The organism is uncultured Aquimarina sp. (assembly GCF_947492405.1).
GTDB lineage: Bacteria > Bacteroidota > Bacteroidia > Flavobacteriales > Flavobacteriaceae > Aquimarina.
Genome location: NZ_CANLMP010000005.1, coordinates 1 through 115,343, shown reverse-complemented (window position 1 = coordinate 115,343; position 115,343 = coordinate 1). Strand labels below are relative to the sequence as shown.

The following is a 115,343-nucleotide window of genomic DNA, read 5'->3' as shown; positions in this document are numbered from 1 at the left end:
AGAAGACCTTAGAGCAATATTACGGCAATTAGAAATTTCTAAAAAAGTACATGTGGTAGGTTGGGATATGGGGGCTTTACCAACATTTCTTTTCGCAGCTCATTTTCCGGAAGAGGTTGCATCAATAACTTATTTGGATGAGCCATTGCCCAGTGTTAACCTACATCAGTTTACCACATTTACAAAAGAAAACCATGGCGGATATTGGCATTTTGGATTCAATGCAGCTATTGATTTGCCAGAAACACTTATTGATGGAAAAGAACGTGAATTTTGGAATTATCTTTATGGGTTGATGCTTTACAATCCTTCTGCAATTAGCGAAAAGGATAAAGATGAATATATGAGAACCTACGCTTCTAAAGCTGGGATTCGAGGCAGTGTAGGCTGGTACAAGGATGCTTTGATAACTACAGATCAGTTTTCTGCAGCTATAGAAAAAGGTAAAATACAAGTACCTGTCTTAGCTCTTGGAGGACAATATGGATCGGCCTATACTTTCCAACAGTTAGAACCTTTCTGTGCGGATATTACAGGTGGTGTAATTCCAAATTGTGGACATATGATAGCGGAAGAACGACCAGAGTATTTATTGAAACAAGTACTACAATTTCTAAAAAAACCATAAAATGTGTTTAGTTTCTTGATGTTGAATAATAAAATAATAATAAACTTGATACTATCATTCACTTTAATGGCAGTATCAGTCAATGCTCAAGAAAAAAGAAAGAAAAATCAACCAATAATACCTGTTAGGTTTCTTGAAAACTATGAATACTTAAAGGATACATCTCAGGTTTCGAATACATTAGACCATTTGAAATTTGTACCTCTAAACAATACTAAAACATCTTATATATCAATAGGTGGAGAAGTAAAGGTATTTTACGAAAGTACGCGAAATCGTGATGATGAGGGTGAAGGCTATTTATTAACCAGATTGATGGTTCATGCGGATCTGCATATTGGTAATAATTTCAGGTTTTTTGTACAACCTGCCTCTGGTTTTGAGTCGTTTAGGGAAGCTCCGCCAAGAAGTATTGATAGAGACGAACTTTTCTTATTGAACGCATTTGTTGATTATAAGATTTTAAATTCAGAAAGAAATACGTTTACCACAAGAATCGGAAGACAAGAGTTAAATTATGGACGAGGTAGACTTGTGACGATCCGAGAAGGTCCCAATGTAAGGCATTATTGGGAGGGTATCTCTCTTTTGTACAATAGTAAAGACTGGAAAGCAGATACTTTTTTTACCAAGTACGGAACGAACGATTTTGGCATTCTTGATAATCCTGTTTTAGATTCAGATGAAACCTTTTGGGGGAGCTATTTGCAATCAAAAAAAGCTATTGTTTTTAAGGGAAAATTAGATGCTTACTATCTAGGTTTTATAGATGATACTTCTCAATTCTTTAACGCTGATGGTAAAGAAACCAGGCATACAATTGGAGTCCGAGTGTATAAAAAAGGTACTCATTGGGATTATGATGTGGAAGCTGCAGGACAATTCGGGACCGTTGGTGATTCTGATATTACAGCTTTTGGTTTTTTTGGAGAGGTCGGGTACACTTTTGATTCAGAAGATGTTATAAAGAAAAGAATAGGGCTAAAAGTAGATTATTTTACAGGAGATAGAGATTCGACAGATACTAAGGTCAATACTTTTAATCCAATGTATCCAAGACAAGGATATTATAGAGGTGCCGGAGCATTGTATGCGGCAAATTTTTGGGATGTGCACCCTAGCTTTACAATAGAAAAAACCAACGAGTTTTCTTTTCTATTGGATTGGACCTGGTATTGGAGAACTTCTGTAGAAGATGGTCTTTATATCGGTGGCTCTGGTATTCCGTTTTTAGCGCCTAATGATTCTAATAAAGAATATCTAGGGAGTCAACTTGATTTTCAGTTTACCTATACTTTCAATAAGTATTTTAAAGGAAGTATCAACTATTCTCATTTTTATTCAGGAGGATTTGTAAAAGATAATCCTACCCCTATGGAGATCAGTGATTTTTTAAACTTGACGTTACATTTTAGATTTTAATACAAAATGCAAAGTAATATACTTTGATTTGATAAACATTTTTAAACTATTTAAACAGATGAAATTATTTAAAGAATTAATATCAACAAACACAAATGCTCCTGTGATTCTTTTATTTGGAGGTGATCCTGGCAGAAGGCATTCAGTCATTCAAATCATTTCAGAGATTGGTGATTTAACTATTTATGGAGCATTGAGTGAAACAGAAGGAATTCAGCTGCTACGAGAAAGAGATAAGGTAGATATAGTTCTCATAGGAGGAGCCTATACATCTGAGCAGCGTGTGCGAATTAAAAATTTTATCCGAGATCATGATGAAAATATTAAAATAACTGAACCAGGTGTAGAATATAGGTATAGTGATGAGGGTATTCAGAAGGATATAGCTAAAAAGCTTGGCTTGAAACCAAAATTATATAACTAAAATCATAGGAACATGAAAAACAAAATTCTCTTTGTAATTAGTCTACTTTTCGGACTAATGATGCTTAACTCGGGCGTAAGCAAATTCACAAATCATATGCCTGTAATAGAAATGCCAGATGAGGCAAACGCTCTTATCAATGCTATGATAGCTTCGGGATGGTTATTTGCTTTGGTAGGGGTTATTGAGATTATTGGTGGAATTCTATTCACTATTCCTAAATATAGAGGACTTGGGGCATTGATTATTTTTCCAATAACCGTTGGAATTTTTTTGTTCAATATATTCTTAGCTCCTTCAAATACTGTTCTAAGTATCATATTGTTGCTTATAAACGTATGGGTGTTATGGGAGAACAAGGATAAATATCAGCATATATGGAGTTGATAGGTAACTTAAGAAGAAGTGTAAATTAAAAATTTTTAAAAATGAATAATTACCAAGAAATCATAAATCTTGAAAGCAGAGCTGAAATGACATTTGATGACGGATTATTTGATCAGCATATAGGTTTATGGGCTGAGAATGAATGTAAATTCGAAAGTCCTTTTGGAAGTTTTGACAATGCCAAAGAATATATCGATTGGTTAAAAGGATTTTATGAAACTACACAGAAATTAGGAGGTACGCGTCATTTGGTTCTAAACCCTGTCGTGACGATAGAAAATGATACTGCGCAATTTACAGGATATCTTTATATCATAAACAAATCTAATGGAGCGTTTATGGGAACTTCAGTGATGAAGGATAAGTTCAAGTTGATCAATTCAGAATGGAAGTTTGTTTTCCGAAGTGTTTCTCCGGATCAAGATTTAAGCAAAATATTAAGTTAAAAAACATGAAAATTGAATATCACACAAAAGCAATTAACGGAATTAATCAATCTTATATAGAATGTGGCGAAGGAGAACCTTTATTTCTGATTCACGGTTTTCCGCAGCATTCACATATGTGGCGTAAAATGATGCCTAAACTTTCTAAAAAATTTAGAGTGATTGCTCCTGATCTTCGTGGAATGGGCGGTTCTTCTATTACTCCTGCGGGTTACGAAAAAGAACAGTTGGCAAAGGATATGTATAATCTCATCAGTGAATTAAATCTTAAGAATATCAATCTGGTTGGATATGATCATGGCGGTGGAGTCGCTTATTCTTTAGTTGCTCAATTTCCAGAGATGGTTAAAAAAGCCTGCTTTATAGAATACACACCACCAGGTTTTGGATACGAATATGGTTTGCAACCGACTAGGAATTGGCAAGCTTGGCAGTTATCTTTCTTTACTGTACCCGATGTGGCTGTGCAGTTTATAGCGGGAAAGGAACGAGAATTGCTTGCATGGTATTTCTGGCATTGGAGTTATAACCCAGATGCAGTATCTCAGGAAGATTTTGAACTGTATGTTCGTCAACTTCAAAAACCTGGAGCTTTGCGAGCAGGTTTTGCCCATTTTGGAGCGGTATTCGATGATACCGAACATTTTAAGGAAACCTCAAAGATAAAATTAAAAATTCCAGTTTTGGCACTGGGAGGGGAAATGGGAGCTGGTAATTATATGGTTCCAGGATGGCAACAGCTAGCTGAAAATGTAGATGGCGGTGTTATTGAAAAATGTGGACATTGGATGGCCGATGAACGGCCCAATGAATTGTCGGAACGTTTATTAAGTTTTTTTGTGTAAAATAAAAGATTTGATTTAGTAGAACTGATGATGGTTTTATAGAAAACCTCATTTCAAATAACTGTAAAAAGTAGTACTATTTCGCTAATTTTTGAAATGCTATTTGTTCCTTTTCATAGAACTTAGTTGGTATATTTTAAACCATAAAACAAAATCTAATGAGTACAAAAACAAATCCATTTTCAGAAGAACTAACTCCAGAAAACTGTTGCTTCGTTATGATAGACCATCAAGTTGGGTTGTCTACTTTTTTAACATCGATAGATCCAGCACTTTTAAAAAATAACATTCTGGGTCATGCCAAAACAGCGAAAGCATTTAATATCCCTACCGTATTGGGGACAAGCTGGCCTCAAGGACCCAATGGACCTACCATTCCAGAATTAAAAACTCTTTTTGGAGAAGAAAGCATTATTGATCGACCATTTGTTAATTTTTGGAATGACCCAAAATCAAAAGAGGCTGTTGTGTCTACAGGAAGAAAAAAATTAGTAATGTCTGGTTTAGCTACAGAAGTTTGCGTTGCATTTCCAGCTATTGCTGCAGCACAAGAAGGGTATGACGTCTATGCGGTTATTGATGCGTCTGCAGATTGGAATCCTCTAGTTACAGAAGTAACAATGAAACGTCTGGTTTCGGCAGGAGTAGTAGTAACTACTTGGGTAGCTGTACTGGCAGAATTAGCAAATAACACTCAAATAAACGGAGAGCACATTGCAAACCTATTAAGCGAACATATGGGGCAATATTCGGTAGCTATGGCAAATTATCTTGGTGTCGCTAAAAATGCAGAAATGATGCAAGAACATATAGGTACTCCATCATTAATGGCACATCTCTAAAAAATGAAACACACTATCACTCGGAATAAAAAATGATGGATTCATAATTGATAGCGGTAGTGTGTTTTTGAATAAAGAAGAAAGTTTAATAAAAATTAGTTTTGAAATGAATTTTGTCAGAAAAGTAAAAGAGTTTATAAATAAAGCTTATCAAGGAAAAATTACAGAGGCCAGAGACATGCTCCATGAAAATGTATTACTCGAAATGTCGGGAAATAATCAATTAAGTGGGAAACATTATGGAAAAGATGTTTTCTTTGAGAATTTTTCAAAAATGTTAGCATTAAGTAACGGAACGTATAAGATTACTAAAGAATACGATTGGCTAAATGGTGAAGATAAATGTTTACTTATAGCTGAGGAGTTCATAGAAAGAGATGGTACAATGTATTATTTTGATCGTGTGATACAATATGATTTTGAAAAGGATAAAATTAGTAAAGTTAGGATTTATGAAGGTAATCCTTCAGTTGTAAATGAAGCCTTCCGTTAGATAAAATATTAATTATATAATTTAAAATCAGAAAACTGTATAATTTCTCATTTCCAAAATATCATCTTTATATCCATTTACTTTATCCAAAAAGATTTGCAGTTGGATCTTATCTTCCTTTGATAAGGATGTTTTATGACCACTCTTCCAGCAAATTCTTAGTATAAAGTTTTCCTTTTCTGATTGACATTGTGATAATTCATAATCAGAAATAGTGTTTTTGTCGTTCAAGTTTGTAATTCCATTTTTATAAAACTTTAAAAATCGACGTATCTCGGATTGAGCGACTCTAAATCTAATGTATGTGATCATTTTTGCCATTTTTTACGATAATCTAAAGGGGTTATACCTTCGTATTTTTTAAAGAAGCGGATAAAATACCCAGAACTTTCAAAACCTATTTGATAAGCGATTTCAGAAATATTATTGAAAGTATGTAGTAATTGACATTTTGCTAAAAGCATGGTTCGTTGATTGATAATTGATTTGGCAGACTTTCCACTAGCTCTACGCACACATTCTCCTAAATATGTAGGATTAATATTTAGCATATCTGCAAATTCACGCACCAAAAAAGGTCTATCTACTTTCTGACTAGCTAAATCCTTGAAGTTTTGTTCCATAATTAATATGAACTTATTATAAATAAAATCCGAAGATTTTTTATATCCTCCCAATCCATTTGTTCCATTACCATTTGCGTGCATTCGATTAGTTTTTATGAGAATCACAAAAAGCCAAAATTTTATAAGCTCTACAGAATATTTGCTGATTGTATTAAACTCTTTGTAGAGTTCATTAAACACAGTTTTATAGAGTTTGAGTCTTGCTTTATCCAAGGAGAACTTACGTCGTGAGTTGGGCATTAGGTAATCAAATGTATTGATAAGGTTTTTATCATCTATTAGCAGTAGTAGATAGTCTAACGTAAAGGCTACCAAAAAACCATTAGGATTGTCTAATTTTTGCCAGGTTTTAATTTCTCCTGGTTTTGAAAAGAAAATCTCGTTTCTTCCAATTTCTAGAGATTTTAATTGATTGATCTTAGCGATACAACCTTTTTCTACAAAATAGATCGTGAAAAAATCATAGATAAAAGGAGAATTTAGAAATTCATCTGGTTTCACGTCAGATAAACGACACATAAAAAATTCACTTTTTTCTGTAATTCCTTCAATTCCACAGGTTGTTTTATCAGGAAGAACATTTTTTACAAAAGAGAAAATGTCTAGGTTAGGGATCAATTTTAAATTCGTAGTCATAGCATTTTTTAGTTTGCTATATTCCAAAGAGGTGCCAAAAAGGAATACAAAATTTAATTACGGTCAAACCGCTGTTTTTTAATTGTTTACAGGTTTTTATGGAAATTGCTTTTGGGTTAAGTACATTATATTCACGAAAAAATAATGAAAAAATATCACGATATTCACGAATATTTCGTGAATATGATGTAAATTATAACCTGGTACGTAATATTGAATAAAATGAGTCACTCTAATTCCGAAAAACCCTTCGAAAGCACATCTGTCGAACAAACTGCACAGTTAGCAAAGATTCTTGAAGCTTTGATTTATGCAGAAGAAACTCATGATTTAATCAAAGTTATTCTGGAAAAAATCTCTTCTCTTTTTACTATCGATGATGTAGGCCTTTTTGAAATAAGAGAAGACGGTTGGCATAGAGATTTTGCTGTAGATTATTATAATCACAATAACGTTTCTAGTTCTATCAAAAGTGCTGGGTTAACTGGTTTTTTACCACCAGACAATGCTTTGAATTCGTTATTAGAAGAAGCAAAAATAGTAGACTTTAAAGTATTGATGAATGAATTTTCTGATCACCCGCATTTTCCATTTTTATGGGAAGGTGGCTTGAGAGAATTTATAAGTGCTCCTATGTACTATGGAGGGAAGCTTTTTGGAGTATTTATTTTATGGTCAAAAGAAAAGGGTCGATTTGTTAAAAAGAATATTCCTTTATTCAAAGAAGTAACAAAATATTTAAGTGTGTCTCTAAGACAGATTGTTGACCGAGAAAACATTGCTCGTGAAAAAAAGTTTAAAGAAACCTTATTGAGTATCACGGAGGCAATTGCCTCTGCGAATACACCAAAACAATTATACAAAAATATTTTTGAACGTATCAAACCGGTTTTTTCTTATGATGAACTTGGGTTGTTCGTATTGGATGATAGTGGGGATTTTCATTATGAATTAATTGATCAGGAAGTACTAGAAACTCCGATTTCTCAGATCATTATAGAAGAAAACCTAGGTAAGCATACTAAATATAGACATAAAGGTTCTACGGCTGATTGGTTGATGCGTAAAGGACTTAGTGTAGTTTCATTAAGGGAACTTAATGAAAAAACTCAGCATCCTCAATTGAAATACATGATAGAAGCAGGGCTAAAACAAATGATTGCCGCGCCTTTGGAAAACGGTGGTAAGGCATTTGGAATTTTATGTTTTAACTCACTTATAGACGATTTTTATAAGGAAGAAGATCTTGTGCTTTTTAACAACATTGCGGAGCAAATTTCCGTAGCTGTATCAAATATATTGGCTAATGAAAAGGTGTTGTCAGAAAAATTTTTTAAAGAAAAGCTACTAAATATTAGTACGGCAGTATCAAATATCTCTAATAGAAAAGAATTGTTTAGAGTCATTTTTGAAGACTTAAAAACATTATTGGATTTTGATAATGCTGGCTTGTTTTATATTGATGTCGAAAAGGATGTCTTTTTTGAGGTTTTGGATGAAGGAACAGTAGATGATGTTCAAAATACACTAGCCCGTAACAATTTGTTAGGTCCTTTCTCGTATTCCGGGGCAAATAAAGACGCATTGATATATATGGATGAAGTTGGGATTGTAGATGTTATGGAACAATCTAAAATATACCCTAATCCTCAGTGGGAGATCATGATCAAATCAGGGCTTAAAAAAATGTTGGTTTCTCCATTAAACCTGGGCGGAAAAAGAATTGGGTTTATTTGTTTTAATACAAAACAAACTGATTTATATTCTGAAGATGATTATAGGTTGGTTGGGGCTATTGCTGAGCAAGTGTCAATAGCCCTTGGAAATGTGATGGCAAATGAGAATATCCAAAAGCGTGAACAAGAGAAAACTCAATTACTACAAATTACGCAGAAAGTAAATGAATTAAGGAACCTCAATGATTTTCTTAGGTTTTCTGCGCAAAACTTACAATCTATTTTTAAATTTCATGATGTTGGTGTTTTTATATTAACCGAAGATAAAAAGTATCATTATGATTTGGTAGGTGTTGATCCATCGATAAGTCCTTCAAACTGGAGTTTTGCATTAGCTAATGAGGGCACAGAGCTGGTTGAACACAAAGATTCGCTTATTGAGTGGATGATAGAAACCATAGCAGAGAATGACAATCTAATGCTATTCGATTTTGAAGATTTACAACAAAAGTTTCCTGATTATTATCAATTTCAATTGTTAGATTTTATTGAGGCAGGATATAGGGATTGTTTAGCGGCAAATTTAAGAGTTGGTGATACGATTTATGGAATGTTTTGCATAAATGCCTTAAAAAAAGATTATTTTGATGCATCTCAATTCCGATTATTTCAGAATGTTGTGGAGCAATTATCGGTAGCAGTTTCTAATATTCTTGCTTCTGGACAGTTACTTCAAGAGAAGGAATTTAGTGATACCTTACTTAATTTAACGGAGTCTATTGCTTCTTCTAACAACCCTTTAGAACTATATAAAACCTTAAATGATTCTATAAAAAATGTTATTCCGTTCGAGCAGGTGGGATTATTGTTGTTAGATCCAAGTAAAGAGTATCATTTCGAACTTATTAATGAACGTTTTGATACAAGTGCTTCATATACAGCAAGAGAGCTAGATAAAGCTACTCGTTATAAACATAAAAATACTTCGGTAGCATGGCTAATGGAAAATGGTCCGGTGATAGTTGCTATGGATACTTTGGTAAAAACAACAGAACATCCACGACATAAGGATATGGTTGCTGCTGGAGTAAAGACACTATTGGGAGGTCCTTTAATTGCCAATGGAGAAATGTTTGGGATGCTAGCCTTTAAATCAAAAAAAGAGAACACGTACAATGAGGATCATCTACAATTTTATAAAGCTATTTCTAAACAAGTAGCAGTAACTACCTCAAATATTCTGGCGAATAAAGAAATTATTAAAAAGAATGAGTTGCAATCTCTAGAATTAAGACTTTCATCAATAATCACCAAAGAAGAAGAAATAGCTGAAAAATGGAGTGCTATCCTGGATGAGTTAAAAGGGTTCATTCCTTTTTCTTATGCATTGATATTGGATACTTCTGAAGATAAAGAAAGAAATCTATACCGTTACGAGTGGGTCTCATCCAGGGAAAAAAGATTTTTAGATATAGAAACACTATCTAAAATCAAAAATGTTGAAGTTTCTGAATTGAGAAAATGGGAAAAAGATCTATCTAAATATGCTTTCCCAGAAAGTAATTTTCTAAACGAATTAGAAGCGAAAAAGGGAGTTTCAAAAACCAGCACTTCAAAATTAGGTTACAAAGCGGTACTGAAGCATGATATTGTACTTAAAAAGGAAAAACATATGATACAGTTCTTTTTATTTAGCAGAAATAATCAAACTTTTTTGAAAGAACATTCAGATGTTTTACGATCCATTCAGAATACATTACAGCTATCCTTAGAGAAAATGTTCGCGAACATTTCGGTAAAGAACTTGTCGGATCAACTAAAATTAGAGAAGGACTATTTGCAAATAGCAGTTAAAGAGGCCTATAATTTTAATGAAATGGTAGGTGATAGTAGTGCGATGAGGTCAATTTTTAAAAAGATAACAGAAGTATCCCAAGTAGATGCAACTGTGCTTCTTCTTGGCGAAACTGGTACAGGAAAGGAACTTATTGCCAGAGCTATACATGAAAATTCGGATAGGGAAGATAAAGTCCTTATTAAAGTGAATTGCGCAGCAATTCCGGCTCAAATTGTAGAATCAGAGCTTTTCGGACATGAGAAAGGAGCTTTTACAGGAGCTGTGCAACGACGTATTGGAAAGTTTGAATTAGCGCATAAAGGAACAATTTTCTTAGATGAAATAGGAGAAATGCCTTTGGAGTTACAGACGAAACTTCTGCGTGTTTTGCAAGAGCGTGAATTAGAACGTTTGGGTAGTAATGATACTATTAAACTTGATTTTAGAGTTATTGCAGCTACTAACAGAAATCTGGAAGAAGAAGTTGCGAATGGTAAGTTTAGAGCTGATTTGTTTTATCGGTTGAACTCCTTTCCGATACTTGTGCCGCCATTAAGAGAGCGCGGAGATGATGTATTGTTAATCGCTGATTTTTTCTCCAGACAAGCCTCAGAGCGATTTGGACTTCCTTTTAAAGGGTTTACTCAGAATACCTTAAATAGATTAAAAAAATATAGTTGGCCCGGAAATGTTCGTGAACTTCAAAACGTAATTGAGCAAGCAATAATTTCGCAACGAGGAAAAGTTTTGGAGATATATCCAGGGCGTTCTAACATCCCTGGTATAGAAAAACTTGTGCATACCGGAGGATTAGTCAATGAAACTCTTTTGCAAGATGATAGTTTCGATATGGAAGTTATAAAAAAAGAAAAAGATAAAGTGGAGCGCGCGTATCTTTTAAAAGTGCTGGAAAGTACAAAATGGAGGGTAAGTGGTAAAAATGGAGCTGCACAAAAATTGGGAGTGGCTCCTTCTACATTAGAATCTAGAATGCGTAAATTAGATATTACTCGATCCTAAATTGATGAAATAAATTCTGGAAAATATCAAAATACCTTTTATTATTTGATTATAATAGCATAAACAATTCGATTAAAATTCACTGCTATGATATTCTAACCGAATTGTTGTCTATTCCAGTGATTTGTAATTAAAGAAATAAATTAGTGTTTTGAAGCTCCTTCCTGATTCCATTTAAGTAATTGTTTGTTGTAATCAATTCCTAAACCATAAGCACCACCGTATCTTTTAGAAATTTTTAATACAGGTTCATACATGTCACTTCGAGCCCAGTCTCTATGAATTTCTAATAAATACTGTAAAGAAGTAATAGGAATAACACCTGCATTTATCATACGTGTTAAGGCAAAATTATGCGCCTCCTGAGAAGTACCTCCACAAGCATCAACAACAACATAAACTTCATAGCCGTCTTCCATAGCAGATAGCGATGCCGAAAGCGTACAAACTTCTGTCCATAGTCCGGCGATAACTAACTTTTTCTTTCCGGTTTTTTTTACAGCTTCTACTACGCGTTTGTCTTCCCAAGAATTCATGGTTGTTCTGTCGATATATTTAGAATCATCTGGAAAGTATTCTCTAATTTCTGGGAAAACCGGACCACTAAATGATTTTTCTGCTACTGTAGTTACTATAGTAGGCACCTGATATAAGGTCGCAGAAGCAGCTAGAAGTCCTGTATTGTTTCTTAATTCTTCGATAGGTTGAGATTCTACTGCAAATGCCATTTGACTTTCATGGTCAATCATCAGTAATGTGTGATTTGTAGGATTTAATAGTTGTTTAGAGGCGTTAGCCGGATCATTGTTAGGATTAGGGTTATACTGCTTCCACTGAGCACTAACTAAGGCTGTAAAGAAAGCGAAGAATAGAAAAGAGATTACTGATTTTTTCATTGTGAATGTCATTTTGAGAGTTATTTGTTATTACTAAATTACCTCACTTTCAAAGAAATAAACATCCTTTATTATAGGAATCATAGTACTTATTAAAGTGTATTCTTAAAAAAATAAAAAAGCACCTGCTTCCATAAGAAACAGGTACTCATCATCAAAAAAAGCAGGTAACCAAACCTAAATGTGGTGCTTGAACAGTAAACTAACCAACATTACTTTTCTTTATTTTGAACCACAACAAACCTAAAACTGAAGAAATAGCTGAGGCACATAATATTCCTATTTTGGCGATATCTAATAATCGTTCATCTTCTAAGGCCAATTCGGCTATAAATAGTGACATGGTAAAACCTATTCCGGCCATCATTCCTATACCATAAATGTCTTTCCAATTTGTATTTACAGGAAGTTTACTGATACCGGTTTTTATAAGTGATTTTGAAAATATAGATATTCCTAAAAACTTTCCTAGAACAAGACCTAAGATGATACCAATACTTATGGGATGGAACAGCATTTGAAAAAACTCATTAGATATTTTGACACCAGAGTTGGCTAAAGCAAATAGTGGTAGCACTATAAAATTTACAATTGGTTTCAGTAGATGTTCTATACGCTGTAATGGTGTTCCGGCTCTTTTAGATTCTATCACGATTTTTTGCAGAATCTTTTCTTGTTTTGGTGTCAGTAAAGAATCATCATTAGTACAAGAATCTTCAAAATCTTCAATCCAGGTTTTTAAATGTATTTTATACTCTAACTCTGTTACTTTTCTTTTTGCCGGAATAGTTAATGCTCCCAATACTCCTGCAAGTGTTGCATGTATTCCAGAAAGTAATAATGCAATCCAAAGCCCCAAAATACCAATAATAGCATAAAACCACATATTACGAATACCTATTAGATTTGCTAATCCCATGATGCCAAAATATATTAGACCGGCTAATAAACTTTGAAAATCGATTTGCGGAGTTAAAAAAAATGCAATTACTAAAATAGCTCCAATATCATCTACAGTTGCTAAAGCAGTTAAAAAAACTTTTCCATTACCGGATAGTGCTTTGCCTGCTAATGCTACAATTCCAAGTGTAAAAGCAATATCTGTTGCCATAGGAATACCCCATGCACGAGATGCTTCAGAGTCATGATTAAAGATGTAAAAAATAAATGCGGGTACAACCATTCCACCAATTGCTGCGAATAGAGGAAGTATAGCCTTTCGAAATTCTGAAAGCTCACCAGCCATTACTTCTCTTTTAATTTCTAGACCCACTGTAAAAAAGAAAATAGACATCAGACCGTCATTAATCCATATATGAAGTGGTTTAGTAAGAGCAAAACCCCGAAAACCTATCGAGAATTCCATTTCAAAGAAATGGAAATAACTTTCTCCGAACGGAGCATTTGCCCATAACATTGCTAAAATAACCATGCAAAGTAATAGTACTCCTTTTGTTACAGAACCTGCAAACTTTTTGCTAACACGCTCAATTAGGATGTCAATGGAACTATTTTTCACAATTCAAGTAAATATTGTATGTCTGCAATTAAGTTCTCTGTATGAGTAATGTCAGTACCATCATAAATTCCTTGTATTCTTTTATTTTCATCTATTAGAATAAAGCTGCCATCATGTACATAACTACCTTCTTGTATATTACTTTTTTTAGCAGTCACGTAGTAATCTTCAGCAATACCAAAAATTTTATCACGTTCCCCAGTTACAAGATGCCATTTGTTTTTTATAGCTCCGATTTGATCTGCATATTGTCTTAATCTTGAAATAGAATCGGAACGAACATCTATAGAGTGAGATAGGATCATAACGTTAGAATTGTTTTTGAAAACATTTTGAATTTTAATTTTGTTTTGTGCCATTATTGGGCATATAGTAGGGCAGGAGGTGAAAAAGAAGTCAGCCACATATATTTTATTATCAAAATCATTTTGAGTTATTATTTGACCATATTGATTTGTAAATTCAAAATTAGGAATCTCATTTTTAGTAAATTCCTGACGTATTTGTAATCCTTTTTTTGAATTAGATGATAAAGAGGTGTCTTTCATATCAATAAAAGACTCGTAGAGAATTACTGATAGAACTACCAGTGCAACGACATTAACAATAATGACAATTTTTAATATTCTAGCATTCATACTAATGTAAATGTTATATTTTCAATTTGTAATGTTGTATCTGGGATATTTCTTCCTCTTACTTGAACTGGTTCAAAAAATACTTTGATGTTCTTTTTGGATTGTATTTGATTTCTAATAACAGAAGTGATTTCTACATGCATGTAGACATCTTTTTCTAACTTTCCTTGTTCTGCAGAAACAATAGGCAGTATGGTAAAAGTTCCTATGTATTTACAATTTTCGGGATTTGGTTTAGCTTCTTCGAAAAGGAAGAAAACTCTAGAGCAGTAAGGCATATATGGTAATTGAGCTCTTTGAAATTTTAAGAGTACGTGCGAAGCATTTGCTAGATCAACTTTTTCTATACGCTGCACTTTTCGTTCTTCTTCTATGGATGCGTTATAAATATTGGATGCTTTTACAAGATCATAAGAAGGTATTATTTTGTCTTCTAAAGAGTTGTAGATTCCGTCTTCGCTATTAAAGTCCAAATCAGCAAAACGATACCCTAACTTTTCAGTGTCAAGTAGATCTTTAATTTTGATTTCGATGGGTTTTCCTTTTTCATCTGTAAAATAGAATACCTTTTCTAACCATTCAGAATCACTAGGATTTTGATGAAATTCGTTAGCGTTTAGCCATGCTTGCCAAAAACGATCACAATTTCCGTGATGTCCATAAAAAATAGGGTCATATCCAGCGGCTACAAATCCAGCCATTTCTCCACCGATCCAATTGTGGATGTTATTATGAAAGCTTTGTTCTGCAATACCATCAATTTGTGGACCTTGACCTTTATTTGGGAAAGGATATCCACCATAAGTACTGAATTTTTTTGCCCTAAAAGCTGGTCCAAGATTCATAAAATCAAAAGGGATGATATCATTAGATTTAACCAAACGAGTATCATTGTATAAAGGATTGTTCAGTCCACCTTGATACTGCTCGGGTATTTTAGGATGTTTTGTCCAATCCCAATAATGTAATGCCAATTTAGGTTCACGAACTGCGTGTTGAAGTTTTTTCTCTAATGTCCAAAGATAAGCACGATGCCAAGGCCATACGAACCAACTATAATGTACTTGATAGCTAAACTCAATAGTTGCACAGAATTTGGTGTGCAACGCTCCGTTTTCGCTCCATCCTGCAGGATCCAGTGGCCACTTCTCACTTCGTTTTCTCATAATATCCACAGCATCTTTAAGTAGTTGTAGTTCAGGATCATTGGGAGCCAAAGAAGCAATGTTTTTTCTAGTTATTACGGAAGAAGAACCTGATTGTATAGCCTGAGCAACAGATCCTAAAACTAAATCTTTTTTGGATTCTGGTTTGCAGGAGGTTGCAAACCCAGTACTTAAGGCAGTCAAGCCAAACGACCCTAAAGACATTTTCTTTAAAAAGGATCGTCTCTTATATGTTATATCTGAATGATGTTTCATAATCTTAAAATTTTTGTACTAACAGTACATCAATTGTTAGAAAGCTAACCTCTATAGCTATTGTTAGATAAATTATCTGGTTTTTCATTTGTAATATTCTTTGTTAAACCACTTTTTACTTACAATTCTATCCAGTGAGTGTCTGCCTGGTCCCAGTATTAGAATGATCAAAAATGCTATGGAGTACATAAGAGGAACGTCTTTTATAGCCCAAGGATCGTTGATATGCACAACCAATAAACCTATCAATGGAATGGATAAAGCACCTAAAGCAAAAAATCTTGTAAATAAACCCATAGCAATAAAAATTGCACAAACCACATTAGCAAAAATGGCTATGATTGTAGCAACATACCCACCCATATGGAAAGGATCTGGAATGTGTATTATTTCTTCCTCAAAATGGATGATTTTTTTGGCACCATGTATTGATAGTATAGATAAGCTTATAGCTATCCGATACCCTAACAATACCCAATCCAAGGTAGCTTGAGAAATAGAGGTGTTTAATATGGCTTTTATTAATTTCATTTTTTAAAACTCACGCTGATTAAGCTATATTACTTTTGATAACCTCCATAATATTTTACTGGTGACCAATCTGGAATAACTTCGGGTATTGGAGGGTTCATTTCGGCAAATTCTTCTGTTGCATATACAACTTTACCGTTAACTACTGTCATTACAGACTCTAGTCTGTTGATGTTTATTTCCGGAATAGTAAAATAATCATCAGAAAGAATGGTGAAATCGGCGTACATGCCATTTTCTAGGGTTCCTTTTACATTTTCTTCTTTAGATACCCAAGCACTTCCTTGGGTGTATAAATGCAAAGCTTCTTCACGGGAAAGCTTGTTAGCAGGTTCAGCTAACTGAAATTCACCTACTGTTTTACCACTGATCAACCAATATAATGCTGGCCAGGGATTATAACTAGCTACGCGAGTGCCATCAGTACCTGCACCAACCGGAATTCCCATTTCTAACATTTTTTTTATTGGCGGTGCTTGTTTTGCTTTTTCAGCTCCGTAACGCTCAACAAAATATTCTCCTGCATACGCCATACGAGCTTGTATGGCTATACCACCATTTAATGCTTTAATTCTTTTTAATTCAGTTTGTTTTACTGTTTCTGCATGATCAAACAACCATCGTTCTTGAGCTAGTTTACCTTTAGTTTCTTGATTTACTTCTTCAATAACATCCAATATATTAGCAATACTTTCTCCATAGGTTGCATGTATTCTAAATGGCCATCCTTTGTCTACATGTAGCTGAATTATTTTTTTGATATCCTCACGCCAAGTTGGTCTGTCTTTTAGCATTGGTTGTGGAGCTAAGAAGTTTTCAAAATCTCCGGCACTCCAGGCTAAAAATTCTCCACCGCCTTCAAGTTCATAACCGTGATCAAGATTAATTTCTCCATTATGACCAATTTTATTGGTTGTCATCCATTCCTGAAATTCTTCATACTCTTTTCCTTTATTCTGAGGAAATAAATAATAGGATAATCGAATAGGCATTTCCCCAGTTTTGGCTAATACATCGGTTCCTTTATAATCTTTTGGGAATTTATGACCACCACCACCTGCGTCAATACCGCTTGTGATGCCTAGACGATTAAGTTCTCTATAAAATTGTTTGGTACTGTTTACCATTTCGGCTTCGGTCAACGAAGGTAATGAGCCAATTCTTGCATATAAAATAGTTGGATTAGGCTCTGCTAATAATACTCCTGTAAGTTTTCCACCTGAGCTTTTCTCAAAAGAACTACCTTCTGGTGCTTTGGTTTTTTCATTGATTCCTAAAACATCTAATCCAGCTTTGTTTAACCAAGCTCTACTGTATAGAAATAATACATACGTCGGTACATTACCAGTTGCTTCATTGATTTCTTCAGGTGTAGGAAAACGTTTTTCTTCAAACTGAAATGGACTCCATCCACCAATGACGCGGACCCATTGGCCTTTAGGAGTACGTTCAGCTTGTTCTTTTAATAATTGTAATGCTTTTTTTAACGATTTTACACCATCCCAACGGAGTTCAGTATTATAGAAACGTCCACCACGAGTAAGATGTAAATGAGAATCATTCAATCCAGGGATTACGGTACGACCATTAGCGTCAATAACCTTTGTTTGTGCTCCTTTTAATCTTTCAATGTCCGTAATGTCTCCTGTTTTAAGTATTTTTCCATCTTTGACGGCTAAGGCTTTTTGAAAAGAACGACCTTCATCCATTACGGCGATTTTTGCATTTGTGATTATAAGATCAGCTGGGATGCTAAGGTTCTTATTTTCATTACTTGATTGTTTGTCATTTTCTTTACAGGAGTTAAGAAAAGTAAACAGTAGCAGCAGATAAAAGAATGAATGTAAATTTCTCATAATGTACAGGCTCTAATTAGAATTAGCCCAAAATTCACAATTTCATTAAAGATTCTTACAGTATTTTTTACATCAATAGTTCCACTTTTTACAGTTTTAATCAGAATACTCTGGTAAATTTTAAAATGTTATAAATGTTTTTGATTGATAATTTTACTACAAAAAATAAAGGATTATTATTTCTTGATAGAGAATTAATTTAAAGTTAGGAGTTACATATTCTCAAATTCAGACAAGCTACTTTAAAAAGTACCATTAATACGCTTAAAATGTAACCATTTCTTTTTCGATACTCTTTTAATTTAGCAAGTGTCTAACATACTTTTTAATAATATAAAATTGATTTGTAATGATTAAAAAATGGAAGATTGATGAGGATCATTCGCAAATCAATTTTAGTGTTGACTTTATGGGAGTGAATACGATCATTGGTTCTTTACAGAAATTTCAAGGGACTTTGGAACTGGTAGAAGAAGACGATTTTACAAAAAGTAAATTTCATTTTCAAGGATTAGCTTGTAGTGCATTTACAGATGATTCAGAACAAGATAGTCGTGTATGTTTTTCTGATTTTTTTGATATTAAAAACCATTCTTTAATACAGTTTTTAGGAAACAAAATTGAAAAAATAGATGATTCGCATTATTTCATAGTTGGTGAGTTAAATATTAAGGGTTTTAAGAAAAAAATAATACTGACAGCACATTTTAATGGTAAACAAAAGAGTATTGACAACTCAGAAAGCTTGAATTTTGAAATAACAGGATTGGTTCAAAGAAGTGATTTTGATAGGAATTGGAATAGGTTTGACAGAGATGGAATTAGAATTATAGACGAACATGTTCAGATCCATATTCAACTTCAGCTAAAAGCAAAAACCGGCTAGTATGATACGAATTTTTGAAAATAAAAACCAACATTGTTACGAGTGTTGGGATAGCAATGGTAAAATGTTTTTTTACTATGAAAAATTGAATGACAGTAGTATATGTATCAAACGAACAGAGTTCTCGATTGATTTTGATACTTCGGATAGTTTTAGGAAAATTATAGGAACGATTATAGAATTGCTTTTAGCAATGAACTTTAGCATCACAACAGAGTGTCCTTGGGTAAAAGCCTATCTAAAAGTTTAGCTTTATACTCAAATAATTTCGTGAATATAAATCATAAAGGGAAGATTTCATGGAGATTCGGATATTGATCCATTGAAAATGGTTGGGCATTAAAATCCTTAAGCAGCTCGATTAATTCTTAACAAAGTAAAAAGAACAGATCTTTTAAGATTATTGGATATGGAGAAACTCATGACATATCAAAGAATTTCCAAATGTAAAATGGTTTTATATGCTTATAAACCAGAATGGAAGAGTGATATTAAATTACATCTTTCATTCTTTTAATGATAAAATTTATCTATCAGTTTATATTGTATACTAAAAAAATCAAGTTTAAAATTGAAAATTCTAAAATATAAGTTTATATTTTTTGGCCTATAAATATTATGATTTCAAAATTAAATAAAAAGCAAAAATATAGTCTTATTTTATTATTGATTGTTTTATCAATTCAATCACAAACCAAAGTACATATATATCATGAGAAACCATCTATTAATGTAAAATATACTTCTAATCCTGTGATTATTGATGGAGTACTATCTGAATGGGATGAAGTAGAAGAATTTTTTTTCGTTAAAGCGATAAAGAATAAAGAAGACTATAACATACGGGCAAAGGTTTTATGGGATTCTACATATTTATACGTGTGTTTTAAAGTTAGAGACGAATATCTAAATGAGTTTTCTAGTAGTAAAAAAGATATATTATGGAGAGACGACGGAGTAGAGTTTTATATTAGTACTGTACCTAAAAAAGCACCATTAAATTACCTGTCAGAAAATGAATATCAATTTAGTACTAATATAAGGAATCAGAAGTATCCGATTAAAGGTAAAAAAATAAAATCGAATACAACTGTAATAAACGAAAACCGGGATTTTGATTGGATAAACGATTTTAAAGCAGTTTCAAATTATGAGGGAACGATTAATAATAATAATGATATAGATTGTGGATATACAACAGAAATAGCTGTAAAATGGAATACTATAGGCGTTAATAACCCCACAATAGGAAAAGAATTCTTATCAGATTTATGTGTAAATAACAGAAATGATTTTAACAATTACCGTCATATAGATTGGGCTAATCTAAAAATATTTGCTCAACCTAAACGATGGAATAAAATAATATTGGCAGACAATGAAGGGCAAATTACTACTATGTTAAGAGTTAATTATGTTATCTATATCTTGTTATTTATAACTGGTATTCTTAGTCTCATATTTTTTATTAAAAGACAAAAAACAATTAAGAATATGTATGCTGCTGTGGACATTATAGAAAACAAAACAGTAATAAATACGTATTCTAAAGAAATTGCCAAACAGGCAATTAATATCATGCAGAAAGAATACCATACAGATATAAAGATAGATCAGCTTGCTGAAACGTTGCATAAATCTCCTAGACAAATTCAGCGAATCTTAAAGCAGGAAACCGACAATACGTTTACAGAAAATATCTTAAGAATCCGTATGGAAGCGAGTAAAGACTTATTGCTAAATTCAGGTTTGACTATTTCGGAAATAGCTATAAGAGTAGGTGTTCAAGATAGAACACATTTTAGTCGATCTTTTAAGAAGTATTTTGGTAAGACCCCTTCTCTGTATCGAAAAGATGGAATGTAGCCATTTATCAAAAACCTTATAAAATAGAGATTTTGTCGCATTTCGCTAATTAATTGTCGTGATATGTATCCTATTATAATCTCCTCAATAACTAATTTTGAAAACACTTTTATAGTTATACAATAGTAAAACGTTTTTAATACATAGAACTAAAGTGATTTGTGGGAATCTCATTTTTATTCTTTGATTAATTAAAAAAATGACTGATGTTTTACATAAAGTAACTAATCTTCTTTTACCCCAAATGAACAGGTAAACATAGTATCTGTTATAAGTAGTGCGATTTAAATAAATTTTGTCTAGTAGTTTAAGAATATGTATAAAAATGACTAATTCATAGTATTTGTTTTAGGGTCATTTCGATAATTATTTCAGGTGTTAGAAAATCTTCGTATGAATGTTTTAAATAATATTCAACAAAATTTTATAAATGAATTAAACATTATTAAAACTTATATATACTATTACTATGAAGACCCCAAAACTCTTATCTAATTCACTTTCCTATTTTGAAGAGATTAAATATCAAAATACCAAATCTAAAAATGCGTTGAAGCTCAATTCCTGTAGAAATCTGAAATACAGTTGCTTTGGCAATTAGTAGGAATGAAAAAATGTAAAAATAGATACAAAACAGAACCAAAAATTACTAATTCACTTTTAAACCCTATTGTTATGAAAAAAATAGAAAAACTACTATTTGTTTTACTTCTACACTTGTCATTTATAAATGTAGTAGCACAAACAGAAACTAGAGTACTATCACCTAGAAACGATATTCCAAAATCAAATGAGTATGAAGTCTCTATTGCTAATTCAATAAATGGTAGCTATAAAAAAGCACACGTACATTTTACTAAAGAAAATTGGAAAGGGAGCAATGACGCTTTTGGTTATAATCGTTATTTAGCTGGTTATCGTATGTCATATGTTAATTTTGAATTTAAAGGTGGTGCCGCTTGGGCAATGATCAAAATGCCAAATAAAAATGTACCTAACTTGGAAGTAAGGCCGAAAGCAAAACAAGCAGAAGTTTTTTATGAAATAGATGAAAACGGATTTCGTATTGCAAAAATAAAAATACACGCACCTACCAATGATTACTTCAAAGCACCATATTTATCAGTAGTCCCTTTGGTAAATGACGAACAAAAATTGGACAATGCGTTAGGGCTTTTTGCAAACCCTTTCACAGATATCCCATCGAATAACGTGGTAAATGTGGAACCAGGTGAAGTAATACCGCGTCCTGCAAACATAACTGCGGGCCAAACAGTGGTATTTAAACCCGGAACGCATAATATTGGTGAAGACTATCCGCTTAAAAGTGGTGTTAATTACTATTTCTCTAACGGATCTTATGTAAAAGGTAATTTTTTGAAAGATGGCGTATATAATGATGTCCGGATGTATGGTTATGGAATTGTCAGTACTGCTCACTTAAAAAGATATGATAACAATGGTGAAAGATTTAAACATCCTATCATACGATTTAAAGCAAATAACGTTACTGTAGAAGGCATTACTTTTGAAGACCCTTCTCATCACACCTGCATTCTGGGACCAGGTGAAAATGGAAGAAACGTTATAAAGAAGATTAAAATAATCGGATGGCGAGCTAATAGTGATGGACCACATGTTACAGGAAAAGCACTTGTTCAGGATTGTTTTATCCGTGTACAAGACGATGCTAGTTATATTGCTTCTTATATGGATGGGGTTACTCAAGAACGACTTACTACCTGGAATGATTTTAATGGTACTTCTTTTTTGTTTTCATACTATGGAGGTGGCAAAAATGCAGTTACACGAAATTGTGATGTTATATACGCACGTACTAGATTTAATAAAGATGATCCAGGTGGTGCTAATAATAATGGCTGGAAAGACTATCACTCAGGAGTAATATCTCTTTCTGGGTTATATGAAAATCAGGTTATTGAAAATATTACTTTAGAAGATATAAGGATAGATGATGAGAAAGCAGACAGAGAGATTTTTCATCTTGTTATAGGTCAAAATCCATTTAGACCCGCAGATACACCAAATAACAATACTCGATTTAGAAATATTACTTTCAGAAATATTACGGCTGCTGGTACGGGTGGTTATCCTAATAGGATTGAGGGATGGAATGATATAGTAGTTCCAGAAGGTGTAATTTTCGATTGTATAAACATAGCGGGAGAAGAACTGAAAAATTTCGACGGCTGGAGGATGAAAAACATAAAACTAAATGAGATAACATTTAAAAGTTGTAGTAATGAAATGGAAGATGATTTATCCTCCATTACTGCCTCTGCCAATTTACAAAGTGGTCAATCGTATGAGGTCAAACTGGATTATATAGCTTCAGAGGATCGTAATATTGGTATTAGATTACAAGATGATAAAGTTACTCCAGTAGTAAATTATGGGCTAACAACAATAGCTATTACGGAAGGATCTTCTACAGCTACGGCTACTGTAACTGTGGATAGTAGTATTCCTCAAAATGTAGGTGAGTTACGTTGGTTTGCCTTTATGGTTCCTAAAGGCGGTACCTGGGATGACCGTTTGGATACAATCGAACAAACGGGAGTAACGGTAGCTACAGATAACCCTGATGGAGATACTGATAACATCACATCGAATTATTGGCGTTTGGAAAATAAAGCCACTGGTCAGTGGGTGCAACCTAAGGATTGTGCAAGCGCTTCAGGAACTCGTTTAATTATAGTTCCGACTGCAAATACTGGTGATTGTACTATGTTCCAATTTCAGGAAACTGTCAATGATCATTATTTTATTATCAATAAAGCAACCAATGGTAGATTAAAGTTTCAAAGTGATTCTAATCTGGCAGATGATAGTATACCAGTGATATTAGTAGGAAGTGAATTTACAGGTCCTCATCCTCAATGGCAACTAATTGATGCTGGTGATGGATATCACAGAATACAAAATAGAGTTACTGGTAACTGGATACGATCACAAGCTTGTGCTGCAGATGAGAATACGCTAATCACACAAGTTTCTAAAGCATTTACAGGTGATTGCACCAAATGGAAACTAGTTAATGCAGGAACGATAGATGCTTCCTTAAGGGCGACCGATGTAGTTACAGGAAATACTAATATAACCGTATATCCCAACCCCACCAGAGATCAGTTATTCGTAAGTGGTGATACTAAAGATATGGTGTCAATAAATATCTACGACCTACAAGGAAGAAGCATCATTACAATAGACACAAAAAAGCTGTCTGGGCAATCTACTGTAAACATTAATACCACAGGATTGCAACAAGGTCTATATGTATTATGGATTGATTATCTGAAAAAAGATTCAAAAAGTATTCAATTTGTGATAAGTAACTAAAACTAAACATTGTTTTAAACACTCTCAATTGATATATGATTTGAGAGTGTTTTTTAATAAATCAAAAACGTAAACTCACAATAGTTATGAAAACTAAAAAACAATTATTATTATATCTACTGCTTTGTGTCTTATTTGTAAGCACTGCTTTAGCGCAATCAGAAGTACGGGTACTATCCCCAAGAAATGATATTCCAAAATCTACGGTTTATAAAGTATTTGTGTCAACTAGTGAAAACGGAAACTACAAAGAAGCTCATGTGCACCACACTTTTTCGAATAATGATTTACCGGGATATACGGGGCTTAGGTCAATGAAAGGGTATAAAATGGGATACAGCAATTTTGAGTTCAGAGGTGGTTCGGTTTGGATTAAGATCGTAAAGATTAATACTGATATACCTAACTTAGAAGTAAGACCTTCCAAAAAAAGGGCAATCGTAAAATACCTAACGGAAGAGGGAAATCGTGTGGCTAAGATAAAAATTCAAGCGCCTACTACTGCTTATAGAAAAACAGCATATTTATCTGTTGTACCTCTGTCAGCAGGCAAGCCACAATTAGATAATGCATTAGGAATATTTGCTAATCCATATGTTATTGAACCTATAAGTAATTTGGTAAACGTACAACCAGGATCAGTTATACCAAAAGCAATAGATTTAAGAGCAGGTCAAACTGTGGTATTTAAACCTGGAGTTCATAATATTGGTACTAATTACCCCGCAAAAAGTGGGGTGAACTATTACTTTTCTAATGGAGCCTTTGTTAAAGGAACATTTAAAAAAAATGAGACTTATGATAATATTAAAATTTATGGACTAGGAATCATTGCGGGAGGTCATCTACCAAGGTTTAAAAATAGTATTAAGCAAGAGCAAAGCGTTCTTCGATGGAGTGATTGTAATAACATAAAAGTTGAAGATATTACAATAGAAGACCCTTCTCATCATTCGATTACATTAGGCGATGGTAAAAGTATTATGAATGAAGTACGAAGGGTAAAAATGCTTACCTGGAGAGCTAATGGAGATGGTATCCATGTATCTGGTAAAGCCCTAGTCCAAGATTGTTTTGCCAGAACCCAAGATGATGGCTATTATGTAGCTTCTTTTATGACAGATGTTTTAATTGAACGAGTAAGTGCGTGGAATGATGGTAATGGATCTAATTTTGTTTTTACTTATGCAGGTGGTGGTGGAAATTGTGTGGCAAGAGATTGTGATATTTTATATCATAGAGGTAATCCTGGAAATACTGCTGGAGGTAACGTTATTGACCTTCAAGGATTACTGCCTACAGCTGTAATTGAAAACGTTTTGTTAGAAGATTTTAGAGTTGAGGATACGGGTTTAAATAAAAGGCTATTTGATTTTAAAATGCAACCTAATAATGGAGGTAATGGTCAGCCTTTAACGACTGCAAAGTTTAGAAATATCACCTTCAAGAATTGGACAGTTGCTGCCAATGGTGGTATGCAAAGCAGGTTAAAAGGATATAGTAATACTATATTTCCAGAAAATATTACTTTCGATTGTGTTACTATAGCAGGAGAAGAATTGAAAAACTTTAATGGATGGGGAACAGAAAATCTGAAATTAAGTGAGATTAAGTTTATCGGGTGTGATAATCAAACTGGAGAAGATGATTTATCCTCCATTACTGCCTCTACCAATTTACAAAGTGGTCAATCGTATGAGGTCAAACTGGATTATATAGCTTCAGAGGATCGTAATATTGGTATTAGATTACAAGATGATAAAGTTACTCCAGTAGTAAATTATGGGCTAACAACAATAGCTGTTACGGAAGGATCTTCTACAGCTACGGCTACTGTAACTGTGGATAGTAGTATTCCTCAAAATGTAGGTGAGTTACGTTGGTTTGCCTTTATGGTTCCTAAAGGCGGTACCTGGGATGACCGTTTGGATACAATCGAACAAACGGGAGTAACAGTAGCCGCAGATAACCCTGATGGAGATACTGATAACATCACATCGAATTATTGGCGTTTGGAAAATAAAGCCACTGGTCAGTGGGTGCAACCTAAGGATTGTGCAAGCGCTTCAGGAACTCGTTTAATTATAGTTCCGACTGCAAATACTGGTGATTGTACTATGTTCCAATTTCAGGAAACTGTCAATGATCATTATTTTATTATCAATAAAGCAACCAATGGTAGATTAAAGTTTCAAAGTGATTCTGATCTGGCAGATGATAGTATACCAGTGATATTAGTAGGGAGTGAATTTACAGGTCCTCATCCTCAATGGCAACTAATTGATGCTGGTGATGGATATTATAGAATACAAAATAGAGTTACTGGTAACTGGATACGATCACAAGCTTGTGTTGCAGATGAGAATACGTTAATCACACAAGTTTCTAAAGCATTTACAGGTGATTGCACTAAATGGAAATTAGTTAATGCAGGAACTATCACTAATAACGAGTCGGATATTTCTAGAGTAGATAACAGCTATAAAAATGCCAGTATAACTGTGTATCCTAATCCGGCAAATGATCAAATTAAATTACGATTTCAAACCTCATTAGAAAAAATACACAGTATGCGCATTTATGATTTACAAGGTAGAGTTGTCAAGAAAATCATCGGAAATGAATTAGAAACTAATAGCAATGATATTATGATTAATACCGATACCATTACTGAAGGATTGTATATCCTATCTGTGGATTATAATAAAAAAGAAACGCAAAGTATTCAATTTGTGATAAAGCATTAATAGGTTTAATGATTATAAAAAGAATATATAAACGTAGAGGTTTTAAAGGGTTGTATTTTGAACAAAACGCAACCCTTATTATATCTAGGTTTGATAAGTTTTAGAATAATCAATTCTATATTATTACTAAGAAGTTCGATAAGATGAAGGAATTTAAAATTATCCAAGAAAGACGAAAAACCCTTTAAGTTTAAGTGAAACAAAAAGGGTATTTAGTCAATAACTGAATTTTTTCTATTTTGTTTTTACAACTGTAGCTTTGGGATAGTTATTCTTTATCTTCTTATATTTATCTGTACCTCCAGTCACACGCTCACCAGTCTCAATGTAATGTTTAAGACCTACCAGCGTTCCAGACATTTGTTTCTTAAATCCTCCCTTCGCAATCATACCTAGAAAAGCAGGTTTTGTTCTAAACTGAAACTCGTATGATGCAGTAGAAGTACCATCTCCATTATCTTTTACTCTGTAAAAAGCTTGAGAATTGTCAAAGTTTAATGGAAGTTTTGCTCCATCAAAAACTACATTACGCATTACCATATTTTCTGCATCGATATCGGCAATTCTTTCATGCGACCATTGTGTACCTTTTTCATTGAAGTTACATTTACGTTTTGCACCTATTTCTCCTTTAAGAGAACCATTTGTATATTCTGAAGTGTAGATGTAAGGTGAGAAATTTGAAATTTCACCATAGTCTAATACCATCGCTTTCCAAACTCGTTCTGCTGGTGCATCTATCTTTAACTGTACTTTTACGGTACGAAATTTCTTTTCCATACTTTGTGCCGTAGCCATTGTGCTAACTAAAACTAACATAGCTACTGTTAACACTGATTTTATTGTAACTTTCATTTTTATTTATTTTTAATATTTATATGCCCTCGCGAAGGAATAGTTGTTTTGTTTTTATTAGTAACTAAATGCTGATTTCCCCAAGAATTTTCTGTATAATCCTATTTGTCCAAATTCGTAACCTAAGTGATGCATCTGGAAGGCGAATAAGCCTCTCATTGTCTGCTCTTCGATAGGTAGAGGAAAAGGAGCTTTGGTGTTTAATAGTTCTTCATTCATTTTTCCTAAAGCTTCAGATATTTTAGGTGATAATGCGTCCCAATCTTTAATCATCTTACTTAGCGATGGGTATTTTGCTTTTGCATCAAATGGCTTTCCAAAACCAAATTGCTCAGCATAAGGATTCTCAGTGGTCTGACCAGTAAGCATTGCCATATTGTATTGTAAGTCTAAAGTGTGACCTACAATCCAAACAAGGCTGTTAGCATTATTTACTCTCTTATTTGCTTCAGCATCTGATATATCTAACAGATTTTTTGAAAACGTATTTGCGTGTAAATCATATTGTAACTTTAGCGTTTTTGCATCCAAACCTTTAGATACTTCTACAATAACTTCTTTCTCTATTGTTTTTACTTCTTGCTCTGTGCAAGAAATTGTAGTTATTACTATTAAGGCAATAACGATTCCTTTTGTGAAAAGATTTTTCATTGGGTTAGTTTTTTGGTTATGCAGCTTTTTTGCCTTTTTTCTTAAAATATTTCACATCCGATTTGATTTTAACCTCCGATGGTTTTCCTGTTTCTAAATAGTATTTTAGATCTTCTAAAGTTTGATAAATATCCTTACGCATCTTTGGCTTAATCATCCATCCCATTAACAATCCCGGAATGGTAGCGAGAGTTACATCTAAATCCATTGTAACGTCAGATGTGTTTATACTTGTTGCCTTTACATTCCAGTTTGCTGTTGCCGCTTTCATAATGAAAGGTGTGTCATCTAAGTGGTATTGCAATTCCATTTTATCAGCATCTGCGTGATCTATAATTTCGCTTACATCACCAAAAACAGTAGAACAAGTACGTCCTTCATAATCGCTTCCAACGACATCACGCTTCTTAGATTCGTTTACAGTGCTTGCCCAATGACAAGCATCTCCATAATTTGTGTATAGCACTTCCCAGACTCTACTGGCCGGTGCATTTACTTGAAGGGTTTTGTTAATTTTCATCTTTTAAATTATTTATACGCTTTCACACTTCGACTTCGCTCAATATGAACTATAGTGCACTATTCATAGTATTCAGCGCAATTGTTTACAATTAGATTCAGAAATCATAATCGTGTGACAACTTCGCATAAAAAAACCTGAACAGTAGTTCAGGTTTTTTTAAACAACTTGGGAGTTTGTCGGGAAAGTATAGTGTGTTAAGGAATTCTTTCTATTGTAATCTCTTTGAACTTAGAATGCTTCATCTAAGAACTGTACAACGGCATTGATGTATTCAGTTGGTGCTTCTTCCTGAATATAAAAACCAGTGTCCGGAATAATTGTTATTCTATTCTCTGGTACGGAAAATTGTTCTTCAAATCTTGCTGCTACGGCATTTACATCAAAGAAAGTATCATCTTCTCCCCATATAATTGCAACGGGTTTATTAAAGTTCTGAAACAATAAATCTGTGCTTTCGGGATCGGCTAAAATGATACCAATGGTCTCAAAAAAATCAATATATGCCTGAGCGGTTCCAGCATTATTAACAGGTAGGGTATATGCTTCAAGAAGTTCCTCAGTAATAAGTGCATCGTTTGTAAGACCTATTTCTAAAAACTCATTAGTGGTAAATTCTGCAAATTCAAAATCTGCTAATTGCGACCAGACCTCTTGTGCGGTAGCCTGTCCAGAAAAAACCAATCCATTGGTAGGGCTAGGGGTAGCACCTTCTAGCCAAGCGGAAGCATCTGCAATGACAAGTCCATTTATTTGGGCTGTACTTTGTTTCATCATCTCTGTTGCAATGAATCCTCCAATGCCGTGCATCCCCAATACAAAATCATCAATACCCAGAGCATCAGTAAAAGCATAGACTCGATTAGCTTGAGCAGTAAGCGTGTAGAGCCCTGCAGTTTCGGGTTTATCACCTTGTCCGAATCCCAAATAATCCACAGCTATAACTCTATAACCGCTTTGATTTGCAATTTGTTGGACTACATTTCTATAAAGAAATGAAGATGTAGGGATACTGTGAATAAGAAGTAATACTTCACCATCAGCTGGACCATAATCTAAATATGCCATTGTATTTCCAGATACATCTATAAAATTTAGGTTAGCGAGATGTTGCGCTATTAACTGATTGTCGGTGTCTTCGTTTAGCGTGTTATCATCGTCATCACTACAAGCGATTATGGCGAAAGCACTAAAAAGTAGTATAAATAACCTCAATGTAATTTTTATTTCGTTTTTCATTGTTTACATTTTATAATTTACATCAATTTTGATATGATTGTATTATAAGGGATAAGTTTGAGCACAAGTGAAATCATTAATTTATTTCAATTACCACTTTGCCTTTTTGATTGTTTTCTTCTAAATATAGATATGCTTCCGTTGCTTGTTCCATAGTGAAAACCTTATCTATTACTGGCCAATAGTGCTTATTTTTTAATCCATCTAGTATTTCTAAACTAGCTTCTTTAAATACCTCAGGTTTTCTAAACAAATGGAAAACCACGTGAAAACTGGTCAATTTTAAATTTTTCATTACAAGAGGGAAAAATGGAATTTCGGGCACTTCCATAGATAAAAGACCTCCAGCAATAATCGTTGCTTCTGGTGCTGCTGCATCTGCTAGTTTAGCTGTAAAATCACCAAGAACTAAATCAATGGCAATATCAAAGCCTTTATTATTTGTGAATTCTAAGATTTCATGGGTCAAGTTTTCAGTATTTGTATGAATAATGAAATCAGCACCGTTCTCTTTTAGAAAGGAGTCCTTGTTGTAGTTTCTTGAAGTCGCGATTACGGTTGCCCCAAATCTTTTTGCCATTTGTATAGTAGCAGCACCTATAGCACTACTTGCCGCCGTAACGACTACAATTTGCTTTTTATTTTTTTCTAGACCACCATTTAATACCAATGCACAGTATGCAGTAGACAGCGCCATCCAGACTGATGCCGCTTCATTAAATGTGATTTCTTTTGGTTTTGGCACTATCGCTTCTTTAGGTGCAATTATATATTTTCCCAATACGCCATACTCATTAGGTAAAATATTAGGGGTAATGCAAACTTCATCACCGATATTTATGCCAGTAACATTAGCTCCTATATTATGAATAATACCAGCTCCTTCAGTTCCTATTTTAGAAGGAAATTCCGGTGCAATTACATATACCCCGTTCACGAACATATGCTCTGAACGGTTAAGACCAGCAGCTTTCATTTGTACTATAACTTCATCCTTTTCTGGAATCGGTATTTCTTCATTGATATGTTCTAAAGCACTTGGGCCATTTGCTTTATTAAATTTTATAATAATATTCATACATAATAGATTAATACAAAAAGAGGATGCTTAAAACCATCCTCTTTTTAGATAATTACTTTGCTGCTGCTGCCATATTACTTGTCCACTCTTCAATGCTACTGTCCATAAAGCCTATGAATTGTTCCTTGGTCATTTTAGGGTTTTCCATGAAAGCCTCAAAATTTGACCACCATACAATCATACTCTTGTTATAGCCAAGGTCAACCACTTTAAAGTTGTTAATCATGTTTTTTGTTGGAGTCCCTTCTACGATGGCATAAGAGTAACTACGTTTGTCATCATCGAAGGCAATAATATTTTCTTTGAAGAATCCAGATTTGTCTGGGGTGTAGCACACGCGTATGGCACCTGCTTGGTTTCCTCCTTCAAGTGTTAAACTACCTATTAATGAGGAGTGTTCTGCAACAGCTTCAAGGTCGCGTACGACTTTCCAAACAGCATCTGCACTTTTGTTTACGATTTTAGTTTTTACTAGCCTGGCATCTGGGTTTTGCGCATTCAATTGATTGAAACCGAATACCATCACTAATATTACTAACAGGTTTAAAATGTTTACGTTTTTCATCTTGTTATTTATTAAATTATTATTGCTATGTTTTTGCTTTCGCGAAAGCGTCATTTTTTGATTGAATTATTGGTTGTTATACAACTGTGTTTTGAATGATTTCTAATTCATTAATACATTTGGGGTTTTTTAAATCATTCCAATAGAACCATTGTAATTTTTCTTTATCACGTAGTCCTTTTTCAGTACAAGAGACATAAATTCCACATCTAATTATGTAAAGGAATGCCCTATTTGTGGTCTTACCTATTAGCCCATTGTATTCGTCATATAAGCGTTCAGCGTTCTGATATCTTAGGTCTTTGATGGAATGGATTCCAATACGCCAAAGCATACTCGCAACGGTATTGCCAACACGTGGTAGTGTTTTTAACTCTTGTATACCAGCATCGCGATTTACACCCATTAACTTACTTTTTTTAGTTCTTGTCTGGTTATTTTTTTTCCATTTTTAAGGTAATGCTCCAAACCTTTTAAGAAGTTTTCCGTGCCTTCCGCCATTTTGGGTTTTATCATAATAGGGTTCATGATCTTACCCATTAGCCCTTTGGTCTCGTACTTGAATGTGAAGGATACATTGGTTTGATTTCCAAGTTCAGTTAAAGCTATTGTCGCTCCCATATTTTTAATTGGTGGCAATTTTGCTCCATCATATATATCGATAACCATTTTTTCATTGGGGACATATTCTGTAATACGCTCTTCAAAAGAACCAAAAGGAGTCAAATCGCAATGTCGTTGAGCACCTTTACCAGTAGGCAATTCTAAAGAAGTAGAATGTGAGCTTGTTAAACCAGGATTCCATAAATGAATATTCTCAAAATCATCAAGAACCGCCCAGATTTCTTCTTTTGAAAAAGGCATAGTACGTGTTACTGTTATATTTATCATTTTCAGATGTATTTAAGAGCACCGACTATAAATACATAGCCGATGCTAAATTTGTTTAAGCATTAGCAAAGTCAGCAAGACTAGCAGCTGCCATTTGGTAAATACCTTCGATATTTTGCTTTATTTCTGAGAAAGCCGGAGCATTCTCTTCTGAAATTTCAAAATCCACATCCCAATGCATATTGGTAATATTACCGTTTTCTTTAAGTGTAATCGTACCCTGAATATCACTTATAGGCATAAAATCTTGTTTGTCTATAGTGTATTTAAAAACTTTATTTTGGTTATCTGCCTGAATAGTTTCATATAAAGTAGCTCCTTCTGGTGTTGTGCATACACGTTTATCACCTTCTACGGAACAGGTTTCAACAATAGGCATCCATTTGTCCATATGTGTTCCTGGTCCTACTTTTGCCCATACTTTATCTAATGGAGCATTTACTTCATTTACTGTTTGAATTGTTTTTTTCATTTTTAAAAATTTTAATCATTATTAATTATATAGATCGGTCTGTCTAATTGATAAACAAAAAATATATTACTATCTACCACCCTAAATAGGAAGGGGGCTTTATATTTTTAAGTCTTAAATAAACAACCATTTGACCCCTATGATGCGATAAATGATTGTCCATTATATTTGCTATTTGATATCTAGTAGATTTTCCATACCATACATCTTCTATTTCTTGTAGCTTGTTTTCATCCATAGTCTCAATTTTCTCAAGAAAAGTATCAAAAAAAACTACAAGTGCTTCTTTTATTGATTCTTTAGATGTCATTTTTACTTTAGGAAACTCTAAGCCCGTTACAAAACGACTATGTGTGCGTAGCCAAGTTGTAATATGACTTAATTGTGATTTGTATGATTTCATTTCATCAGATGGCTTAAAATCATAGTCATCTTCCGGCATTGCTTCTACAAACTTTAATGTATAGCGTTTGTTGCCTTTCCATTTTTTTATGAGTTCTACTTTTTTCATACAACTTACACTGCTAACATTAATTTGAGTTGACCTTGAAATGCTGTAAGTGGTTCGTGATGTAACCCTGATTTCATTAATACTAAAGCTCCATTGTACATAGAAAGCACGGTGATTGCTAATGCTCTTGCCTCTTCATTTTTTGAAATGGTACCATCTTGCTGACCTTCTTTTATACAAGGTTCAAAAACATTTAAGAAACTCTCAAAATTTCGATTACAAGCTTCGGTAAATGCCGAGTTAATCTGACCAAGTTCTTGAGTCATACCTATTAATAAGCAACCCCATTTATAATTTTCTTTTTTATAGCCTTCAACAAATTCATCAAACATATTGATCAGCCGTTGTTTTGGATTAAGCTTTTTATCATTTAAAAGTTGTTTCATATAATCAGTAGACCATACACCATAAAAATCTAATACTTGTATACCGAAATCATCCTTGTCCTTAAAGAAATTATAGAAAGAGCCTCTAGAAATTCCTGCTTCTTTAATAATTTCATTTGTTCCTGTATTATGATATCCATTAAGACGAAAAAGCTCCATTCCTTTTCTTAAAATGTCTTCTTTGTTATGTTTGATGTTCATAATTTAATCAATTAGACTGATCTATCTAATTGCAAATATAGATATATTTGTAGGATACACAAATAATTTTTAAAATAATCTAATAATTCAGGTATGCGTTTATTCCTAAGAAAGTCTCGTATATCGTGAGAATGACTACCATGAAATATAACTAGGTACTTTTAGTCCTTTCATACGCAAGTACACAATAGCTTGAGCTCTGTGATGGGTGCAATGATTAAAAACGATATTCATAATTTTTCGGCGACTCATTCTTCCTGCCCAGAATGAAGTAGTTTCTTCAAAATAGGGGGGATCCTTAGCTTCAACAACATCACTCAATACATTGTACTGTTTCTTTAAATAAGCGATAATAGCATCCTTATCATTTGTATTATTAGGTTGTTGTATAGTCTGAAAATCAAAAGCAGAATTGCCTATATATGCCATTCCTTCCCCAATGTGCACAAGTTGTTCTCCGAAAGAGCGAACATCTGCCATAGGTTTGTAACTGTAGTGTTCTTTGGGCATTTTTTTTGCCACATCAATGGTGTACTCAAGGCTGTTTTTCCATTTTTTAAGAAACTCTTTTTTAAACGTACTTTGTTGTGCAGTCATAGGCATCCAAGAAGTAAATAATAATGTTAGTATAGCTGAAGTTTGTTTGATTAAATTCATTAATTCAGTTTCATTAAGTTTTTGATATGGTCATCATTCACAATATCTTCTAGAAATGTTTTCTTATCAAAATCTTTCTTGTAAGGTAGTTGCCCATAAAGTTCAGAATACTTCTCGTCAATAATTTCCATCATATCATCTGTATCACCCTTTATTTCATTTTTAAATTTCGAAAACTCATCACGATTAAAAAGCAAGTTCTTACTATCAATCACTTTATTGTTTAAAGCAAAAGTTACTTTTTTATGGCAACGACAAGGATTTGCTTTATTAACAAGGCCACACTTTTCATTCATAAAATTAAAGATGTCCTTACGTGCTCTCGATAGACGTTGTCTAAAATTATCCTTTGAGATTTCTAGAATTTCTGAACCCATATTATGGTCAGCATTAAACATTTCACCTAAAATATAAACAAGTCGTTGCTCTCTTGTAAGACAAAGTAGCATACCACTCATACAACTGTAATTCATTTCTTTGATGAATTCTTTATTTTCTTTTTGCTCTAATTCTGTAAGTGGATGGTCTGGTGTCATATCCAGTCCTTGTGCCATTTTATCAAAGCTTTCAAATATAGATTCATTTGGTCGCCTTTTTGACATTAAAAAGTGATTAGCCACAATACGGTATGCCCAAGTTCTAAAAGAACTTTTTCCTTTAAATTGAGCTAGGTTAGTTATAATTTTTATAGTTGCTTCCTGAGTAAGGTCTTCAGCGTCAGAAGGATGACGTACCATTTTCCAAGCAATATTGTAAATGTACGGTTGATGTTTTAGAATAAGGTTTTCTAAAGCTTTTTTATCACCGTTTTGTGCTTCTGTTACCAACTGATCATCAGTTTTATCGCTCGTATATTCTTTTAAAAAAGGGTTGTCCATAATTGTATTCTTTTTACTTGGATGCATTGCTTTATGATGTGTGACAACTTTGATTGATTATTTTTTATAATTTCTTTTTTTAAATAAAATTTTCGCATAAATCGATATGCTGAATTCAATTCATTTAAAATAACCTAATTATTATGAACGCAAAACATAATAGTCCTTAAAAATGATCTTTTCTACTAATAGTATTAATTTATATATATTCTTACCAATAATGTTTCAGGAATCACTTTTTTTACCGCATATGGGTGTATTGCAGAATAGAGTTGACAAGTTACTAAGTCATCTTGAATTTGCGGTAAAAGCAATACTTTTTCACCGGATGGAAATGGTGTTGGGAGAATTCATTTAAAATATCTACACTCGAAGTCGTCACACATAATCTTTGATTGAATCTAAGTAGTATAATCTTAAAAAATTAAACAGATGAAACGATTAAAAAATGTAATGGTTCTCGTGATAGCCATATTTGGATTTAGCCAAATAAAGGCACAGAACCCAGATGCAAAGATTACGAACACACTTGTAGTAGAGCAGTCGGCAGATGACGTTTGGGCAGAATTGAGAAAGCTTGATAATATTGACGAGCTTTCGAGCCAAGTAGCTAGTGTAAAGTTTACCGGCCCCAAAGGAGTTGGCGGGTCCAGAGTTTGCACCTCTCCAGATGGTAAGGGAAAGTTTAAAGAAAACATTCTTGCCTTTGATGATGCAAACCGAAGTTATACCTATCAAGTAGTCGAAGGGATTCCTGCAACAGGTGTGGTAAGTAATTTTAAAGTAGTAGATTTAGGATACAAAAAGTCTATGATCGTTTGGACTTCTACTTATGAGAAGTTCATGAAAAATCCTCAAATGAGCGAAGAACAGTTTAATGGGTTTCTAAATATGGCATCTAATGAGATGATAGCTAATGTCGCAAAAATGGCATCGAAGTAATTCAATTCAATTTGTAATTCAATAAAGGTCATATCAGTTTTGGTATGATCTTTATTGTTTATCCTGAAGATTTGTAAAAGTTATTGCGTAACATCTTATGGTAAAACTCAGGATATTTTTTTTGCAAAAATCACATTCTGCGAAAATTGAATTTCTTCATCAATAATCTTTAAGTCATTGAGGTACTTATCTTTAAGTTTAGCAATTTCTACTTTGTATTGATTTAATATGTTATTGATTACATCTGTAATTATTATACAGCTCTATACATTGATTTTTTATTTAGTTAATCTCTTTACGACTTCTTCCCAATTTATAATTTCGAAAAACGCATTTATATAGTCTTTTCTCTTGTTTTGATACTTCAAATAGTAGGCGTGTTCCCAGACGTCAATAACCAAAAGAGGAACAGTATTCCAAATAGTTTGATTTTGGTGTTTTTCAGCTTGTAAAACAACAAGTCTATTCCTTAAAGTTTCGTAGGCTAAAATTCCCCAACCAGAACCTTCAACCTTTGCTGTACTAGCTACAAAATGGTTTTTGAATTGTTCAAAACCACCAAAATCCTTATCAATCATTCTGGACAGTCTATTGGATGGTTTGCTGTTATTGGGCGACATATTTTCCCAGAAAAGAGAATGTAGAATATGACCAGAACCGTGAAATGCCAGTTCTCGTTCCCAATGTTTGACCAGTACAAAATCATTTGTAGTTTTTGCTTCCTTCAGTTTGGTTAATGCATTATTAAGTCCATTAACGTACCCTTAATGGTGTTTGCTATGGTGTAAACGCATAGTTTGTTCGTCAATGTAAGGTTCTAAAGCATTGTAAGCATAAGGTAATTTTGGCAGTTTGTAATCACCATTCTCAAGATAATTGGTCTCAAATGTACTGGCCCAACTAGAAGTTGTTGCCAATCCTAAACCACCAATAGCCATCGTTTTTAAAAAGTCTCTCTTTTCCATAAAATCATTTTAAGAGAAATATCAATAAAAGAAATTGGAAAAGAGTGCATTAAATTCGGATAGTGTGGTACTATTTGAAAATATACTGCAATCCTATGGATACTTGAAGGTTGTTCAAATAGGCAGGATAATAATATGCCGGACTTTGGGGTGGTGCTGCAGCGTTCAATGCAAAAAATGAATTGTATACTTCATCGAAAATGTTATTCCATAAGACTTGACTTTTGAGTGTGAAATTTTCAGCTAATTGAAACTGATGCCTAAGTTGAAGGTCAAAAGTGGAAAACGAATCAGCAAAGACTGTGTTTCCGTCATTTAGCGGAATATCACCCACGTATTTATATTGGCTAGATAGATTGATTCTGTAGGGGAACTTAATCGCGAGGCCAACGTTAACTTCCTGTTCTGGCGCACCTGTAATTCTATTGCCATCAAAGCTATCGCCATTCTCTATAATATAATCTTGAAATTCATAATTGTAGAATCCAGAACTGGTATTAAAGACTGCTTGTCGCAAAAAACCGTTTGGACTCTCATACAAAAGATATGAGGCTGTTAGCTCAATACCGCTCTTTATAGTTTCCGAAGCGTTGCGTGTTACTGTGGTATTATCTGATAGCGTTAGGTTTACAAGCTCATCATTGCCCTTATAATGAAAAACACTGATATCATAGTTTAGTTTATGGTCTAAAGCAAAGCCCTTAATATCTAATTGGTAGTTAGTGCCAATTTCTGGCTCTAATTTGGTGTTAATTTGACCGTTTTGTAATCTTGTTTCTTGCGCTGATGGTGGCGAGAATCCCGTACTTACGCTACCGTGTATGGCAAGATGAGAGGATGGAAAATAAGACAAGGCGATACGTGGACTAAAATTAGTATCAAAATCTAAGTTATCTTCTGTAGCGTTGTTCAGTAAATTAATGGTACTAAAATTTACAAAATTTAAACTGGCGCCTGCCTGTAATTTCCATTTTTTGCTTAGTTGTGAATCCATTTGAAAGAAGACATTAGTTTGTCTAGAATTTTCTTTTATGTCTAAAATTTGATTCCCCAATGTGCCATTTTGATTTGCGTATCGCACATTTCTCAATTCACTTTGCTGGTACTCTAAACCTGCCCTTAAAATTGTAGGCATCTCTTCAAAAATTTCTGGCGACTCAAAGTGGCTTCGAACACCGTAGTTTCTATTTTCGGCAAACATTAAGAATGGCGGTAACACAAAGTCAAAATCGCCTGCTGCTAAGAAGACGGTAGTTTTATTTCTAAAAGCGTCCCATATAGAAAAATCGTAGGTCAAACCCAATCGTAGTTGTTTTTGGTCTCGACCAGCATTGTTTGCTGCAAATGCTGGATTTGCTGCTTCTCGGTCATTTGCTAGACTTTCCAACGTTAATGGTCCAGCCAAGTCAGAATCTTGGTCTTTATAAAGTAATAACCACGAGAGCTTGTTTACGTCGTTTTTACTTTGTGAATATCCGTTAAGTAACAATGAGCGAGATTTGTCTTCAGAATGTTCTCTGTAACCATCTGTATTGACCTGGTTATACACTAATCCTATCCCAGTATTACCCTTGGATACGGTAGCTTTTACCAATTGATTGTAAAGGTTGTAACTACCTATAGTAGATTGTAACTCAACCGTTGTATTTTTTATTTTTGGACTGTTAAGTAATACAACACCTGCAGTACCCGAACCATAGAGACTAGAACCTGGTCCTTTTATAATCTCGGCACTTTGAAGCATTGCGGGCTGTATACCACCGAGCCAAGTAAAACCGGAAGCCTCAGTTAGGGGCACTTCATCAAAATATACCTTAACATTCCGTAACCCAAAACCTGCACGGTACCCAGTACTTCTAATAGATATTCTTGTGTTACTCGCATCTTGAGCCTCTACTCGTACCCCTGCAATAGTATTGAAGGCATCTTCCAGACCATATACTGAAGCCTGCTTTAAATTCTTCGCCGATACTACACCTACCGCTGCGGGAACGTTTATTAATTCTTCATTGCTATTATAGGCTCTCAATTGTACTTCGCTTAATTGATGAGCTGACGGATGTAGATAAAACTTTTGAGTACTCTGAAAATCCTTTGCAGTCAGCTTTCGCGAAAGCGTAGTAAAGCTCAAATGACTGATGTTAATGGTGGTATTTTCACTTGTTACTTGAAGTTGGAAACCACCATTAACATCAGTAGTTGTGCCATTTGTAGAATTCTTTTCAATGATATTTACATCAAAAAGAGGTTCATTTGTATCGATATTATAAACAATACCTTCGATTGTTTGGGCATTGGTCATTAAGGAAATTAAAATGGTAAATAATAGCAGAAGTAGGTTTTTCATAAAGTGTGTTTTTCAACGTATGGCACTAAATAATTTTGTAACCAATGGAATTAATAAATAAACCATCATCGGAACGAGAATAATGGTAAGTAGAAAGGTTTTTAGCATTAACGGCATACTTTCCAAATAATCTTCAAAAAGCCAAGAGATTAATGTTATGGTCGGGTAAATAGCAACCCAAATGATAAGACTTCGCTTCCATTTGGGTTGCTCTTTTTGTAAAGAAGATTCCACTTTAATCATCCGTTGATTGACGTTCGATATTGTTGACATAATTTGTAATCGTTTTAATAGTTATTAGTCCAACTATTTCATAAAGTGCATCTTTAAAAAAGTCATTTTCTTTACCTATTTCCAGCACTTCCTGTGAGATGTAGCCCTGATTTTCAAGTATGTTATTTGTAATAAGTACTAGTACATCCAATCTTTGATGACCACTTTTATTAGCTTTAAAAAAGTGGTTTATTTCACTTTTGGAATAGCGATACACGTCTTCCAATTGCGCTTTGTGTGCTCGTATACAGGGCGCACAATTATTAAATGTTGAAGCTGTAAGGAATACTACTTGCTTTTCATCTGGTTTGAGCACATCACTACTACCCATAATGTCGCTCAATGCGAAGTAGGATTTTGCCAGATAAGGATTTGCAAACATATACTCGACCATCCTTGACGGCTTCCCGAATTTCTCTATCGATAGGGCAATGAGTTCTTTTTGGGTAGGTCTTTCAATTTTCTTCATCATAAACTAGTATTACTCAAAAAAGTCCTGCATAGCCTCTAGAGTTGCTTGTGTTTGCTCTTCTACAACGAAATGACCTGTATTGGGTAAAATAATACCAGTAATCAAACCATCATTTATGACGTCTAATTTGAATTTATTTATTCTAAACATTTTAAGGGGAATTAAGGGTTGTTATTTATTGTTTTAATTGCTTTTGTTACACATTCAATAGCTAAGGTAAAAGCTGGCATACCACCTGTAATAGCAGCGGTTTCACAAACGCCATAAAGTTCTTTAACAGTTGCACCAGCTTTTAATGCACCTACTGCGTGTAATTGAGCAGGGTATATTTCTCTAGCACCAATTAATAGTGCAAAATGAACGAGCTGTTGGTACTTTGCCTCTAGAGGGTTTTCTTCAATGAGAACTTTCCTATAATTTTCTATAGCCTCTAAGGATTCTGGATGACCTGCCATTTCAGCAAGTTGATACCGATGCTGAATTTTTTCTGGCACGTATCCAAATAGACTCTTGTATCTTTCTTTGACAGATGCATCCATTATCCAATAAGATTTGAAGTTGTTTCATATTCTAAGTACTCTATCGGCATATGGCCCATTTGACGCATCAATTGGTCAATTTGGCCTTTATGATATCCGTGATGGGAATATAGCATCCATAAAAAGCCCATTACAGTAAATTGCTGACCTACAAAATTAAATCTGGTATTCAATTGGGTTTCATCAAAGGTTCTAACGGTTTCGATACCCAGCTTGGAAGTTTTTTCCAATAGATGTAGCAACGTCTCGGGTTCATTCACATCTTTTACGATTTCAGCATTTTTAGGAATGGGAATGGTGTCACCTTCATTTACTTCGCTCAATTCAACAAACCAATGAGATTCTGCTACTATCAAATGCTTTACTAATGTTGTAATGTTTATCTTATTTACCCTAGACCCCATAAACATCACTTCATTGTCAATAGGGATTTCGCTGTATTGTGACTCAGTTACGGGTTCGAGCATTTTTATAGTCTGTGCTACCTGATGCTGATACATTGAGGTAAATCGATTTAATTCTGTAGTATTCATATTCACTTTATTTTGAGGGTGACAAATTCATTTAATGCTTCGATAAAGTCTTTTAAAGACAGCATTCCACTATGTCGCCATATAATGTTGTTTTCCTTTACTAATACAAATGATGGAAAGCTTTTAAGATTTAAAGCCTTTGCATAATCGGGTGACTCGTCTGCACTGATTTTTACAATATCTATTTTACCTTTCATTCGCTTTTTAAGAGCGAGCATAGTAGGTTTCATCATTTTACACGGTAGGCAGTGCTCTGATATAAAATCATAAAGCACCAAATGTTCTTTCTCTGTATACATAATCTTACTTCTTAGCCATTACCAAATAGTTTTCTGGTAAACTGGTACTATCAATTTTGATGACCTTGAAATTTGCTGTTTCAAGCTCGTTTAAGGTTTCTTTTATTGAGGATACCCTAAATTTTAATGGTGGGCCATTAGGGGTTTCTTTTTGTAAAAAGTTTACAATAACGATTTCACCATTCTCTTTTAACCCTGCTCTTATTTGGTTTAAATAATCAACGCGGTTATCTATCATATGATAGGTGTTGACTACCAATAAACCATCTATTTCACCTTTTTCAAGTTTAGGATTGTCATAAGGAATCAATCGTCCTGCTAACAGCTTCTTTGATATTTTTAGCGAGTCTCTTTTGTTCATTAAATAATCAAGAAACCTAGGGTCTGGGTCTGCAGCGATGACCTTGGCACCCCTATCTATCATTTTCATCGTAAAATACCCGGTACCACTGCCTAAATCATAAATGGTTTTACCTTTCAAATCCCCAAAATGGTCAATGATGTAATAAGGTTTTTGCCAATCATCTCTTTTGGTATCTTCCATTCTTGTTATCATTTCATTAAAAGGGTGTACATACGTTTGCAACGTATCGGTATCATATTCATAATAGGTGATGCGTTTAAAATCTGTTGATTTTTCTTGACAACTCGGAGCAAGAATAAAGAGGAATATATAGGGCACTAATCTCATTTTGCTGTAATAATATATTGTTTGGGCAACAGTGATTCTTCTAGTTCAATCGTTGTGTAGCCTGCTTTTTTCAATTCTTCTATAACACGCTTAGCACTCATCCTTGTATTGAATGGTGGACCTGAGATATTCTTGTCTTTTTTGTAATCAACGACAACTAGCTTTCCGTCTTTCTTTAAACCTTTTTTGAGCGTATTGAAATAGGAAATCCTGTTTTCAATATGATGATAGGTGTTTACGATTATTACGATATCCACTTCATTATTTGAAAGACCAGGACTGTCAAATGGAATTTTGCGTGTTTCCAATCGCTGTTCTGGAATCTTGAGAGATGCTCTTTTGTTTTTGATATGTTCTTGAAACTCATCATTAACATCTGCTGCGATAACAAAAGCACCAGCGTCTGCAAACTTGAATGAGAAATAACCAGAACCGGCACCTATATCCATTATCTGCTTGTCTTTTAAATCACCTAAATGTGCTATAACAGCATCTGGCTTTTGCCATTCATCACGACTTTCATCATCAAAGTTTTTGATGAGTTCAGCCACAGGTGTTTTATGCATATGTTCATTGGCTTTATGCCCAACTTCACTTTCGTTATGCGGGTCTTTTTCTTGTGATTTACAGCTAGTAATTGTGACTAATAAAACAAGTACTAATAGGCTTTGGCGAAAGCGATTTCTAAATTGTATTCTCATTGTTTTTCATTTTTTTATTAATAAAATAGGTTATTGCGCCTATAGAAAGTATTCCTGCACCAATGAGATATTCCATAGGTTGCTCAATACTTAGGTAAATAATAATCCAGGCACTTATGAGTAGAAATATAATTTGAGGTATAGGATATAAAGGTGTCTTAAAAGCATCCTGATTATCATACTTTCTTCTCATAATAAAAACACCAATAACACTTAGAGTTACGAACACTTGTAGAAGAATTCCACTATACACTAAGATAATTTCAAAAGTTCCCGTGAGTATTAATAGAATAGTTACCCCTAATTGTATCCAAAGTGCGTTTACAGGAATCTTGTTTTTGCTTGTTTTTCCTAAAAACTTCCAAAGCTTATAATCTTCCCCAATGGTTTTTGATACCCTTGAGCCTACCCAGACCATTGCGCTAATACTACTAATTAGCATTAAGGCTATAAATGTGCTAAGTAGTGTGCCGCCCAATTCACCATACAATTGTGTAGCTGCAACTTGACCTACTTCTACTTTTCCAGAAAGTAAATGCAAGGGAGCACTTTTCAGGAATACTATTTGCAGAAGTATGTATAATACGCTCACTACCAAAGTTCCTACCAGTAGTGCTTTAGGTAAATTTTTGCGAACGTTTCTTATCTCATCCACAATGTAGGCACTCGCATTCCAGCCACTATAACTGTATGATACATATATGAGACTTACTGCAAATGCGGTAGATTGCACTTCTGAAGTCCAAGAATTTGAAAAATCAAGCGCGTTTGGGGTTTCTGAAATGGACAAGCCTATTATGATAAACCCAACAATGAGAGCGACTTTGAAAAAAGTGGCGATGTCTTGAAACTTACTACTCTGTTTAATACTAAATAAGTGTACAATAGTTACTATGATGACGACTGAAACTGCAATAACAGATTCACTTATTGGTATATAAACGGATGTGTATTTTCCTAATGCGATAGCTGCTAAAGCAATGGGCGCTGCAAATCCAACAGTAAGAGATACCCAACCGGATAAATATCCAACGAACGGATGGTACAATTCACTTAAAAAATGATATTCGCCACCAGAACGTTTCAATAATGTTCCCAATTCAGAATAGGATAGCGCGCCACATAATGCCATAATGGCGCCTAAAGACCAAAGTAAAATGATACTATACGTATTGGTTGTATTTACGAGCTGGAATCCCAAACTGGTAAATACACCTGTACCAATCATATTTGCTATGACGAGTGATGCGGCGGTGAGCCATCCTATTTTATTTAGGGACGAAGACAATGAACTATGCTTTTTTAGTGGATGTTGATTTTGATGATTCTCTTAACCCTAAAGGAGACTTTGTAAAGATTAACTTATAGTAATCCCAGTACCAGTAAACCAAAAATCCATTAAGCAATAGCATAATAGCAGCCATTGGGATATTTACAGGTTCTAAAAAGATGTGGAATAAGAAAATATTCAAAGTAATTGGTGTAAGGATAAATAAGGCAAGTGTTGGATAAAATCTAAAGATTAAAGCCAGACCACACAGTAATTCAAGTGTTCTAAGAAATGGCCAAAAATATCCTGTTGCAGTAATTCCAGACATATAGTCTAAGGCTGCACCTGCCATTTCTGGGTGTGGAATAAAGCCTACAAAATGATTTAGTCCGAAGACTGCAAAAACTAGCCCTAATAGGACTCTTGAGATGGTTGCTGCTATTTTCATAAAAGTTTATTTTAGTTATTATTTAGTTTAATTATCTGATTGTACCCATTCCGCCATCGGCAATAATGGTCGAACCTGTTGAAAATGTTGAATCGTCCGATGCGAAGAATAACACTGCTTTTGCTATTTCATTCGGATTGCCAAATCGTCCCATTGGCACTGCATTTTGGATACTCGATGCCATTTGATTGAGTTGTTCTTCGGGCATTCCCATTTTTGAAAAAATAGGTGTTTGAGTAGGTCCAGGATGTACGACGTTTACACGTACGTCATCTGGTGCTAATTCAGCTGCCATTGTAATTCCAAAACTTGCTATTGCAGCCTTGGTTGCCGCATAAACACTTGACATAGGTCTTGCCATAAATGAATTGACCGAACCATTCAAAATAATAGAACTACCATTATTGGTTAGTGGCAATAATTCTTGAATAGTGAAGAATACGCCTTTGACATTTGTTTCAAATTGACTATCAAAGAACTCTTCATCAATACGGTCTATTGGAGCGAAATAGGCTACGCCGGCATTTAAGAAAAGAATATCAAGATGGTCTACACGTGTGCTTATTTCTTCTTTGATATTTCTTATATCTGAAATTCTTCTCAAGTCTGCAACTACGTATGTAGTATTACCGCCTAATTCAGAAACCGCTTCCTTAAGCTTTTCTTCGTTTCTTCCTTGAATGATGACTTGAGCGCCTTCTTCTACAAATAATTTTGCGGTGGCAAGACCAATCCCGCTATTACCACCTGTAATAAAGGCAGTCTTGTTTGATAATTTTCCCATTGTCTATTTTTTTGGATTTACAATGCAAATTACACTAAGACCAACCTTAAAAGTGGTTCACAAAAAACGGATATAGGTGTACTTTTTATTTTTTACCTGTACCATACAATCCGTATATCGTCCACCATTTCAGTTATTTGATTGAGATAATTTTGACAATCAATAATTCAAAAGCTGAATCTTATGAATACTAGAAAATGGCTTATAGTGGGTAGTGCCATCGCCATATTAGCTGTCATTTTTGTGATGAAAACAATGGGCGGTTCAGAACCAAAGGAAGCGAAAGTCGTTTCTGTAAATACATCAATTCGTACGTTCGAAACAGCCACCGTAAAAAATAGTACGATAGAAAAAAGTGTGCCTATTACAGGTAGATTACTGCCAAAGGAACGCTTTGAAGTATATGCTGAAGTAGGTGGAAAAATTTTGCCTGCAAAAACTACCTTTAAAGAAGGTCATCAATTTAAAAAAGGACAGCCATTAATACGTATAAATAGCCGTACCCAACAATTAGAGTTGGTCTCGCAAAGAAGTCGTTTTGCAAATTCGCTTCTGAACGCAATGTCCGACCTTAAGCAAGATTATCCTGATAATTTTCAAGCGTGGTATAACTATCTGAATGCATTTGACCCAAACAAGACAGCACCTAATTTACCAGCATATAAAAGTGCGCAAGAGCGTAACTTTTTTACTGCACGAGGCATCCCTGAGCAGTTCTATAGCATTCAGAGCAAAGAAGATTTTCTATCAAAATTCACAGTTTATGCACCTTTTTCAGGTGTTGTAGTTGCTTCAAATGTAGACCAAGGTACTATCGTTTCCCCACAAACATTGATAGGGACATTTATAAGAACCGATGTTTTAGAATTACAGGTAGGTATCAACCCTTCGGACATATCCTATCTAAAAAAAGGAAAGAAGGTTTCATTTCAATCAAATGATAGTTCAGCACCGATAGAAGCTTCCCTGACGAGAATCGTACCGGCACTTAATCCAGAGACTCAACAATCTACGGCCATTTTTGAAATTAACGGAAACCAATATTATCCAGGGATGTATCTAAATGGTAGCGTGCCTGTAATTAGCTATGAAAATGCCTTTGAACTTAACAAAAAATTTATCACTAGAAACAACGAAGTATTTGTTATTCAAGATAGCATCGTAGGTGTGCAAAAAGTAGTCATAGAAGCTATAGATCATAACAAGGCAGTGTTATCAGGGCTTCGGGATGGGCAGGTAATTATAATGGAAGCTGTGACGTCATCGATTCAGGGTATTAAAGGAATATCAAAAAACAACGCCCAATAAGATGAAGAATACGCTACGATATTTTCTAAAAAATCCAATGGTGGTAAACATCACCATAGCATTTATCATTCTAATTGGACTTCTTATTCTAGGTAGAATGCGTTCTACTTTTTTTCCTGAACAAAAAATAAAGTTTATAACCGTAGATGTTTTGTATCGTGGTGCTTCACCTGCCGAAATGGAAGAAGGCATTATCAACAAAATAGAGGATAATCTTCAAGGAGTTACGGGTATTGACCGAGTTACTTCTACGGCTATTGAGAACAATGCAAAAATTAGAATCGAGATATACGAAGATGTGGATGAAGACATCGTGCTAGAAGATGTAAAAAGTGCGGTTAACAGCATTACGACTTTTCCTGAACGAGCAGAAATTCCTGTAATACAGAAGGAAGAGATACTTAATACGACTGCCACAGTTGCATTAAGTGGAAATGTTTCGGTCGAAACCTTAAAAGATTATGCTAAGGAAATTAGAGATGACTTTTTACAGAAAAAAGGACTTTCCAAAGTTTTAATTTCTGGGTATCCTGAAGAAGAAATTGAAGTCCGCTTACGCGAAAATGACCTTAGAAGATTTAATATAAGCTTTGATAATGTTGCCGCTGCCTTACGAAATGCCAATGTTGAAACCTCAGGGGGTGAACTAAAAACACCCAATGAAAACATACTCATAAGAGCAGATGAAAAAGGATATTACGCCAATGATTTACAAAACATTCCTATCAGGGCAACCACAGATGGGCAGATAATCTATGTAAAGGATATTGCAGATGTAGTGAATAGGTTTGCTGACCGGCCAACCAAAAGATACCTCAATGGAAAACCTGCGGTGGCTCTTGATATCTTCACTTTAAATGAAGAGAACATTATAGAGAATGCCGATTTTGTAACACAGTATATTGACGCATTCAATAAAACAAATACGGAGGTAAAAGGCAAGGTTGTCTTTGACAATACCGTTACGTTACGAGAGCGAATTGTTACCCTTTCAGAAAGCGGAATTTTGGGCGTGATTTTAGTAATCATTGTATTGACACTTTTCCTGAACCGAAGTCTTGCCTTATGGGTGTCTTTTAAAATACCTGTGGCCTTATTTGGGATGCTCATCATTGCTTCATTTGTAGACCTAACCATTAACGTAGTTTCATTATTTGGAACTATCATAGTCTTGGGGATATTGGTTGATGATGGGGTCGTGATTGGTGAAAATATCTATCAACACGCCATTGAAAAAGGGAAATCACGATTGAACGCTGCGATTGATGGAACAGTCGAAGTCTTACCGGCTGTCATCTCATCATTGCTTACCACTGCAGTTGCCTTTTCTATTTATTTCTTTATTGAAGGGAAGCTGGGTGAATTCTTTTCAAACATTTCTATTGTAGTAATTGCAACGCTGACCGTAGCAATGATTGAGAGCTTTTTTTTCCTTCCGGTACATATCGCACATTCGGCAGCTTTGAATAAAAACACAAAAGAAACGAAGCTTGAAAAATTCGCAAATCGTGGGCTTTTAAAAATGCGGGAGAAAGCTTATTTACCAGCTTTGCGATTTGCTCAGAAGAACTTTTTATTAGTTATCGGTATTGCCATTGTTTTTTTAGCAGCGGCTATTTTTTTGAAAGCTTCAAATACCTTGAAGGGAACATTTTTTCCCAATATAGACCGTGATGTGGTGCAGGCAAGATTAACATTGCCACCCGGTACACCAGAAGATATCACGGAAGCTAAACTTCAGCATATAGAGTCCTCTATTTGGAAAGTAAACGAAGACTACCTCGCAAAAAGACCAGACATCGTTGTACTAAATGTTGAACGTATTATTGGACCAAATTCAAACGAGGGATTCCTCAATATTACATTGTTGCCTGTTGAGCAACGACGTATCAATTCTATCGTGCTTTCGGGGAATTTCAGGGATAAAGCGGGTAGCATACCCGAGGCGGTCAATCTTGCATACGGACCACCGGCAGAAACCTTTGGGAAACCCATATCTATTGCATTATTAGGAGATGATTTAGAAGTCTTGCGTAAGGCCAAAAACGAGTTGAAGGAAGCAATGCGCCAACGAATTGATATTAGGGATGTAATAGACACCGATAAAGTGGGCATCAAAGAATTGTATGTGACCTTAAAACCAAATGCGTACAATCTTGGGTTAACGCTTTCTGAAGTGATGCGACAGGTACGTAATGGCTTTTTTGGAGTTCAGGTACAAGACATACAACGTGGTGATGACGAAATAAAAATATGGCTTCGATATGCTATTGAAGACCGTTCTTCTCTTGAAAAATTTAAGAATATGCAGCTGCGATTGGCAAACAATAGAACGATACCGCTGTACGAAGTCGCCAAATTAGACCAGCGACCAGGAACCCTGGCCATTTATCATCAACAAGGAAAAAAAGAGATTCGGGTAGAAGCTGATATTGTCGACCCAAATGCTGCTGTACCGGATATTCTTTCAGAGATACAAACAGAAGCTCTTGCCAAGATTGAACAAAAGTATGCCGGTATTTCACACACCTTTGAAGGCGAAAGTCGAGAATCTGGGAAATCTATTGGTTCCGTTGGTAAGGTAGGGCCGCTTATCCTATTGCTAATGGTCGCTATTGTGATGCTCAGTTTCAGGTCGGTATCACAGACTGTAATTGTATTTCTATTGTTTCCTTTTATGTTGATTGGTGTTTTTATTGGCCATATCATTCACGGTATTCCATTAAGCATCTTTTCTATTCAAGGAATCATAGCCCTCATAGGTATTCTCATCAATAATTCTTTGGTGATGGTGAGTACCTTTAATCAAGAGATGGGAAGACAACCTTCTTTTAATGCGGCCGTATTTCAAACCGCCAAGTCAAGATTTAGAGCCATATTACTTACTACGGTAACGACTATTGCAGGTCTCACGCCCTTAATATTATCTAGCAGTTTTGGTGCGCAATTTTTAAAACCCACGGCTATTTCTATCGCCTACGGTCTCGCATTCGGGATGTTTATTACGCTCTTATTATTGCCATCATTGCTTATTGCCAACAACCATTTAAAACGTCTATGGCATCGATTATGGGAAGGTGAATCCACAACAGCAGGAGCCGTAGAGCCTGCCATAAAACGTATCAAACATCAAATCAAGTAATTTATGATATCTGCAAAAACATATATGTTAGGCATTGCTGCCATTATGGTTTCCGCTTTAATGAAAGCACAAACGCTTGAAACATTAAAACTAGATGAAGCCATTGCAATTGCTGTTGAAAACAACTATGGTATCAAGGCTATAAAGACAGATGTTGAAGTAGCCAAGAACAACAATACGCTGGGTAACGCAGGTCTTTTGCCAAGTGTAGGCATTAATGCTGGTTACGATTTGTCATTTGACAATCTAGATTTGACCATTGCAAACTTTGCGAATGACGGCCAGGGAAATCGAAATATTTCAGAAAATGGGGTGCAATCGTATAACATCCTCGGAAGCGTTGATGCGACCTATCCTATTATACGAGGTGGTAGAGGTCGATACCTTCTAGACCAATTGGGGTATTTAGAAACCATCGGTAACAAACAACTAGAACTTGAAGTAGAATTACTTACCGTTAATGTTACCACATCCTATCTAGATATAGCCAGACGGTTTTACTTAACTGAGATAGCCCAAGAAGGGGTTGTCATTTCACTCGAGCGCTATCAGCGTGCAAAGAATGCTTTCGAGTTTGGGAATAGCAATCGGCTGGAAATTTTGCAGGCCGAAGTGGATTTAAAAAATGATAGTCTTGCGCTAAAACAATCCCAACTTCAATATGAAAACAGTAAGCGCAATTTGAATGCTTTGCTTTCGAGAAAGCCCAATGAATCGATGACAGTTTCTAATCAAATAAAAATTATCGGAATGCTTCCTGACATAGAGACACTTGTTTCTGAAGGCTTGGAAAATAATACGCGGCTACATTTACTGAAATCAAGTACTGCTATTAGTGAATCGAATATATCAATAGCGAAAGCTTCTCGGTTTCCAGAGTTGAATGTTTTTGCAAGTTACCGTTATTTGGAATCAGATACAGAAGTTGGGCAGTTGCTAAACGTTCAACGAACGGGTCCTTTGGTGGGAATTTCATTGCGCCAAAACATTTTTAATGGCTCTAATGTTAAAAGACAAATCACCAATACTAAACTTGAAAAAGAAAAGCAGGATTATCAATATGAGGATGCTAAGATTCAATTGGAAACTGAAATTACAAACGGTTACAATGAATACCTTAATAATCTGGAACAGCTGCGCATTGCTAAGGAAAATGTGGGCACTGCAGAGCGTAACTACGAGCGCGCATCAAGTGAGTATAAGAATGGTCAAATTAATGCAACGGCATTGCGTGAGGCAAACCTTAACCTAATACGTGCAAAGAATTTAATCGTTGATTTTTCATATCTCGTAAGGATAAGTGAAATACGATTGTTGCAGCTTACTGGTAAACTTTAAAATCAATGGGGCATAAGAATTAATTCTTTTACGGTAATCCACAATCAGTTTTTAAGAGATTTAACTATATTTTCAGCCTATTTAAAACCATTAACTTATGAAATCTTACCTAGTTACTTATGACCTAATAGACGGAGGCGATTATGATTCGCTCTTCGAAGAAATTAAAGAAATTGCAAGCGGTCATTGGCATTGCTTAGAAAGTGTTTGGATAATAAATTCTAATCTTACTGCCTCACAAATAAACACGCGATTGCTTAAAACTCTGGATTCTAATGATAGAATTCTTGTAACTCAAATTCACGGGCCAAATACCTCTTGGAGTAAAACCTTTAGCGATGAATGCAGAAATTGGTTGAAAAAGAATTTACATCCTGTAGAATCTTGAAAAAAATAAAACAACCCCAATGTTTTATATTGGGGTTGTTTTCAATGAAGGACTTAATAAACTCTCAACTACCCTTGAAACCAAGCCGGGTCTATAAGTCCTAGGTATTCTTTAAACCCGGTTATTTTGCCATTTTCAACCGTGATGATAATAATGTTATACCCATCATATTGAAATTTTCCCATCACCTCGCCAGTAGAACGAAAATGAAAATAATGGTCGTTGCCTGCAGGCGTATGAGTTACTTCAGAAAAGCTTAGGTTATTAGGCGATTTTTCACGCTGGCTTATCATTCCTTCAATAGTTGCCTTGGCTTTCTGGTCTTTTGCTCTTCCTGTAAATGGATGCTCAAAGGTTACAAAGGCGTCTGTAATCAGTGATTTTACAACATCATAGTTTCCAGAGTTTTCGCCTTTGTGCCATCCATTGAATGCCTTTTCAGCAATTTGACTATCATTGTCTTGAGCGAGCAGTATTGTTGTGGTTGATAGAAATGTAATGATTAAAATTGATATTCTTTTCATTTTATATTTGATTTAATAGTTTCTTGTAAATGGTAAATCCGAATGTTTCATCAGGTTCTAGTTCGGGTTTTCTTCTGCGTTGTCCTCTTTTAAATTCCATACCGATGGTTTGAGGTTCAATCACTTTAAAAGTGTCTTCGTCATATCTAGTGATTACCTTATTTCCTTTTCTATCTGCACCAGTATGGTCAGAGAAAACGTTGCCAATTAAAATACCACCAGGTTTAAGTGTCTTGAGTATATTTTGTAGTATGTATGGATTATCCTCAATGGCAAAATGAACAAAGAACCAAGTAACGATGTCATATTCCGAATCTGGCCAATTCCAGTTTAATAAATCGGCTTCCTCGGTTTGAATCTCTACACTATTTAAATCGGCAAAACTCAATGCCTTTTGAAGACCTACTGCAGAAATATCTACATTCATTACTTCAGCACCTTTTTTCGCCAAATAGATTTCATTTTTACCTTCGCCACCGCCTATAGCCAATACCTTTTGACCAGACTTAATTAGGTTTTCTTTTTCTTGTAAGTATACATCTGGCTCAAGGCCAAAAATGTACTTTTCATTAGTATAGCGAGAATCCCAACTCTCTTTATTTGTTTTCATAGGTGTTACTTTTATAGGATAAAGTTCCCTAATTGAAAACTGAATTTGGTTCACAAAAAAGTGGTTATGGTGGACAAAAAAATGGCTGCCAATTTCTTGACAGCCATTTGCTACTAATCAATTAATAATCTAATTGAAAATTTAGATTAAGCCTTTGCGGTAACGTTTTGTAAATGTTGTTGTCTATATGTTTCTGGTGTAAGTCCAACGTTCTTCTTAAAGAAGCGTAGAAAGTAAGACTTGTCCAAATATTCTAGTTCGTATGCAACTTGAGAAACTGTATAGTCAGTATAAAGAAGCAATCTTTTTGCTTCAATAATAATACGTTCGTGTATTAGATTTGTAATAGTCTTATTAAGTGCTTTGCGAGTAATGTCGCTTAAATGCTTTGATGATATATTCATCATTTCCGCATATTCTGTAGCACTTCTAATTGATATGTAATTGTGGTCAATGAGGTTTTCTAGCTCACGTAACAAATAGGTAGTTCTCAAAGGTTCACCTGCCAATTCTTCCCTTTGGTAATATCTTGAAAGCTTTACAAGAAGCACATCAATATATGCCCTGATGACGTGGTCTCTGCCAATTTTAAAATTAGTGTACTCATCAAAAATATCTCTTATGGTATGCTGAATGACACTAAATTTGTTTTCATCTAAAAATAGGGCAGGTTCGTTACTTAAAGTGTGGAAGAACGGAAAATCCAATAATTTTTTTGGATTGCTATTCATTAAATAAAATTCGGGCTTAAAGAAAATAGCAAAACCTTCTGTATTTTCATCCAATTGTAAGGCGTGTACTTGTCCTGGTGAAACAAAATAGACACTGTAATCGGCTATTTGGTAACTTTTAAAGTCTATGGTATGAAATCCACTTCCTCTATGAATAAAGAGAACATAATAAAAATCGTGGCGGTGAGGTTCACGGGTATGTTTTTTACCTTCTGTTTTTGGGGCCATATCCTTAATGCCAAAATTGAAATGTTCACTTTGGTCAAAACACTCATTTAAGGTGCGTATTGGTACAATTTCATCCATCTTTTCTATTTTTTTTGAGCTATCATTCGTACAACTACACCTTTTCCTTGATGGTATCCTTCACTTAACTCTATTTCTTTTTCCTCAATTAATAATATACTCAAATTTTTGAATTCACTTCTTAACTCTTCTATGCTAACTAAAAAATCATCACTTTTTGGTCCAAAGGTACTTCCACTGTTCTTGTGACATTCAGAAAACATCTCAAGAACCACAAAACCACCAGGCTTAAGCGAAGCAACCAATGCTTCATTGCCTTTCACTCGCACATCGTTAGGAACGTGAGAATAAATCAGTGCTATCACGTTATAAGTCGTATTAACCAGCTCAGGCTTTCCGTAATCTGCGATTTTATAATTCAAAGCTACTTCAGCTTCTTCAGCTAAAAGTTCCGCTTTGCGTTTACCTTCAGTACTTAAATCAAAAGCGTCAACCTTCCAGCCAAGTCGGGTGGTGTAAACCGCATTACGGCCTTCACCTTCGGCAGGAAATAATGCGGCACCACCTTCTGGGGGAATACTATCAATAACCGATTTAAAAAATTGGTTCACTTCTTTTCCATAGATATATTCGGTATTACTATACCATTTTTCCCATTTTTCCTTTGTCTTTGTAGTTAACAGCATACCATTTTTTACTAAAGATGAAATTGAATCATTTAAATAGTGGACATTCTCATAACCGTTTTCTACCAGTCTTGTAGCAGCAAGTTTACTTCTACGCCCTGAACCACAATAGAGAAATAGGCTTTTGTTTTTATCCGCTTTCGCGAAAGCAGAATCTAAAAAAGATTCATTTTTAAAATTTATATTGAGAGAAGAAGGCAAGTAGCCTTCCAGAGTTTCTTGAGGCGTCCGAACGTCTATAATTAGCGTGTTCTTAGCTAACTGAATGCTATCTTTAAATGCATTAACTGTGAGTGCCGTTGGTTTAATCTCTTGGTTACAACTAGCCAATAAAACAGTGGTTAGTATAAGGATAAAGGATGCTTTAAGATTCATAGATGCAAAATTATGATAACTATGAAAAAGTTGAATGGACTAAATGCGGTTTGCGTGGTACATTTTGAATTAAAAAATATATCCGAAATATTTTCATTAGTAAATATTTTAATTCTTAATCTTTTTCTCAGAAGTATATTTATGATTTTTTAGTATTAAATGTAAGATTTGTCTTTTTACTTTTTAGCTTTTTTCTCAGATATGAAAAATGATTTTGAGGTGTAAATAAGATTTTATAAAAGCAAAATAATCAAATAACGAACAGAAATTGAAATTTTTGAATTTATTGTTAACTACTAGATTTGTAGTTATTGAAGAGTAATTAAAATTAAATAAAACCGGTAATTACTTCACGATACAGAAAGTATTATTCCTTTTAAATAAAGGGTTTTTGTTTGTTAAGGTACAAATAGGGTACAATGTGATTCGTGAAAAGTATTAATTTGTATTTTATTGAGATAATTTACCATTAAGGAAATAGTAAATATATTTTCTAATAAGTCATCTAATTTGATAACTCGTTTTTGGATACTACATTATTAGTAAAGAATTATTAAGCTTACTATCTTTAGAGTGTATGAAAGTTGTTAAAAAAAGATACCTTCTTATTTCGTTGATTGCTCTTCTTTTTATTTTCAGAGGTTATTTATATCGGTTTTTTATAAAATATGAAGCAGTAGGAGAAAGGAAAGAATATCCTATTCATAGCTCAGAATTGATAAGCTACATAAATAATTCTATTGCGAATAATGACCGTTTAGATATTACATCAATTATACATAGGTCTAATAATCTTACTAATGAAAAATTGAAGTTTACCTCATCCAAATGTGATATAGACCCTAACAAGCTGGTTAATTCATCAAAAACGCATTGTGTGGGGTATGCTCATTTTTATGTGTCAACTTGTAATTATCTGCTAGAAAAGTCAAGATTGTCTAATGAATGGAAAGCAAAAGCGTTTAAAGGGAAGTTGTACTTTTTGGGTATAGATATACACAAATATTTGGATTCTCCATTCTTTAAAGATCACGATTTCGTTATTATAGAAAACTCTAAAACGGATGAAAGGATTTACATCGATCCGACGATTTCAGATTATTTAGGAATCGATAGGGTATCGATTCAATTAAACTAGCCTAGCAAACCCGATAATGCTCCAAAGTATAGGAATATCTGATAACATAGAATTATAAAAACACCTAGAAGGAAGAAAATAGTTTTATAAGTCTGGGCTTTAAATTTAACTAGAGCAAATATGGTACTGCCAATAAATTGAACAACGGTAATATTAATAATCATTTTTGACACTGAAAGATAAGCAGGATTATCTGTAGAGATACCTACAAATAGAAAAACAGAAAATATAATAGCCAAAGCTACTGAAATCAATATACTATAAATCCAAAACTTTTTCATATTAATCAAAAGGGTTTAAGTCCATTTTCTTGAATTTGTCTTTTAGTTTTTCTAAAAGCTCACTTGCCTTATCAACCGTAGTTTCTTCTCTTGGAGTAGGGTTGGGGTTGGTTCTAGCTGTAATCATATTTTGTGGTTTTTCAACTACGTGAAGCAATCCATCAATAAAAATGGTTGCGACTTCTTTTGATACAGGTTCAAAGTTACCGGAAGCTGCTGTAAATTCTTCTATTTCACCCAAACCTTTTTCTTTCATTCTTATGCCTAAATACCAATATGAGAAATCGCTCAATGCTTCTGCACAATATTCTACTACTTCGTCTTTATTTTTTAGCTCATTTCCTTCGAGTTCTCCATCTAACATTTTTAAAAAGAAAACGGCTCGTTTATCCCATTTGGTATCAAAGTAGTCTTGCAGAGCTTCGTGTATGGTTTCGAAATTGTCCGTAGGATCATCAATTTTAGATTCGTTATTGCTATCCATTCCACAAACATAAGAAGCTATGTCCCCCTCTAAATTAACCATTGCACCGTAACTACTACCCGATATAGGGAAAAGAGATTTTGCTCTCTTCTTAGGGTTTCTAACACGATCTAAGGATAGTTTTCCAACTCCTCCACCAAGATCACCTACCCAAGTATTAAGCTCTAAGCCAGTGCCTCCTTGTGTTGGAATACCGATACTTTTAGCACGCCAACTTCTTCTGGAATCCATACCTATAATCAAATGTCCAAAATCTACAGCTTTGTATCGTGAATCAAAAATCTCGAAGCTGTTAAACAATGAATTGAATAAGTCTGCTTTGCAATTTTCGGAGCATTTAAGAGCTTCTCTAGCATCTGCTTCTACATTACTATTCGTATACTCGTTAAAGGCAAAATTACGCGCTTTACTTTTCTCTTTTGAATAATCTAAACTCCATTCAGTTCCATAATAAATACCTCTAATAATACTAATCCTATCACCCATATCATCATAACCTTTTATGATAAGATTATCTTCGCTGTGTTTTACAAGTGCAACTAATTGATCAAAACTTTTTGCTGGCTTTGATTTTTCACAACAACAATCTGCTATTTCTATGGATGTAGTTGCTTCTACATTTCCATCTATGATTAGTTCAAAAGTATTTTTACCCATTTAACTCTAATTTTGTTGAGGTATTACTTCTAGTTTAATTTTTTCTGTATTACTTGTAATTTGATAATCTTCCAAACGATCATTCGGAAGTATTTCATCTTCATATTTGAAATCCTTTGTCTTATCTACTAAATTAAGAGTAAGCTCTTTGCCTGTCATGTTTTTGGTCTTTACGACAACATAAATTTCGTCACCAACTTCATATTCAGTTTTTTTGTTTCCTTCTAAATCAGTAATATAATAGTCTATTACTTTTGGTTCAGTATCTTCACTTTCTCTTTCTATAACAGGTTGTCCTAATAATGTTGGATCAGTTTTGCGCCACCAGTGTGATAACATTTCTTGTCCATTGAATAGAATTGTCGCAGGAGATAAACTGAAATATATCATCATAGGGCTAGAGCTATCGTGCTGATAATGTAACTTATAATATAAACAGTAGGTGTCCAATAATTCTATAGTGTTGCTTTTACTCGTTCCAAACCGTGAAGAAACTGTGATTTTACAATTTTTCATCATTTGCGAATCGATAGACCACTCAAAAAAAGTAATGTCGTTACTACCATGTATTGCAAAATCAAAAGTTCGATTCATAGGTTTACTGGTAGGTCTTCCTGTCTGATCTGCATTTTGAAAGAAACTAAAATAGTGTTGCTCTACAATAAACTCCTTTTCATCTAAAAATAGTTTAGCTTGGATGCTCATAGTTAGGTCAAAATTGATTTGTCAAAAATAGATTAAAAAATGATAATTTCCCTGTTTTATTTTTGACCGATTGATACAAGTCAAAGACTTATGGTTTTTTAGTTAAACCATAAATAATCTTTCAATCTCATTTATAATTAAAACTACTTCCCAATACAGAAATTAGCAAAAATATTACCAAGCAAATCATCAGAAGTAATCTCACCTGTGATTTCACCAAAGTGGTATAATGCCTGACGAATATCAATAGCCATTAGATCTCCGGATAACCCATTATCAATGCCGTACTGTACTTTTTGGATTTCTTCTAGTGCCTTTAACAATGCGTCATAATGGCGAGAGTTAGTCACTATGGTTTCATCATTACGTAAGGCTCCGGTATTGACAAATTCAAGAAGTTTGTTTTGCAATTCCTCCACACCAATATTTTGTTTGGCTGATAATAAATGAATATTCTCGATTTCAGATTGTAGGGTTGAAATTTGACCGTCATTAAGTTTATCAACTTTATTAGCAACAACGATTAGGGGTTTCTGAGGATATTTATTCTTAATCTTACCAATTTCAGTTTTTAATTGTTTTAGACTATCAACGGTTAACTCTGAACTATCTACCAGATAAATAACTACTTGTGCCTGTTCAATCTTTTCGAAAGTCTTTTTGATCCCAATGCTTTCTACCACATCTTTAGTATCTCTGATGCCTGCGGTATCAATAAATCGAAAACCGATACCTCCAATATTGATTTCATCTTCAATCGTATCACGGGTAGTTCCTGCAATGTCTGAAACAATAGCGCGTTCCTCATTTAGTAAAGCATTAAGCAAAGTAGATTTACCGACGTTAGGTTCTCCTACAATAGCAACTGGAATACCATTTTTTATTACATTACCTACTGCAAAAGAGTCTATTAACCTTTTTAAAACCTTTGTAATTCTTGATATTAAATCCTGAAACTGAGTTCTGTTGGCAAACTCTACATCTTCCTCTGCAAAATCTAGTTCTAATTCGATAAGAGATGCAAAATTTAGAAGTTCATCACGTAGTTTTTTAATTTCATTACTAAAACCACCACGCATTTGTTGCAGGGCAATCTGATGAGAAGCTTCAGAATCTGAAGCTATTAGATCCGCAACAGCTTCTGCTTGAGATAAATCTAGTTTTCCATTGATAAAAGCACGTAGTGTAAACTCACCTGCATTAGCTGCTCTACACCCTTTACGAAGTAATAATTGAATGATTTCTTGTTGTATATAACTAGATCCGTGACAAGAGATCTCTACCGTAGGTTCACCGGTATATGAATTTGTTCCTTTAAAAATTGATACTAATACTTCATCTAAGACGCGTTCACCATCCAATATATGACCTAAATGTATGGTATGGCTCTTTTGTTTACTAAGATCTTTACCTCTAATAGAACGAAACAAAGGAGCACATGTGCCAATTGCATCGTTTCCAGAAATTCGTATTATAGCAATAGCTCCTGCTCCAGCAGGAGTAGCCAAAGCAACTATAGTATCTTGTGGAATCATATTTTACTCATGAAAGTACAAAAATAGACATAATATAAGTTTTGATTTTCAATTTAGACTTCAAACTTTTTTTGTAGACCGTTTTTTCTTCCTTACTTTTATCCGTGGGTAGAAAATCAAAAAAGAATAAAAGAAAATAGTATAGAGATCTTTTTAGCAATAGCTGAGTTTTTTTCTTATGGAATATCTGTTTAAGACGTAACTAACCTTAACAGTTGATTTAGTAACTAAATTTAATTTCTATATACTAAAACTTTTATTTTTATGAATTTTCACAGCACAAACTCATTTAATAATAGGAAACTACTATTAAAACACGAAATTATTGCTGCCGTCTGCGCAGTATTTATGCTAATTCCCTTTGTCAATTATGCTCAGACACAGAGTTTAGCAAGACACGAAACTCCTTATGATTTAACGCTAACATCTGAAGGATCCATCAATAAAAGCGGTACAGAAGTAATTACTGAAGAAGTTTCAGAAACAGGAGCTACTTGGTTACGTCTATTTTTTAAGGATGTAAACTTAGGGAATAATAGTACGATTACGATTACTTCAAAATTAGATGGAGCGACACAAACTTTAACAGCTCAAACTATAAAGGATTGGAACAATTCCAGTGCTTATTTTAATGGTGATGCAGTTACGGTTACCTTATCAGTAGCTTCAAATGATTCATCAGTTGGGATTAATATTTCAGAATTAAGTGTAGGAGAGCTCGATCCTACTATCAAATCTCAATGTGGATCTAATGATGATAGAGTAGATTCTGCTGATGATGCTATTGGTAGAATAGTTCCTATTGGGTGTACGGGTTGGATCATTACTAATGGTAAACTAGTTACTGCCGGTCATTGTGTAGGTAGTAGAGCGGAGATAATCGAATTTAATGTACCTAAATCAAACCCTGATAGAACTATAGTTCATCCTGGACCAGAGGATCAGTATCCAATAGGAAATTTTGTGTCACCATATCCAAATAGTCCAAGCCAAGCTAATGACTGGGCGGTTTTTGATGGTTTTGCTAATTCTCAAACGGGTTTAACACCAATTCAAGGACAAGGCGCATCATATAATGTAGTACAAGACGCACCAGGATCGAATATTACAATTACCGGTTTCGGAACTGACACAGGGATTGATAACCAAACACAGCAGATTCATACAGGACCACTAAGTTCTTCGACTAATACTTTTGTACGGTATAGAGCAGATACTACGGGAGGAAATTCTGGTAGCCCAATTATTGATACTGCTACAGGTAACGCTGTTGGTGTTCATGCATATGGAGGTTGTTCCGGATCAGGAGGATCTAACTCCGGTGAAAGAGCTACCATACCTGCTTTCTGGAATGCAATGGGATTAGGAACACCACCACCGCCACCGGTAGAAGAATGTACAGGGGATGTTTCATCTTTTCCTTATAGTGAAAGCTTTGAAGGATCTATTGGAGCTTGGTCTCAGTCAACAAGTGATGATATTAACTGGACTGTGAACTCTGGAGGTACCCCTTCTAATGGAACAGGACCAAGTGGAGCAATTGATGGTAATTCGTATATCTATGTAGAGGCATCAGGAAATGGTACTGGATATCCAAATAAGCAAGCAATTCTAAATTCTGCGTGTTTGAATTTTAGTAGTTTAACTTCTCCAACGCTTAATTTTCAATATCATATGATAGGTAATGCTGTTGGGGCATTAAATATTGAAGCAAGAACCAACAATACTGGTAATTGGACTAGTGTATTTAGTAGGTCAGGAGCTCAAGGTACAGATTGGAATACGGCAAGTATTGATCTTTCTGCATATGCAGGGAATGCAAGTGTGCAACTAAGATTAAATGTCGTAACTGGTAGTAGCTGGCAAGGAGATATTACAATTGATGACCTAAGCATTACAGACGGAACAACGCCACCTCCTCCTACGTGTGATACATTAAATTTTAATGATTTCAATATCAACGGGTTCTCTAACCAGGATGCTGCTGGAAACTTCTCTATAGGTAATGGAGGTTCTTCTATATCCATGACTAATAACACCTGGAAATATATTGCTCTAAGTTATACAGTAACAGCTAATACTGTAATTGAATTCGATTTTAGTAGTTCTTCTCAGGGAGAAATCCATGGAGTTGGTTTTGAAGATGATAATACCTTAACTGCCAACAGGTATTTTAAAGTGCACGGAACCCAGAATTATGGAGTTACTAATTTTGATGATTACGGTAGTGGAACAAAAACGTATATAATTCCAGTAGGAAACTTTTATACGGGAGCAATGGATCGATTAGTTTTTATAAATGACAATGATGCGGGAAGTGGAAACACCTCGGTTTTTTCTAATGTGAAGATTTATGAAGGTTCTTGTGGGCAATCAGCAACCGCAGAAAGTTTAATGGCTAACTTGGAATCAGCTGAAGCAATATTAGGAGATGAGCCAGAAGGTATCTTTTCTGATGTTAGTATAGCTCCAAACCCAGCTACTAATAATTTTTCTATTCGTCTTAGCTCTTATGTAAAAAAGGCTAATGCTACCATATTTTCTATCTTAGGTCAGAAACAAGCTCAAATAGAATTACAATCAGGTCTCAATACTATTTCTGCTCAGAATTTATCACTAGGTCGTGGTATTTATATAGTCCGAATAGAAAGTGATGGTGAGTCTACGGCCAAGAAACTAATCATCAACTAACCAAAATATAAACAATAGAACTTAAATTTAGTTACGTTAAAAGCATCTCATTTTGGAGATGCTTTTTTTTATAGATTTTCTTTTTTGAATGTAACATTTTACTAATTATTTCGTCATATAGGTAAAGAATGCTAATTTTATTAGCAATTTTAATCATCATCAATCAAAACTAAAGAAATCATGAGACAAGACAGATCATTACTCGTTATTACCCATTTATCCCAGTTGTTAGATCTAGTAACTGGATTTGGAGGATTCATAGTGCCATTAATACTGTGGTTAACACAAAGAGAACAAGTGTTGGCAATGGATAATCACGGAAAATCAATTATGAATTTTCAGATTAGTATGTTTATCTATGCAGTAGTTTGTGTACCATTAATATTATTATTTGGATTAGGTGTTTTAGGATTAATTGTAATAGGTATTTTATGCTTAGTATTCCCAATAATTAATGCTATAAAGGCAAGTAATGGAGAAGAACCATTCTATCCTTTATCTATAGAGATCATAAAATAATCAACAAAAAAAGAGGGAAGATTGTAAATCTTCCCTCTTGATATATGTATAAGTTGAATTAAATCTAGTGTTGGTTAATTCTAAAATCAGGATATGCGTCCATTCCATGTTCGTGACCATCCAGACCATCAATTTCTTCTTTTTCAGAAACTCTGATTCCAATAGTTTTCTTTAATGCGAATATGATAATAAAAGATGTTAATACGCAGAATCCACCAGCAGCTAAAACACCAACTCCTTGTACTAAGAATTGATCAAAACCAGCTTTAGCTCCAAAGATTCCTACGGCAAGTGTTCCCCAAATACCACAGATTAAGTGCACTGCAATTGCTCCTACAGGATCATCAAGTTTCAATTTGTCTATTAATGCTACACCAAATACGATAATCGCACCAGCAATTGCTCCAATTAATACAGCATCAGTAGGAGTCATTTGATCTGCTCCAGCAGTAATACCAACTAACCCTCCAAGAATTCCGTTTAAGAACATAGTTAAATCGTAATTTTTGTACATTAGTGTAGATACTAAAAAGGCAACAACTCCACCAGCAGCAGCAGCAAGAGATGTTGTTACTAAAGTAAGAGAAGTACCAGCAGCATCGGCAGAAAGTACAGAACCACCATTAAATCCAAACCATCCTAACCAAAGAATTAATACACCTGCAGCAGCTAATGGTATATTATGACCAGGTATTGCCTGAGGCTTACCATCAGAACTGAATTTTCCTATTCTAGATCCTAGTAACCATACTGCTACTAATGCAGCCCATCCTCCTACAGAATGTACTAAAGTAGAACCAGCAAAGTCATAAAACCCTTCCGCTTCACCAATTTGGAATGATGATAAAAATCCACCACCCCATTGCCAAGAACCTACAATTGGATATACAACACCTACATAGATGATTGTGAAAATCATAAAAGCTCCTAGTTTAATTCTTTCGGCAACAGCTCCAGAAACGATAGTGGCAGCAGTGGCAGCAAACATTCCTTGGAACAAGAAGTCTGTCCAATATGTATATCCTTCATTATATGCTAAGTCTAAAGCTCCTTCTACTACTGGAGAGCTTAATCCAAATCCTGCAAATCCAATAAATCCTGCAGCATCTTCAGCAAATCCAGGATACATTAAATTGAATCCTACTAAGCAGTATAGTAATAAACCTACGCAGATGATGAATACGTTTTTAAAAAGAATATTAATTGTGTTTTTTTGACGAGTTAATCCAATTTCTAAAAAAGAGAAACCTAAGTGCATGAAAAATACCAGTGCTGTACACACCATCATCCATACATTATTTATAGTTAACATTTCCATTGTATAATTGACTATTTAAAGTTATTTTTTGTTTTCAGTTGGTAATTTGTGTTAGTGGTGGTTAAGATAGTGTAGAGCTACCTTTTTCAGAAGTACGAATTCTGTATGCCTCTTTAATATCAGAAACAAAAACTTTTCCGTCTCCAACTTCACCAGTTTTTCCAGCTTCCAGAATTGCAGAAATTGCAGCTTCTTCAAAATCGTCATTTACCACAATTGATAAAAAACGTCTTTGAATATCTGTTGTACTATAGGAAATTCCACGATATACGTGTCCCTTTTTTTCATTACCTACACCAGTAACATCCCAATAAGAAAAGAATGTAATGCCTTTTTCGTGTAAAGCTTCTTTTACAACACGATATTTTGATCTCCTGATGATTGCTTCTATTTTCTTCATAAAGACTAAAAAGTTAAAATTAATGTTAAATCTATGTCAAAAATATGCGAATTACTTTTTAGCCACCAAATTTTGAAGGGTAATTGCTATATTTTTGTCATTTTGAAATATTTACCCCCTAAAAAATTAGGGGTATGTATTTTTTGGTGAAATAAATAAGGATTTCGCAGTAATGCATTATGGTTTTTTTACGAAAACGTTTTCATTGATGTTTTTAGACACAAAATTGCTGTAATCCCTTATGTTATTTGAGTTTTTTTAAGAAAAACTGCGTTATTGAATTCGTAATTAGAAGTCGTTATTTTGTGATTATTTTATTGAAACTTGCGTTTTTTTAAAGAGCTAAGAAAAGTAATCCTGAAAGCTCTGTTTTTCTTTTTCCTTCCTTAAGGTTTTGTTAATTTCAACAACTTGAAACACTTTAGATCCGAAATAATATGAAGAAACAAGGAATGTATCTACCAGAATTCGAACACGACGCATGTGGTGCCGGATTCATCTGTAGCTTAGAAGGGAAAAAGTCAAATGATATTATTCATAAAGCGCTTGAGATTCTAGAAAAATTAGAACATCGTGGAGCAGTAAGTTCTGATGGAAAAACTGGAGATGGAGCAGGAATATTAATAGATATACCTCATGATTTCTTTGTTGAGAATTGTACATTTGATTTACCTGAAGCGGGTGAATATGCTGTAAGTAATGTGTTCTTACCTAAAAAGGAGAACCAGAGACAATACTGTATGGATACTTTCGAAAAAAGTATTGCCGATCAGGGACTTGTACTTTTAGGATGGAGAGATGTTCCTGTAGATACGGTCCATTTAGGTGAAATAGCTGCTACGACAGAACCTTTTATTAAGCAAATATTTATAGGTAAAAATACTAAAGAACAAACCTATTTTGATTTTAATCTAAAATTATTCACTGCAAGAAAAGCTACAGAACACGAAATATACAGTTCTAAATTATCAGAAAACAAGTTTTTCTATCTACCTAGTTTATCTACAAAAACTTTAATATTTAAAGGTCTTTTGATGCCTGAAGACATTAAATTATACTACACGGATCTTATGGATCCGAAAGTAGTGACTAGATTGGCTTTAGTGCATCAGCGTTTTTCGACCAACACGTTTCCTACTTGGGATCTGGCTCAGCCTTTCCGATATATGTGTCATAATGGAGAGATTAATACCTTAAGAGGTAATGTGACCAGAATGAGATCTAGAGAAGAATTATTAGAGAGCAACTGGTTTGGTGAGGATATTAAAAAAGTATTACCGGTCGTTCTGAAGGGAAAATCAGATTCTGCATCTATGGATATGGTGGTAGAGTTATTATTGATGACAGGTAGGTCTTTGCCGGAAGTAATGATGATGATGGTACCAGAAGCTTGGGAGAAGAATCCAGAAATGTCTGAAGCCAAGAAAGCATTCTATGAATATAATTCTTGTGCTATGGAACCTTGGGATGGTCCTGCATCAATTCCGTTTACAGATGGAAATTATATTGGAGCTGTATTAGATAGAAATGGATTAAGACCATCTAGATACACTGTGACAAAAGATGGATATGTAATTATGTCTTCTGAAACTGGAGTGGTGGATATAGAACCTAGTAATCTAGAGTTTCACGGTCGTTTAGAACCAGGAAAGATGTTTCTTGTAAACATGGACGAAGGTAGAATTGTTAATGACGAAGAAATTAAAGAAGAAATAGCTGCCAAACATCCGTATAGAAAATGGATAGATGATAATTTAGTGCATCTAAAGGATATTCCTTATAATGACTGTCCATTATTTTTGGGCGAAGAAACTATTGGAAAACGTAAAGAAGTATTTGGATATACTCAGGAAGATATAGATACGATTATTGTTCCGATGAGTCAACTAGCAAAAGAACCTATTGGATCCATGGGGTCGGATACACCAATTGCAGTACTATCCGAAAGATCACAATTAATATATAACTATTTTAAACAGTTATTTGCGCAAGTAACAAACCCTCCATTAGACGGAATTCGTGAGGAATTAATTACAGATATAAGTCTTACTTTAGGATCAGATCATAATATTTTCAATATTAATGAGAAGCACTGTAATAAATTGAAAATACAGAACCCTGTTATTTCAAAAGAAGATTTAGATAAAATTAAGACATATACAGATAAAGGTTTTAAGGCAACTTCTGTCCCTATGTTATATAATATCAACAGAGGACTTAACGGATTAGAAGATGCGCTGGAAGATACTCTAAATAAAGTTTCAGAAGCGATTGATGAAGGAAGTAATATCATAATACTTTCGGATAGAAATATAAGTAAACACAGAGCTCCAATTCCTGCATTATTAGCATGTTCTTTTGTAAATAGTGGATTACAGAAATTAGGAAAACGCTCTCAGGTGAGTATAATCATTGAATCAGCAGAACCAAGAGAAGTACATCATTTTGCATTGCTATTTGGATATGGTGCTAGTGCTATTAATCCATATATGGTAAATGAAATTATAAAAGAGCAAATTGAAGATAAAAATATTACCGATTTAGAAGCATTAGAAGCGGTAAATAATTATAATAAAGCTGTAGGTAAAGGAGTACTGAAGGTAATGAACAAAATAGGAATCTCTACTTTGAATTCATACCGTAGTTCTCAACTTTTCGAATGTATTGGTATAAACACTAAAGTAGTAGATAAATATTTCCCAAATACGGCAACACGTATTCAAGGAATAGGATTATACGAAATAGAGAAAGAAATAGCTAAGCGACACAAAAGAGCTTATATAGAAAGAGAAGTAGATGCTACATTAGATTTAGAAATAGGAGGACAGTATAGATGGAGACGTAATGGAGAGAAACATCAGTTCAATCCACTATCAGTTGCTAAACTTCAAAAATCTGTTAGAGATAACGATCCTAAAACCTATAAAGAATATGCAAATTTAATCAACGAACAGTCTAAAAGTCTAATGACTATTCGTGGATTATTAGAATTTTCTAACTATGATCCAATCCCTTTAGATGAGGTGGAACCTTGGACAGAAATTGTAAAACGTTTCAAAACCGGAGCAATGTCATATGGATCCATTAGCAAGGAAGCACACGAAAATCTAGCGGTTGCAATGAACCGAATTGGCGGTAAGAGTAATTCTGGAGAAGGAGGAGAAAATCCGTTACGTTTTTATAAAGATGTTAATGGAGATTGGAAGAACAGTGCAATTAAGCAAGTAGCTTCCGGAAGATTTGGAGTTTCTTCAAATTATTTGACAAATGCAGCAGAAATCCAAATAAAAATGGCTCAGGGAGCTAAACCAGGAGAAGGAGGCCAGTTGCCAGGACCAAAAGTAAATCCTGAAATTGCCAAAACTCGTAACTCTACTCCATATGTTGGATTAATTTCTCCACCACCGCATCACGATATCTATTCTATTGAAGATTTATCTCAGTTGATTTATGATTTGAAATCTGCAAATCGATCCGCTAGAATTAATGTAAAATTAGTATCAGAAGTAGGAGTGGGTACAGTAGCTGCTGGTGTAGCCAAAGCCAAAGCGGATGTTGTATTGATTTCTGGTTTTGATGGAGGAACAGGAGCATCACCATTAACCTCATTAAAGCATGCAGGTTTACCTTGGGAGCTAGGAATTGCTGAAGCACAGCAAACACTTGTAGGTAATAATCTTAGAAGCCGAATTGTCTTAGAATGTGATGGACAATTAAAAACAGGTCGTGATGTCGCAGTAGCTTGTTTATTAGGAGCAGAAGAGTTTGGTTTTGCCACAGCACCTTTAGTAGCGTCTGGATGTGTGATGATGCGTGTTTGTCATCTTAATACATGTCCAGTGGGTATTGCCACTCAGAATCCAGAATTACGTAAGAAGTTTAAAGGAAAACCAGAACACGTAGTAAACTATATGTATTTCGTTGCTCAGGAATTAAGAGAAATTATGGCACAGCTTGGTTTCAGAACAATTAATGAAATGGTAGGTCAAGTGCATAAGTTAGATCGTAAACAAGCAATCGAACATTATAAAACTGCTGGAGTAGACCTTTCACCAATTTTACATCAGGTAGAAGCAGCTGAAGGAGTTGGGATTTATAATTCAGAAATACAAGATCACTGTCTAGGAAAATCAATAGATTTCGAAATTATAGAGCAGGCACACCAGGCATTGTTCAGAAAGGAGAAGACTACTCTAGATTTTGATATTACTAATACAGATAGAGCAGTAGGAGCAATTCTTAGTAATGAAATATCTAAAATATATGGAGCACAAGGATTACCCGATAGCACACTGAAGTTAAATTTTACAGGAGCAGCTGGGCAAAGTTTTGGAGCTTTTGCAACCAAAGGATTGACAATGGTAGTTAATGGTAATACTAATGATTATCTAGGTAAAGGATTGTCTGGAGCTAAGCTAATTATCAAAGTACCTGATGAAGCTACTTTAGTGCCCGAAGATAATGTGATTACTGGTAATGTTACTTTATATGGAGCAACAGATGGAGAAGTATATATTAATGGTAAAGCGGGAGAACGATTCTGTGTTCGTAATTCTGGAGCTAAAGCAGTTGTAGAAGGTATCGGAGACCATGGATGTGAATATATGACCGGTGGAGTTGCAGTGATTCTTGGAGAAGTGGGAAGAAACTTTGGAGCAGGTATGTCTGGAGGTATTGCGTACATATATGATGATAAAAAGACATTCGAAGCACACTGTAACAAAGAAGCATTAAATCTAGATCCGGTAGAACTACCAGAAGATGTGATTGAATTAAAAGAGTTGATAGAATCACATTACAATGCAACTTTAAGTCCATTGGCACAAAGAATTCTAGAGAATTGGGAAAATGAATTACCAAAATTCATTAAGATATTCCCAGAAGAGTATAAGCAGGCTTTAAAAAGATTAGAAGAAGAAAAATTAGCACAAGCATAAACGATAATAGACATGGGAAAGATAACTGGATTTTTAGAATTTGAAAGAGAGATAGAACAGTACCAACCTGTTAAAGATCGTATTAAAGGATACAAAGAGTTTACTGTACCAATGGAGGAAAGTAAGCTTAAAAATCAAGGAGCGAGATGTATGGATTGCGGAATCCCATTTTGTCATAGCGGATGCCCGTTAGGAAATCTGATACCTGATTTTAACGATGCTGTGTATCGAGGTAAATGGGAAAAAGCTGCTGGTATATTACACTCTACAAATAACTTCCCAGAGTTTACGGGGAGATTATGTCCTGCACCTTGCGAAGAAGCTTGTGTATTAGGGATCAATGAAGATCCTGTAACCATAGAAAACATAGAAAAAAATATAGTTGAAGAAGCTTTTAAAAATGGTTGGGTTAAAGCAAATCCCCCAGCAAGTAGAACGGGTAAAACAGTTGCTGTAATTGGTTCAGGACCTGCCGGACTAGCAACAGCGCAACAATTGAATCGTGCGGGACATTTAGTAACTGTTTTTGAAAGAGATGAAAAAGTAGGAGGATTGTTACGTTATGGTATTCCAGATTTTAAGATGGAAAAGAATGTGATTGATCGTAGAATTACTGTTCTAGAAGAAGAAGGTATTGTATTTAAAACAAATACTCATATTGGAAAAGATATCAAAGCAGATCAATTAAAAGCAGATTTTGATGCTGTAGTATTATGTACAGGAGCAACAGTTCGTCGTAATTTACCGGTTAAAGGAGCTGATCTTAAAGGTGTGGTGCAAGCCATGGATTTCTTACCACAAAACAATCGTAGAGTAGATGGGATCAAAGATTTAGGAGAAGAGATTTTAGCAACTGATAAAGATGTTATTGTAATTGGTGGTGGTGATACAGGATCTGATTGTATTGGTACTTCAGTGCGTCATGGTGCTACTTCAGTTACGAATTTTGAAATCATGGGTAAAGGAACTATAGAACGCCCTGCTAATCAGCCATGGCCGTTTTGGCCTATGCGATTACGCACCAGTTCCTCGCATGAAGAAGGTGTAGAACGTAATTGGAGCATTTCTACCAAAGAATTCTTAGGAGATGAAAATGGTAATCTTAGAGGACTAATAACTTCTCAGGTAGAATGGGTAAAAGAAAATGGTCGTTTTACATTAAAAGAAATTCCTGATACAGAGAAAGAATGGAAATGTGAGTTAGCTTTATTAGCAATGGGATTCACCGGATCAGAACCAACCATTGCAGAACAATTAGGAATTGATATGGATGCCAGAACAAATATAAAAGCAACTGAAGAGAACTATGCAACAAATGTAAAAGGAGTTTTTGCAGCTGGAGATACACGAAGAGGACAATCTCTTATTGTTTGGGCTATTGCAGAAGGTAGACAAGCAGCACATCATATAGATACCTATTTAATGGGAAGCTCTAATTTACCTCTTAAGGGTGAGGGAGATTTACCAAGAGTTTAAAATTTAGATTTGCGAGGTTTTAAAAAATCTTGCAAATCTTTTAAGTGTTAATAAAAAGCTGCTAATCTTCAAATTAGCAGCTTTTTTTGGAGAAGTATTTTTATCTTCAATTTACTTTTTTAAAATCCTATCATTTACTATTTTTTCCATGATAGATGTTTTATAGTTACGTCCTAATGGGACATAATGCGAACCAACTGTTATTCCTTCTGTTTCAATAGCTTCAATTTTATGAATACAAACAATGTATGATTTGTGGACTTGTATGAAAATATCAGAATCTAATTGCTTAGCCACTTCTTTAAGAGGAATTAAAGAGAGATGTTTCTTTCCATCAGTAGTGTGAAAAGCAACATAATTTTGCATAGACTTTATAAATAAAATATCATTAAAATATATTTTTTTATAAATATTCTCACATTTTATAAAAACATAATCAGATCTCGAATTATCCTGATTCTGAGTTATACTAGTTTTGTTTTGTGTCAAAAGATACTGTTCTTTTACCTTGCAAACGGCTTTGAAAAAGCGCGTAAATGTAATAGGTTTAAGTAGATAATCCATTACGTCCAAATCAAATCCATCCAAGGCATAGTTAGGAAAAGCAGTTGTGATAATAACCATTGGTTGAGACTTCATAGATTTTAGAAACTCTATTCCATTCATTCTTGGCATCTGAATATCCAGAAATAGCAAGTCTGCTTGATGCGAATTCTTGATCTTGTTGATTTCTAAAGGATTATTACAAGATCCTTGCAATTCTAAAAAGTCTACTTCTTTAATATAATTAGAAACACACTCTCTAGCTAAAGGCTCGTCATCAATTACAATACATTTTAAAACCATGATTTCTTTTTTAAGATTGTAATGAAGTTATAGGTATAATAGGTTCTTCTGATAAAGAGGGAGTTCTATTCAATGCTATTTCAAGCTTTATTTTATAACGCTCTCCCGTTTTTTTTATAGAAAGTTCATATTGATCACGATATACTAAATCTAATCTTCTCTGAACATTTTTTAAACCTATTCCGCTGTTTTTCATCAAGTCATCAGAATTATCATCATAATCAATGATAGTATTTTCAACTTCAAATAGGATTTTTTCATTTGAAAAATGAAAATGTATAGAAATCCAATTTTCTTGATTACTACCTTGAGATACATGTTTGAAAGCATTTTCTACAAAAGGCATTAAAATAAAAGGGGCTACAGAAACATTACCATAGATTTGATCTTCAATGTTAGTAATCACCTTCACCGTGTTATCAAGTCTTAGTTTTCCTAAATCAATAAAATTTTTAAGATAATTTATTTCTTTATCTAAAGAGATTTTGGACTCATTACATTCATATAATTGATAGCGCATAAGATCGGAAAAATTTGCTAGAGATTCTGAAGCCATATCAGGGTTTTTATGGATCAGTACAAAAATTGAATTGATAGTATTGAATAAAAAATGAGGATTGAATTGTGATTTTAAAAATTTAAGTTCAGTTTCTATTTTTTCTTTTTCTAGTAACTGCGTCCTTTGTTGTGATTTAATCCAGTTTTTTGCCAGTTTTATGCTCATAGCTAATGTCATACTTGCTAATGTCGATCCTAAAGAATTGGATTTAAATAACTGGATAAAACTTTGACCCTTAAACAATTCTTCAAAAGATTGAGAAGAAATGTATGCATTAACATAGTATCCTGATGTTATAATTATTGCTGTAACTAATATCGTGATTCCAAGCAAAAATAGATACTGAGAATATTTCCTTTTTTCTAAAAACCTGGGGATTAGATAATATAGATTGAAATAAACGCTAATTGCCTGAAAGACCACATAAAAAACAAATTTTGTGGTATATTCAGAAAACAAAATATTATATGCCGCTTCTGTAGCGCTACCCGCAGCAATAGTCCACCACATATAGTGATAAACAAACCAAAATAAGAGATGGTGCATTTTATAGCGATATAAACCGGTAAGTATTTTAGAATTCTTTATAGTGTCTAATTCTACCCGCATAAACTTATTACTTAAGACCTAGTAAAATAAGAAAATAGTTTTTAAACACATATAGTCGTGCTATTTTATTGACGAATGTGCTCAAATTGTTGACAAACGACTCTAGATCCAATATCACTTCTATTTTTTACAATAAGAGACAATATGATGTCGGTCATCAATTATAGATATGGTTTTATCAATTTCAGTTATTACTGTATTTGTTTTCAGGATATTTTAGATGAAAACCATTGAAAATAATAGACTTATGAGACATTTTAGAAGCAACTTTCTATTTCTAGTATTAATTTTTATAAGTGTTGAACAGGTAATTGCTCAAACAGAATCAATAGTTACCGAAAACATCAAAATACATCTTAATGAATTCATTGCAGACTATATCAAAGGAATGCAGAATGCTAATGATAAATTTTTTGAGAAGTATTATGAAAAAGAGATTCGATTGATGCCTGCATTTCAAAAAACACTTTTAGGAAAAGAGAACGCATTAATCTATCACAAAGCATTTTTTGATCGATTCGATATTTTAGAATACAAAAGAGAAAATATAGAAACATTGGATTTGGGTTCTCAACTCGCAGTTATAGGAACTTTTGAAATGAAAGTAAGATTAAAAAACGCAGAAAAAGAAGAAGAACTTAAGGGGAAATACATAGATATATGGCGTAAGGGAGAAGGAAATCCTTTATTGATTTCGGAAATATGGAACTATGATCATCATACAGATCTTACGAAGCAACTAAAATTTGATCATGTTCCAGGAACTGTATTAGCCTTTCAAGGACACCTTCCTGTAGATAACAATATTCGATTCGAAATAGCTTCCATAAATAGTTTTACAGAAGAATTCATTTCTCATCATGATCATACGCTATGGTCACAAATATATGCAGATGATGCGGTAGCACTGTTTAGTTATAAACCCATATTTAGAGATAAAAAAAGTTTGGATGTATTTATTAAAAGCCATGTAGCGGAGCTTCCTGTTTTTGAGAAACTGGATATTAGAAACAATCACATTGATGATTTAGGAGTATATGTGGTGAATATCGCGAGTCATATTGCCAATTGGCGGAACACTGAGTATTCAGGTATTAGCACTGGTAAAGGCATAAAGATATGGAAAAGAGCACCTAATGGGAGCTTGAAAATTTTCAGACAAATATCTACCTACGATTATAATTATTAATACAACTGGTTAATACAATACTTTAAACTATGAATTACTCTGCAAAATTAAAAGCAATTACGTTTGTAATCTTCTTTATGATCTTTTTCTTACCGAATGCATTTGGTCAGTATCTGATGAAGGGAAGTGTAATAAATGATACTATTACCTCTAAAGTTTTAGAGAAAAATAAAGTAGGATTAAGTACAAAAAGAAACATAAAAATTTATCTTCCTCCCAGTTATGCTACATCAAAAAAGAATTATCCAGTAGTTTACTACTTACACAATGTATTCTCTAATCCATCTATTGTTATTAATGATCATAAAACTCCTGAAATAATAGATAAAAATATTTCTGAAGATCGATCTAATGAGTTTGTTTTTGTAGTTGCAGATTTTACTTCACCTACGATTGGAAGCCTTTTTGAAAACTCTAGCACCAGCGGTTATTGGTTAGATTTTATAACTAAAGAATTGGTGGTATATATTGATCAAAATTACAGAACGATTCCAAATAATAACAGCCGAGCCGTAATCGGTCATTTTATGGGCGGGAGAGGAGCATTAAAGCTTGGCATGGCATATCCTGAAGTTTTTAATATTGTTTATGCAATGCATCCTGTAGCCACAGGAACAGGATATTTACCAAGAGCTTCATTAGACATTGATTGGAAAAAAATACATTCTGCCAAGTCCTACAAAGTGATAGAAGGAACAGGAAGAACTCAAATTTTCACAAGTATCTGTCAAGCATTTCTTCCTAATACTAATAGACCACCGTTTTACTGTGATTTTTTATTTGAAAAAGATGACAAGGGAGTATTAAAAATCCATCCTAAAAATATAAGAAAGGAGCAAAAAGAATTTCATTTGGATGAAAAACTAGACGAATACGCAGATAACTTAAGAAGTTTAAAAGCAATTGCATTCGATTGGGCCAGATTTGATCAGACACAGGCACACGTTATTTCTAATCGCAGATTTAGCAAAAAATTAATGGATATAGGTGTGGATCATCAAGGAATTGAATTTGTAGGAGATCCCTGGAACAAATATTGGGGCGATGAAGGACGCATCGCCAAAAGAGTATTACCATTTTTAAATGAACATCTGAAATTTTAAATAACCCTAATTGTAAGAAAATGAAAGGCAAACATTTATTATGGAGTATGATAGTTTTATCACTGTTCATAGGATGTAAGAATAGTTTAGAAACTCCAAATTATTCTAAAGAACAAGATCAAAAATCTATACAGGCTATTTTAAAAGTATTAGACGATCATAAAATTTCCACAGCAGATAAAATGGATGTTTGGGTAGATGATTTAATACATATGGCCCCTAATCATCCAATAATTACAACCAAAGCTTCTTTAATAGAACATATCAACAACGAAAAAAAATACGGTTTTGCAGATATGACACATGAAATAACTGAGATGCATTCTTTTGAAAAAAATGTAATCATGCACGGTAAAGTAACAGGAACATTTTATCCCATTAATGAAGGGACACCCAATACTTTTGAAACTAAAAACCTATTTGTTTTCAGAAGGATGAAAGATAACTCTTTAAAAATATGGAAAGTTATTTTTAATATGACTTCTTAAACAAAATTCAGAATTTTAAAAAACTAAATAATGAAGAAATATGTATCCTTAGTTTTTATGTTAATAGTACTATTAGGATGTGAAAACTCAAAAAATAATAAAGCTGATAAATTAGAAGAGTTAGAAACAGTAGAAGATCTTTTACAAGAGTACAATCGAAGAATCATCAATGCAGCAAAAATGGGGTCGTTTGAAAAAATACGTGATTTATATGATCATGAATCATTATTAATGACCGATTACAACCCTTTAATAGTAAATAATAACAATATAAAAATATATTATGATACTATATTTGGTAGGAATAAGATTAAAGAATACAAGAGAGAAACAATAGATGTTTTAGAATTTCCAAATAGAATTATTGAGATAGGTTTATTTACAAAAGTATTTGAAAGCTCCGAAACAATAAAAGGTAAATATTTCAACGTATGGAAGAAAGATGGTGAAGGAAAACTAAAATTACGTGCAGAATCTTTTGGGTATCTAAAACGTATGGATAATCCAACTGTATTCTTGGTGCCCGAAGCAAGTACTACAGCGCCAGAAATCATTAAAACACCAAGAGAATTAGCTGCCTACGCTGCTTTAGGTAAAAGCAATGTAAGAGCTAGAATTCCAGAAAGAACTACTGATTCATATACAGATGAGGCAATGTACTTACCATTTGCTGATACTATTAAAACAGGAAAGGCTATTTTGATAGAACATTATAAAGGCTATTATAAGTATCCTGCTACAATAGATTCTTTAGAGGTAATGACATATGCATATGATAAAGTAGGTAAAGGCTATATCAAATATGGTGGGTTTTATGTGGATTGGTCGGTTCCTGGATTTTCAGGAAATAGTACAGGAACTGGCATTTCATACTGGCGTAGAGAAAAAGATAATTCACTCAGAATACATAGACAAATAGGATTGCATATACAAAAATAAGTTTCTATATAATTCTGATATAGAAATCAGATATAGCTATTGTATTGATCAAATAAAAAAAAGCTACTCATCCGATTGGACTAGTAGCTTTTTAATGATTGATGAATGTACTTAACTTAGGTATTTATTAGTTGGCTCGTTTATAAATATTTAAAAATGAATTTTGATTCTAATGGCTTGATCCAATGAAACGTTTTCATCCTGATTTTTCAATGATTTTACGAATTCAGGGGTAACTCCATGAATCTTTAAACTCTGTGCTTGATCTGCTGTAATATTAGTATATCCCAAATCTTCAAAAGGCTTAATGAATTCTGGTGTCACGTTATGAATTTTGAACGATATAATATCATCCAAAGGAATATTACCAAACTTAGTCTTTTTAAATTCTTTTATATACTCTGGCGATACATTATGAATTTTTAAAGACATCAGATCATCTATATTCAGGTTATTGTATCCAATTTTTATATACTCCGCAGCAGCATCCGGAGATACATTATGGATTCTTAAAGACATGGCTTCGTCTAATGAAATATTCTTGTATCCAGCTTTCTTAAAAGTATCAATAAATTCTGGAGTTACATTATGAATTTTCAATCCTACAATTTCATCTAATGGAATATTTTTATATCCTGCTTGATGGTATTTTTTTATAAATTCTGGGGTCACATTATGTATTTTGAATGAAATGATATCATCTACAGATACATTGTCATAACCAAGAGATTTAAATTGTTTTATAAAATCCCCAGGTGTTTGTTCTACTTCTTGATATCCTTTTCCAGAATTGCTTGTGGAGCTTGATTGACTATTTTGATTATGAGTTCTTGCCTGAGAAGGGGAAATGTTATGGATTTTTAATTTAGTAGCCTCTTTTAAAGTGATTTTAGTTTGCCCGGCTTTTTTATAAGACTTTATAAGATCCGCTGTTACATTATAAATTTTTAAGTTTTTGGCTTCTTTTAAAGTAATATTAGGATATCCTATGTTTTTGAAACTTTTAATAAAAGCTGGTGTTACGCTATGTATTTTTAGATTCTGAGCTTCCTTTAATGTAATATTTTTATATCCAGCATCTTTATAAGATTGAACATATTGTGGTGTCACATTATGTATTTTGAGATTTTGCGCTTCTTTCGCTGATATATTTGTATACCCTTCTTTTTTAAAGTCTGCAATAAAATCAGGAGATACATTATGGATTTTTAATCTCGTATAATCTTTGAGTGACATTTTTTTATATCCATTATCATTATATGATTTAATGAACTCTGGAGATAGATTGTGAATTTTCGCTTTCGTAATTTCTTTTAATGTGGCCTTTTGACCATTTACTTTATTGATAAACTTTATATAAGCTATGTCTACATCAAATAAGTTCAATTTACATACTTCCTTCATTGTATAATCATTGTATCCAAGTGTTGATAGTTCTTTTCGATACATTTTTAGTTTTTCAAGAGGAAGTCCTTTATGGATAATATCTTCAAAATCATCTTGACTTAATGAAAGATTTTCTTTTTTTAGATACGCTAAATAGGTTTTGTCAAAATCTGTAAGAAAACAATGAACAAGTTCTTTATTGTCTGCAGTAAATCCTTGTTTGGACAGATCACTACTGAAATTAGCATTCGGCGTGAAGGTATATCTTCCATCTCCGATACCATTTTCGAATTCACCGACGTATACCATGGTTCCTGCATCTCTAGTTATTTCCAGTTTTTGTTTATCACCAGAAGGAAAACCTGCAAAGAAAGATGGGTCATAACATCGTGTTGTTGACCAAAAACTTCGTTTGAGAGGCTCGGAACTTCTGTACATAACACATAGTTTTCCCCCGCCAACTTCGGCATCCCAAACCCCTTTGGTAAAATCATTTTTAAATTTTGATTCCTTAAAATGTTCATCTGTTGGGGTTTCTAATTCATTTGAAAAAGTTTCATCAATTTCGGCGATTGACGGATTAATACTAACCGGATTGAAGGATAATGCGGTTATAGCCAGTAATGGAATAATGATTAGGTATTTCCATCCTGATTTTGCAGTTGATTTTTTAGAATTCATCATAATTATTCGTTTTTTGAGAAATGATTGATTGTAACTTGTGGCCAAACCTGTTGGCATATCTGGGGTTGATACTTTCAGTAAATTCATTTGATACACTTCTTTATTCTCACCTTTTGTTAACATTCCGTTATCGGTAAGATATTCAAGGTTATTATCAATAGCTTTTCGATATAACCACGCAAAAGGATTAAACCATTGTATGGTTACTAGTAATTCTACTAATAGCATATCTAAGCTATGTTTACCGGTAATATGCATTTGTTCGTGCTTCAAAATCTGTAAATAGGTATCTGGATTATATTGGTTTGGGTTGATAAATATTCTGTTCCAGAAAGAGTAAGGAGCATGATTGGTATCTGTTTCTACTATTTTATATGTATCTACCTCTATACTAGGATACTGTAGCATTCTGTATAATAACACTGCTAATTGGATTAAAAAATTAACTCCAAAAGCCATAACTCCTAAAATGTAGATATAGATGATAATGGATTTCCAGTCTAAAGAAATTATAGAAGGAGTGATGGTATTTGCAATACTTTCAGAAGTTGTGGTAGTTACATTTTGTGATTCATTATAACGAATTTCATTTTTTGTAATTTGAATTTCGGATACTTCAGTAATTTGATTTTCAACTTCAGCTTTCTGAAAAATAGTAGTTCTAAATGAAATATTTTCTGGTACCGATATAAAAGGTAATGAGAACGAAACAACGATTAACCCAAGTAAAACCCATCTGTTTAAGTGGTAAAATGTTTCTTTAGAAAGGAATAATCTGTAGATAAGATACGATAAACCTATAAGTGCTGCACTGTAGATGATATAAGCCATTACTTATTGTTTTTAATGAGTTTAATAATTTCTTCTAATTCTTCTGAATTTATTTTTTCCTCTTTGGCAAAGAACTTTACCAAAGCTAATGGCGAATTGTCGAAGTAATTATTAACTACTTCTCCTAGAACATCTTTTTGATACTCATTTTTAGAAATCAAAGGATAGTATTGGAAGCTATTACCAAACGCCTTATGACTAATAAAACCTTTTTCTTCTAAAATTTTCACAATAGTCGCTGTTGTATTATAATGAGGTTTAGGGTCTGGTAGTTCTTCAATGATTTCTTTTATGAAAGCTTTCTCCAGTTTCCATAGACTCTGCATAATCTGTTCTTCTCTTTTAGCTAACTTTTGCATACTCTTAAAATTTGATATGTCAAACGTACTACTAATAAATTAGTTTTACAACTAATAAGTTAGTAGTTCAACTAATTTATTAGTAGTTTTGTTTCAGAGCATATTGTTTTAGAGTGCTTTCAGAAGATTGTTAAATATGTGCTAAAATGTTTTTAAAAAGGAAGATTACTTAGATCTACGTTTCCTCCAGAGAGAATAATTCCTATTTTTTTATCTTGAAATTGCTCTTTTTCTCTCAATAATGCAGCTAATGGAACTGCACAAGAAGGTTCTATAATGATCTTCATACGTTCCCAAATCAAACGCATGGCCGATATAATTTCTTCCTCATCTACTCGTATAATTTCTGAAACATATTTCTGTATGATTGGAAAGGTAAGATCACCTAAAGGCATTTTGAGTCCGTCTGCAGATGTGTTAGTGGTTTCGTTAATTTCTAATTTGCCACTTTGTAGTGCACGATATGCATCATCTACTTCAAAAGGTTCTCCTCCAACGACTTTACAGTTTTTTCCATAAAAATGAGCAGCCAATGCTGTTCCAGAAATCAGTCCGCCACCGCCAACGGGAGAAAATATATATTCTAAATCAGGGTAATCTTCCAGCAACTCCAAAGCTGCGGTTCCTTGTCCTAATATTACATTATGGTCATTATAAGGATGCAAAAAAGTTGCTCCTTTTTCAATTTGAATTTTGTTTGCTGTTTCTTCACGATCTTTATGAGTAGGAGGACACTCTATAATATGTCCACCGTAATCCGCTACTGCATCTTTTTTTACTTGCGGAGCATTCGAGGGCATCACAATATATGCTTTTACTCCTAAACTCTTAGCTGCAAGTGATAACGCTTGTGCAAAATTACCAGAAGAGTGCGTAACCACTCCTTTTGATTTTTGTTCATCGGATAATTGTAAAATTGCATGAGTAGCACCACGCATTTTAAAAGCTCCCATTCGCTGAAAATTTTCACACTTAAAATATAAATCTGCTCCTGAGATATCGTTAAGGAGTCTTGATGTTAGGATAGGAGTTCTGTGTATATAAGATGCTATGGTTTGGGCAGTGTCTTTAAGGCTTTTTGCATTCATGCTGATAAAAAGTAAGATCAATACGAAGATACTATTTTTTTCTACCTATCAGTAATGTATTAGTTCCATGAACATTATTATGTAGCTGAAACTCTATCCTTTTGGAATAATTAGCAATAAGAGATTGTATGTCTGAATCATCGTCCAGTTGGATGCCAGCGTTAAAAAGAACATTCCCTTTTGGGCTCATTAATTCAATGAGTCGATCCCAAAAAGAAATCTGATAGAATTCGATAGGTACCTTTAGATCAATAAAGAGATCTATAATGATTAAATCAAAAGAGTTTTGACAATTAGACACAAAATTAAGTGCATCATCAGAAATAATCAATAATTCTTTGTTTTCAGTAATATTAAATTCATCTTTTGCCAATTGAATAATTATTGGATCAATTTCTACAGCTGTGATATGCCCACTGTGTTTATATCGATTTCTTAGTGTATCTATAACACTTCCTCCACCCATTCCTAGTAATAGAACACTTGATTTACTATCAAAGTAAATTTTAGACAATCCATAATCTAAAATACGTTGTAATGAACCATAAGAGTAGTTAGCAGTTTCACTATCTAACACTTTTTTTCCATTCATCCAGGTGACTTCCAGAGTTCCGTTAATTTTAGACTGAATTTTTTTAGTAAGTGGCCAGATATAACTAACGATTTTTTTCATATACCAGTATTAATGATAGTTAGTAGCGATATTAAGACTAATACCATTTCTGACTTAAAATTACCATTAAAATTTGCTCTTTTTCGTTTATGTTTCAAAATAAAATTTAATCGTTGCTTAGGTTATGTTGCTTTCTTTCTTACCTAAACAAAAAATAACTGTGTTTTATTTGAGTATTTTTAGATCAGAACTCGTATAAAATAAAACGTGTAGATTATCAATGTTTATTTTAGATAATCTACACGCTACTTTATTAATTAATTATAAGGAGTTTGCACCAGCTTCTGCTACAGCATGATCGTTTTCTACGCTACTGCCGCTTACACCAATTGCTCCTATAATCTCATCGTTTTCGTTCTTAATAGGAACTCCTCCCGGGAATGTTATAAGCCCTCCATTAGAATGCTCAATGTTATATAAAGACCCACCTGGTTGTGATAGTTCTCCAATGACACCAGTATTCATATCAAAGAAACGAGCTGTTTTTGCTTTCTTTAAAGAGATATCAAGAGAGCCTAACCACGCTCCATCCATACGCGCAAAAGCAACAAGATTTGCTCCTGCATCAACTACAGAAATATTCATTTTGGTATTTAATGCAATCGATTTTTCTTTAGCAACATTAATAATTTTCTCGGCTTGTTCTAATGTAATGTTCATGTGAATTTTGTTTTAAAAGTATAAATAATCAATGCCGATAAATATCCTGAATATATCATATTCAGAGATGAATTATATCATAAATAAAATATAAAGTTTAAAACTACCTTTTACTGTTATTTATATAAAACAATGTATGAATACATTAACTGTAACTTGAGTGTAGAATAGGCTTACTACTCTGCCATTTTATAAGCTTCTCTTAACCATTCTGTTAACTCTGTGTCTACTTGGTCAATCGATTGTAATTGTACTCTATGTGTACACATAGTGCCAAAAGGACCAGAGTTTTGAAGTCGTTCTGTAATAGGTTTTCCTTTTAGTTTTAATCCAAGGTCAATTCTGGTTTTAGTAGCCGGTTTAATTAATGCAAATTGTTTTTTTCTAATAATACTGACACTTGTTTTTTTAGGCGTTATGATAACATCTTTGCCAAAAGAGGTTACTAGGATAAGAAGTTTTTCATAAATAGGAATCAAGTTTTCTTTCCCCTTATATTGATTCATAACCAAGTCATCAGGAGTATCATTGGACTCTTTGGATAAGGTAACAATCGTATTGGCAAATCCGTGAGTAACGCCGTGTTCTGTTTTTAAAAATTTTACTGCTTCTCCGTGTTTAGTAAATGATTTTTCTTTTAGTACCTTTTTCCATTCATCTAATGACTTGCCTGTTTTTTCAGGCATATTGTTAATCATGGTTTGTAGTGCTTGATCCATAGTTTAATAGTTAATTGATGGTTTTCCCGTTTCTAAATATGTGATAAGATTTAGATATGATTTTTCATTACCACTGATAAAAAATTTCATTAATGATAAATACTTTAGATTGTTTTTGTACCCAATTCCGTAAGAAGTCACCTTTGTTTTTTTAGTAGTAATTGCTTCAAAATAGATAATATTATAAAGATCTTTCTCGTCTTTTTTCATAAAATCCGGGAAATTACTGGTCAGTTCTGCTTGTAAAGTAATTAACCTTTTTGGGATATAGTTAACGACTTTTAAGTTTATTGTTGTGCTATCTCCAATCTTTCCATTCTTATTGTAATTAGTTCTGATTTTTCCATGAATCTTAAAATCAACTTCTGCTATTGCTACGGCCCAGTTTTCCCAGCCATTTTTAGTCGTGTAAGCATTCCAAACGGAATCCAATGGTACATTTACCATAAACTCTTGTATGAGCACAAGCTCTTTTTTATTGGTCGAATCAACTGTGGATGTAACCCTTTTTTCCATATGTGTCTTTTCATCCTGTGAATAAAGAAATAAATAAGGAAAAACCATTAGAATAGTAAAAACAGGTATTCTCATTTGATTATGAATTTAATGCGAAGTAAGAAAAACTAAAAATGCTGTGATAGTAAAAAATTAACCTTCTCTATCCAAAGGAAAGAAATTAGGTTCATCTTTATTGAATTCTTGCTTGATAAATTCTTGAGGATTGAAACCAGAAAAATGGTTGAACTCTTTAATAAAGTGAGATTGATCCGAATATCCGCATTGATAAGCTACTTGAGACCAAGATATACTTTCTTTTTGCTGAATTTGTTGTAGGATTTCATTGAATCGTAAGATTCGTTGATAATATTTAGGAGTAACACCTATATACTTTTTGAATTGATCTATAAGGTGCTTTTGCGTATATGGATAGCTCTCGATAACTTCATTAAAATTAGTTACTGGTTCTGTTTCTAACTTTTCTACTACAGAAAGTAACTCTTTAGATGGTACTTTAGATTCATTAAATCTGTTTATTAGCCATTTCTCTGCTAGACTGAATTTATCTTGGGATAATTCTTGTTTTAGAATGCTTTCTCTTAGTCGTACGAGTTCTTTACCAAAAACTTCTTCAGAAGAAAGAATTTGTTCGCTTAGATCTCCAGCAGGAAAATGAAAGAAAGGAAATGTTCCAAAAGGCTTAAATTGAATAACAAACATTTCGGATTTTGGATGAGCAGAAATTGAGATATAGTTTTTGTGTATCCCAGATATCCAGACTTTCGTATAGGTTCTATTAGGTTTTAAGGTGGTGTTGTCAAATGTATTTCTTGGGATGTCGTCTAATTCGAATATGATAAAGACATGTCCTGTAGGCACAACTCGTTCTATAGAATGATCAGGTATAAAATCTTTAAAATGGAATATAGATTCAATGTATTTGCTAATTGGGGAGTCCAGTTGATGTGTTTCAAATAACATATTTAATTACCGCTGAGTTTATACAATTTCTAGTATTAAAGATATACATTAGAAATTAATTGTTCTACGGTAGGATGATCATTTCCTCCAACAGGTTCAATGGTAATATTAAGTGATGCTGCATTCTCAATATATTTCATTGTAATCATCTCTTGATTGGCAGAAATCACACCCATATTTATCATTTCTCCATCTACATCTGCCCACATCTGATAGGTCTTATCATTCTTTAGTTTAGAAAGACCTTTTGGATTAAGAATTACTTCTTTGTTCTGATGATTTACATAGGCTATAGCAGCAGAGTTAGGTGATTTTTCGTTTCCTTTTAATATTAATTGTACTACTTCTGGCTGATTAATTGCTTGATACCATTTATCAGTTTCCTTATAATTGTCTTCTAGATTTACCAATCTATTTCTTAAATCATTAGTCTCCTGTTGTAAGGTAATCATGGTTCGTTCAGTGTTTTTCCATTGGTTATACAACCAACCTGAACTCAATAAAAACAACGTAGCAAGACTGGCGGCAATCGCAAAATTATAAGAGACTTTTTTTCTTGCTTGTGATATAATTACTTTTTCCTTACCAATTAGGCTAGGATTTTCTACTTCATTTAAGATAGCTGTTTTGATATGGACGGGAGGAGTAATTGCATTTTCTAATGCCATCTGTTCCATATCGTCTTCCATTTTACTGAAATATTCTCGTAATTCTTTATCTTCCTTAAGGATGTTTTCTATTTCGATAGATTGTTCCTCAGAAAGTTCTCCTAATAGATATTGTTCTAATATTCCTGTATCTTTTATCGTATTCCTATCCATCATCTCATCATTTCAATAATAATCCATACTATTAGAAGTTCTTCTTTATAAGATTCTCTTAACTTTTTAAGAGCTTGTTTTATATAAGACTTAAATGTCCCCAAAGGGACATCCATTTCCTCATGGGCCTCTCTATGAGTAAGTCCATTAAAATACACAAGTTCTAAAGCTCTTTGATGATGAGGTTCTAGCTTTTTTAAAGAACCATCTAATCCTAAGATTTCTTTTTCTTCAGAAGTACTTCTATCTTTATATACACTTAAATCCTCATTTTGGATGAGGACATTTTTTTTGCGTAGAGCATTTAATGTAATATTCCTTGCAATTCGATATGACCAAGTAAAAAACTTTCCTTTATCGGGATTATATGTATGCGATTTTTGCCAAATTTTCATAAATGTTTCTTGTAATAAATCCTGTGCTAAAGATTCATCCTTGCACATTCTTAAAATAACTCCATAAAGTGCACCAGAATAGAGATCATATACCTTAGACAAGGCATAAGAATCTTGATTCTGTAACTTCCTTATAAGTTCTAAATCGTCTTTCATTTAGATATTGGCTTCTTCAAATTTAAAAAAAATCTCATCCAAACTCATCCAAATGAAACAAACTTGTGTATATGAATATGAAAAGCGCGTTTAACAATGTTTAATAATTAAAAAATAAAATCATGAAAAAACTAATTTTTATTGCCTCGACACTTTTCTTATTCGTATTTGCGCAATCCACATTTGCACAATCAAAAAAGGATATTGTAGATGTAGCTGTATCTGTAGATGATTTTTCTACCTTGGTAGCAGCTCTTAAAGCGGCAGATCTGGTCGGAGCTCTAAAGGGAGATGGACCTTTTACAGTATTTGCCCCTACCAACGATGCTTTTGCTAAAATTGATTCAAAAACCCTTAATTCTTTATTAGAACCAGCTAACAAAAGTAAGTTAACTTCTATTCTTACGTATCACGTAGTATCAGGAAAAGTGGATGCTGCAGCTGTTGTGAGCGCATTAAAGAGTGGAGGAGGAAAGGCAGAACTTACGACTCTTAATGGTGAGAAACTAAAGGCCGTTAAGAAAGACGGAAAAATCTGGTTAAAAGATCAAAATGGGAATTATAGTCAAATTGTAAAGACCGATGTAATGGCTACAAATGGAGTGATTCATGTTATTGGTGATGTTGTAATGCCAAAGTAATAGTCATTATATTATTTTGTGAAAAGGCTATCTAAAAAGTAAAATATTATTGTCAAACTGATCTTCTTTTATATACAGACAGGTATCGAAGCTTTAATCTGTTGATTTTTAGATATCTTAGACGAACTTAGACTGGCATAGTGGTATTTTGTAGTTTTTTGGATAGCCTTATTTTAAAAAGAATTAAGACATATAGTAATTTCTTAATAATGTAATGATTGATCATCTTAGTATGCTTGTATCTTTTTGTTATACAAATAAATACATTTAAATTTCTAGATTATTCTCAGAGTCATTTACTAAAGTATTCCATTTCTCTTTATATTTTCTGAAATAGATAGAACCAACAATACTAACCACCGCTGCAGCAATTCCTACTAGTGAATAAAAAATTGGAACTATATTAGTATCCACTTTAAGAATAAATGGGATTCTTGTGAGTACTTCCGCGAAAAATGCACAATACAGTCCGATAACACTCCAATACATGAAACCTAAATGAAGTTTTAAATATCCTTTAGATTTAATAAACATTGGTACAATTCCTAACAAGAGGGTGATACTACTTATGACAGAGAACCAATGCAATATTCCGAATGTACCATGCAACCGATATAACATAAATGAAGTTGCGAGAACAATAAACATAGATATCGTATATATATAGCCTATTTGTTTATGTGTTGTTGTTCCTTTTGATTTAGCCAAAACCATTGTGCCAGATATTAATGAAATTATTGATGACACGAAGTGAATTATCCCTATAGTACTTAAAAACATGACGTATTGATTTTCTAGAAAGTTATTGCTATCTCAAGTAAATAGAGAAATAACTTTACCGAATTGTCAGATTTACCAGCTGAATTGTATGTATAGAAATACAGGCATCCCTTCGGTTTGTAATATCGAAATAGAATTGAATTGCGAAATCAGTCTTAAGTAGTATCGAAGTGTGTTACTTATTATTTTCTATTATTAGTTTTTTTATAAGCGAAATCTGCCCAAGATGATAATAGCTATGCTCAATGATACCTTCAATATTTCGTGAGTAGGTTCCGTACTTTTGATCTACAAATATTTCGTCCAATTTTTGATCATCCATTTTTTCTACTTCAAGAGTAAGTTTTTCTGCGTTAACCAAAAATTCATTTATAAGATTTTTCCAATCAGTTTCGGAGGTAATAGGCGGCATATCAAAACTAAACTTATCTTTAATTTCGAGTTTTCCTACCATAAAAACGTTTAAAACTCCAGCTAGATAATAATTGATATGATATGTTAATACAGCAATAGTGTTTAGAGTTTCGATCTTTTGATTGGCTTGTTGCCACGTCAGACTTTCTATTTGTTGTTTATAATTGGTGTTCGCAATCCAAGTTCCATTCAACAAAACTTCTCGTAATCGATTAGCAATAAGTTCACTTTTTGTCATTATTAATTGGATTTGTTTTATAAAACTGAAAATACGAATAAATACATATCAGTTAAACAAATTAGATTTAACATTTTTTACTTTTTCAATGGAATTTTGGTTTAATACCTTTTGTTTTTCAGAATAAACTGAGAGGAATCTGAATATTTCTATTTTTAAGTGAATAAATTATTGGTGCATCGTGAAATATGATTTAGCGGTCGGAGGGGATGACATAATTTGAAAAATAATAAGAAGTGAAGCGTTTAACCAGGATATATCTTATGTTCAAATTTCCTATCTTAGTATTATGAAGATTTTGTTTGTCATTGTTTTACTATTGTTTTGCGTAAGAACTGTAGCACAGGAGGAAGTGCTAGTTGCAAACGACAGTCTTTCTGTAACGCTTTTTGAGAGAGGAACTCGAAATGTAAATAAATGTACCCCTTGGCATCATATGCAATGCGTTTATATTACCGCGACAGAGGTGTATAAGGACGGGAGCGAAGGGAAGCCAACACGTCATTGGTGGCGCATGTCTTATATCGGTAGGGCTTGTACTTCACAACATGGTACTGTTTTTGGACAAATATTTGAAGGCTTTTTTGCGATCCCTCATTATATAGCCATTGGTGTAGGCAATAGTGTAGGTTATGTGAAATATCTGCTAAGAGGTTCTCCAGAAAAAATAGAAGCTCGAAAGCGAAAGAGAAATCAAAAAAGATTGTTAAGAGAAGCAAGACGAAAAAAAAGACATGGAGTGAGTTAGTATATATAACTTTAATTAAAGGAAGATTAACATCAAGTATTTAAGTCAAAGCAAGCAACTATATTTGAATCAATTGATGGATTTAATGTTCACTTTATACTGCGTTGCAGCGTATTTTATTTATTTGCAAATTTTGAGTAAATATCTATACTGATAAATTCACCATTTTTAATTTCACAGTCTTGCATAGTGCCTTCTAAATTAAATTGTAGTTTTGCAAGAGCTTTTTTACAGTTCAAATTTTCCGTTTCTACAAAACCTTCAATTCTATGTAGTCCAATATTATCAAATGCATATTTTAGGATAATTGGCATTGTTTCGGTCATAATTCCTTTTCCCCAATTTTCTGGCAATAACCAAAAACCAATTTCCGCTTTTTTATTCTCTTTACTTACGTCATTTAAACCTCCTGCTCCAAGAAATTTTCCATCTTCTTTAGAACAAATAGCCCACCAAATTCCATTTTCATTTTTTTCCAGGTCAGAAAACCAAATCATTTGCTCTTTTGTCGCTTCTAAACTATCGAAACTCACTCCATAATATTTTATAATATCCGGATGAGAAAGTCCCTTAAAAACATTTTCTAAGTCCGACTCAGCAAATTGTCTTAAGATAACTCTTTCGGATTCTAGGATAGGAAATTTACTATACATTTTATATTCGGTTTGGAATGACTCTTAATATTATTCCACTATCGAAATATACAAAGATTTTGAAAGTTGTGATTAATTAAAAAGTAACAATGAATCATACACGTTACTTTACCCTATTCGATATCCTATTTGAATTAGCCAGCTTAGAGCAATTTGGGTAGCAAATTTAGAATGAGATTTAATTCAACCACTCTTTCCAAGGAATTAAAAATGGTAAAACCAAAACCCAAATAACAAAAAATATAGCCATAACTTTAGGAAAGGGAATGTCGTTTCGAAATGCTGGAAGCGCCACAACAAATAGCCAGGTTCCTTTGTATATTAATTGTAGTAAAAGTACAGGTGAAAACGTAACTGGTTTCCAAAGTCCGAAAATAGATAAAACCGCAATTGCTAACCATAAACAACCTACCAGTCTAATTACTTCTGTTGGTTGATAAGCATTTCCGAAAGTTGTTAAGGCAGAGTTTTTCGGATTTGAAAGAGCAGAAATTGCAATTTGACCTGCAACAATGATATTCAATATGTAAATTATTCTTAATCCAATCATTTTAATATATTTTATTCCTGTTCAGCAAGTCTTTTAAAGTTTCCCATTACTCCCGGTAAAACAGTCTTAAAACCACTACCAAGTATAAGTCCGAAAATCCTTTTTAGGAACCCTGTAAATCTAATATCGTCAGTAAATTCGATTTGGTCTCCGATATTTACAAGAGTTCGTTTTATTTCTAAAGTGCCAACTGGCATTTTAGTTACAAATGTGTAAGATTTATTGGATATCAATTCACTAATATGAAATTTTAATTTAGGTCCTTTTTTCGGTGTTAATATACCTTTTGCATGTAACGAGAACTTTTCCGGAAGACTTGAATCAATAAGTTCAGTATCCCATTCTTTCCATCGATTAACGTCTGTTAAATAATCCCAAACTTTTTGTTGGGAATTATTTATCAAGATTGAATATCGAAAATGATGATTCGTTTGTTTTTTTGATGATGTCATTTTATGATTTTAGTTACAAAACTCTAAAACGAATATGACAATCTACTGCACCTGTGTTAAGTTATTTATTATCGGGTTAATTTCTTTCTAATTCTACTTAACGATTGTGGTGCAACACCAAAAAAAGATGCAAGATGTTTTAAAGGAATTCTTTGAAGCAATTCTGGTTGGTTTTTTAATAGTTTTCGATATCGATTTTCGGCTGTTTCAGTTTGTAGTTCTTCTAAAATTTCTTCTGTAAAAAATTGAACTTCTTGTGTTATTTTACAAGCAAAACTATTCCAAGATTTTAATTTTAGCAGTTCTTGATTTTCTTCAAAAGTCGTTTCCCAAACAATTGATTTTTCTATTGTTTGGATATATTCATTTGATGGTTTTTTTGAATTAAAACTTGCTTGTGAGGTAAAACAGTATGGTGCTATTGTAAAGAATTTTGTTATTTCTGAACCATCTTTTAAAATAAAAAATCGCAAAAGTCCATTTTCAAGAAAATATAGATTTTTACAGATCTTACCTTGTTCCAAAAGATTATAGTTTTTTGGTAATTCTTTTCTTCTGAAACATGCTGAAATTAATTCCCAATCTTTATTAGGGATTTTTTCGTATTGCTCTATAAATTTTCTAAATTCTTTCAAGGTTTAATGTTAGCACGGATGTCTTTTAGCTAGCAGCTAACGGTTTCAATTATTTCAAAGTTATTATAAGTATTTATATATCGTTCAGTTATATCTATTTGTTGTTCTTTTATATCATAATATTTTTCTCGCATAGTAAGTACATAATATATAACTATCCGTATTAAGAGAATAAGGAATAATTGGTTTTTGAATAAACACTAAGCTAAAGTTTTTGTTTTATTTCTTTTCTTAATTTAACTATGTCCGACAAATGTGTCCAAATTACAATTGGAACTATTGTAGCTGGTAGCAGAACAAAAGGGAAATAATTTATTGCACGATTAGGTTGCTCGAACCCAAATTGTTGAAATGGTAATTCAGCTGATAAAATACCATTTACCAGAATAAAAAGTACAAAGCCTAAACCTATAATATTCCATAGTAATAAAATCTGTTTGGTTAATTTCTTCTTTATAAATAGCCATCCGATTATTGGAGCTGTTATACCTAGCATAATATCATAATTTCTACCCTCAAATGTCATTAGTTCAGGAATCATTTTGTATATAAAAAGGCCAAATAAAACAATTTCGACTGGTAGTCTAACTGAATGTGAAAAAGTACTGATTTTTGTATCTCTTTTTTCAAAAATCCATTTTTGTTGTTTTGGGAGTAATCCGTATATAATTAGAATTATAGATGGAATTAATACGAAACCAAATCTTGGTAAAGTTGAGTTAGTAGTTTGATAAAAACCAATATATGCCAGTAAGGATTGTACAATTGACCAAAGAATGATGAAAAAAGTTAATCTTTTTGGTTTTCCATTCGAATAATGAAAAAAAACTATTGTTGATACGTAGGTGATTATAAAAAGTAACTCAACCCAATTTGGTAGATTTTCTATCATTTATTTCATTTGTTTTTAATGCGGCATAATGTTTCCTGTCTATTATATTTACTTCCATAAAGTAACATCTGTAAGATACAAATTATTGTAGTTAGTTTTTATTTTTACAGTGCTCTACCAAACTGTCGGTTATTCTTTCTAATTCTCCTGAGTCCTTAAAATTATTCCATTTCTCCAAACTATCTTTTGAACTTATTATAAATTTTCTAAATGAATAATTAATTCCTCCTTTCGAATTTGGATTATATTTTGTTCCTACATCACTTAACCAAATTCCGATTTCACTTTTATCGGGTTTACTCTTCGAATCAATAGAGTACATATAATTCGCAAGAGTTGGTATTTCAATCTTTTTTCCGTTCTTTTTTATCTTGTAATATCGATTATTTATATATCCATTTTTCAGGTCACCTTTATAAAGTAAAATTCCGTTTTTTGGAATTTTTAATTGTTCACGATTATCTATAATCTCTATTTCTTTTGCACAAGGCATATTAGAAATTACAATTGCCGTTCCTTCAAAATCTTCAGGAAATATTAAGTCAAGTTTTTGAGCTGTAGCCATTCCAATTGTTCCCATTAAGTAAAAGAATAATTGCATAAAAGGATACCAAAGAATTATTGGTGTTAAAATCCAAATCAATTTAGATCTAATTGATTTTTTAGAAAACAACAATAATATTATTCCAATTACAAAAAGAGGAATTCCAAGAATCAGCCAATAAGGGTTCAATGAAATTATAAAGGACAAAATAATAATCACAATTCCAATTTTTCCTTTCATATTCAATACTCATTTAGATTAGCTAGAACTTTAAATATAATAAATGTTACTAACCTAAGGTAGTTATTAGTTTTACATTTTGTAGTAGGTAATTTTTATTTAAGTTCTATTTTTTTATTTTTCCTATTCTTAATTATATTAACTATTATACCATATAATTCAATTCCGATTAAAATCAATACAATATAAAAAGTATTTAAAGACACTTTTAAGTATAAAGCATATGTTGTAAAAAGCACGAAAGTAAGCGGTAAATACATATTTTTCGTTAAAGTATCTTTTACGATTAACGTATCTTTTTTTATGGTTTTTAAAGATACTATAGTCAAACTGGTAAGGAAACCAGTAGAAATCGAAATCAACAAACAGGATAAGACAAATACCAAAGTAATTTCGTCAAAATACTTAACAAAGAAAGTTTGAGTAAAAGGGAACAGTAATTTTGTTAGCAGTATCACTAATCCAATCCTGAATATTCTAAATAGTACTTCTTTTTTTATTGACATTTTTCATCAATTATCTACAGCGCTATTAGTATGTGTCACATCAAAGCAAAATCTTACTTTATTTTTTTGTTTTACTTCAATTTATAAAAATTCAGCGAGATCACATAAGGAAGTAAACTTTCCATCCGATATTAAATTTTGTGTTGATTTTATATATAATGTTAGTCATTATTTTTTGCTTTTAAATCACCACCAGGATATATTACTAAAATGGCTTTAGAATAGTTAGATTGATAGATTAAATCAATAATTGATTGAAGATCATCAATTTTTATAGTGTTTAATCTTTTGTCCGAATCATTTTACAGCCTACAATGAGTATGCAAAAAATTAGCACTAATATTCTATTCATTTTGCCTTATTGTAACTAACAGGTTTGTAGAGGATTAATTAAGCTTTTAAACAACTAATTTAACAAATACATACCGAATGAAAGTCTACTAGATTTTTTGTAATTAGACTTGTGGTAATAATTAATTTTGTATATGTGTTGCAAGTTCGTTTTTGTTTATAAATCTTTAGCAAGGCATAAGCTGTCTGGAATATCCTTTAGTATACCGTATTTCTCTATAGCGTTATAATTGTTTCTTTGATAAAGTTTACCAGCTTCAGGTTGTTTTGATCCCATAAAGAGTATACATCTGGAATATCCTAATTCTTTAGACCAGTTTTCTAATTCAGCTAAAATCTTCTCTCCAATTCTTTGGCCTCTAGTTTCCGGTGATACATACATTCTTTTAATCTCCATAGCGCTAAAATTATATTCAGAGATTGCTCCGCAACCAATTGCTTTATCTTTTTTAAATGCTAAAACAACATAGTTTACATTGGAGATGTCATTGAATTGAGATAAAGAGTGAGTATCACCATCTCTTTCTGCAAGATCTAAATTTAGTGATTGTACAAGTCTTTTAAATTCGGAATTTTGAGAATTTGTTCTTGTTATTTTCATTATGCTATAGAGTGAGTTAAATGACATACAACAATTGGTATGCGTAACTAGTTATGTGATTAAGCATTTAATTGTACACGATATTGCCCTTAATTTTTATCTCATATTGTAATTTCCATTTGCCCATTTTATTGTCGGTTCAATCCATTCTTTTAATGGTTTAAATAAAAATCCGTGTCTCATCCCAGTATTAAGCTCAATTTCTTTAAAGTGTTTTATTTCACAACTTGAAGTTTTTTTTCGTTCCAATGCAGAAACTCCAAATGGATCTGATTTATCATAAATGGTCAAAATATTCCCGCAATAATTAATTTCAGGTATATTCTCAATGTCGGAATTCCTGAAACTTGCAACGAACGCAAAATTCAAATTTGGATTATTTGCCAAGGTCGAAACATATTGAGCAATATATCCTCCTTTTGAAGTCCCTATGACAGTTATTTTTTGAGGTTCAATACCAATGTTTATTAAACTGTCAATTTGAGTTACAATTCCAACCGCATAGTCTCTCGCATTTACATTTCCGTTTCTTTTTTCACTTATTACTTTAAATCCATTCTTTTCATATTCGCTAACTATTTCCTTGTATTCAGTCCTTCCATATTCGGGATGCAATTCATTCAATTCGTGTTCTTCTAAAAATCGATTGTGAAGGAAGAAAATAAATCGATCATCATTTTTTAAATCACAAGCAAACAAAGTCGAGTAAAAAAGAATTCCAATAAATAGGTTTATTTTCATTGATTTTTGTGATTTCTCAAATTATTATTAGCGTTTAAATATATGCACGGTAGTTGGGTAAAATGTTACCTAACTACCGACACTACTATCTACGCATTGGTTTTTTTTATTTTGTAAGTATTGTGCCTTCATAAATATACAAAGACCTTTCGATTTAAAACGAGATAGCTATGATCAAATAGATATTATTCAACTATGTATTAGTTCATATCGTTATTGAAATTCAGTTTGCGGTTACTTTTTTATAGTCTTGTGATTAGTCGATTATCAAACCAAAAATTCAACCTGGTATTTCTTATCGGTAATAGTGATTATACGATAAAAAGTGATTTTTTGATATGTTTCCCTTCGTAAACCTTCGTTTTTAAATTTATTCTGATCGTTTTTCAACTTTGTTATATTTTTTTTGAGAAAACTATATTTTCATACCCTTTTCCGTTGACTATAAAATTTAATTCTCCAACGTTTTTAAATTCATTTTTCTCATAGAATCTAATAGCTCTATTATTTTTTATGTAAACGGTGAGCCACATGGTATCTAATTGCAATTTTTTGGCTTGCTCTTCAACAAAAGTTAGTAGCTGTCGTCCAATTTTTAAAGGTATAAAATCGCTTAGGATAAAAATTCGTTCTAATTGACAACTGTTCTGTGATGTAATATTTTTGTTTGAGGCATCCACTACTAGTTTTGCATAACCAACAGGTAAATCATCCGCATAAATAATATAGAAAAGTTGCTTAGGATCGTTTATATTCTGTTTCGTTTTAAAAACTGAAAAATTCTCATTAAGGTATTTTAATACATCATTTTTATCTTCAATATAATGTCCGTGAGATTCAGACCATGTTAGTCGACCTAGAAGTGCTAAAACCTCTGTATCTGCTTTGGTAGCTGTTTTTATTTTAATCATTATTATTCTTATTAATTCGTAATCTTCTTATATGATATCCATGAAGCAATACTGCAATTGTACAGCCCACAATTATGGGTGTAGCACTAATTAATGCACCGTATAAAATGTAACCTGCATTTGCGATTAGTGATATTAAACGTAGTTTATATTCACCTTTGGTGGACATAGAATATAGATTGATAACTAGAGCTATATAACCAATACTATCAATTAAAAATGGACTCATATTTTATCTTTTTCTGTTTGACCAATTTATATTAGAAACTGTTTTTGTTTAAATGTTTCAATACAAATATAAAACTCATTATTTTGTTTTTGATTTATAATCGAATTAATAATTGTATTTTTGAATTCGAAACCATTGAATAAATAACAATTAAATTACGATTAAAAATGGATGTGTTGGATAAAAAGATACTTGAAATGCTAAAAATTAATGCAAGAGAAAGCTTCGCTAATATTGGAAAAGAAGTAGGATTGTCTGCTCCTGCAATAGGAAAGCGTGTTAGGCAAATGGAAGAAGAAGGCATAATCGAAGGTTATGCTCTAAAAGTAAATCATGAAAAATTGGGTATTGAGACTAAAGCGTATATAACATTAGTAATACACCGCGGATCAACAGGATCAAATGATGCCCAAAAACAAATACAGGCAATGGAAGAAGTACAAAGTTGTGATAGAATTACTGGTGATGATTGCTTATGTGTTTTAGGTTATTTTAGAAACAATAAGCATCTTATTTCCTTTCTTGAAAAAATTTCAGAGTATGGTGCTTCAAAAACAAGTATCATTTTAGAAGCGTAATTTAATTTCTTGAAAGATTTAATAGACAGATTCTGTCATTTATTTTTCTGTAAGAGATTGTATTACTTTTAACGATCTTCTATTATAAGAGTAGTAGAGGATTTTTGAGTGCGTACTATTCGATCTAAACGCATATACCATAAATATAAAAATAGCGACTTTGATTGCGTATCAAAACCGCTATTATTTTTTATGTATTATTAGCTACTGTTCTTTTTCGTTTTGGTCAATATTTTAGTCCAAAAAGGAACAAGAACATAAACCATTAATGGTACTAGAACAACAGTAAGAATGAGTGTTCTTATTTCGAGTCGGAAAGTATTCAATAGATTTTCAAAAAAATATTGGATAATGGTTATCGTTGGATAGATAGCTATCCAAACGATAATTGTCTGTCTAACTTTTTTCATTTTTTGGAGCTGTAATGATCATATAATAACTTACCTCCAAAACCAATTCCTTTTAACAAGTGCTCTTGAATCGGCATCCCATCCTGTATCCATTTTTCCATTAATTTCGGATTAACTTGCATAACATAGCTATACGAAGTTGCTTTTATCTCGGCAGGTGCTATAACATCAATTATTGAAATCCCACCATGCCAAGAACCAAGTTTATCAGTTTCATAAAAAGCAGGTTCTTCTGTGCCATTTAAAAATCTCTTTATCGACCAACTACCATATAATAAAATCCAAAAAGTAGTGTTTGTCTCTTCTCTTGTTTTGATTGTTTCTCCTTTCTCAAATCCGAATTCTTGCGCTTCATTAGCTACTTGTTTTAGCTGTTCTTCTGAAAGCGCATCAAAAAATGGTACTTTACTTAATTTTCCAATGTTGATTCCTGTTCGTATCATCTTTTAAATTTTTTAAAGGCAGGAATTCTATCCCTGCCTTATATTTATAATTTCTTTATTAATTTTAAAACATTCCACCATTTACTCTGATTGATTGCGCAGTTACCCAACCAGCTTCTGGACTTGTTAAAAATTTGACCATTGGTAAAACATCAGATATTTCGCCTAATCTGTTTTGAACAGACATATGTTTTAGATAGTCTATTGAATGTTCGTTTTCTACAGGATAGAAAAAAGATGTATTTAAAGGTCCTGGTGCAATAGAATTAACAGTTACGCCACGAGAGCCAATTTCTTTAGCTATCATTTTTACAAATTGCTCAGACGCTGCTTTTGCTCCCGCGTAAACTGAGTAAAGCCCGGTTGTAACAGATGTTAAGGTAGTTGAAATGTTTACAATTCGTCCACCATCATTAACTCGTTTCGCAGCTTCGCTCAATAAGAAAAAAGCTGATTTTGTGTGAATATTAAACATTTGATCATACTCATCTTCTAAAACCTCTGCTGCTGGTTTTTTGAGCATTGTACCAGCTGTATTGACAAGAATATCTACTTTTCCAAAAGTACTTTCTGCTTCATCAAATAGACGTTTGATTTCAGATACTTGTCTTAGGTCGGCTTGTACTAATTTTGCATTATTACCAGATGCTTTGATTTTTTCTACTATTTGCAAAGCCTCACTTTTACTACCATCACTAAAGTGATGAACAATTACATTGGTACCTGAACTTCCTAAATAAGTTGCTGTTTCAGCTCCTAAGTTTTTAGATGCTCCTGTTACGATTGCTACTTTTCCTTTTAGTGTTTGATTTGAATTTTCCATTTTACTTAGATTTTAAAGTGAATTATTATTTGTTTTTTAATTACACTACAAATTTCCAGTAAAAGGAAGGCCCTAACTTGGTCTGTTTTTAAGGTCTTATGGTCAATTTCTAAGATTCACGATATTTTGCAGGTGTAAGACCTGTTTTTTTCTTAAAAAACCGTGAAAAATTGGAAGTATCGCCAAAGGTTAGGCTGTAAGCAATCTGAGAAACGGATTTATCGGTATTATTAAGTAAAGATTTTGCTTCAGAAATAATCCTTTCGTCAATCCATTGTTTAACAGTTTTACCTGTTTGAGATTTGATAACATTGCTTAGATAATTCGGGTGCATTGCCAGTTCATTGGCATATTCTTGTACATTCCAAATATGTTCTGCGCTGCCTTTGACTATGCCCAGTAAATTTTTATTTAATGCTACCTGAAATGATTTTACGATTTCAGTAGGTCGGTTTTCGAGTGAAATTGTTACTTGGTGTGAAAGTAATAGTTCCTTGACCTGAAAAAGAAATGTAACGAGTTGGTTGGCTACAATACGTTTTTTATATGTTGAATTACCATTGTATTCACTTATGAATACTTCACATTGTTTGTCAATTCGTTGGTAAGACTGACTTTTAAGATACATTACGGGAACAGTTTCTTTTAATAAGAAAGGGAAATCTTGTTCTATGTTTCCTGGATAGTTGGCTTTTAAAAAGTCTAGCGAAAAAGTAATCATATAACCTTTCCAATTTTCTTCTATGGTAAAAGATTTTAAATGTCCGGGAAGCGTGAAATAAAATGATTTAGGTTTAAGTTCGAACCAATGTTCATCTATAGTATAATGACCTTTTCCAGATTCTATTAAAAGAAAAGCTATATAATTCGTTCTAAAAAAAGGCGACGACATGGGTTGGTCTCCGTGTAGTTTATCCAAAGGGTGTATAGTGAAATCGAAATCCTGTTCAATTTCTAAATTGATTGACCTAAAGAATTCTGATATTGAATTATATATTTTTTCTTCTTTCACTATGTTTTTTATTTGTTTTTATCACTCATATACGTTCTGGGAGGGTTTTCAATTCTGTCATTATTTATAAAATTTGCTCCCAAAACTCCTATTACTATACTCATAATTAAAATTCCACTTTGTATTAACTTTAGTTTGCGATTTGATTCTTTGAAGATGAGTATAATAGCAATACAAAGAAGTCCGAGTATGATTATTTTAATAGTTATATCCATAATCGGATTCATTCCGGAAAAATATCGCAATTGGAACCCGGTATAAAGCCCTATTATTAGCGAAATCAATATGATTTTTATAGTATTAGACATCATTCAAATTCTTACTACAGCATTTATTGTCACGTCGTATATATAAATGGTTGTTGCCTTTAACTACTATGATTTTATATAACATTATTTGATGTAGGTTTTTAATTCAGCTTTTTTATTTTATCAATTATTTCTTTGGATTCTTCAATTAATCTTTTTTCCACCTTTTCGGCTAAAGAAGATAAATTGTCAAAATCAGGATCCTTTTCAATTATCGCTTCTAAAATCGAATATCTAGGCATTTCTTCTCGGTTTTTGTTCCATTTAGATTCTTTGAGTAAATTCCAATATTCTTTTTGAATGCTTTTTGTATTTCCAAGTAACCAAATTTCAAATCTCATCTCCAAATGATTTAGTATTAATCCTAATTTTAGTTTTCTACTTTTCAAAAAATCATTAGAATAGTAAAAATAAGTGTAGTCCATATACCCGTGAAGAATGCCTGTAAATGAATACTGCTTAGACAAATTTTTTATAAAATCTGCTCTTAATTTCATAACAAACTTCACCAATTGATCATAGGCAATTAATATATCTCCTTTATCAAGTTGTTCTTTATAGATTGCTACATAATGATTCAGATTTTTCATTTGCGTTTTGTTGATTTGATATTATCTAACATTTTATGTAGAGCTTGTTGCAGAATTTTATGCAGTGAACATTCCGTTGAATTACTAAGATAGTAAGTTAGCAATAAATTCTATTTATTAGATTTATTAAAAATGAGCTATATATTCTATTAACTCTCGGATTTTATTCTAATTGATATCTTTTTTGGATTATTTTTAAATGATGTTTTTCGTGTCCAGCAATTGATCTAAGAAATTCTTCAAGAGTTATTTCAAGTTGTTGAGCCATAGCTTTTCTTTTCAACTGATGTTCGGATAAAGTATCTATAAAACTAATTGATGATTTTCTCACATTCATAAAGTCAGTTAACAAAGATTGAAGACTTAACTCTTCAAACCGACTATTTTTAACCAATAATTCTTGGTCATATCCCCAAAGTTGCACACTTTCATTTCTGCTTAATTGAAAAGCCCTAAACATTTTTATTCTTTCGTGATCCGTAATATGTCCGACTATTTGTTTGATATTCCATTTGTCAGGTTCATATCTAAATCCGGCTTTTTCTTCACCTATATTTTGCAGAATTTCTATAGTTGGAATTTCTTTGAATATTGCTCGCAATGAATTGTTTTTCGCTAATTCAAAATAGTAAGGAAAACCATCTTTAGGTTTATAATTCATTGTTCAGTATTTTTATTTATGAGAGGTAATGTACTCACGTATGAGTAGTAGCGAATTTAAAACACTTTTTTTTTCAGTAAGTAATTTACAAAATAAAATAAAGAATAGCGATTTGAGTTAAACTCTAAGTCGCTATTACTTATATATTTCTTTGGTGTAAGCAGTCAAAAAGAATCCTATTTGTTAAAGTAGGGTATAAGCCAATACTATATTGTATAGTTTATAAGAAGAGTATATTAACAGCTAATTTAAATATTAACTTTTCATATTTAAAAAACGATCCCTCAATTATAAGAACAACGTCCGTTTAAACCGCGGTTGATACGCACTCTTCTGAGGTAGTGGGGAGTGCTGTTGGCTAACTATTAGAATCACTTGTTGGAAAGCAACTAGGATAGAAGGAGGTACTCGTTCTGCTACTTGAAATTTTGATTCTTTATGAGCTCACCAGCCTCATTATAGACTTTCCAAATACCTTTTTTCTTACCGTGTTCGAAGCGACCTTCGTCCCAGAGTTGACCATTAGCATGGTATCGTTTCCATACACCGTGTTTCTGCTCTTCATCATCGAAGCCGCCCGTTCCTCGTGGTTCACCATTCTTGAAAAACCATTTCCACCGACCAACGATCTTTCCGTCCTTGAAGCTGCCAGAGGATTGCATCTGACCATTGTTGAGAAAGTACTTCCATTTTCCTGATTTCTTTCCATTATCGAATTCACCCTGACAAGAGACAAGGCCGTTCTTGAAGAACAGCTTAAAAGGTCCATTTTTAGGATTACCGTACTCATCGATTCCAGAGATGTCTTTCATTGTGATTCTTTTTATTACTTACTACGTGTTTGTGCATGATTAGCTGCAAGAAAGTACATGAATACGTTCCGCTGCAATTAATTCATATACCTTGTCATCAACTGTTCTTTAATTCTTTTTTACAACTTCATTTGGATCAAATCCATACATGAATTTATTAAGCTGTCCATTCGAACTCTCAAGTCCAATAATGTCCATTAATTCCTCAAAATAAGTACAAACTCTTTCACGATCTTCTGTGTCTAATTCCATATAAACATCGGAAAACCTAGAAAGTCCAATTCTAATTTTTTCTTGGTATTTTTTATCGGTTGGAGTATTAGATTCCGCAACGTTTTGAAAGTCAGATGCTACTTGATTAATCTTCTCTGTAAAAACTGGCCGCATTTTTTCGTCTGCAATTCCAGGATAATAATTTTCTTCTACGAATTTTTTCTTTGTGATAAATTTCTCAAACTTTTCTTTCGCGTTTTCGGGTGTTTTCATTTCAGTTGTATTTTGTCCACAAGAAGATAAAGTGAAAAAGAGTATAAATAATTTAATTTGATTCATGCACATAATAGTTGCTAACGTTTAATATATGTGTCGTAGCAGGGCAAAATGTTACCCTTTTTTTCGGTTTTTCTGCGCATTGGTTGCTAATTTTTCCTTTCTGTAAGCATTGCGCTTTACCAAATATACACAAACAAATCGATCGATCAATTAGCTTCTATAATCACATATATGTTGTTGTACAATGTTTTATTTACTTAATAAAGATTTCATTTTTTCATTAAAGATTGAAGTAATTTCATCCCATTTCATATCAACTTCGGTCATAATACAATCTCCTCCCAAATAGACAATTGCAACTTTTTTATTCAAAATTGTATCCATTCCAACTCCATAAATAGGTGCAATTCCACCAGATGTTTTTACTAAAGCGTATTTTTTTGATTTATAGAACTCAGATGATATGTGTTCGATACGTCTTTTCAGTTCAGATGTTTCATATTCATTCAGTTTTAATTCTTTACTGTTAGCATATGAATCCATACAGGAATAGATAGTATTTAATTCAGATTTAAGTTTCCTTTTTAAATTAAGTATTAAATCATTTTCCTCTAAATTCGAAATAGGGTTTTTGATTATGTGGAAAACTTGATTATCTCCAGCTTTAATTTTATTTAATTCAGTCAAGAGTTTATTTTCCTGTGAATTTATGGCAAGAGAACAGAATAGAATTAAAAATGTTATTAGAGTCTTTTTCATATGTTGTACACTATTTTTATTTTTTTATTATTTGTCCTGCGTACTTTCCGTGGTTTTCGTATCCGTTATTCTCTGGATTATTCAAATCAATCATTCCGTCAATTCCAGAGTCATAAATCTGCCAATTGTACTTTTTAGCTAATGTGATCAATTCAAAAAGTCCATTTTCTCCATATAACGAAAGCATAAAATTACTAGAATGTTCATTAAAGGAAAAGAAGTCAATTGTGAAGTTCTTTCCTATTATTTCTCTATGATTATCATTCTTTTTTATTCTTTCAAACGAGTTTTCCAAAATTCTACTAAAGTTAGTCGGTTGAAGTTGAGTTTCGTCCAATTCCGAAACCGATTCTATTTTTTGTTTTGAATTAAAAAGTACAATGTCCCAACTCATTTGTAATTACTTTATGGATTTAGTTTTTTGTCTAACTGTGTAATTTTATTTGTTTGGTCAATTGTCAAATCAGTTTCTGTTTCAGATACTACGTAAGTTAGATGGTCAAATGCACAGCCATACTCATTTTTTTCTAAAAACTCAGAAATAACTTTTTCACAATCCAGAATTCTAGAACTTTCTATTTCCTCAGATGCGATTCGACCTTTCCATTGTTCGTCCAAAATATTTTTAGTTAAATCTCCAATCTCATTTTTTAAAGATTTTCCGAAAATAGGTTTAAGTTTCATCGTGGTTTTGTCAAATAGTGTATAACGTCTCGTATAAGAAATGTAGGGCAGGTGGTAAGTGATACATTTCCGATTGATACTAAGTCAAATATAAATATTTTGCTTTTATCATTTTTCATGAATACCAAATTTTATGGTTGATGACTTTGCAAAAACACACAGACCTTCGGATTAATCACAAAAGCACTATTTTTTCTTATACATTGTTATCTGCCAGCTTTTTCGTTATGGTTAAGTTCCTATTACATATAGGTCATATATTTAGTAAAGATAATGTTGAGTTTGAAATGTTAATATAATTGATACCGTAACAAAACTTAAGTTGATTCGTCTTCCGAATATAATCAATCAAAAAATTTCATGAAACGTATTTTTTCTGCTTTATTATTATTGTTTACTCCGATAGTTCTTATAAATTGTAAAAGCCATACTTCCATAGACTCTTATATGAAAGAACTAGCGAAAGAAGGTGATTTTAATGGAAATGTTTTAGTTGTTAAAAACGGAGAAACCATTTATGAAAATTCTTTTGGTTTTTCAGACGGTTCTAAGACTACAAAATTAACCAATCGATTTAGGTTTGATTTAGGATCTGTCTACAAAGAATTTCCTGCGGTTTCTATTCTGCAACTTCAAGAAAAAGGATTGTTACATACTGATGATAGAATTGATATTTATTTAAAAGATTTACCAAATTGGTCTTCTAAAATTACTATAAAAAATTTACTCCAATATACAAGTGGTTTGCCTAAGGTAGCTTGGGGTAAATATTTTGAAAAAGATGAAAAAATTACAGACCAAAAAATTAAAAATGATCTATTAAATTTAAAAGAATTAGAATTTGAACCGGGTTCTGATTATTTATATACCAATTATAGTCCAATTTTATTGGGGCAAATTGTAGCAAATATTACCAAACAAGCTTTCCCGGAATATGTAAAGGAAAATTTATTTATTCCTTTTGGTTTAAATAGTGCTAAAATTCAGCAAGAAGTTCCTTATTTGAACAGCGATTTAATGGCAATTCCTTTTGATGAGAATTTTAAGGAAGATACTTATAAAGCCTCTATTTCTGGTGTGATTTTTAGTTTGACAGCAAGAGACTTACAAAATTGGTTAACTAATTTACATGCATTTAAAATAATTAGTAAAGTGTCTTTACAATTTTTATCTGAAGAGGCAGATTTCTGGGGTAATATTCAAGCTCCATTGGGAGGTGTCACATGGAAAAACGGAATCGTTAAAGAACATTACCACCATGGTGAAACTGGTAATTATGAATGTATTGTAAAAAGATTTAATAATGGTAAAGATGTGCTAACTATAATAGTTCAAGCAAATCAGAAGCATCAAAACATGTTCGATATTTCAGATGAAATAAAAAGCATTTTAAAATTCAATTAAATAACAAAATGCCACTTTTTACCAAGTCTTTCGCTGATCAGCTGCTGAATTTTCTCGACTTCCTCTGTTTTACATTGAGTTAGGATGTTTTTTAGCTTGTAGATGACGGTCTTGCGTATGGAAAGTAGCATACAAAAAGATACTAACTTTTCCGATTAGAACAGAGCCGAATTTTTATATATAATCACGAATTTTTCGAAAAGCATATAATAGCTATGTTTAATACACGTTAGCACCAGTTTTATTCTATCGATAAGTGTTTTTTAAGGAATGAGATAGTAAGATTTCTTTGTAATAAGTGATTAGCATATTTATGGAATCCATGCCCTTCATCTTTTGCTAAAACATACCACACTTCTTTTTCTTGCTTATTTAGTGATTCATACATCTGTTCAGCTCCTTGGTAATTGACTCTAGGGTCATTTAGTCCTTGAAAAATGAGTAAAGGGGAATTTATTTTATTAGCATTATTTACGGGTGATATTTTCTTTAAATACTGATATGTTTCATTATTACGTTCATCTCCAAATTCAACCCTTCTTAAATCCCTTCGATAATCACTTGTGTTGTTTAGGTAAGTAATCCAATTTGAAATACCTACAATGTCGATTCCACATTTTATGCGATTCGGAAACTTTGAAAGTGAAGAAAGAACAACATAACCACCATAAGATTCTCCGTGAATGGCGACACGATTTTCATCCAGATTATTTTGTGATTTCACCCAATCTAGTAAAGCTCCAACATCTTGAATTGCATTTTCTCGGTTAAGTCCGTCGTCCATTTTCATATAGGACTTTCCATAACCATTGGAACCTCGAATATTAGGAACTATAACCGTTATACCAAGCTCATTGACTAAATATTGATAAAACCCATTAAAAGATGCTCTAATCTGATATTCAGGGCCTCCGTGAATATCTATGAAAACAGGTGATGATTCTTTTTTGGATTTATAGATAAATGTAGGGATATTGTATTCTTTGTTTGTTTTGATATCAATACTTTTAAACGTAAATGACTCTGCTTCTACAAAATTTATTGAATCTACTTGTGGTTTGCCTTTTCTAGTATAGTGATTTAAAGTACTCTTTTTAATATTATAGTCATAAATCTTCCTGCGAAAGGTGCTTGAATAGAAATTAAATCCAACTTTTGTTCCTTTAGGATTAATTATCAAATCACGGACAATACCTTCAGGAAAATCATTAACCTTCAAATACTTCAAAGTAAGTATGTCTAGTATGTAAAGTTGTGAAAATCCATTTTCATTGACGGTAAATGCAGCTTTCTGTCCTTCTTTGTCAATTGTAATAGATTCAACATCCCATTGGATATCCGCAGTAATGTTGGTAAACTCCTTTTTTATCAGGTCGTAATAATGAAGTTGTAAAAATTCTGAAAATTCATCTGAAACTATTAAACACGCATTCTTATTGGGGATAAATTTCGCATTAGAGTAAGCTATTTTGGTTTTACTAGGGTTTACTTGTTCAATCTTATACGAATTATCGTTGATTAGATAAAGCAATTTATCATTCTCTGATATCACTTTAACCGCTAGGATTTGATTATTACTAGAACTCCAATCATACACCTGTCCATCATCAGAAAAGTCCTTAAAAACAAGAATTTCTTTATTGTTTACAGAGATATCCTGTATGTATAAATCGACTCTGTCAGAACTTTCTTTATTCGATTTATAGGCAATTTTATCATTGCTAGAACTCCAAAATGGGTCGTAAGTTTTGTCTCCTTTTTTTGATATAGGTTTACTTGAGTTAGCAGAAATGTTGTATAAAAACAATTGATAATCTTCATTTCCATTTTCATCTTCTTGGTAGAGGAAATACTTATGATTTGGAGAAAGGTAAGAACTGAAATTTTGGTTGGATTCTTTGTATTCTCTAATTTCAGAGGTATGTTTCTTCATTGAATAAATAACCTTTCCACCATTAAATAGCATTTTTTTGCTATCCAAACTCCAACCAATAAAAGGGGGGTAGTTTACTTGACTTCTGTATTTGTTAACTTTTATATATTCTTTTGAATAAATTGAATCAGTAATTCCCTGCGAAACAATATTATCTTGTCCATAGGATACTATTGAGTTAATAATTAATACAACTATAGTTAGTTTTTTTTTCATTCGTTTATTTCAGCTATTATTGCTAACGGTTGGTATATGAAAAGTAGGCTATTTCAAAGTACGAAACTCTCGGTTAAGTACAAAATTAGATGCGAGCCCAAAGTCTTGAATTTATTACTATTTTGCCTATTTTTTTATACATTGTTGTGGCTAGTACTTTTATTTTTTCTTGTCGTAAGTCAATATTTGTAGTCCGTCAGAAAATGATTCTTTGTCTGTTAGTTTCCAGCTTTCATTTGCAGTTGAAGTTCCAAATAGCTTTGTTCCACTTCCAAGTACAATTGGATTTAATTTGAGTTTCAACTGGTCTATCAGTCCGTTTTCCAATAACCAACCTGCAAACTGTCCACCACCACAGAGATAAATGTCAGTTTTGGCGTTTTGTTTAATTCCATGTACTCTATCCACACTCAACTTTTCGATTTTAACAGCTTCTGATAGGTTATTAATTTTTAATGAATTCGAAAAAATATAGTGCTCCATATTTGGATAAGCAGGTTGACCTGGTTCAAGTCCATGTTGAAAACCAAATTCATAGGTTTTCCTTCCCATAATTACAGTCCCAAAATCCGCAAGGTCTGATTGGTACTTTTCAACACCTTCTCCTTGCAACATGAACTGACTGATATCATCATTTTCTCCTGCAATGTATCCGTCCAAAGAACTCGCCACGTAATAAATAATTTTTCGCATATTTTTCTTTTTTAGATTTTCTGTCTGTTTTGTATTGGCTACAACGCCAAATATATGAATCGGATTAAGGCAAGTAAGCCTAAACCAATTGATCCATCTGCGCATTTTTATTTCTTGTTTAATTTATAAAAGCTTGTGCCCAGCTCGACTGGGTATCTAGCGCCTTCGCAAAAAGGAAATAATCTTTTGATTGATCACTTTGCTGCTATGACACATATATGTTGTTGTAGATAGTTTTTATTTTCCATCTAATTGAGGATAAACTACTTGTTTTATATAGTCCATTATCCAATCATCAGCTAATTTCAATTGCTCTTTTCGTTCATTCAATTCCGCGATTACTCTATTCTTTAAAGTTTCATCCTTTTTTTGATTCTTTTCATTCGTATTATCATATACTATTACACAAAGAGCATCCATTAATAAATTCCTTTTATGGTCTGGAATTTTAATTGTATCCAGAATCTTTAAAATCATATCCAAGTATAATTCGTCTGCTAACAATAGTTCTTCATCCTTTTCCATTAGATACAATTCAGGATTTAGTGACCACTCTTTGAGTAATTCAAAGTCCAGATTTGGTTTTTGAAAAGTCGTAGTGAATTTATCATTACCACATTCCGAACATACCTTTCCGAATATATTTTCATAGTCGACTAATTCGAAAGCAGCTTCTCTTTTAGTGACAGTTAGACTCTGTTTACGTTCACATTTTGAACAAGTTCTTTCTATTTTGTAATTATCTTTCACTCAAATGTGTTACAACGTTTAATATATGTGTCTTAGCAGGGAAAGTAGTAAGCCTGAACTAATCGATTTATCTGCGCATTTTTATTTCTTATTTAATTTATAAAAATTTGGCGCCACTACAAAAGGGAACTGACCTTTCGATCTAGCATTGAACTTTTGCTCTAATTTCATATATAATGTTGTCTACTGTGTTTTCACTGTTGAAAATTACCATATTTACTATTCTTTTCCAACCACAAGAAATATTCGCCAAATAAAGTACCTGATAGTAATTCAGTTGTTATTTTTTCAACCTTCTCACCATTTATTGAGAGTCCAATGCTTTTATTTTCCTCTAGATTCTCTTCAATTTCACGTAAAAAGTTAAAAGCAGTTGAGTCTAGAATATTCAGAATCATTCGCTCTAAAATTCCAGAATCCCTTTCACTTAAGCGATTTAAAAAATCAAATCTTTCATCTAGTAATTTTTGCAACTCTTTATCTAAGTTAGGGTTTCGTGGTTTTTTCCAATACTTTTCTGAAGACATAGATTTCGCATAATCCTTACTTTTTAAAAATTGTTCAAAATTTTCATCTCTCAGTTTCTTTACGATTATTTCTGCGAGTTCATTATGGTTTCTAGAATGTTCCAATAGGTTAATATTTTATTTAGTTAAGCATCTTTTTACATGTAGACGTTTAATATATGTGTCGTAGCAGGGCAAAATGTTACCTTGCTTTTCGATTTTTCTGCGCATTGGTTGCTAACTTTACCTTCTGCAAGCATTGCGCCTTACCAAAAATACAATAACCTTTTGATTAATCACTTAACTGCTATGAACACATATATCGTGTTGTACACAGGTTTTATTCTAATAAGTTACTCTTAATCAATGAGTCTAATTCCGCTTCGTATTTTTTACGCCAATCTTTTCCGTTTCTTTTATTCAGATACTTTTCAATTTGGACGTTATACGAGTCAATTCCTCGTAATTGAGGTCCGGTTACTAAACAGCCAACATTGGATTCGTGAAATCCGTATTTCTCATTCAATCCGATACAAGGAACTCCGCAAGGATAGGAAGGTATTCCAGCCATTGCGATTCTTGGAGAATCACGCCAAATGTCAATTTTTGCAGTCAAATAATTAAATCTATTAAACAGTCCTAATTGCCAAAATAAAATTCCAATTATTAAGATTCCGATTCCGTTTCTTATTTTCTTTTTAAGTGCCATTTGTCAACTTGTGTACAACGGACTTGTGTATGAAACGTAGCGTGCAAAAAGGCACTAACTTTTCGGATTAACACAGAGCCGAATTTTTATATTTTGTTTTAAATTTTTCTCTTTTTAAAAGCCAAATTAAAAATTTGGCGGACTTTATAAATATGCATAGACCTTTCGGTTAAGCACTTATTAGCTATGTTTTATACACGTCTTTGTTGTGCATAGTTATTTTATGTTTATTTCGTTCAGATTTAGTTCAAATAGATTTCCAAATTTCTCATCTTCAAGTTTTTTAATTTGAATATTATTCCAAGTTAACTCTCTCCGTATTTCTTTGCTTTTTCCATTTTCAATAATTGTAATTAAGACAGGAATGTTTTTTCTTTTACTCTCATATAATTTGAGTAAGATTTCCGGTTTGTCAAACAAGTTAGAAGTTAGATGTGAGCTCAATCCCATTTCGATTATATTATTTTCAGGGTTGATTTCTACAAATCCGTATTCCGAATTTTCATTTCCTAAACCTTCCAGAAATTGAATTGTCGGAAGTTTTATTTTTTCAACTTTTAGTGATTCCGATTTTATATTTCCGACATATTTTATTCTGTATATTCCGCAAACTTGACCATAAGAATATTGTATTGTAAAACTTATAATTAACAGTATAAATATTCTTTTCATTCGGTATCTTTAATGTACTACAACGTTTTATATATGTGTCGTAGCAGGGTAAAATGTTACCCTGTTTTATGATTTTTCTTGCGCATTGGTTGCTAACTTTTAGCTTCTGCAAGCATTGCGCCTTACCAAAAATACAAGAACCATTTGATTAATCACCTAACTGCTATGATCACATATATCGTGTTGTACGCTGGCTTTTATTTATTCCGGTCCAATTGAATTCAGTAATTCAAATTCCAATTGTCCATTTTTATTTAATTTGTAAAGATAAATTGCTTTTCCTTGTATGTGTCCATCGTCAAATTCCGCAATTAACCATTTACTGCTTAGAAGTTGAATTTTTCCAAAATGCATCGTTCCTCCCAAAGTTGCTTTTAAAGGGATAAGTTCAGTTTTTTCTCGTAAACTTTTCTCTATAAATTCTGCTGGATTTGCAATTCCAATTTCGACAAGTTCCTTTCCGTCATATTTTTCGTCAAACCAATAATTTAGTTCAGGTTTTACTTCATTCAGTTTCTTGATCAGAGAATCATTTTTAATCTTTAAACTATCGACTTTCCCAAGTAAATTTTCCGTTCGATTAACCTCTTGACAGCTAAAAATACAAAATGAAGTGAGAATTATTAAAGTAAGTTTTTTCATGTTTTTGGCTTGCGTACAACGTTTTATATATGTGTCGTAGCAGGGCAAAATGTTACCTTGCTTTTCGGTTTTTCTGTGCATTGGTTGCTAACTTTTCCATTCTGCAAGCATTGCGCCTTCATAAATATACACAGACTTTTCGATTAATCACTTTGCTGCTATGACATCATATATGTTGTTGTGTGCAGTTTTTATTTTATTTTCAATTCGTTTTAGAATAGAAACAAACTTTTCGAATTGCTCAATGTCCTTAATTCCATATTCAGGCGTCAATACAATTCGGTCAGTCAATTTATTTGGTATTGTTTCTATAAAAATTTTTTCGTTTATTATATTTTCCGTGAATGTTTTGTCAGATACAATGTGTTTTATCAAATCAATATTTCCGCCAAACCAAAATTGTTTTAAAATCGGTTTAGGAACAAATGCTCTCCGCTTTGGTAGAATAAAATCCAAAAATTCATTCCACAAATCTTTTGGGTATACATTCAGTTCGGTTTCGTATGTTTTGTCTAAATGCAAAGTAATTCGAAATGGTTCAGTTACAGGCATTGCTCCGTCAACTTCATTCAGGTTTATACTAATTTTAGTTCCGTCAATTTCTATAATTCCGCTTTTCGGTTGATAAACGTATTTTCCTATCGGACTATTCACGTTTTTAGTCAAATCCTCTGAATATTTTCCGCTATATTTTTCCGTTAATTCTTGAATAATATTCATTAGTTCAGGATTTTCTCAAATGCACACAACGTCAAATATAACAAACGTTGCTGGTCCGAAGGACAGCAATGTTTTGTTATATAGTGTTATAAGCTTTTTATTTTTTGGATTCGAGTAATTTTTCGATTTCTTCTAGCCTATCGGATAAAGATTTTAGTTCTTCGTTTTCTTTTTTTAGACTTTCAATTTCTTTTTGCTGTTGAATAGTATAAAGAGTCAATTCCTCAATTTTTTTCAAAAGGTTCATATCCATTTCCGCTTGCATTACTCCGTTTCGTTCAAATTCTTTAGCTGAAGGAATTTCAGGTAGATGACTATTTTCTTTGATAAAGTTTTCTAGTTCTTCTATACTTCTAAGATTGTAATCCTCTTTAAAAACGTAATCAGGAGCAGGAACATTAAGGTCTATTTTTACTTCTTCAGCGTGTATGTTTCCTTTAACAGTTAATTTCATATCTGGATTGGAAGTTCCAATACCGATATATCCGTTTGCACTTATTACTAATCTATCAATATCATTACTATCACCTGTAAAGTTTTTAAATATGTGAAATTTAGTAGTATTATTACCTGATTCCGAAACTTTAAACCCAACAAAATCACCTCCCGCATTACCCTGTGGGTCCCATAAAACTCTCGAACTTCCCGTTAAATTAGCATTACCTCTAAATTGAGTATTTCCCGCAGCGTCAATTGTCAATAAATTAATATCACTATTATCACCAGTAAAATTTCTATAAATATGCAACTTTGTCGTATTATTACCTGATTCCGAAACTTTAAATCCAACAAAATCACCTCCTGCATTACCTTGTGGATCCCAAAAAAGTTTTTTATTTCCTGTACGCATAGTGTTTCCTAATGCATCAATAGTCAAGAGGTCAATATCACTATTATCACCAGTAAAATTTTTATAAATATGTAATTTAGTAGTGTTGTTTCCCGTTTCCGTAGCTTTTAACCCTACTAAATCTCCTCCAGCCGAACCTTTTGGATCTAATTCGATTTTACTTTCTTGTCCACTTATTGTTAAGGACATCCCAAATAATGTAATAGCAAACGCAATTTTTTTCATCTCTTTATATTTTCTGTTTAATAGTATGTGTCTTTATTGTTCAAAATGTTACTCTAATATTTTAAGGAATGTGTCGTAGCAGGGCAAAATGTTACCTTGTTGTTCGATTTTTCTGCGCATTGGTTGCTAACTTTTCCATTCTGCAAGCATTGCGCCTTACCAAAAATACAACAACCATCTGATTGATCACTTAGCTGCTATGATCACATATATGTTGTTGTAAAACGTTTACTTATTTAATTTAAACTTTGTTAAATCAGTTAGAAAGTCATTTCTTTTAAAGAATTCTAATAACATTCCATTTGCGTTAACAAAGGATTTTTTGTTTTTAACTGAATAGCCTTGATCAATTGTTGTATTTATATAAATAGTGTCAATTTCGTTGGATTTATAAACAATTGAATATTCGGGATTCAAAAAAGGTTTACTCTTAAATTCTTCCATTTTTGATTCAGAGATAATTTGTTCTAATTCCAGGGCACTTTGCTTTTTTAATTTTATAGAGTCAATATCACCATTATTTTTGAAATCCCAGAATGTTGATTCCGTAACATCAAATGTGCGATCAACGGATCCATTAGATTTATAAACTACTATTTCTTTTCCGTTATTTTCACAAGAATAGAGCATTAGTATTGAAGATATAATAAACATCCATTTTTTCATTCTACACTGAATATTTGCTTAATGTTTTACAACGTTTAATGTATGTGTCGTAGCAGGGCAAAATGTTACCTAGCTTTTCGGTTTTTCTGCACATTGGTTACTAACTTTTACTTTTTGCAAGCATTGCGCCATACCAAATATACAAGAACCTTTCGATTGATCATTTAGCTGCTATGATCACATATATGTTGTTGTAAAACGTTTTTTATTCCTCAATTACTTTTATTATTCCATGGTTTTCGAACATAAAACTAAAATTCACTTTAGTCTCTAATTCGTTGACATCCGAAACTATTCTTAACAATAATTTTTTTACTTCGCTGATATCTTTATTATTGTCAACATTGATACTAATTAGCTTTTTTTCCGTTAAAGAAGGATAATTTTTATCTTTACTTTGATTTAATAGATGATTTTTTAGAACTTTTTTTAAGCTGTCTATTGGAAATTTTATTTGGTGATTTACCGTAATGTTATCCGAATTAATATAGAGTATCTGTCTTAATTTATAATCAAAAATACTTTCGCAGATTTGAAGTGGTTGAATTCTAAATATTTTCTCTTCAGTATCCAATTTAAACATTGTATACTCACTTAAACAGTCAATTTTATCTAGTATTTTTAGAATTTCATTAAAGTTTGCAAGGGAGTCAATATCATACTCAACTAATTTAGTTTCCACAAATCTAAAACTACTAAAATCTTGAGTAGGCTTTTCCGTAACAAGGTTTTTTTTCTCGCCGTTATTTCGCCCGCAACATATTAACAGACAATTTAAAATTAGTATGGGTAGAAGCTTTTTCAAATGTTTTACAACGTGTTTGTATATGGTTTGTTGCGTGTTTCAAACACCTAATTTAGCAAATACAAACCGAATAGAAAATCCGCGAGGATTTTCGTAAGTAGGCTAGAACCAAGCAATAAATTATATACGGTTTAAGTTTGATTCTCTTTAAATTGATATAATAATCAGAAAGAACAAAAGAGAGAATTAAGGTTAGTATACACGGTGA

123 protein-coding genes and 1 pseudogene (1 of these 124 running past the window's edge) are annotated in these 115,343 nt (G+C 33.0%); 32 read left to right on the top strand and 92 right to left on the bottom strand.

Annotation, left to right across the window (positions count from 1 at the left end):
* From Q0829_RS18175 to Q0829_RS18140, 8 genes are all read left to right on the top strand, one after another.
* Window positions 1–628 carry the 3' portion of an alpha/beta hydrolase gene (locus tag Q0829_RS18175; RefSeq protein ID WP_298545819.1) on the top strand. It extends 239 nt beyond the left edge of the window, so the window shows 628 of its 867 coding nt (coding positions 240–867); its start codon lies off the left edge, out of view; it ends in the stop codon at window positions 626–628.
* A gap of 66 nt (window positions 629–694) precedes the next feature.
* Window positions 695–2,050, top strand: a complete 1,356-nt coding sequence (locus tag Q0829_RS18170; protein ID WP_298545818.1) for an alginate export family protein — start codon at window positions 695–697, stop codon at window positions 2,048–2,050.
* Between the two features lie 58 nt (window positions 2,051–2,108).
* Entirely contained in the window at window positions 2,109–2,474 is a 366-nt protein-coding gene (locus tag Q0829_RS18165; RefSeq protein WP_298545817.1) for a hypothetical protein, read from the top strand.
* 12 nt (window positions 2,475–2,486) lie between these two features.
* Window positions 2,487–2,861, top strand: coding sequence for a DoxX family membrane protein (locus Q0829_RS18160; RefSeq protein ID WP_298545816.1), 375 nt, complete (start codon window positions 2,487–2,489; stop codon window positions 2,859–2,861).
* A 41-nt stretch (window positions 2,862–2,902) separates the two neighbouring features.
* A complete protein-coding gene (locus Q0829_RS18155; protein WP_298545815.1) occupies window positions 2,903–3,307 on the top strand; it encodes a nuclear transport factor 2 family protein in 405 nt (134 codons plus the stop codon).
* Window positions 3,247–4,152, top strand: coding sequence for an alpha/beta hydrolase (locus Q0829_RS18150; protein ID WP_366893548.1), 906 nt, complete (start codon window positions 3,247–3,249; stop codon window positions 4,150–4,152). Before Q0829_RS18155 ends, Q0829_RS18150 begins: the two co-directional genes overlap by 61 nt.
* Before the next feature lie 158 nt (window positions 4,153–4,310).
* Entirely contained in the window at window positions 4,311–4,994 is a 684-nt protein-coding gene (locus Q0829_RS18145) for an isochorismatase family protein (RefSeq protein WP_298545813.1), read from the top strand.
* Window positions 4,995–5,100: 106 nt separating this feature from the next.
* On the top strand, window positions 5,101–5,487 hold the full coding sequence (locus Q0829_RS18140) for a hypothetical protein (protein ID WP_298545812.1): 387 nt from the start codon (window positions 5,101–5,103) through the stop codon (window positions 5,485–5,487).
* Between the two features lie 27 nt (window positions 5,488–5,514).
* Here Q0829_RS18140 and Q0829_RS18135 read toward each other — a convergent pair whose 3' ends face one another.
* Together Q0829_RS18135 and Q0829_RS18130 are read right to left on the bottom strand one after the other, a co-directional pair.
* Window positions 5,515–5,799, bottom strand: a complete 285-nt coding sequence (locus tag Q0829_RS18135) for a hypothetical protein (RefSeq protein ID WP_298545811.1) — start codon at window positions 5,797–5,799, stop codon at window positions 5,515–5,517.
* Complete coding sequence (locus Q0829_RS18130) at window positions 5,796–6,749, bottom strand: helix-turn-helix domain-containing protein (protein WP_298545810.1); 954 nt, start codon at window positions 6,747–6,749, stop codon at window positions 5,796–5,798. Before Q0829_RS18130 ends, Q0829_RS18135 begins: the two co-directional genes overlap by 4 nt.
* A 222-nt stretch (window positions 6,750–6,971) precedes the next feature.
* Between Q0829_RS18130 and Q0829_RS18125 the strand changes: the two genes are divergently transcribed.
* Window positions 6,972–11,282 (top strand): sigma 54-interacting transcriptional regulator, encoded by a 4,311-nt coding sequence (locus Q0829_RS18125; RefSeq protein ID WP_298545809.1) that lies wholly within the window; start codon window positions 6,972–6,974, stop codon window positions 11,280–11,282.
* Between the two features lie 143 nt (window positions 11,283–11,425).
* Here the strand turns inward: Q0829_RS18125 and Q0829_RS18120 are convergent, their stop codons facing one another.
* From Q0829_RS18120 to Q0829_RS18095, 6 genes are all read right to left on the bottom strand, one after another.
* On the bottom strand, window positions 11,426–12,178 hold the full coding sequence (locus tag Q0829_RS18120) for a hydrolase (RefSeq protein ID WP_298545808.1): 753 nt from the start codon (window positions 12,176–12,178) through the stop codon (window positions 11,426–11,428).
* Window positions 12,179–12,380: 202 nt separating this feature from the next.
* Complete coding sequence (gene nhaA / locus Q0829_RS18115) at window positions 12,381–13,697, bottom strand: Na+/H+ antiporter NhaA (RefSeq protein WP_298545807.1); 1,317 nt, start codon at window positions 13,695–13,697, stop codon at window positions 12,381–12,383.
* Window positions 13,694–14,335, bottom strand: a complete 642-nt coding sequence (locus Q0829_RS18110; RefSeq protein ID WP_298545806.1) for an SCO family protein — start codon at window positions 14,333–14,335, stop codon at window positions 13,694–13,696. The genes nhaA and Q0829_RS18110 overlap by 4 nt, the downstream gene beginning before the upstream one ends.
* Entirely contained in the window at window positions 14,332–15,756 is a 1,425-nt protein-coding gene (locus Q0829_RS18105; RefSeq protein ID WP_298545805.1) for a tyrosinase family protein, read from the bottom strand. The genes Q0829_RS18110 and Q0829_RS18105 overlap by 4 nt, the downstream gene beginning before the upstream one ends.
* Before the next feature lie 84 nt (window positions 15,757–15,840).
* Complete coding sequence (locus Q0829_RS18100) at window positions 15,841–16,287, bottom strand: DoxX family protein (protein ID WP_298545804.1); 447 nt, start codon at window positions 16,285–16,287, stop codon at window positions 15,841–15,843.
* Between the two features lie 29 nt (window positions 16,288–16,316).
* A complete protein-coding gene (locus Q0829_RS18095; RefSeq protein ID WP_298545803.1) occupies window positions 16,317–18,143 on the bottom strand; it encodes an amidohydrolase in 1,827 nt (608 codons plus the stop codon).
* A 349-nt stretch (window positions 18,144–18,492) separates the two neighbouring features.
* Here Q0829_RS18095 and Q0829_RS18090 point away from each other — a divergent pair, with 349 nt between their 5' ends.
* The 5 genes from Q0829_RS18090 (at window position 18,493) to Q0829_RS18070 (ending at window position 27,002) form a co-directional block, all read left to right on the top strand.
* On the top strand, window positions 18,493–19,029 hold the full coding sequence (locus tag Q0829_RS18090; RefSeq protein WP_298545802.1) for a YceI family protein: 537 nt from the start codon (window positions 18,493–18,495) through the stop codon (window positions 19,027–19,029).
* Window position 19,030: 1 nt separating this feature from the next.
* The gene (locus Q0829_RS18085; RefSeq protein WP_298545801.1) at window positions 19,031–19,279 is read left to right on the top strand and encodes a hypothetical protein; all 249 of its coding nucleotides are present in this window, start codon (window positions 19,031–19,033) and stop codon (window positions 19,277–19,279) included.
* 368 nt (window positions 19,280–19,647) lie between these two features.
* Window positions 19,648–20,895: a helix-turn-helix domain-containing protein gene (locus tag Q0829_RS18080; RefSeq protein WP_298545800.1), complete on the top strand. Its 1,248-nt coding sequence runs from the start codon at window positions 19,648–19,650 to the stop codon at window positions 20,893–20,895.
* 675 nt (window positions 20,896–21,570) lie between these two features.
* A complete protein-coding gene (locus Q0829_RS18075; protein WP_298545798.1) occupies window positions 21,571–24,255 on the top strand; it encodes a T9SS type A sorting domain-containing protein in 2,685 nt (894 codons plus the stop codon).
* Window positions 24,256–24,341: 86 nt separating this feature from the next.
* On the top strand, window positions 24,342–27,002 hold the full coding sequence (locus tag Q0829_RS18070; protein ID WP_298545797.1) for a T9SS type A sorting domain-containing protein: 2,661 nt from the start codon (window positions 24,342–24,344) through the stop codon (window positions 27,000–27,002).
* Window positions 27,003–27,236: 234 nt separating this feature from the next.
* On the opposite strand, the gene Q0829_RS18065 is transcribed toward Q0829_RS18070, so the two are convergent.
* The 13 genes from Q0829_RS18065 to Q0829_RS18005 all read right to left on the bottom strand — a co-directional run bounded on the left by Q0829_RS18065 (window position 27,237) and on the right by Q0829_RS18005 (window position 35,936).
* Window positions 27,237–27,857, bottom strand: a complete 621-nt coding sequence (locus Q0829_RS18065) for an SRPBCC family protein (RefSeq protein WP_298545796.1) — start codon at window positions 27,855–27,857, stop codon at window positions 27,237–27,239.
* Between the two features lie 57 nt (window positions 27,858–27,914).
* On the bottom strand, window positions 27,915–28,508 hold the full coding sequence (locus Q0829_RS18060) for a DinB family protein (protein ID WP_298545795.1): 594 nt from the start codon (window positions 28,506–28,508) through the stop codon (window positions 27,915–27,917).
* 16 nt (window positions 28,509–28,524) lie between these two features.
* On the bottom strand, window positions 28,525–29,028 hold the full coding sequence (locus Q0829_RS18055) for an SRPBCC family protein (RefSeq protein ID WP_298545794.1): 504 nt from the start codon (window positions 29,026–29,028) through the stop codon (window positions 28,525–28,527).
* A 231-nt stretch (window positions 29,029–29,259) separates the two neighbouring features.
* Complete coding sequence (locus tag Q0829_RS18050) at window positions 29,260–30,267, bottom strand: alpha/beta hydrolase (RefSeq protein ID WP_298545793.1); 1,008 nt, start codon at window positions 30,265–30,267, stop codon at window positions 29,260–29,262.
* Between the two features lie 76 nt (window positions 30,268–30,343).
* Window positions 30,344–31,345, bottom strand: coding sequence for a zinc-dependent alcohol dehydrogenase family protein (locus tag Q0829_RS18045; RefSeq protein WP_298545792.1), 1,002 nt, complete (start codon window positions 31,343–31,345; stop codon window positions 30,344–30,346).
* A gap of 55 nt (window positions 31,346–31,400) precedes the next feature.
* The gene (locus Q0829_RS18040) at window positions 31,401–31,967 is read right to left on the bottom strand and encodes an SRPBCC family protein (protein WP_298545791.1); all 567 of its coding nucleotides are present in this window, start codon (window positions 31,965–31,967) and stop codon (window positions 31,401–31,403) included.
* 22 nt (window positions 31,968–31,989) lie between these two features.
* Window positions 31,990–32,319: a helix-hairpin-helix domain-containing protein gene (locus tag Q0829_RS18035; protein ID WP_298545790.1), complete on the bottom strand. Its 330-nt coding sequence runs from the start codon at window positions 32,317–32,319 to the stop codon at window positions 31,990–31,992.
* Complete coding sequence (locus Q0829_RS18030; protein WP_298545788.1) at window positions 32,319–32,804, bottom strand: SRPBCC family protein; 486 nt, start codon at window positions 32,802–32,804, stop codon at window positions 32,319–32,321. Before Q0829_RS18030 ends, Q0829_RS18035 begins: the two co-directional genes overlap by 1 nt.
* Before the next feature lie 55 nt (window positions 32,805–32,859).
* Entirely contained in the window at window positions 32,860–33,276 is a 417-nt protein-coding gene (locus Q0829_RS18025; protein WP_298545786.1) for an SRPBCC family protein, read from the bottom strand.
* Between the two features lie 73 nt (window positions 33,277–33,349).
* Window positions 33,350–33,787, bottom strand: a complete 438-nt coding sequence (locus tag Q0829_RS18020; protein ID WP_298545785.1) for a DinB family protein — start codon at window positions 33,785–33,787, stop codon at window positions 33,350–33,352.
* Between the two features lie 5 nt (window positions 33,788–33,792).
* Window positions 33,793–34,374 carry a TetR/AcrR family transcriptional regulator gene (locus Q0829_RS18015; RefSeq protein WP_298545783.1) on the bottom strand — a complete coding sequence of 194 codons (582 nt, stop codon included), beginning with the start codon at window positions 34,372–34,374 and terminating at the stop codon, window positions 33,793–33,795.
* A gap of 135 nt (window positions 34,375–34,509) precedes the next feature.
* Window positions 34,510–35,031, bottom strand: a complete 522-nt coding sequence (locus Q0829_RS18010; protein ID WP_298545782.1) for a DinB family protein — start codon at window positions 35,029–35,031, stop codon at window positions 34,510–34,512.
* The gene (locus tag Q0829_RS18005) at window positions 35,031–35,936 is read right to left on the bottom strand and encodes an RNA polymerase sigma factor (RefSeq protein WP_298545781.1); all 906 of its coding nucleotides are present in this window, start codon (window positions 35,934–35,936) and stop codon (window positions 35,031–35,033) included. The genes Q0829_RS18010 and Q0829_RS18005 overlap by 1 nt, the downstream gene beginning before the upstream one ends.
* Before the next feature lie 405 nt (window positions 35,937–36,341).
* Here Q0829_RS18005 and Q0829_RS18000 point away from each other — a divergent pair, with 405 nt between their 5' ends.
* Entirely contained in the window at window positions 36,342–36,851 is a 510-nt protein-coding gene (locus Q0829_RS18000; RefSeq protein ID WP_298545779.1) for an SRPBCC family protein, read from the top strand.
* Between the two features lie 278 nt (window positions 36,852–37,129).
* Here the strand turns inward: Q0829_RS18000 and Q0829_RS17995 are convergent, their stop codons facing one another.
* The 14 genes and pseudogenes from Q0829_RS17995 to Q0829_RS17930 form a co-directional block, all read right to left on the bottom strand.
* Entirely contained in the window at window positions 37,130–37,471 is a 342-nt protein-coding gene (locus Q0829_RS17995) for a superoxide dismutase (RefSeq protein ID WP_298546191.1), read from the bottom strand.
* Window positions 37,472–37,477: 6 nt separating this feature from the next.
* Window positions 37,478–37,789 (bottom strand): annotated as a pseudogene (locus tag Q0829_RS17990) (superoxide dismutase); the annotation flags it as partial.
* Window positions 37,790–37,886: 97 nt separating this feature from the next.
* Window positions 37,887–40,163, bottom strand: a complete 2,277-nt coding sequence (locus Q0829_RS17985) for a TonB-dependent receptor (protein ID WP_298545777.1) — start codon at window positions 40,161–40,163, stop codon at window positions 37,887–37,889.
* A 12-nt stretch (window positions 40,164–40,175) separates the two neighbouring features.
* Window positions 40,176–40,406, bottom strand: coding sequence for a hypothetical protein (locus tag Q0829_RS17980; RefSeq protein ID WP_298545776.1), 231 nt, complete (start codon window positions 40,404–40,406; stop codon window positions 40,176–40,178).
* Window positions 40,399–40,830, bottom strand: coding sequence for a hypothetical protein (locus Q0829_RS17975; RefSeq protein WP_298545774.1), 432 nt, complete (start codon window positions 40,828–40,830; stop codon window positions 40,399–40,401). The genes Q0829_RS17980 and Q0829_RS17975 overlap by 8 nt, the downstream gene beginning before the upstream one ends.
* A gap of 87 nt (window positions 40,831–40,917) precedes the next feature.
* Window positions 40,918–41,058, bottom strand: a complete 141-nt coding sequence (locus Q0829_RS17970; RefSeq protein WP_298545773.1) for a hypothetical protein — start codon at window positions 41,056–41,058, stop codon at window positions 40,918–40,920.
* Between the two features lie 11 nt (window positions 41,059–41,069).
* The gene (locus Q0829_RS17965; protein WP_298545771.1) at window positions 41,070–41,447 is read right to left on the bottom strand and encodes a carboxymuconolactone decarboxylase family protein; all 378 of its coding nucleotides are present in this window, start codon (window positions 41,445–41,447) and stop codon (window positions 41,070–41,072) included.
* Window positions 41,447–41,980 (bottom strand): DinB family protein, encoded by a 534-nt coding sequence (locus Q0829_RS17960; RefSeq protein ID WP_298545770.1) that lies wholly within the window; start codon window positions 41,978–41,980, stop codon window positions 41,447–41,449. Before Q0829_RS17960 ends, Q0829_RS17965 begins: the two co-directional genes overlap by 1 nt.
* A gap of 2 nt (window positions 41,981–41,982) precedes the next feature.
* Window positions 41,983–42,279 carry a thioredoxin family protein gene (locus Q0829_RS17955; RefSeq protein ID WP_298545769.1) on the bottom strand — a complete coding sequence of 99 codons (297 nt, stop codon included), beginning with the start codon at window positions 42,277–42,279 and terminating at the stop codon, window positions 41,983–41,985.
* A gap of 4 nt (window positions 42,280–42,283) precedes the next feature.
* Window positions 42,284–42,961, bottom strand: a complete 678-nt coding sequence (locus tag Q0829_RS17950; RefSeq protein ID WP_298545767.1) for a class I SAM-dependent methyltransferase — start codon at window positions 42,959–42,961, stop codon at window positions 42,284–42,286.
* Window positions 42,962–42,966: 5 nt separating this feature from the next.
* Window positions 42,967–43,671, bottom strand: a complete 705-nt coding sequence (locus Q0829_RS17945; RefSeq protein ID WP_298545766.1) for a DUF1698 domain-containing protein — start codon at window positions 43,669–43,671, stop codon at window positions 42,967–42,969.
* On the bottom strand, window positions 43,655–44,959 hold the full coding sequence (locus tag Q0829_RS17940; RefSeq protein WP_298545764.1) for an amino acid permease: 1,305 nt from the start codon (window positions 44,957–44,959) through the stop codon (window positions 43,655–43,657). Before Q0829_RS17940 ends, Q0829_RS17945 begins: the two co-directional genes overlap by 17 nt.
* 4 nt (window positions 44,960–44,963) lie before the next feature.
* Entirely contained in the window at window positions 44,964–45,389 is a 426-nt protein-coding gene (locus Q0829_RS17935; protein ID WP_298545762.1) for a DoxX family protein, read from the bottom strand.
* 31 nt (window positions 45,390–45,420) lie between these two features.
* The gene (locus Q0829_RS17930) at window positions 45,421–46,173 is read right to left on the bottom strand and encodes an SDR family oxidoreductase (protein ID WP_298545761.1); all 753 of its coding nucleotides are present in this window, start codon (window positions 46,171–46,173) and stop codon (window positions 45,421–45,423) included.
* Window positions 46,174–46,356: 183 nt separating this feature from the next.
* Here Q0829_RS17930 and Q0829_RS17925 point away from each other — a divergent pair, with 183 nt between their 5' ends.
* The 4 genes from Q0829_RS17925 to Q0829_RS17910 all read left to right on the top strand — a co-directional run bounded on the left by Q0829_RS17925 (window position 46,357) and on the right by Q0829_RS17910 (window position 52,349).
* Window positions 46,357–47,481 (top strand): HlyD family efflux transporter periplasmic adaptor subunit, encoded by a 1,125-nt coding sequence (locus tag Q0829_RS17925; RefSeq protein ID WP_298545760.1) that lies wholly within the window; start codon window positions 46,357–46,359, stop codon window positions 47,479–47,481.
* Window position 47,482: 1 nt separating this feature from the next.
* The gene (locus tag Q0829_RS17920; RefSeq protein WP_298545758.1) at window positions 47,483–50,623 is read left to right on the top strand and encodes an efflux RND transporter permease subunit; all 3,141 of its coding nucleotides are present in this window, start codon (window positions 47,483–47,485) and stop codon (window positions 50,621–50,623) included.
* 3 nt (window positions 50,624–50,626) lie between these two features.
* Window positions 50,627–51,961: a TolC family protein gene (locus Q0829_RS17915; protein WP_298545757.1), complete on the top strand. Its 1,335-nt coding sequence runs from the start codon at window positions 50,627–50,629 to the stop codon at window positions 51,959–51,961.
* 97 nt (window positions 51,962–52,058) lie between these two features.
* Window positions 52,059–52,349 (top strand): hypothetical protein, encoded by a 291-nt coding sequence (locus Q0829_RS17910; protein ID WP_298545756.1) that lies wholly within the window; start codon window positions 52,059–52,061, stop codon window positions 52,347–52,349.
* Between the two features lie 68 nt (window positions 52,350–52,417).
* Here the strand turns inward: Q0829_RS17910 and Q0829_RS17905 are convergent, their stop codons facing one another.
* The 4 genes from Q0829_RS17905 to Q0829_RS17890 form a co-directional block, all read right to left on the bottom strand.
* The gene (locus Q0829_RS17905) at window positions 52,418–52,873 is read right to left on the bottom strand and encodes a hypothetical protein (RefSeq protein ID WP_298545755.1); all 456 of its coding nucleotides are present in this window, start codon (window positions 52,871–52,873) and stop codon (window positions 52,418–52,420) included.
* Between the two features lies 1 nt (window position 52,874).
* Entirely contained in the window at window positions 52,875–53,483 is a 609-nt protein-coding gene (locus Q0829_RS17900) for a class I SAM-dependent methyltransferase (protein WP_298545754.1), read from the bottom strand.
* A gap of 146 nt (window positions 53,484–53,629) precedes the next feature.
* Window positions 53,630–54,520: an AraC family transcriptional regulator gene (locus tag Q0829_RS17895; RefSeq protein WP_298545753.1), complete on the bottom strand. Its 891-nt coding sequence runs from the start codon at window positions 54,518–54,520 to the stop codon at window positions 53,630–53,632.
* 5 nt (window positions 54,521–54,525) lie between these two features.
* Window positions 54,526–55,521 (bottom strand): rhodanese-like domain-containing protein, encoded by a 996-nt coding sequence (locus tag Q0829_RS17890; protein ID WP_298545751.1) that lies wholly within the window; start codon window positions 55,519–55,521, stop codon window positions 54,526–54,528.
* Window positions 55,522–56,098: 577 nt separating this feature from the next.
* Between Q0829_RS17890 and Q0829_RS17885 the strand changes: the two genes are divergently transcribed.
* Window positions 56,099–56,659 (top strand): hypothetical protein, encoded by a 561-nt coding sequence (locus Q0829_RS17885; RefSeq protein ID WP_298545748.1) that lies wholly within the window; start codon window positions 56,099–56,101, stop codon window positions 56,657–56,659.
* Here Q0829_RS17885 and Q0829_RS17880 read toward each other — a convergent pair.
* From Q0829_RS17880 to mnmE, 4 genes are all read right to left on the bottom strand, one after another.
* Complete coding sequence (locus Q0829_RS17880) at window positions 56,656–56,940, bottom strand: hypothetical protein (RefSeq protein WP_298545746.1); 285 nt, start codon at window positions 56,938–56,940, stop codon at window positions 56,656–56,658. The two genes, Q0829_RS17885 and Q0829_RS17880, sit on opposite strands and share 4 nt — an antisense overlap.
* Before the next feature lies 1 nt (window position 56,941).
* Window positions 56,942–58,081: a hypothetical protein gene (locus tag Q0829_RS17875; protein WP_298545744.1), complete on the bottom strand. Its 1,140-nt coding sequence runs from the start codon at window positions 58,079–58,081 to the stop codon at window positions 56,942–56,944.
* A 6-nt stretch (window positions 58,082–58,087) separates the two neighbouring features.
* Window positions 58,088–58,786, bottom strand: a complete 699-nt coding sequence (tssD, locus tag Q0829_RS17870) for a type VI secretion system tube protein TssD (protein WP_298545743.1) — start codon at window positions 58,784–58,786, stop codon at window positions 58,088–58,090.
* A 143-nt stretch (window positions 58,787–58,929) separates the two neighbouring features.
* Entirely contained in the window at window positions 58,930–60,321 is a 1,392-nt protein-coding gene (gene mnmE / locus Q0829_RS17865; RefSeq protein WP_298545741.1) for a tRNA uridine-5-carboxymethylaminomethyl(34) synthesis GTPase MnmE, read from the bottom strand.
* 264 nt (window positions 60,322–60,585) lie between these two features.
* On the opposite strand from mnmE, the gene Q0829_RS17860 reads away from it, so the two are divergent.
* Entirely contained in the window at window positions 60,586–63,012 is a 2,427-nt protein-coding gene (locus Q0829_RS17860) for a T9SS type A sorting domain-containing protein (RefSeq protein WP_298545739.1), read from the top strand.
* 180 nt (window positions 63,013–63,192) lie between these two features.
* Window positions 63,193–63,531 (top strand): DUF4870 domain-containing protein, encoded by a 339-nt coding sequence (locus tag Q0829_RS17855; RefSeq protein ID WP_298545737.1) that lies wholly within the window; start codon window positions 63,193–63,195, stop codon window positions 63,529–63,531.
* A 64-nt stretch (window positions 63,532–63,595) separates the two neighbouring features.
* On the opposite strand, the gene amt is transcribed toward Q0829_RS17855, so the two are convergent.
* Together amt and Q0829_RS17845 are read right to left on the bottom strand one after the other, a co-directional pair.
* Window positions 63,596–64,849: an ammonium transporter gene (gene amt / locus Q0829_RS17850; RefSeq protein ID WP_298545736.1), complete on the bottom strand. Its 1,254-nt coding sequence runs from the start codon at window positions 64,847–64,849 to the stop codon at window positions 63,596–63,598.
* A 61-nt stretch (window positions 64,850–64,910) separates the two neighbouring features.
* Window positions 64,911–65,249, bottom strand: a complete 339-nt coding sequence (locus tag Q0829_RS17845; protein ID WP_298545735.1) for a P-II family nitrogen regulator — start codon at window positions 65,247–65,249, stop codon at window positions 64,911–64,913.
* Between the two features lie 437 nt (window positions 65,250–65,686).
* Here Q0829_RS17845 and gltB point away from each other — a divergent pair, with 437 nt between their 5' ends.
* Together gltB and Q0829_RS17835 are read left to right on the top strand one after the other, a co-directional pair.
* Complete coding sequence (gene gltB, locus Q0829_RS17840) at window positions 65,687–70,186, top strand: glutamate synthase large subunit (protein ID WP_298545733.1); 4,500 nt, start codon at window positions 65,687–65,689, stop codon at window positions 70,184–70,186.
* A 12-nt stretch (window positions 70,187–70,198) separates the two neighbouring features.
* Window positions 70,199–71,662, top strand: a complete 1,464-nt coding sequence (locus Q0829_RS17835; protein ID WP_298545731.1) for a glutamate synthase subunit beta — start codon at window positions 70,199–70,201, stop codon at window positions 71,660–71,662.
* Window positions 71,663–71,773: 111 nt separating this feature from the next.
* Here the strand turns inward: Q0829_RS17835 and Q0829_RS17830 are convergent, their stop codons facing one another.
* Window positions 71,774–72,508, bottom strand: a complete 735-nt coding sequence (locus tag Q0829_RS17830; protein ID WP_298545730.1) for a LytTR family DNA-binding domain-containing protein — start codon at window positions 72,506–72,508, stop codon at window positions 71,774–71,776.
* A gap of 10 nt (window positions 72,509–72,518) precedes the next feature.
* On the bottom strand, window positions 72,519–73,676 hold the full coding sequence (locus Q0829_RS17825) for a histidine kinase (RefSeq protein WP_298545729.1): 1,158 nt from the start codon (window positions 73,674–73,676) through the stop codon (window positions 72,519–72,521).
* Window positions 73,677–73,923: 247 nt separating this feature from the next.
* Between Q0829_RS17825 and Q0829_RS17820 the strand changes: the two genes are divergently transcribed.
* The 4 genes from Q0829_RS17820 to Q0829_RS17805 are packed head-to-tail and all read left to right on the top strand — an operon-like array spanning window position 73,924 to window position 77,395.
* Window positions 73,924–74,865, top strand: coding sequence for a hypothetical protein (locus Q0829_RS17820; protein WP_298545728.1), 942 nt, complete (start codon window positions 73,924–73,926; stop codon window positions 74,863–74,865).
* Between the two features lie 29 nt (window positions 74,866–74,894).
* Window positions 74,895–75,968: an alpha/beta hydrolase-fold protein gene (locus Q0829_RS17815; RefSeq protein ID WP_298545727.1), complete on the top strand. Its 1,074-nt coding sequence runs from the start codon at window positions 74,895–74,897 to the stop codon at window positions 75,966–75,968.
* Window positions 75,969–75,988: 20 nt separating this feature from the next.
* Window positions 75,989–76,456, top strand: a complete 468-nt coding sequence (locus Q0829_RS17810) for a hypothetical protein (protein ID WP_298545726.1) — start codon at window positions 75,989–75,991, stop codon at window positions 76,454–76,456.
* A 30-nt stretch (window positions 76,457–76,486) separates the two neighbouring features.
* Window positions 76,487–77,395: a hypothetical protein gene (locus tag Q0829_RS17805; protein ID WP_298545725.1), complete on the top strand. Its 909-nt coding sequence runs from the start codon at window positions 76,487–76,489 to the stop codon at window positions 77,393–77,395.
* A 150-nt stretch (window positions 77,396–77,545) separates the two neighbouring features.
* Here Q0829_RS17805 and Q0829_RS17800 read toward each other — a convergent pair whose 3' ends face one another.
* The 10 genes from Q0829_RS17800 to Q0829_RS17755 form a co-directional block, all read right to left on the bottom strand.
* Window positions 77,546–80,296 carry a M56 family metallopeptidase gene (locus Q0829_RS17800; RefSeq protein WP_298545724.1) on the bottom strand — a complete coding sequence of 917 codons (2,751 nt, stop codon included), beginning with the start codon at window positions 80,294–80,296 and terminating at the stop codon, window positions 77,546–77,548.
* Window positions 80,296–80,655: a BlaI/MecI/CopY family transcriptional regulator gene (locus Q0829_RS17795; RefSeq protein ID WP_298545723.1), complete on the bottom strand. Its 360-nt coding sequence runs from the start codon at window positions 80,653–80,655 to the stop codon at window positions 80,296–80,298. Before Q0829_RS17795 ends, Q0829_RS17800 begins: the two co-directional genes overlap by 1 nt.
* Before the next feature lie 152 nt (window positions 80,656–80,807).
* Window positions 80,808–81,743, bottom strand: a complete 936-nt coding sequence (locus tag Q0829_RS17790; RefSeq protein WP_298545722.1) for a pyridoxal-phosphate dependent enzyme — start codon at window positions 81,741–81,743, stop codon at window positions 80,808–80,810.
* Window positions 81,744–81,774: 31 nt separating this feature from the next.
* A complete protein-coding gene (locus tag Q0829_RS17785) occupies window positions 81,775–82,416 on the bottom strand; it encodes a spermidine synthase (protein WP_298545721.1) in 642 nt (213 codons plus the stop codon).
* A gap of 261 nt (window positions 82,417–82,677) precedes the next feature.
* Window positions 82,678–83,076: a heme-binding protein gene (locus tag Q0829_RS17780; protein ID WP_298545720.1), complete on the bottom strand. Its 399-nt coding sequence runs from the start codon at window positions 83,074–83,076 to the stop codon at window positions 82,678–82,680.
* A gap of 176 nt (window positions 83,077–83,252) precedes the next feature.
* Entirely contained in the window at window positions 83,253–83,795 is a 543-nt protein-coding gene (locus tag Q0829_RS17775) for a DUF4287 domain-containing protein (RefSeq protein ID WP_298545719.1), read from the bottom strand.
* A 3-nt stretch (window positions 83,796–83,798) separates the two neighbouring features.
* Window positions 83,799–84,386 carry an SRPBCC domain-containing protein gene (locus tag Q0829_RS17770; protein WP_298545718.1) on the bottom strand — a complete coding sequence of 196 codons (588 nt, stop codon included), beginning with the start codon at window positions 84,384–84,386 and terminating at the stop codon, window positions 83,799–83,801.
* A 57-nt stretch (window positions 84,387–84,443) separates the two neighbouring features.
* Window positions 84,444–85,274: an AraC family transcriptional regulator gene (locus Q0829_RS17765; protein ID WP_298545717.1), complete on the bottom strand. Its 831-nt coding sequence runs from the start codon at window positions 85,272–85,274 to the stop codon at window positions 84,444–84,446.
* A gap of 35 nt (window positions 85,275–85,309) precedes the next feature.
* Window positions 85,310–86,095: an anti-sigma factor gene (locus tag Q0829_RS17760; RefSeq protein WP_298545715.1), complete on the bottom strand. Its 786-nt coding sequence runs from the start codon at window positions 86,093–86,095 to the stop codon at window positions 85,310–85,312.
* Window positions 86,095–86,646 (bottom strand): RNA polymerase sigma factor, encoded by a 552-nt coding sequence (locus tag Q0829_RS17755; protein ID WP_298545713.1) that lies wholly within the window; start codon window positions 86,644–86,646, stop codon window positions 86,095–86,097. The genes Q0829_RS17760 and Q0829_RS17755 overlap by 1 nt, the downstream gene beginning before the upstream one ends.
* A gap of 122 nt (window positions 86,647–86,768) precedes the next feature.
* On the opposite strand from Q0829_RS17755, the gene Q0829_RS17750 reads away from it, so the two are divergent.
* Entirely contained in the window at window positions 86,769–87,287 is a 519-nt protein-coding gene (locus Q0829_RS17750) for a fasciclin domain-containing protein (protein ID WP_298545712.1), read from the top strand.
* 267 nt (window positions 87,288–87,554) lie between these two features.
* Here the strand turns inward: Q0829_RS17750 and Q0829_RS17745 are convergent, their stop codons facing one another.
* Window positions 87,555–88,034: a hypothetical protein gene (locus Q0829_RS17745; protein WP_298545711.1), complete on the bottom strand. Its 480-nt coding sequence runs from the start codon at window positions 88,032–88,034 to the stop codon at window positions 87,555–87,557.
* 208 nt (window positions 88,035–88,242) lie between these two features.
* Window positions 88,243–88,719, bottom strand: a complete 477-nt coding sequence (locus Q0829_RS17740; RefSeq protein WP_298545710.1) for a DinB family protein — start codon at window positions 88,717–88,719, stop codon at window positions 88,243–88,245.
* A gap of 289 nt (window positions 88,720–89,008) precedes the next feature.
* Here Q0829_RS17740 and Q0829_RS17735 point away from each other — a divergent pair, with 289 nt between their 5' ends.
* A complete protein-coding gene (locus Q0829_RS17735; protein WP_298545708.1) occupies window positions 89,009–89,467 on the top strand; it encodes a hypothetical protein in 459 nt (152 codons plus the stop codon).
* Window positions 89,468–89,583: 116 nt separating this feature from the next.
* Here the strand turns inward: Q0829_RS17735 and Q0829_RS17730 are convergent, their stop codons facing one another.
* The 10 genes from Q0829_RS17730 to Q0829_RS17685 form a co-directional block, all read right to left on the bottom strand.
* Window positions 89,584–90,120: a GNAT family N-acetyltransferase gene (locus tag Q0829_RS17730; RefSeq protein ID WP_298545707.1), complete on the bottom strand. Its 537-nt coding sequence runs from the start codon at window positions 90,118–90,120 to the stop codon at window positions 89,584–89,586.
* A gap of 178 nt (window positions 90,121–90,298) precedes the next feature.
* Complete coding sequence (locus Q0829_RS17725; RefSeq protein WP_298545705.1) at window positions 90,299–90,670, bottom strand: hypothetical protein; 372 nt, start codon at window positions 90,668–90,670, stop codon at window positions 90,299–90,301.
* An 11-nt stretch (window positions 90,671–90,681) separates the two neighbouring features.
* On the bottom strand, window positions 90,682–91,122 hold the full coding sequence (locus Q0829_RS17720) for an SRPBCC family protein (protein WP_298545703.1): 441 nt from the start codon (window positions 91,120–91,122) through the stop codon (window positions 90,682–90,684).
* Window positions 91,123–91,190: 68 nt separating this feature from the next.
* Window positions 91,191–91,757 carry a cyclic nucleotide-binding domain-containing protein gene (locus Q0829_RS17715; protein ID WP_298545701.1) on the bottom strand — a complete coding sequence of 189 codons (567 nt, stop codon included), beginning with the start codon at window positions 91,755–91,757 and terminating at the stop codon, window positions 91,191–91,193.
* Window positions 91,758–91,962: 205 nt separating this feature from the next.
* The gene (locus Q0829_RS17710; RefSeq protein WP_298545700.1) at window positions 91,963–92,649 is read right to left on the bottom strand and encodes a hypothetical protein; all 687 of its coding nucleotides are present in this window, start codon (window positions 92,647–92,649) and stop codon (window positions 91,963–91,965) included.
* Window positions 92,650–92,740: 91 nt separating this feature from the next.
* A complete protein-coding gene (locus Q0829_RS17705; protein WP_298545698.1) occupies window positions 92,741–93,433 on the bottom strand; it encodes a hypothetical protein in 693 nt (230 codons plus the stop codon).
* 1,014 nt (window positions 93,434–94,447) lie between these two features.
* Window positions 94,448–94,891: a GNAT family N-acetyltransferase gene (locus Q0829_RS17700; RefSeq protein WP_298545696.1), complete on the bottom strand. Its 444-nt coding sequence runs from the start codon at window positions 94,889–94,891 to the stop codon at window positions 94,448–94,450.
* 96 nt (window positions 94,892–94,987) lie between these two features.
* The gene (locus Q0829_RS17695) at window positions 94,988–95,632 is read right to left on the bottom strand and encodes an alpha/beta hydrolase (RefSeq protein ID WP_298545695.1); all 645 of its coding nucleotides are present in this window, start codon (window positions 95,630–95,632) and stop codon (window positions 94,988–94,990) included.
* A gap of 395 nt (window positions 95,633–96,027) precedes the next feature.
* A complete protein-coding gene (locus Q0829_RS17690) occupies window positions 96,028–96,543 on the bottom strand; it encodes a GNAT family N-acetyltransferase (RefSeq protein ID WP_298545693.1) in 516 nt (171 codons plus the stop codon).
* Window positions 96,536–96,772, bottom strand: coding sequence for a hypothetical protein (locus Q0829_RS17685; protein ID WP_298545691.1), 237 nt, complete (start codon window positions 96,770–96,772; stop codon window positions 96,536–96,538). Before Q0829_RS17685 ends, Q0829_RS17690 begins: the two co-directional genes overlap by 8 nt.
* 167 nt (window positions 96,773–96,939) lie before the next feature.
* On the opposite strand from Q0829_RS17685, the gene Q0829_RS17680 reads away from it, so the two are divergent.
* A complete protein-coding gene (locus tag Q0829_RS17680) occupies window positions 96,940–97,350 on the top strand; it encodes an Lrp/AsnC family transcriptional regulator (RefSeq protein ID WP_298545690.1) in 411 nt (136 codons plus the stop codon).
* Window positions 97,351–97,550: 200 nt separating this feature from the next.
* Here Q0829_RS17680 and Q0829_RS17675 read toward each other — a convergent pair whose 3' ends face one another.
* The 12 genes from Q0829_RS17675 to Q0829_RS17620 all read right to left on the bottom strand — a co-directional run bounded on the left by Q0829_RS17675 (window position 97,551) and on the right by Q0829_RS17620 (window position 104,344).
* A complete protein-coding gene (locus Q0829_RS17675; protein ID WP_298545689.1) occupies window positions 97,551–97,760 on the bottom strand; it encodes a hypothetical protein in 210 nt (69 codons plus the stop codon).
* Window positions 97,757–98,203 (bottom strand): hypothetical protein, encoded by a 447-nt coding sequence (locus Q0829_RS17670; RefSeq protein ID WP_298545687.1) that lies wholly within the window; start codon window positions 98,201–98,203, stop codon window positions 97,757–97,759. Before Q0829_RS17670 ends, Q0829_RS17675 begins: the two co-directional genes overlap by 4 nt.
* A 64-nt stretch (window positions 98,204–98,267) precedes the next feature.
* On the bottom strand, window positions 98,268–99,026 hold the full coding sequence (locus tag Q0829_RS17665) for an SDR family oxidoreductase (RefSeq protein WP_298545685.1): 759 nt from the start codon (window positions 99,024–99,026) through the stop codon (window positions 98,268–98,270).
* A gap of 109 nt (window positions 99,027–99,135) precedes the next feature.
* Window positions 99,136–100,038: an AraC family transcriptional regulator gene (locus tag Q0829_RS17660; RefSeq protein ID WP_298545683.1), complete on the bottom strand. Its 903-nt coding sequence runs from the start codon at window positions 100,036–100,038 to the stop codon at window positions 99,136–99,138.
* 8 nt (window positions 100,039–100,046) lie between these two features.
* On the bottom strand, window positions 100,047–100,346 hold the full coding sequence (locus Q0829_RS17655) for a hypothetical protein (protein ID WP_298545681.1): 300 nt from the start codon (window positions 100,344–100,346) through the stop codon (window positions 100,047–100,049).
* Between the two features lie 101 nt (window positions 100,347–100,447).
* Window positions 100,448–100,936 (bottom strand): hypothetical protein, encoded by a 489-nt coding sequence (locus Q0829_RS17650; protein WP_298545679.1) that lies wholly within the window; start codon window positions 100,934–100,936, stop codon window positions 100,448–100,450.
* A gap of 163 nt (window positions 100,937–101,099) precedes the next feature.
* Window positions 101,100–101,597: a DinB family protein gene (locus Q0829_RS17645; protein WP_298545677.1), complete on the bottom strand. Its 498-nt coding sequence runs from the start codon at window positions 101,595–101,597 to the stop codon at window positions 101,100–101,102.
* 416 nt (window positions 101,598–102,013) lie between these two features.
* Window positions 102,014–102,409 (bottom strand): hypothetical protein, encoded by a 396-nt coding sequence (locus Q0829_RS17640; protein WP_298545676.1) that lies wholly within the window; start codon window positions 102,407–102,409, stop codon window positions 102,014–102,016.
* 108 nt (window positions 102,410–102,517) lie between these two features.
* Window positions 102,518–102,895: a DUF4844 domain-containing protein gene (locus tag Q0829_RS17635; protein ID WP_298545674.1), complete on the bottom strand. Its 378-nt coding sequence runs from the start codon at window positions 102,893–102,895 to the stop codon at window positions 102,518–102,520.
* A 255-nt stretch (window positions 102,896–103,150) separates the two neighbouring features.
* Complete coding sequence (locus tag Q0829_RS17630) at window positions 103,151–103,660, bottom strand: hypothetical protein (RefSeq protein WP_298545673.1); 510 nt, start codon at window positions 103,658–103,660, stop codon at window positions 103,151–103,153.
* A gap of 16 nt (window positions 103,661–103,676) precedes the next feature.
* Window positions 103,677–104,054, bottom strand: a complete 378-nt coding sequence (locus Q0829_RS17625) for a hypothetical protein (RefSeq protein WP_298545672.1) — start codon at window positions 104,052–104,054, stop codon at window positions 103,677–103,679.
* A gap of 11 nt (window positions 104,055–104,065) precedes the next feature.
* Window positions 104,066–104,344 carry a hypothetical protein gene (locus Q0829_RS17620; RefSeq protein WP_298545671.1) on the bottom strand — a complete coding sequence of 93 codons (279 nt, stop codon included), beginning with the start codon at window positions 104,342–104,344 and terminating at the stop codon, window positions 104,066–104,068.
* 360 nt (window positions 104,345–104,704) lie between these two features.
* On the opposite strand from Q0829_RS17620, the gene Q0829_RS17615 reads away from it, so the two are divergent.
* Window positions 104,705–105,748 carry a serine hydrolase domain-containing protein gene (locus Q0829_RS17615; RefSeq protein WP_298545669.1) on the top strand — a complete coding sequence of 348 codons (1,044 nt, stop codon included), beginning with the start codon at window positions 104,705–104,707 and terminating at the stop codon, window positions 105,746–105,748.
* A 241-nt stretch (window positions 105,749–105,989) separates the two neighbouring features.
* Here Q0829_RS17615 and Q0829_RS17610 read toward each other — a convergent pair whose 3' ends face one another.
* The 11 genes from Q0829_RS17610 to Q0829_RS17560 form a co-directional block, all read right to left on the bottom strand.
* Window positions 105,990–107,897 carry an alpha/beta fold hydrolase gene (locus Q0829_RS17610; protein ID WP_298545668.1) on the bottom strand — a complete coding sequence of 636 codons (1,908 nt, stop codon included), beginning with the start codon at window positions 107,895–107,897 and terminating at the stop codon, window positions 105,990–105,992.
* A 159-nt stretch (window positions 107,898–108,056) separates the two neighbouring features.
* Window positions 108,057–108,695: a dihydrofolate reductase family protein gene (locus Q0829_RS17605; RefSeq protein WP_298545667.1), complete on the bottom strand. Its 639-nt coding sequence runs from the start codon at window positions 108,693–108,695 to the stop codon at window positions 108,057–108,059.
* 132 nt (window positions 108,696–108,827) lie between these two features.
* Entirely contained in the window at window positions 108,828–109,340 is a 513-nt protein-coding gene (locus Q0829_RS17600; protein WP_298545666.1) for a hypothetical protein, read from the bottom strand.
* A 194-nt stretch (window positions 109,341–109,534) separates the two neighbouring features.
* Complete coding sequence (locus tag Q0829_RS17595; protein ID WP_298545665.1) at window positions 109,535–109,972, bottom strand: hypothetical protein; 438 nt, start codon at window positions 109,970–109,972, stop codon at window positions 109,535–109,537.
* Window positions 109,973–110,186: 214 nt separating this feature from the next.
* The gene (locus tag Q0829_RS17590; RefSeq protein WP_298545664.1) at window positions 110,187–110,555 is read right to left on the bottom strand and encodes a hypothetical protein; all 369 of its coding nucleotides are present in this window, start codon (window positions 110,553–110,555) and stop codon (window positions 110,187–110,189) included.
* A gap of 216 nt (window positions 110,556–110,771) precedes the next feature.
* On the bottom strand, window positions 110,772–111,227 hold the full coding sequence (locus Q0829_RS17585; protein ID WP_298545662.1) for a hypothetical protein: 456 nt from the start codon (window positions 111,225–111,227) through the stop codon (window positions 110,772–110,774).
* Window positions 111,228–111,428: 201 nt separating this feature from the next.
* Complete coding sequence (locus Q0829_RS17580) at window positions 111,429–111,869, bottom strand: hypothetical protein (RefSeq protein ID WP_298545660.1); 441 nt, start codon at window positions 111,867–111,869, stop codon at window positions 111,429–111,431.
* Between the two features lie 147 nt (window positions 111,870–112,016).
* Complete coding sequence (locus Q0829_RS17575; protein ID WP_298545659.1) at window positions 112,017–112,589, bottom strand: hypothetical protein; 573 nt, start codon at window positions 112,587–112,589, stop codon at window positions 112,017–112,019.
* Between the two features lie 97 nt (window positions 112,590–112,686).
* Window positions 112,687–113,664: a tail fiber protein gene (locus tag Q0829_RS17570; RefSeq protein WP_298545657.1), complete on the bottom strand. Its 978-nt coding sequence runs from the start codon at window positions 113,662–113,664 to the stop codon at window positions 112,687–112,689.
* Window positions 113,665–113,892: 228 nt separating this feature from the next.
* A complete protein-coding gene (locus tag Q0829_RS17565) occupies window positions 113,893–114,330 on the bottom strand; it encodes a hypothetical protein (RefSeq protein ID WP_298545656.1) in 438 nt (145 codons plus the stop codon).
* Between the two features lie 205 nt (window positions 114,331–114,535).
* Window positions 114,536–115,012 (bottom strand): hypothetical protein, encoded by a 477-nt coding sequence (locus Q0829_RS17560; protein ID WP_298545655.1) that lies wholly within the window; start codon window positions 115,010–115,012, stop codon window positions 114,536–114,538.
* Window positions 115,013–115,343: the final 331 nt, after the last annotated feature.

Bases quoted from the DNA above. Each gene is read 5' to 3' on its own strand.
- Q0829_RS18170 (WP_298545818.1), top strand. From the start codon at position 695: ATGGCAGTATCAGTCAATGCTCAAGAAAAAAGAAAGAAAAATCAACCA.
- Q0829_RS18165 (WP_298545817.1), top strand. From the start codon at position 2,109: ATGAAATTATTTAAAGAATTAATATCAACAAACACAAATGCTCCTGTG.
- Q0829_RS18160 (WP_298545816.1), top strand. From the start codon at position 2,487: ATGAAAAACAAAATTCTCTTTGTAATTAGTCTACTTTTCGGACTAATG.
- Q0829_RS18155 (WP_298545815.1), top strand. From the start codon at position 2,903: ATGAATAATTACCAAGAAATCATAAATCTTGAAAGCAGAGCTGAAATG.
- Q0829_RS18150 (WP_366893548.1), top strand. From the start codon at position 3,247: ATGGAAGTTTGTTTTCCGAAGTGTTTCTCCGGATCAAGATTTAAGCAA.
- Q0829_RS18145 (WP_298545813.1), top strand. From the start codon at position 4,311: ATGAGTACAAAAACAAATCCATTTTCAGAAGAACTAACTCCAGAAAAC.
- Q0829_RS18140 (WP_298545812.1), top strand. From the start codon at position 5,101: ATGAATTTTGTCAGAAAAGTAAAAGAGTTTATAAATAAAGCTTATCAA.
- Q0829_RS18135 (WP_298545811.1), bottom strand. From the start codon at position 5,799: ATGATCACATACATTAGATTTAGAGTCGCTCAATCCGAGATACGTCGA.
- Q0829_RS18130 (WP_298545810.1), bottom strand. From the start codon at position 6,749: ATGACTACGAATTTAAAATTGATCCCTAACCTAGACATTTTCTCTTTT.
- Q0829_RS18125 (WP_298545809.1), top strand. From the start codon at position 6,972: ATGAGTCACTCTAATTCCGAAAAACCCTTCGAAAGCACATCTGTCGAA.
- Q0829_RS18120 (WP_298545808.1), bottom strand. From the start codon at position 12,178: ATGAAAAAATCAGTAATCTCTTTTCTATTCTTCGCTTTCTTTACAGCC.
- Q0829_RS18110 (WP_298545806.1), bottom strand. From the start codon at position 14,335: ATGAATGCTAGAATATTAAAAATTGTCATTATTGTTAATGTCGTTGCA.
- Q0829_RS18105 (WP_298545805.1), bottom strand. From the start codon at position 15,756: ATGAAACATCATTCAGATATAACATATAAGAGACGATCCTTTTTAAAG.
- Q0829_RS18100 (WP_298545804.1), bottom strand. From the start codon at position 16,287: ATGAAATTAATAAAAGCCATATTAAACACCTCTATTTCTCAAGCTACC.
- Q0829_RS18095 (WP_298545803.1), bottom strand. From the start codon at position 18,143: ATGAGAAATTTACATTCATTCTTTTATCTGCTGCTACTGTTTACTTTT.
- Q0829_RS18090 (WP_298545802.1), top strand. From the start codon at position 18,493: ATGATTAAAAAATGGAAGATTGATGAGGATCATTCGCAAATCAATTTT.
- Q0829_RS18085 (WP_298545801.1), top strand. From the start codon at position 19,031: ATGATACGAATTTTTGAAAATAAAAACCAACATTGTTACGAGTGTTGG.
- Q0829_RS18080 (WP_298545800.1), top strand. From the start codon at position 19,648: ATGATTTCAAAATTAAATAAAAAGCAAAAATATAGTCTTATTTTATTA.
- Q0829_RS18075 (WP_298545798.1), top strand. From the start codon at position 21,571: ATGAAAAAAATAGAAAAACTACTATTTGTTTTACTTCTACACTTGTCA.
- Q0829_RS18070 (WP_298545797.1), top strand. From the start codon at position 24,342: ATGAAAACTAAAAAACAATTATTATTATATCTACTGCTTTGTGTCTTA.
- Q0829_RS18065 (WP_298545796.1), bottom strand. From the start codon at position 27,857: ATGAAAGTTACAATAAAATCAGTGTTAACAGTAGCTATGTTAGTTTTA.
- Q0829_RS18060 (WP_298545795.1), bottom strand. From the start codon at position 28,508: ATGAAAAATCTTTTCACAAAAGGAATCGTTATTGCCTTAATAGTAATA.
- Q0829_RS18055 (WP_298545794.1), bottom strand. From the start codon at position 29,028: ATGAAAATTAACAAAACCCTTCAAGTAAATGCACCGGCCAGTAGAGTC.
- Q0829_RS18050 (WP_298545793.1), bottom strand. From the start codon at position 30,267: ATGAAAAACGAAATAAAAATTACATTGAGGTTATTTATACTACTTTTT.
- Q0829_RS18045 (WP_298545792.1), bottom strand. From the start codon at position 31,345: ATGAATATTATTATAAAATTTAATAAAGCAAATGGCCCAAGTGCTTTA.
- Q0829_RS18040 (WP_298545791.1), bottom strand. From the start codon at position 31,967: ATGACGCTTTCGCGAAAGCAAAAACATAGCAATAATAATTTAATAAAT.
- Q0829_RS18035 (WP_298545790.1), bottom strand. From the start codon at position 32,319: ATGGGTGTAAATCGCGATGCTGGTATACAAGAGTTAAAAACACTACCA.
- Q0829_RS18030 (WP_298545788.1), bottom strand. From the start codon at position 32,804: ATGATAAATATAACAGTAACACGTACTATGCCTTTTTCAAAAGAAGAA.
- Q0829_RS18025 (WP_298545786.1), bottom strand. From the start codon at position 33,276: ATGAAAAAAACAATTCAAACAGTAAATGAAGTAAATGCTCCATTAGAT.
- Q0829_RS18020 (WP_298545785.1), bottom strand. From the start codon at position 33,787: ATGAAAAAAGTAGAACTCATAAAAAAATGGAAAGGCAACAAACGCTAT.
- Q0829_RS18015 (WP_298545783.1), bottom strand. From the start codon at position 34,374: ATGAACATCAAACATAACAAAGAAGACATTTTAAGAAAAGGAATGGAG.
- Q0829_RS18010 (WP_298545782.1), bottom strand. From the start codon at position 35,031: ATGAATTTAATCAAACAAACTTCAGCTATACTAACATTATTATTTACT.
- Q0829_RS18005 (WP_298545781.1), bottom strand. From the start codon at position 35,936: ATGCATCCAAGTAAAAAGAATACAATTATGGACAACCCTTTTTTAAAA.
- Q0829_RS18000 (WP_298545779.1), top strand. From the start codon at position 36,342: ATGAAACGATTAAAAAATGTAATGGTTCTCGTGATAGCCATATTTGGA.
- Q0829_RS17995 (WP_298546191.1), bottom strand. From the start codon at position 37,471: ATGTCGCCCAATAACAGCAAACCATCCAATAGACTGTCCAGAATGATT.
- Q0829_RS17985 (WP_298545777.1), bottom strand. From the start codon at position 40,163: ATGAAAAACCTACTTCTGCTATTATTTACCATTTTAATTTCCTTAATG.
- Q0829_RS17980 (WP_298545776.1), bottom strand. From the start codon at position 40,406: ATGATTAAAGTGGAATCTTCTTTACAAAAAGAGCAACCCAAATGGAAG.
- Q0829_RS17975 (WP_298545774.1), bottom strand. From the start codon at position 40,830: ATGGTCGAGTATATGTTTGCAAATCCTTATCTGGCAAAATCCTACTTC.
- Q0829_RS17970 (WP_298545773.1), bottom strand. From the start codon at position 41,058: ATGTTTAGAATAAATAAATTCAAATTAGACGTCATAAATGATGGTTTG.
- Q0829_RS17965 (WP_298545771.1), bottom strand. From the start codon at position 41,447: ATGGATGCATCTGTCAAAGAAAGATACAAGAGTCTATTTGGATACGTG.
- Q0829_RS17960 (WP_298545770.1), bottom strand. From the start codon at position 41,980: ATGAATACTACAGAATTAAATCGATTTACCTCAATGTATCAGCATCAG.
- Q0829_RS17955 (WP_298545769.1), bottom strand. From the start codon at position 42,279: ATGTATACAGAGAAAGAACATTTGGTGCTTTATGATTTTATATCAGAG.
- Q0829_RS17945 (WP_298545766.1), bottom strand. From the start codon at position 43,671: ATGAGAATACAATTTAGAAATCGCTTTCGCCAAAGCCTATTAGTACTT.
- Q0829_RS17935 (WP_298545762.1), bottom strand. From the start codon at position 45,389: ATGAAAATAGCAGCAACCATCTCAAGAGTCCTATTAGGGCTAGTTTTT.
- Q0829_RS17930 (WP_298545761.1), bottom strand. From the start codon at position 46,173: ATGGGAAAATTATCAAACAAGACTGCCTTTATTACAGGTGGTAATAGC.
- Q0829_RS17925 (WP_298545760.1), top strand. From the start codon at position 46,357: ATGAATACTAGAAAATGGCTTATAGTGGGTAGTGCCATCGCCATATTA.
- Q0829_RS17920 (WP_298545758.1), top strand. From the start codon at position 47,483: ATGAAGAATACGCTACGATATTTTCTAAAAAATCCAATGGTGGTAAAC.
- Q0829_RS17915 (WP_298545757.1), top strand. From the start codon at position 50,627: ATGATATCTGCAAAAACATATATGTTAGGCATTGCTGCCATTATGGTT.
- Q0829_RS17910 (WP_298545756.1), top strand. From the start codon at position 52,059: ATGAAATCTTACCTAGTTACTTATGACCTAATAGACGGAGGCGATTAT.
- Q0829_RS17905 (WP_298545755.1), bottom strand. From the start codon at position 52,873: ATGAAAAGAATATCAATTTTAATCATTACATTTCTATCAACCACAACA.
- Q0829_RS17900 (WP_298545754.1), bottom strand. From the start codon at position 53,483: ATGAAAACAAATAAAGAGAGTTGGGATTCTCGCTATACTAATGAAAAG.
- Q0829_RS17895 (WP_298545753.1), bottom strand. From the start codon at position 54,520: ATGGATGAAATTGTACCAATACGCACCTTAAATGAGTGTTTTGACCAA.
- Q0829_RS17890 (WP_298545751.1), bottom strand. From the start codon at position 55,521: ATGAATCTTAAAGCATCCTTTATCCTTATACTAACCACTGTTTTATTG.
- Q0829_RS17885 (WP_298545748.1), top strand. From the start codon at position 56,099: ATGAAAGTTGTTAAAAAAAGATACCTTCTTATTTCGTTGATTGCTCTT.
- Q0829_RS17880 (WP_298545746.1), bottom strand. From the start codon at position 56,940: ATGAAAAAGTTTTGGATTTATAGTATATTGATTTCAGTAGCTTTGGCT.
- Q0829_RS17875 (WP_298545744.1), bottom strand. From the start codon at position 58,081: ATGGGTAAAAATACTTTTGAACTAATCATAGATGGAAATGTAGAAGCA.
- tssD (WP_298545743.1), bottom strand. From the start codon at position 58,786: ATGAGCATCCAAGCTAAACTATTTTTAGATGAAAAGGAGTTTATTGTA.
- mnmE (WP_298545741.1), bottom strand. From the start codon at position 60,321: ATGATTCCACAAGATACTATAGTTGCTTTGGCTACTCCTGCTGGAGCA.
- Q0829_RS17860 (WP_298545739.1), top strand. From the start codon at position 60,586: ATGAATTTTCACAGCACAAACTCATTTAATAATAGGAAACTACTATTA.
- Q0829_RS17855 (WP_298545737.1), top strand. From the start codon at position 63,193: ATGAGACAAGACAGATCATTACTCGTTATTACCCATTTATCCCAGTTG.
- amt (WP_298545736.1), bottom strand. From the start codon at position 64,849: ATGGAAATGTTAACTATAAATAATGTATGGATGATGGTGTGTACAGCA.
- Q0829_RS17845 (WP_298545735.1), bottom strand. From the start codon at position 65,249: ATGAAGAAAATAGAAGCAATCATCAGGAGATCAAAATATCGTGTTGTA.
- gltB (WP_298545733.1), top strand. From the start codon at position 65,687: ATGAAGAAACAAGGAATGTATCTACCAGAATTCGAACACGACGCATGT.
- Q0829_RS17835 (WP_298545731.1), top strand. From the start codon at position 70,199: ATGGGAAAGATAACTGGATTTTTAGAATTTGAAAGAGAGATAGAACAG.
- Q0829_RS17830 (WP_298545730.1), bottom strand. From the start codon at position 72,508: ATGGTTTTAAAATGTATTGTAATTGATGACGAGCCTTTAGCTAGAGAG.
- Q0829_RS17825 (WP_298545729.1), bottom strand. From the start codon at position 73,676: ATGCGGGTAGAATTAGACACTATAAAGAATTCTAAAATACTTACCGGT.
- Q0829_RS17820 (WP_298545728.1), top strand. From the start codon at position 73,924: ATGAGACATTTTAGAAGCAACTTTCTATTTCTAGTATTAATTTTTATA.
- Q0829_RS17815 (WP_298545727.1), top strand. From the start codon at position 74,895: ATGAATTACTCTGCAAAATTAAAAGCAATTACGTTTGTAATCTTCTTT.
- Q0829_RS17810 (WP_298545726.1), top strand. From the start codon at position 75,989: ATGAAAGGCAAACATTTATTATGGAGTATGATAGTTTTATCACTGTTC.
- Q0829_RS17805 (WP_298545725.1), top strand. From the start codon at position 76,487: ATGAAGAAATATGTATCCTTAGTTTTTATGTTAATAGTACTATTAGGA.
- Q0829_RS17800 (WP_298545724.1), bottom strand. From the start codon at position 80,296: ATGGCTTATATCATCTACAGTGCAGCACTTATAGGTTTATCGTATCTT.
- Q0829_RS17795 (WP_298545723.1), bottom strand. From the start codon at position 80,655: ATGCAAAAGTTAGCTAAAAGAGAAGAACAGATTATGCAGAGTCTATGG.
- Q0829_RS17790 (WP_298545722.1), bottom strand. From the start codon at position 81,743: ATGAATGCAAAAAGCCTTAAAGACACTGCCCAAACCATAGCATCTTAT.
- Q0829_RS17785 (WP_298545721.1), bottom strand. From the start codon at position 82,416: ATGAAAAAAATCGTTAGTTATATCTGGCCACTTACTAAAAAAATTCAG.
- Q0829_RS17780 (WP_298545720.1), bottom strand. From the start codon at position 83,076: ATGAACATTACATTAGAACAAGCCGAGAAAATTATTAATGTTGCTAAA.
- Q0829_RS17775 (WP_298545719.1), bottom strand. From the start codon at position 83,795: ATGGATCAAGCACTACAAACCATGATTAACAATATGCCTGAAAAAACA.
- Q0829_RS17770 (WP_298545718.1), bottom strand. From the start codon at position 84,386: ATGAGAATACCTGTTTTTACTATTCTAATGGTTTTTCCTTATTTATTT.
- Q0829_RS17765 (WP_298545717.1), bottom strand. From the start codon at position 85,274: ATGTTATTTGAAACACATCAACTGGACTCCCCAATTAGCAAATACATT.
- Q0829_RS17760 (WP_298545715.1), bottom strand. From the start codon at position 86,095: ATGGATAGGAATACGATAAAAGATACAGGAATATTAGAACAATATCTA.
- Q0829_RS17755 (WP_298545713.1), bottom strand. From the start codon at position 86,646: ATGAAAGACGATTTAGAACTTATAAGGAAGTTACAGAATCAAGATTCT.
- Q0829_RS17750 (WP_298545712.1), top strand. From the start codon at position 86,769: ATGAAAAAACTAATTTTTATTGCCTCGACACTTTTCTTATTCGTATTT.
- Q0829_RS17740 (WP_298545710.1), bottom strand. From the start codon at position 88,719: ATGACAAAAAGTGAACTTATTGCTAATCGATTACGAGAAGTTTTGTTG.
- Q0829_RS17735 (WP_298545708.1), top strand. From the start codon at position 89,009: ATGAAGATTTTGTTTGTCATTGTTTTACTATTGTTTTGCGTAAGAACT.
- Q0829_RS17730 (WP_298545707.1), bottom strand. From the start codon at position 90,120: ATGTATAGTAAATTTCCTATCCTAGAATCCGAAAGAGTTATCTTAAGA.
- Q0829_RS17725 (WP_298545705.1), bottom strand. From the start codon at position 90,670: ATGATTGGATTAAGAATAATTTACATATTGAATATCATTGTTGCAGGT.
- Q0829_RS17720 (WP_298545703.1), bottom strand. From the start codon at position 91,122: ATGACATCATCAAAAAAACAAACGAATCATCATTTTCGATATTCAATC.
- Q0829_RS17710 (WP_298545700.1), bottom strand. From the start codon at position 92,649: ATGATAGAAAATCTACCAAATTGGGTTGAGTTACTTTTTATAATCACC.
- Q0829_RS17705 (WP_298545698.1), bottom strand. From the start codon at position 93,433: ATGAAAGGAAAAATTGGAATTGTGATTATTATTTTGTCCTTTATAATT.
- Q0829_RS17700 (WP_298545696.1), bottom strand. From the start codon at position 94,891: ATGAAAATAACAAGAACAAATTCTCAAAATTCCGAATTTAAAAGACTT.
- Q0829_RS17695 (WP_298545695.1), bottom strand. From the start codon at position 95,632: ATGAAAATAAACCTATTTATTGGAATTCTTTTTTACTCGACTTTGTTT.
- Q0829_RS17690 (WP_298545693.1), bottom strand. From the start codon at position 96,543: ATGATTAAAATAAAAACAGCTACCAAAGCAGATACAGAGGTTTTAGCA.
- Q0829_RS17685 (WP_298545691.1), bottom strand. From the start codon at position 96,772: ATGAGTCCATTTTTAATTGATAGTATTGGTTATATAGCTCTAGTTATC.
- Q0829_RS17680 (WP_298545690.1), top strand. From the start codon at position 96,940: ATGGATGTGTTGGATAAAAAGATACTTGAAATGCTAAAAATTAATGCA.
- Q0829_RS17675 (WP_298545689.1), bottom strand. From the start codon at position 97,760: ATGAAAAAAGTTAGACAGACAATTATCGTTTGGATAGCTATCTATCCA.
- Q0829_RS17670 (WP_298545687.1), bottom strand. From the start codon at position 98,203: ATGATACGAACAGGAATCAACATTGGAAAATTAAGTAAAGTACCATTT.
- Q0829_RS17665 (WP_298545685.1), bottom strand. From the start codon at position 99,026: ATGGAAAATTCAAATCAAACACTAAAAGGAAAAGTAGCAATCGTAACA.
- Q0829_RS17655 (WP_298545681.1), bottom strand. From the start codon at position 100,346: ATGTCTAATACTATAAAAATCATATTGATTTCGCTAATAATAGGGCTT.
- Q0829_RS17650 (WP_298545679.1), bottom strand. From the start codon at position 100,936: ATGAAAAATCTGAATCATTATGTAGCAATCTATAAAGAACAACTTGAT.
- Q0829_RS17645 (WP_298545677.1), bottom strand. From the start codon at position 101,597: ATGAATTATAAACCTAAAGATGGTTTTCCTTACTATTTTGAATTAGCG.
- Q0829_RS17640 (WP_298545676.1), bottom strand. From the start codon at position 102,409: ATGAAAGACATCTCTGGAATCGATGAGTACGGTAATCCTAAAAATGGA.
- Q0829_RS17635 (WP_298545674.1), bottom strand. From the start codon at position 102,895: ATGAAAACACCCGAAAACGCGAAAGAAAAGTTTGAGAAATTTATCACA.
- Q0829_RS17630 (WP_298545673.1), bottom strand. From the start codon at position 103,660: ATGAAAAAGACTCTAATAACATTTTTAATTCTATTCTGTTCTCTTGCC.
- Q0829_RS17625 (WP_298545672.1), bottom strand. From the start codon at position 104,054: ATGAGTTGGGACATTGTACTTTTTAATTCAAAACAAAAAATAGAATCG.
- Q0829_RS17620 (WP_298545671.1), bottom strand. From the start codon at position 104,344: ATGAAACTTAAACCTATTTTCGGAAAATCTTTAAAAAATGAGATTGGA.
- Q0829_RS17615 (WP_298545669.1), top strand. From the start codon at position 104,705: ATGAAACGTATTTTTTCTGCTTTATTATTATTGTTTACTCCGATAGTT.
- Q0829_RS17610 (WP_298545668.1), bottom strand. From the start codon at position 107,897: ATGAAAAAAAAACTAACTATAGTTGTATTAATTATTAACTCAATAGTA.
- Q0829_RS17605 (WP_298545667.1), bottom strand. From the start codon at position 108,695: ATGCGCAGATGGATCAATTGGTTTAGGCTTACTTGCCTTAATCCGATT.
- Q0829_RS17590 (WP_298545664.1), bottom strand. From the start codon at position 110,555: ATGGCACTTAAAAAGAAAATAAGAAACGGAATCGGAATCTTAATAATT.
- Q0829_RS17585 (WP_298545662.1), bottom strand. From the start codon at position 111,227: ATGAAAAGAATATTTATACTGTTAATTATAAGTTTTACAATACAATAT.
- Q0829_RS17580 (WP_298545660.1), bottom strand. From the start codon at position 111,869: ATGAAAAAACTTACTTTAATAATTCTCACTTCATTTTGTATTTTTAGC.
- Q0829_RS17575 (WP_298545659.1), bottom strand. From the start codon at position 112,589: ATGAATATTATTCAAGAATTAACGGAAAAATATAGCGGAAAATATTCA.
- Q0829_RS17570 (WP_298545657.1), bottom strand. From the start codon at position 113,664: ATGAAAAAAATTGCGTTTGCTATTACATTATTTGGGATGTCCTTAACA.
- Q0829_RS17565 (WP_298545656.1), bottom strand. From the start codon at position 114,330: ATGAAAAAATGGATGTTTATTATATCTTCAATACTAATGCTCTATTCT.